Consider the following 114,242-nt stretch of genomic DNA (forward strand, 5'->3'; position numbering starts at 1 on the left):
CGCCCTTCGGCTTCTCGACGCGCACCACTTCCAGCACGTCTTCCAGGGTCAGCGGCTCGAAGTACAGGCGGTCGGAGGTGTCGTAGTCGGTGGAAACGGTTTCCGGGTTGCAGTTGACCATGATGGTCTCGTAACCGTCGTCACGCAGTGCCAGCGCGGCATGCACGCAGCAGTAGTCGAACTCGATGCCCTGGCCGATACGGTTCGGACCGCCGCCCAGGATCATGATCTTGTCGCGGGTCGACGGATTGGCCTCGCACTCTTCCTCGTAGGTCGAGTACAGGTAGGCGGTGTCGGTGGCGAACTCGGCGGCGCAGGTATCCACGCGCTTGTACACCGGGAAGACTTCCAGCTTGTGGCGATGGCGGCGCAGGTTCTTGTCGGTGATGCCCAGCAGCTTGGCCAGGCGCTGGTCGGAGAAGCCCTTGCGCTTGAGGTTCAGCATCAGTTGCTTGTCGATGGCGGCCAGGCCCAGGGTCTTGACCTTCTCTTCTTCCTTGATCAGGTCTTCGATCTGGATCAGGAACCAGTGGTCGATGCTGGTCAGGGCGAAGATTTCGTCGCGGGTCATGCCGGCGCGGAAGGCATCGGCCACGTACCAGATACGCTCGGCGCCCGGCACGGTCAGCTCGCGCTTGAGGATGCTCGGGGTTTCCGGGTTGGCCAGGTCGACTTTCGGGTCGAGGCCGCACACACCGACTTCCAGGCCACGCAGGGCTTTTTGCAGCGACTCCTGGAAGGTCCGGCCGATGGCCATGACTTCACCCACGGATTTCATCTGGGTGGTCAGGCGGGCGTCGGCTTTCGGGAATTTCTCGAAGGCGAAACGTGGCAGCTTGGTGACGACGTAGTCGATCGATGGTTCGAAGGACGCCGGGGTACGACCGCCGGTGATGTCGTTCTGCAGCTCGTCGAGGGTGTAGCCGACAGCCAGCTTGGCGGCGATCTTGGCGATCGGGAAGCCGGTGGCTTTCGAAGCCAGTGCGGAGGAACGGGATACCCGCGGGTTCATTTCGATCACGACCATGCGGCCGGTGTTCGGGCAGATACCGAACTGCACGTTGGAACCGCCGGTTTCGACACCGATTTCACGCAGCACCGCCAGGGAGGCGTTGCGCATGATCTGGTATTCCTTATCGGTCAGGGTCTGTGCCGGAGCAACGGTGATCGAGTCACCGGTGTGCACGCCCATCGGGTCGAAGTTCTCGATGGAGCAGACGATGATGCAGTTGTCCTTTTTGTCGCGGACCACTTCCATCTCGTACTCTTTCCAGCCGATCAGCGATTCGTCGATCAGCAGTTCCTTGGTCGGCGACAGGTCCAGGCCACGGGCGCAGATCTCTTCGAACTCTTCACGGTTGTAGGCGATGCCACCACCGGTACCGCCCATGGTGAAGGACGGACGGATGATGCACGGGAAGCCCAGCTTCTCGAGGACCGCATTGGCCTCTTCCATGCTGTGGGCGATACCCGAGCGCGGGCATTCCAGGCCGATGGCCTTCATTGCCTTGTCGAAACGCGAACGGTCTTCGGCCTTGTCGATGGTGTCGGCGTTGGCGCCGATCATTTCCACGCCGAATTTCTCCAGGACGCCTTCGCGCTCCAGGTCCAGGGCGCAGTTCAGTGCGGTCTGGCCACCCATGGTCGGCAGCAGCGCGTCCGGGCGCTCCTTCTCGATGATCTTGGCAACGGACTGCCACTTGATCGGCTCGATGTAGGTGGCGTCGGCCATGGCCGGGTCGGTCATGATGGTGGCAGGGTTGGAGTTCACCAGGATGACGCGGAAACCCTCCTCGCGCAGGGCCTTGCAAGCCTGGGCGCCGGAGTAGTCGAATTCGCAGGCCTGGCCGATCACGATCGGGCCAGCGCCGAGAATCAGGATGCTTTTAATGTCTGTACGTTTTGGCATGGTTGTCACTCAAATCCGCAGGTCAGTCGGCAAGCCGTCTTGAACAATCTTGGTCAGGCGCTGCTGAACCGGGCTTCGCCGGTCCAGCGCCTTCACGCAGGGATGCTTAGCGGCGCTTGGCCATGGCATCGATGAAACGATCGAACAGTGGCGCGACATCGGTCGGGCCAGGGCTGGCTTCAGGGTGGCCCTGGAAGCTGAACGCGCTCTTGTCGGTGCGCTCGATGCCCTGCAGGGTACCGTCGAACAGCGACTTGTGGATGGCGCGAACGTTGGTCGGCAGGGTGGCCTCGTCGACCGCGAAGCCGTGGTTCTGGCTGGTGATCATCACCACGCCGGTGTCCAGGTCCTGGACCGGGTGGTTGGCACCGTGATGGCCGTGGCCCATCTTCACGGTCTTGGCCCCGGACGCCAGGGCCAGCAGTTGGTGACCGAGGCAGATACCGAAGACCGGGATATCGGTTTCCAGGATTTCCTTGATCGCCTGGATCGCGTAGTCGCAAGGCTCCGGATCGCCAGGGCCGTTGGACAGGAACACGCCATCAGGGTTGAGGGCAAGCACTTCGCTGGCCGGGGTCTGCGCCGGGACGACGGTCAGGCGGCAGCCACGGGCGACCAGCATGCGCAGGATGTTCAGCTTGACGCCATAGTCGTAGGCAACCACGTGGTACGGCAGGTCGGCCGCCTCGATGGTCGGGTGGCTGTCGGTTTTCAGCTCCCAGACACTGGAGCGCCACTCATAGGCACTCTTGGTGCTGACCACCTTGGCCAGGTCCATGCCTTTCAGGCCCGGGAATCCGCGCGCTGCGGCGATGGCGGCTTCCTCGCTGATATTGTCACCGGCCAGGATGCAACCGTTCTGTGCGCCTTTCTCACGCAGGATGCGGGTCAGGCGGCGGGTATCGATACCGGCGATGGCCACGACATTGTTGGCTTTGAGGTAATCGCTCAGGGACAGGGTGTTACGCCAGTTGCTGGCGATCAGCGGCAGGTCGCGGATGACCAGGCCGGCCGACCAGACGCGATCGGACTCGGCGTCTTCGGCGGTAGTGCCGGTGTTGCCGATATGAGGGTAGGTCAGGGTAACGATCTGTTGCGAGTACGATGGGTCAGTCAGGATTTCCTGATAGCCGGTCATTGCGGTGTTGAACACCACCTCACCAACGGTCTGACCGTCGGCTCCAATGGCTTCACCGCGAAAAATGCTGCCATCGGCAAGGGCGAGTATGGCTGGCTTAGTCAAGAAGACCTCCCGTAAATCAAGCCTGAAGGGGCGATCGCAGGTTGCAAAAAAGCGGAATGACGTATAGACACGTCACCCCGCTTTCTTCGTCGAATTATCTGCGCGCTTTTAGTGGACACACTAAAGCTGTAGCTTACAGAAAAACGCTTTTTGGGTCTACCACTGATGTGTCTGAAAGACGCAGGAATGCGACAGGGCGCATCGGAGAAGGCCGCAGAAGTGCCCGCTCATGGAGACCGGGCACTTCTGGGTAACGCAGCACAGAATCAATGCAGGTCGAGCACGTCCTGCATATCGTACAGGCCCGGCTCGCGACCATCGAGCCACATGGCCGCACGAACCGCACCCTTGGCGAAGGTCATACGACTGGAAGCCTTGTGGGTGATCTCCACGCGCTCGCCCTCGGCGGCGAACAGCACGGTGTGGTCACCGACCACATCACCGGCACGCACAGTGGCGAAACCGATGGTCTGGCGATCACGTGCGCCGGTCTGGCCCTCGCGACCGTAGACCGCCACCTCCTTCAGATCGCGCCCCAGCGCCTGGGCCACCACTTCGCCCATGCGCAGTGCGGTACCGGACGGCGCATCGACCTTGTGACGATGGTGGGCCTCGATGATCTCGATATCCACTTCATCGGCCAGCACACGGGCAGCGGTGTCGAGCAGCTTCAGGCAGAGGTTGACCCCGACGCTGAAGTTGGCGGCGAAGACGATCGGAATCTCCTTGCCCGCCTCGACCAGCAACTGTTTCTCCTCGGCACTGAAGCCCGTAGTGCCGATTACCATGGCCTTCCCCGCCTTGCGGCAGAACGCCAGGTTCTTCAGGGTCACCGACGGGTGGGTGAAGTCGATCAACACATCGAACTCTTCCACCACCTTGGCCAGGTCGTCCGAGATCGGCACGCCGATCCGGCCCAGCGCCGCCAGCTCGCCGGCATCGGCACCCACCAGCGTGCTGTCGGGACGATCCACCGCCGCCGTCAGACCAGCGCCCTGGACGTGCTGGATCGCCTCGACCAGGGTCTTGCCCATGCGCCCAGCCGCGCCCATTACCGCAATACGTCGCATGCGTTTTTCCTTTTACAGATCGCCGAAGAAGCGTTTCACACCCTCGAACCAGCCACTGGCCTTGGGCGAATGGGAACTGTCGCCTTCCAGGGAAGCACGCAGCTCTTCGAGCAGCTCGCGCTGGCGACGGCTCAGGTTGACCGGCGTCTCGACCGCCACACGGCACATCAGGTCACCGGCACCGCCACCACGCACCGGCGCCACACCCTTGCCGCGCAAGCGGAACTGCTTGCCGGTCTGGGTACCTTCCGGAATCTTCAGCTTGACCCGACCATCGAGGGTCGGCACTTCCAGCTCGCCACCCAATGCCGCATCGGTGTAGCTGATCGGTACTTCGCAGTACAGATGCTTGCCGTCACGCTGGAAGATCGGGTGCTCGCGCACATTGATCACCACGTACAGGTCGCCGGTCGGGCCACCCTGGGTGCCCGCCTCGCCTTCGCCGGAGAGGCGAATGCGGTCGCCGGTATCGACACCGGCCGGCACCTTGACCGACAGGGTCTTGTACTCTTCGATGCGCCCCTCGCCGTGGCAGGAGTCGCATGGATCGGTGATGATCTTGCCCTGCCCCTGGCAACGCGGGCAGGTCTGCTGCACCGAGAAGAAGCCTTGCTGCATGCGCACCTGGCCGATGCCGCCGCAGGTCGGGCAGGTCGCTGGCGAAGAGCCTTTCTTCGCGCCCGAGCCGTCGCACGGCTTGCAGTTGACCAGTGTCGGCACACGGATATTGACCGTGGTACCACGCACCGCCTCTTCGAGGTTCAGCTCCAGGGTGTAGCGCAGGTCGCTGCCACGCTGGGCGCCGCCGCGGGAACCGCCACGACCGCCACCGAAGAAATCGCTGAACACATCGCCGAAGATGTCGGAGAAATTGGCGCCGCCAAAACCGGCACCGCCGCCACCCATGCTCGGGTCGACGCCGGCGTGGCCGTACTGGTCGTACGCGGCACGCTTGCTGGTATCGGAGAGCACTTCATAGGCCTCGTTGGCCTCCTTGAACAGCTCTTCGGACTCTTTGCTATCGGGATTACGGTCCGGGTGGTGCTTCATCGCCAGGCGACGGTAGGCCTTTTTCAAATCAGCCTCGCTCGCGCCCCGCTCGACTCCCAGAACCTCGTAATAGTCACGCTTTGCCATGGTTCTTTGCACTCTTGAGGACGTTCGGCAAACCTCTGCGCGTCAGCGCTGTGCCGTCAGCATCGGCATCGCTACCGGTGCTGGAGAAAATTCGGGTGTTCCAGACACGCCAACGCGGGAGCAAGCCCCCGCGCGGCGACATCCTACCAGTCAACGTCAAACATCAGTCAACCGGCCGACAACCAGCAGCAATTACTTGTTGTCTTTGACTTCTTCGAACTCGGCGTCAACGACGTCGTCGTGCTTGGCGTCGTCAGCCTGCTGGGCCTGAGCACCCGCTTCCGGCTTCTCGCCCTGCTCGGCGTACATCTTCTGGGCAACCGGCGCGGAGACTTTCGACAGCTCTTCGATCTTCGCTTCGATGGCAGCCTTGTCGTCGCCCTTGACGGCGGCTTCCAGGGCAACCACAGCAGCTTCGATCGCGGTCTTCTCTTCGGCGGTTACCTTGTCACCAGCGTCAGCGACCATCTTGCGGGTCGAGTGGACCAGCGCGTCACCCTGGTTGCGGGCGGCGGCCAGCTCTTCGAACTTGCGGTCTTCCTCGGCGTTGACTTCAGCGTCGCGAACCATCTGCTGGATCTCTTCCTCGGACAGGCCGGAGTTGGCCTTGATCACGATGGACTGCTGCTTGCCGGTGGCCTTGTCCTTCGCACCTACGTGCAGGATGCCGTTGGCGTCGATGTCGAAGGTAACCTCGATCTGCGGAACGCCACGTGGAGCAGGTGGAATCTCGGCCAGGTCGAACTTGCCCAGGGACTTGTTCTGCGCGGCTTGCTTGCGCTCGCCTTGCAGGACGTGAATGGTCACTGCGCTCTGGTTGTCGTCGGCGGTCGAGAACACCTGCGACTTCTTGGTCGGGATGGTGGTGTTCTTCTCGATCAGCGCGGTCATCACGCCACCCATGGTTTCGATACCCAGGGTCAGCGGGCTGACATCGAGCAGCAGGACGTCCTTGACGTCACCAGCCAGAACGGCGCCCTGGATGGCCGCACCCATTGCAACGGCTTCGTCAGGGTTGACGTCCTTGCGCGCTTCCTTGCCGAAGAACTCGCCAACGGTTTTCTGTACCAGCGGCATGCGGGTCTGGCCACCGACCAGGATCACGTCGTCGATCTTGCTGACGTCGATGCCGGCGTCCTTCATGGCGATGCGGCATGGCTCGATGGTGCGCTGAACCAGGTCTTCGACCAGCGACTCCAGCTTGGCGCGGGAGATCTTCACGTTCAGGTGTTTCGGACCAGTAGCGTCGGCAGTGATGTACGGCAGGTTGACGTCGGTCTGCTGGCTGGAAGACAGCTCGATCTTGGCCTTCTCGGCAGCTTCTTTCAGACGCTGCATGGCCAGAGGATCACCCTTCAGGTTCATACCGGTTTCTTTCTTGAATTCCTCGACGAGGTAGTCGATCAGACGGATGTCGAAGTCTTCACCACCGAGGAAGGTGTCACCGTTGGTTGCCAGCACTTCGAACTGGTGCTCGCCATCGACTTCGGCGATTTCGATCACCGAAACGTCGAAGGTACCGCCACCCAGGTCATAGACGATCACGGTGTGGTCACCCTTGGCCTTGTCCATGCCGTAGGCCAGTGCGGCAGCGGTCGGTTCGTTGATGATGCGCTTGACGTCCAGACCGGCGATACGGCCGGCGTCCTTGGTTGCCTGGCGCTGGCTGTCGTTGAAGTACGCAGGTACGGTGATGACCGCTTCGGTCACTGCCTCGCCGAGGTAGTCTTCGGCGGTTTTCTTCATTTTCTTCAGGACTTCGGCGCTGATTTGCGGCGGAGCCATTTTCTGGCCGTTGACTTCGACCCAGGCGTCATTGTTGTCCGCCTTGACGATCTTGTACGGAACCATCTGGATGTCTTTCTGCACGACGTCTTCTTCGAAGCGACGGCCGATCAGACGCTTTACTGCGTACAGGGTGTTGTGCGGGTTGGTGACGGCCTGGCGCTTGGCCGACTGGCCAACCAGGATCTCGCCATCGTTGGCGTAAGCGATGATCGACGGCGTGGTGCGAGCGCCTTCGGCGTTCTCGATCACCTTGACGTTGCCGTTTTCCAGAATGGAGACGCAGGAGTTGGTGGTCCCCAGGTCGATACCGATGATTTTGCCCATGTTAACTCTCCCGAAACTTTGGATTTGGTTGCCGCAGCGGTGGTTGCCAACTGCGGTAGCACTTAAACGCTTGACACCTAGATGGGGGCCATCCGGCTAATTTCAAGCCTTCTCGTCGATGGAAGGCGAAACCGCTGCCGGAGCCTTGCTGACCACGACCATGGCCGGACGCAACAGACGTCCGTTGAGCTGATAACCCTTCTGGAACACCTTGAGCACGCTGTTCGGCTCGACGTCGGCGCTTTCCTGCATGGCCATCGCCTGGTGCTGCTCGGCATTGAAGGGTTCGCCGTGCGGATCGATGGCTTCGAGGTTGTAGCGCTTGAGGGTGTCTTCGAACATCTTGAGGGTCAGCTCGATGCCTTCGCGCATCGGACGGATGCTTTCGTCGTCCGCGCTGGACAGCTCCAGGCCGCGCTCCAGGCTGTCGATGACCGGAAGAAGATCGCCAGCGAACTTCTCCAGGGCGAATTTGTGGGCCTTTTCCACGTCCTGCTCGGCACGGCGGCGGACGTTCTGCAGGTCGGCGGCGGTGCGCAGGGCCTGGTCCTGGGCTGCGGCAACCTGCTCCTCGAGCAGCTGCACGCGCGCAACCAGATCCTCGGAACCCGCCTCGGCGGCTTTGTCTGCGTTTGGATTCAGTTCGTCCAGCTTCTGCTCATCAGCCATGAAATATCTCCTCTCAATGTGGTCGGCGAGCTCGACTCGCGCATCTGCCGGCCTATATGGGGTCGCAAAAAGCAGCTTCAAGGGCGATTGAACATCAATGTGCGGGGCACATAACTGTCCGCGATCAAAAGCCGGGCGGCACAAGCGAATGGTGCTAAGGAAGGGCATTGTCAGAAATTTCAAAAACACTGTATAAATAACCAGACATTGACTCTGGGAGCCGCCCGCATGCTGGTGCACCTGTCCATCCACAACTACGCCATCGTCGAACACCTTGACCTCGAACTCGCCCGCGGCATGAGCGTCATCACCGGCGAAACCGGGGCCGGCAAGTCGATCATGCTCGACGCCCTGGGCCTGACCCTGGGTGATCGCGCCGACAGCGGCGTGGTGCGCCCGGGCGCGGACAAGGCCGACATCCTCGCCACCTTCGACCTGGACGACATTCCCGAGGCCCGCTCCTGGCTGGCCGAGCGCGACCTGGACAACGACGGCCCCTGCATCCTGCGTCGCGTGGTCACCGCCGAAGGCCGCAGCCGCGGCTACATCAACGGCACCCCATGCCCCCTCGGCGACCTCAAGGCGCTGGGCGAACTGTTGATCGATATCCACAGCCAGCACGAGCACCAGTCGTTGCTGAAGACCGACACCCACCGCCGCCTGCTCGACGAGTACGCCGGCGCCACCGACCTGGCACGCCAGGTCCAGCTGGCTGCACAACGCTGGCGGCAGACCCACACCGAACTGGAACGCCTGCGCAATTCCGGCGATGAACAGCGCGCCCGCCACCAGTTGCTCAGCTACCAGCTGGAAGAACTGGACAACCTGGGCCTTGGCGAAAACGAACTGGAGCAACTGGAGCAGGAGCACAAGAACCTGACCAACGCCGAAGCCCTGTTCGGCATCTGCCGCCAGGTGATCGACCATTGCAGCGAGAGCGACTCAGGCAATGTGCTGAGCGCCCTGACAGCCAGCCTCAATCGCCTGACCGCCGTGCAGAATGCTCCTCGCGCACTGGGCGAAGCCGTCAACCTGATCGCCAGCGCGCAGATCCAGGTAGAAGAAGCCGTTGGCGAACTCAACCGCTTTCTCGACAACTTCGATGCCGACCCGATGCGCCTGCAACAACTGGAAGAGCGCCTCGATGCTCTCTACACCCTTGCGCGCAAGCACCGCGTCCACCCTACCGCGTTGCTCGACCTGCAGCAGCGCCTGGGCGAGGAGCTGGAAAGCCTGAATGCCAACGACGAATCGATCGAACGCCTTGAAGAGGAACTCAAGGCGTACACCCGCCACTATCATGAAAAGGCCGGCGAACTGAGCAGCCTGCGCCAGCGCGCATCAACCCAGCTGGCGTCGGCAGTGGAACAGGAGATCCAGCGCCTGGGCATGCCGGGCGGTCGCTTCCGCATCGAACTTCGACCTGGCAACGGCGAAGACCTTCACCCCCACGGGCTGGAACAGGTGGAACTGCTGGTCAGTGCCAACCCCGGACAGCCACTCAAGGGGCTGGCAAAAGTTGCCTCCGGCGGTGAGTTGTCGCGTATCAGCCTGGCGATCCAGGTAATCACCGCGCAGACCTCGCGAATCCCGACCCTGGTCTTCGACGAAGTGGACGTGGGCATCGGCGGCCCACTGCAGAAATCGTTGGCCAGTTGCTGCGTCGCCTGGGCGAGCGTGGCCAGGTCCTGACCGTCACCCACCTGCCGCAGGTAGCTGCGCAAGGCCACCACCACCTGTTCGTGCACAAGGTGCGCAACAGCGATGCCACGCACACGGCCGTTACCAGCCTGGGCAAACGCGAGCGGGTCGAGGAAGTGGCACGCATGCTCGGCGGCATCGACCTGACCAAGGAATCACTGGCCCACGCCAGGAAGATGGTGGTGACCAGCAAGAGCTGATCCGGAAAACCTGAAATAAAGAAGGCGACCCGTGGGTCGCCTTCTTTATTGATGCAAACAAGCACGAACGCTTACTTCTTCTTGCGCACGTACAACACCAGGTTGTGATCGACCAGTTCGTAACCGTGCTCGGCAACGATTTCCTTCTGGCGCTTCTCGATTTCAGCATCGAAGAATTCGACCACCTCACCGGAGTCCACGTTGACCATATGGTCGTGATGGCCGCCATCGGCCAATTCGAATACCGCGTGACCGCCGTCGAAGTTGTGACGTACGACCAGGCCGGCAGCCTCGAACTGGGTCAGGACACGATAAACCGTGGCCAGGCCGACATCTTCCCCCGCCTCCATCAACGCCTTGTAGACGTCTTCAGCGCTCATGTGGCGCTGCTCGGTAGAGTCGAGCATCTGTAGGATCTTGACTCGAGGCAGGGTCACCTTGAGACCGGCTTTGCGCAGTTCGCTATTTTCAACCATGGTCAGCTTTCTCGCCGATGCTGCTTCGCAGCTTCTCTGAATACGGGTATGATCGGGGTTTACGTTGTCCAGCCAAGATAGTGGAAGTCGCCCACCGATGCAAAACACCAAGCTCTTGCTAACCAGCCTCACCCTCGTGGGACTGCTCGCACTCGCCGGTTGCTCGTTTCCCGGGGTTTACAAAATCGACATCCAGCAGGGCAATGTCGTAACGCAGGACATGATAGACCAATTGCGCCCCGGAATGACCCGTCGCCAAGTACGGTTTATCATGGGCAACCCGCTGATCCAGGACACCTTCCACACCAATCGCTGGGATTACCTGTACAGCCTGCAACCTGGAGGCGGTGAGCGCCAACAGGAACGCATCAGCGTCTTCTTCAATGAGAACGACCAGCTGGCCAGTCTCTCCGGCGACTTCATGCCCGGCAAGAGCCGCGACCAGGAAATTCTTGGTAACGAAAGCAGCACGACTGTCAGCCAGCCAGGCCAGCAACAGGCCGAGCCGGCAACACCAGAGAAACCTGCCCGCCCGGGCTCGCTGGAAGAGAAGATCCAGCGCGACGTCGACACCATCGAAGTCATGCCGGTGCCGGCGCCGCCGCCACTGCAAACCGAGTAATCAAGGCGTGCATAAAAAAGCCCGAACAGATGTTCGGGCTTTTTTTTGAGCTGTGGCCTGTCAACCGTAGAGCTGCTTGGCCCGCTGGCAGAACGCATCGACCAGGGTATTCGCCGCCTGGTTGAACAGTGGCCCCAATGTCGCCTTGACCAAGGCTCCGGAATATTCGAACGACAGGTCCAGGCTGATCTTGCAGGCCTTCTCGCCCAAGGGCTTGAACACCCAAAGGCCATGCAACTGGCTGAACGGCCCCTCTTCCAGATTCATCTCGATGGATTGCCCCGGCACCAGTACATTGCGCGTTACAAAGTGCTGGCTGAGCCCGCCCTTCGCGACCTCGACCCTGGCCCGCATGGCGGTCTCGCTCTGCTCCAGCACGGTGGAACCGGAACACCAGGGCAGGAACTCGTGGTAGCGATCCACATCGTTGACCAGATCGTAGAGCGCCTGAGCGGGGTAAGGCAGCAAGGCCGACCGTTGTATATGGGTAGTCATCCAGGCGTCATTTCCAAACGTGAACAAAAAGGATGCGGGGCATTGTCCGGGATTCACCGCGCCGCCTCAAGCTCGCCACTTCCCCGTAGCCGACGACGCAGCGACTCCCTATAATGCCGCCCCTATGGCCAAACAAAAGAAACATCCGACAGGGACCATCGCGCAGAACAAGAAAGCGCGACACGATTACTTCATCGAACACAAGTTCGAGGCCGGACTGGTCCTGTCCGGTTGGGAAGTAAAAAGCCTGCGTGCCGGCAAGGCGCACCTCGTGGACAGCTATGTACTGCTCAAGGACGGTGAAGCCTGGCTGATGGGCAGTCATATCACCCCGCTGACCACCGCCAGCACCCACGTCATCGCCGACCCGACCCGTACCCGCAAGCTGCTGCTCAACCGCCGCGAACTCGAGCGCCTGTACGTGGGCGTGCAGCAGAAAGGCTACACCTGCGTCGCGCTGTCCTTGTACTGGAGCAAGCACCTGATCAAGTGCGAAATTGCCCTGGGCAAGGGCAAGAAGGAATACGACAAGCGCGACACCGAGCGCGAGCGCGATTCCAATCGCGAGCTGCAGCGCGCGGTGCGTAACAAGGGGCGGGAAGACTAGTTCTTTCTGTGCCCTGATGGCGTCATCGCTGCGGTGCGGCGATGACGCCATCAGGGCACAGAAAGTCAACGCCCCTTGCGCCGCTCCGCCCGCGCCACCCGCTGCACTTCCTGCCGCGCCTCCTCCAGTACTTCCTGCACATACAGGATGTGTCGGCTCGACACTTCCCTTGCATCCTGCGCGCGCCCTTCGACGATCGCCAGGTACAGGTCCCGGTGCTGGCTGATCAGCATGTCCCGGGTCTCCGAACGCTGCTGGTACATGCCGCCGATATTGGTCACCACGTTGCGCTTGAGCAGGTCGAACAAGCCGCGGATGGTGTGCAGCAATACCGCGTTGTGACTGGCCTCGGCAATCGCCAGGTGAAAGCGCGCGTCGGCGGCGCCCTCTTCGGCCCGGGTCACCTCGTCATTGCGGTTGTAGCAATCCTGCAAGGCATCGAACGCCGCCTTGAGCCGCTCGCGATCCACATCGGTCGCACGCATCGCCGCGTAATAAGCGCATGAGGCTTCCAGGGTGTGGCGAAACTCCAGCAAGTCACGCTGGGCCTCCGGGTTGCTTTCGAGCAACTGCAGCAACGGATCGCTGAAGGTCGTACCCAACGACTCCGCCACGTAGTTTCCGCCGCCCTGGCGGCTGACCAGCATGCCCTTGGCCACCAGCTTCTGGATCGCCTCGCGCAACGACGGACGGGAAACGCCGAACTGTTCGGCCAGCACCCGCTCGGCCGGCAGACGCTCGCCAGCGGTGAGGGTGCCCTCAAGAATCATTCCCTCCAGCCGCTCGACGATATCGTCGGACAAACGGCGCTGGCGGACCTGGTCGAAAACCATCACGTGCTCTCCACAATCCCCGAGTCAGTTCGGGGGCGCCTATTCTGGCCTATCCCGCCCGTCTCCACACCCATCAGTTGGCAAGTTTCCTTACCACTCAGCCAACCCTTTCGTCGGCCCTGCGACCAAAGTTTCACGAGGACAAATTGACACACCCACGGAGAGGCTTTTAACCTAGCGCCTCGCCATTGTAAATTGGTATTACCAATTAACCAATGCCAGCGCCTTACCAAAAACAATTAGGGGCCACCCCATATGCAAACCTGGCAACAACTCTATAGTCCGCTTGGTAGTCTCGGCCTGTCCGCCCTGGCGGCAGTCATCCCGATCGTGTTCTTTTTCCTGGCGCTGGCCGTGTTCCGACTCAAGGGACACATCGCTGGCAGCATCACCCTGGCCCTGTCGATCCTGGTAGCGATCTTCGCCTTCCAGATGCCTGCCGACATGGCGTTCGCCGCTGCCGGCTACGGTTTTGCCTACGGCCTGTGGCCCATCGCCTGGATCATCGTCGCCGCGGTGTTCCTCTACAAACTGACGGTCAAAAGCGGCCAGTTCGAAGTGATCCGCAGCTCCGTGCTGTCGATTACCGATGACCAGCGCTTGCAGGTCCTGCTGATCGGCTTCTGCTTCGGCGCCTTCCTCGAAGGCGCTGCCGGTTTCGGCGCACCTGTCGCCATTACTGCCGCCCTGCTCGTCGGCCTCGGTTTCAACCCGCTGTACGCCGCCGGCCTGTGTCTGATCGCCAATACCGCGCCCGTGGCCTTCGGTGCCCTGGGCATCCCGATCATCGTGGCCGGCCAGGTCACCGGCATCGACGCCTTCCACATCGGCGCTATGACCGGTCGCCAGTTGCCGCTGCTGTCGCTGTTCGTGCCGTTCTGGCTGGTCTTCATGATGGACGGCCTCAAGGGCGTGAAGGAAACCTGGCCTGCCGCGCTGGTCGCCGGCCTGAGCTTCGCCGTCACCCAGTACTTCACCTCGAACTTCATCGGCCCGGAACTGCCCGACATCACCTCGGCCCTGGCCTCGCTGATCGCCCTGACCCTGTTCCTCAAGGTCTGGCAGCCGAAGAACTCCTTCACCACCGCTACCGCCAGCGTCGGCGCCGCCGTGGTCAAGGGCGGCAGCCAGCCGACCCCGTACAGCTTCGGCGAAATCTTCAAGGCGTGGTCGCCGTTCCTGATCCTCACCGTGCTGGTCACCATCTGGACCCTGAAGCCGTTCAAGGCCGCCTTCGCCTCCGGCGGCTCGATGTACAACTGGGTGTTCAACTTCGCCATCCCGCACCTGGATCAACTGGTGATCAAGACCGCACCGATCGTCGCCAACCCGACGGCGATCCCGGCAGTCTTCAAGCTGGACCCGATCTCTGCCACCGGCACCGCGATCTTCCTGTCTGCGCTGATCTCGATGATCGTCCTGAAGATCAACCTCAAAACCGGCCTGACCACGTTGAAGGAAACCTTCTACGAGCTGCGCTGGCCGATCCTGTCCATCGGCATGGTGCTGGCCTTCGCCTTCGTCACCAACTACTCGGGCATGTCCTCGACCATGGCCCTGGTCCTGGCCGGTACGGGCGCCGCGTTCCCGTTCTTCTCGCCGTTCCTTGGCTGGCTGGGTGTGTTCCTGACCGGCTCGGATACGTCGTCCAATGCCCTGTTCAGCTCGCTGCAGGCCACCACCGCACACCAGATCGGCGTCAACGACACCCTGCTGGTCGCGGCCAACACCAGCGGCGGCGTAACCGGCAAGATGATTTCGCCACAGTCCATCGCCGTGGCCTGCGCCGCCACCGGCCTGGTCGGCAAGGAATCGGACCTGTTCCGCTTCACCCTCAAGCACAGCCTGTTCTTCGCCACCATCGTCGGCCTGATCACTCTGATCCAGGCGTATTGGCTGACCGGCATGCTGGTTCACTAAAGTGACAGGGGCCGGGCGCGCTCCCGACGCGCCCGGCAGTTGCCTTCTCACACAGATAGCTGCGAGATCCCATGATCATTTCTGCCTCCACCGACTACCGCGCTGCGGCCCAGCGCAAGCTGCCGCCGTTCCTGTTCCATTACGCCGACGGTGGCGCCTACGCCGAATACACCCTGCGCCATAACGTCGAGGATCTGGCGAGCATTGCCTTGCGCCAGCGCGTTCTGAAAAACATGTCCGAACTGAGCCTGCAGACCAGGCTCTTCGACGAAACCCTGAATATGCCCGTGGTCCTCGCCCCGGTCGGCCTGACCGGCATGTATGCCCGTCGTGGTGAAGTCCAGGCAGCACGCGCGGCGGCTTCGAAAGGCATTCCCTTCACCATGTCCACGGTGTCGGTGTGCCCGATCGAGGAAGTCGCCCCGGCCATCGACCGGCCAATGTGGTTCCAGCTTTATGTCCTGAAAGACCGAGGCTTCATGCGCAATGCGCTGGAGCGAGCCAAAGCCGCCGGGGTCAAGACCCTGGTGTTCACTGTCGACATGCCGGTTCCCGGCGCCCGCTATCGCGATGCCCATTCCGGCATGAGCGGGGCGAACGCACCGCTGCGCCGTGTATGGCAAGCCATGACCCATCCGCAATGGGCCCTGGATGTCGGCCTGCTGGGTCGCCCGCACGATCTGGGCAACATTTCCAAGTACCGCGGCAACCCCACCGGCCTGGCCGACTACATCGGCTGGCTCGGTGCCAACTTCGACCCGTCCATCTCCTGGAAAGACCTGGAATGGATCCGCGAATTCTGGGACGGTCCGATGATCATCAAGGGCATCCTCGATGCAGACGACGCCCGTGACGCGGTGAAATTCGGTGCCGACGGTATTGTCGTTTCCAACCACGGCGGTCGCCAGCTCGATGGCGTACTCTCCAGCGCCCGGGCCCTGCCGGCCATTGCCGACGCGGTAAAGGGCGATATCAGGATCCTTGCCGACTCGGGCATCCGCAGCGGCCTCGACGTGGTACGCATGATCGCCCTCGGCGCCGATACCGTGATGATCGGCCGCGCCTTCCTCTACGCCCTGGCCACCCACGGCGAGGCTGGCGTGCGTAATTTGCTGGAACTGTTCGAGAAGGAAATGCGCGTGGCGATGGTCCTGACCGGCGCCAAGTCGATCAGCGAGATCACCCGCGATTCCCTGGTCCGCGAACTGGGCGCCTGAGCGCGCCCGCCCTTTATACCGCCTGATTGACCGGAGCACGCGGCGCGCCAGACGCCGTGGCTCCGCGAGGAGTTTGCATGAGCCTGCCCGCCGCGTTCCTTCGCGATGCCGAGCGCCTGATTCCCGCCGACCGTCGCTTCGACGATCCGACTTCGACCCTGGCTTTCGGCACCGATGCCAGCTTCTACCGGCTGATTCCCAAGCTGGTGGTACGGGTCGAATCCGAAGACGAAGTGGTCGGCCTGATCCATCTGGCCCAGCGCGACCGCGTGCCGGTGACCTTCCGCGCCGCCGGAACCAGCCTGTCGGGCCAGGCCATCAGCGACTCGGTGCTGATCGTGCTCGGCGATAACTGGAACGGCCGTGAAATCCGCGGCCAGGGCAAACAGATCCGCCTCCAGCCGGGGGTCATCGGTGCCCAGGCCAACGCTTGGCTCGCACCGTTCGGGCGCAAAATCGGCCCCGACCCGGCGTCGATCAATGCCTGCAAGATCGGCGGCATCGTTGCCAACAACGCCAGCGGCATGTGCTGCGGTACTGCGCAGAACACCTATCACACCCTCGCCGGCCTGCGCCTGGTGCTGGCCGATGGTACCCGGCTGGACAGTGAAGACCCGGCAAGCGTGGCCGCCTTCGAAAGCAGCCACGCCGGGCTGCTCGACGAACTGGCCCGGCTTGGTCGCGAAACCCGCGCCAATACCGCATTGGCCGAGCGTATCCGGCACAAGTACCGGCTCAAGAACACCACTGGCCTGTCGCTGAATGCACTGGTGGACTACGACCAGCCACTCGACATCCTGCAACACCTGCTGGTCGGCTCCGAAGGCACCCTCGGTTTTATCAGCGCGGTGACCTACGACACCGTACCCGACCACCCGCACAAGGCCTCGGCGCTGATCGTCTTCCCGACCGTGGAGAGCTGCTGCCGCGCTGTCACCGTGCTCAAGCAGCAACCGGTATCCGCCGTGGAACTGCTCGATCGGCGCAGCATGCGCTCGGTGCAGGACAAGCCGGGCATGCCGGAATGGGTGAAAGGCCTGTCGGAAAATGCCTGCGCCTTGCTCATCGAATCCCGCGCGGCCAGTCAGACGCTGCTGCATGAGCAGTTGGCGCAGATCATGGCGTCCATCGCCGATTTCCCGCTGGAGCAGAAGGTCGATTTCAGCGAAGACCCGGCGGTGTACAACCTGCTGTGGAAAATTCGCAAGGACACCTTCCCTGCCGTCGGCGCAGTGCGCCAGACCGGGACTACAGTCATCATCGAAGACGTCACCTTTCCCGTCGAGCAACTGGCCGAAGGTGTGAACCGCCTGATCCTGCTGTTCGACAAGCATGGCTACGACGAGGCGATCATTTTCGGCCACGCACTGGAAGGCAACCTGCACTTCGTCTTCACCCAGGGCTTCAATAACGCGACGGAGATCGCCCGCTACCAGGCCTTCATGGATGACGTGGCGCACTTGGTCGCCGTGGAGTTCGGCGGCTCGCTCAAGGCCGAGCACGGCACAGGGCGCAACATGGCCCCCTTCGTCGAACTGGAATGGGGCCGCGATGCCTATGAACTGATGTGGAAGCTCAAGCGCCTGCTCGACCCCAACGGCATCCTCAACCCGGACGTGATCCTCAGTGAAGATCCGGACATCCATCTGAAGCATCTGAAGCCGCTGCCGGCGGCCGACGAAATCGTCGACAAGTGCATCGAGTGCGGTTTCTGCGAGCCGGTCTGCCCCTCCAAAGGGCTGACCCTGAGCCCGCGCCAACGCATCGTGATGTGGCGGGATATCCAGGCGAAGAAGCGCGCCGGCGAAGACACCTCGGCACTGGAACGCGACTACCGCTACCAGGGCATCGACACCTGCGCGGCGACGGGGCTGTGTGCCCAGCGCTGCCCGGTCGGGATAAACACCGGTGAATTGGTGAAGAAGCTGCGTGGAAAAGCCGCACGTCACGGCAAGACTGCGGACTGGCTGGTGGAGAATTTCCATACGGCTCTCAGTGGCGCCCGCCTGACACTACGTATCGCCGACGGCGCGCGGCGCTTGCTCGGTGCACCGCGCCTTGCCCGCATCAGTCATTCGTTGAGCAAAGCGAGCAAGGGTCGCCTGCCGCAATGGACGCCAGCCATGCCGCAACCGCTCAAGTCGCCGAAGGTCGGCCTTGCCGGCACCGATGCGCGGCCACGGGTCGTCTACCTGGCCGCCTGCGTCTCGCGGGTGATGGGCCCGGCAGCGGGAGACAAGGAACAGACTTCTCTGTTGGACAAGACCCGTCGCCTGCTGGAAAAGGCCGGTTACCAGGTGGTCTTCCCGGAGAACCAGGACAGCCTCTGCTGCGGCCAGCCCTTCGCGTCCAAGGGTTATGCCGAACAGGCCGAACACAAGCGCCAGGAGCTGCTCGGTGCCCTGCTCCATGCCAGCCGCGGCGGCCTCGATCCGATCTACTGCGACACCAGCCCTTGCACCCTGCGCCTGGTGGAGGATCTGGCCGAGACCCGGCTTGACCTGTACGACCCGGTGCGCTTCATCCGCACCCACCTGCTCGACAAGCTCGAGTTCACGCCGCAGGACGCGCCGGTGGCGGTGCATGTCACCTGCAGCACCCAGCACCTCGGTGAAAGCCAGGCGCTGATCGACCTGGCGCGCCTGTGCAGCAAGCAGGTGGTGATCCCGGAAGGTATCCACTGCTGCGGGTTCGCCGGCGACAAGGGCTTCACCACCCCGGAACTCAACGCCCACTCGCTGCGCAGCCTGAAGGACGCGGTGCAGTATTGCGAGGAAGGCATTTCCACCAGTCGCACCTGCGAGATCGGTCTGTCGAGTCATTCAGGCATCGACTACCACGGCCTGGTCTACCTGGTGGACCGGGTGACCCGCCCGCGCACCATCTGACCGTTTCCGGCCGGTTGGCAAAACAAGCCAACCGGTCGTGACATTCCCGTGAACTCCTTCAAGGGCGGCGCAGTCCACCCATCAGGCCCATTTCCCGAGGCCTTCCCAGCCAAGGAGATTCACATGAAGCGTACTGCGATTACCGGACTGTTCATGACCGCCGCACTGCTTGCCTCCCCTGTGTTCGCGGCGGATGACCTGTGCACTGCCAACCTGCAGAAGATCGACGATCAACTGACCAGTCTTGGCGCCACATCCGAAGAGCTGGTCAAATCGGTCAAGGAACAGGCCGACGACGCACGCGCCGCGAAAACCGCCGGCAACGACAAGGACTGCATCGCCCTTACCACCAAGGCCCTGCAGGACCTGCAGAACACCACCAAGGGTGGCGGCAGCGAGTGAGCCCGCGCATCCGGGCGATGGTATACGTCGCCCGGATGGCGTATACTCCGCCTTACGCGCTTGAGAAAGCGCTCGCTTAGAGCAGTAAAAATGGGGCCGATTAGGATTCGACGCCGGTGATGAAACTCTAGGTGCATGCCGAGTTGGTAACAGAACTCGTAAATCCACTGTTGCAACTTTCTATAGTTGCCAATGACGAAACCTTCGAGGGTTACGCTCTCGCTGCGTAAGCAGCCGAGCCCGCCCTTCTGGTAGCTTCGGCTCCAGCAATCATCAGGGGATGCCTGTAAACCCGAAATGATTGTCATACAGAACAGGATCGCCGTGCAGTACGTTGTGGACGAAGCGGCTAAAACTTACACAACTCGTCCAAAGCACCCTGCCCGTCGGGCGGCTGCGGATTAACTCAATAGACACGGCTAAGCATGTAGTACCGACAGCGGAGTACTGGCGGACGGGGGTTCAAATCCCCCGGTTCCACCAAATACGCAAGACAGAAAGGCCCTTTCGCGAGGTTCGCGAAAGGGCCTTTTTTGTTGCCTGGATTTCAACCTCCTCACGGACGACACTCTCAAGAGATCGTATGACAACGCGCGCCAAACCGCGTGTGCACAAGCCATTAGCCTGAATTCACGCAATTCTAGTTGTACGACGACACACAACATGACATCCTCTCATGGAAACATTTTGTCTCACTTCGCCATGCCAGCACCGAGACAAGCACCGCACCTCTAAAAATAACGCCAGGTGAACCATGAAAATAAAAGGCATCCGTTGGTGGATGGTCAGCCTTGTTACGGCTGGGCTCGTCGTCAACTACCTCGCTCGCAACACCCTGTCGGTGGCCGCGCCCACCTTGATGACCGACCTCTCCATCTCCACCGCCGAATACGCCAAGATCGTGGCCGCCTGGCAGTTCTGCTACGCGCTGATGCAGCCGATCGCCGGCTGGTTGATCGATTTCATCGGCACCAAGCTCGGCTTCGCCGTGTTCGCCTTGGCCTGGTCCGTCGCCTGCGCCGGTGCGGCCCTGGCCAGCGGCTGGCAGAGCATGGCGTTCATGCGCGGGCTGCTGGGGATGACCGAAGCCGCTGGCCTGCCCGCCGGGGTCAAGGCGACCACCGAGTGGTTCCCGGCCAAGGAGCGCTCGGTGGCGATCGGCTGGTTCAATATCGGTTCGTCGTTCGGTGCGCTGCTGGCGCCGCCACTGGTGGTCTGGGCGATCCTGCACAGTGGCTGGCAACTGGCGTTCGTGCTGGTCGGCGTGGCGGGGATCATCTGGACCTTGCTGTGGATGCTGCTCTACAGGCACCCGCGCGACCAGAAGCGCCTGAGCGAAGAAGAACGCGACTACATCCTTTCCGGCCAGGAAGCCCACTTCAAGCAGGAGAAACGCGAGAAAGGCGCCTGGAAAAAGATCTTCAAGACCCGCAACTTCTACGCCATCGCCTCGGCGCGCATTCTCTCCGAGCCGGCCTGGCAGACCTTCAATGCCTGGATCCCGCTGTACCTGATGACCGAACGGCACATGAACATCAAGGAGATCGCGATGTTCGCCTGGCTGCCCTTCCTTGCCGCGGATATCGGCTGCGTGCTGGGCGGCTACCTGAGCCCGCTGTTCCACCGTTATCTCAAGGTATCGCTGTTCACCTCGCGCAAGATGGTCCTGGTGTTCGGCGCCAGTTGCATGATCGGCCCTGCCTGCATCGGCCTGGTGGAAAGCCCCTACACCGCGATCCTGCTCCTGTGCATTGGCGGCTTCGCCCACCAGACCCTGTCCGGCGCGCTGTACTCGATCACCTCGGACTCCTTCACCCGTGACCAGGTCGCCACTGCCACCGGCATGGGCGGGATGTGCGGTTACCTCGGCGCCACCGTATTCACCCTGGCTTTCGGCATCCTGGTCACGCAGATCGGCTACAGCCCGCTGTTCGTAGTGCTGGCGGCGTTCGATGTGATTGCTGCGTTGCTGGTGTGGAAGGTGGCGAAAGAGGTGACTGCGGTGCCGGCTCCACGTCCGGTCGCTTCAGCCGGGGGCAACCAGGCGATCGCCTGATCCAACAAAAGACAAGGACCGCACTTGCGGTCCTTTTTATTGGGTGGACCTACCACCGCAATCGCTGGCAAGCCAGCTCCCACAGGGATCGCGTAACCTGTGGGAGCTGGCTTGCCAGCGATTGCGGTGGTCAATTCACTACAGAGGTCCAGGTCAAGCAGGCAGATACTGCAACCTGAACCCCAGACTCGCCTCCTCCCCCTGCTCCAGCAACCGTAACCCCGGCCGCCCCGGCAAATGATGGGCATTCACCGGATGACTCACCGGCTCGACACAGAAAAACGGCTTGTCCTCGGGACAGAACAGCAGGAAGTAGTCCGCCCCGGTAGCCCGGCATTCCAGCCGATACCCCGGCTGTTCGATCACGCACTCACCGGCCCAGCCACTAAAGGCATGATCCACCTGCCGCGCTGGCAACCCGGCCAGTTCGGAGAAGCGCCAGTCCTCGGGAATCTCTGCCTCGAACCAAGGCAGTCGTCCTTCCTCCCCCAGCCAAACGCTCCGCGCCGGCGCCAGCAAGCGGGTCTGCGGATAGCGCGGAAAATACGGATGCAACCCCAGTCCATACCAGTTGGCCTGTTCATCCAGGTGGGTCACGTGCAGATCCAGGTTCAGGCAACCCTCGTGCAGATGCACATCCAGGGTCGCCTGGTAGGCAAAGGGCCATTTGCTATCGAGGGTCAGCCGCGCCCGCCGCTCACTGTGATGATCCACCTGCCAGGCCTGTTGCCAGGCGCTGCCGTGGATCGGGTAGGGATCGTGGTCGGTATTCGGCGCCAGCACCTGCCAGCCATCCGGGCGTTCGAAGCCGCCTTCGGCGATACGGTTGGACCAGGGCAACAGCGGGTAGCAACCCAGTCGGCGCGGCGTGCCAGCGGCTTTCGCTTGGTCATCGGCGTGGCGCAACAGCGCCTCCCCGGTCGCCTTCACTTCCCAGTTGACCAGGCTGCCGCCCAGCCCCGGGGCAATGCTGAGCCGGGTCAGGCGGTCTTGCAGATACAGCTCGCTCAAGGCCATCGAAGGCTCCTGTGGATAAAGAGGCTCAGCCACTCTTGCGCCAGGTCAGCAGGACGATGCCGCCCACCACCACCGCGCCGCCGAGCAATTGCAGGCCACTCAGTTGCTGGTCGAGCAAGGCCCAGCCCAGCAGCATGGTGGCGATGGGTTCGATATTCATCACCGGCGCGTTCTGCGCCATGTTCAGCCGCGGTACGCAGACGAACAGCAAGGTGAAGGCGATGCCGTAGAGCACCACCAGGCTCGCCAGCGCCAGCCAGCCTCCCGTCGTGCCCGGTGCCGACAAACCGCTGGGCATCACCCCGCTCATCCCGGCGAGCAGCATGCTGGAGAAGACGATGACCAAGGTCAGCAGGCTGCGCACCGGCCCGCGCATGGCGGCCAGCTTGTGATCGGTTATCCACAGTGCGCAGGCAAAGGCACAGGCCGCGCCGAAGGCCAGGCTTACGCCGAGGGTCCAGTGCGGATTGGCCTCACCCCTGTCGAGCAGCCGCGCCGGTACATCCAGGGCCAGGACCAGCCCGCAGAGAATCAGACCCATGAACAGCACGTTACGCCCCGTCGGACGCGGCCCACCCAGCGCCCAGGTCAACAGCGCAAGCAGCATCGGAAAGGTATTACCCACCAACAAGGCAAGGGCCACGGGGATCCGCGCCACGGCCGAATATAGACAGAGACTCTGGGTCGCGATCAGCAAGCCCAGCAGCAATTGCCAACGCAACGCTCCGGCCGGCAGCCCCAATGGCTGACGCTGCCAAGCGAGCAATCCGGCGAGCACCAGCAAGGTAATCCCGGATCGACAAAGAATCGCCAGCAACACCCCGGTGCCGTCATCGAAAGCGAAGCGCGCGGCGATATGGTTGCCGGCGAAGGAACAGGCCAGCAACGCCAAGAGCGCGATCGCCAGCTTGCGCGGAAACAGCCCGGGTGCAGCGGAAGGAACAGCCATGTGCGAAATCCATATGCGAAAAAAAAAGGCGGGCCAGTACCGGCCCGCCCAAATGACCGCTTACAGCACGACGCTGGGCAGCCAGAGAGAGATTGCAGGGATGTAGGTCACCGCCATCAGCACCATGAACAGCGCCAGGTAGAACGGCAGCAGCGCCTTGACCGTGGACTCGATCGAGACCTTGCCGATGGCCGAGCCGACGAACAGCACCGCGCCTACCGGCGGCGTGATCAGGCCGATGCCGAGGTTGACCAGCATGATCATGCCGAAGTGCACCGGGTCGACACCGATGCCGTTGATCACCGGCAACAGGATCGGCGTCAGGATCAGGATCAGCGGCGCCATGTCCATCACCGTGCCCAGCAGCAGCAACATGAAGTTGATGCACATCAGGATCACGTAGCGGTTATCCGACAGGGTCAGGAACGCCGTGGTGATCTTCGACGGGATCTGCATCAGGGTCATGACATAGCCGAAGCTGGCCGCGAAACCGATCAGGATCATCACGATGGAGATGGTCCGCACCGTGCGGTGCATCAGCTTGGGCAGGTCGCGCCATTTGTAGTCGCGGTAGATGAACATGGTCACGAAGAACGACCAGACCACCGCCACCGCCGCCGACTCGGTCGCGGTGAATACGCCCGAGAGAATCCCGCCGAGGATGATGACCATGGCCATCAGGCCCCAGAGCGCCTCGCCAGCGATCTTCAGTGCCTGGCGCAGCGGGATCACCTCGCCCTTGGGGTAGTTGCGCTTTTTCGCGAAGAGCAGGCACAGGCCCATCATCACCGCGCTGAGCAGCAGCCCCGGCATCACCCCGGCCATGAACAGCGAGGCGATCGACACCGTGCCGCCCGCCGCCAGCGAGTAGAGCACCGAGTTATGGCTGGGCGGCGTCAGCAATGCCTGCACCGAGCCGCTGACGGTGACCGCGGTGGAGAACTCGCGCGGATAGCCCTTGCGTTCCATTTCGGGAATCAGCACCGAGCCCACCGACGCGGTATCGGCAACCGACGAACCGGAAATCGCCCCGAAGAAGGTCGAAGCCATGATGTTGACCAGCGACAGCCCGCCACGCACGAAGCCCACCAGCACCCCGGCGAAGGCCACCAGGCGCCGGGACATGCCGCCCTCGGCCATGATCGCGCCGGCCAGGACAAAGAACGGAATCGCCAGCAGCGAGAATTTGTTCACCCCGCTGGCCACCTGGATCATCATCGCCTGCAGCGGGATGTCGATCCACCAGGCGCCGATCAGCGCCGCCAGGCCCAGGGCATAGGCCACCGGCATGCCGATGAGGATGAGCAGGATGAAGCTGCCCAAAAGAATGAAGGCATCCATTTATGCAGCTCCTTCGTTTTCTTCCACCAGGTCGAAGCGCACCACCTTGCGATGGCTTTGGTCGCCCAGCATGAGTTTTTCCAGCACGAAGCTCAGGGTCAGCAGGCCACCGACGGGAATCGGCGCATAGGTCATGCCTACCCGTATGCTCGGCAGCGTCGCCAGGTACTGGTTCCAGGTGGTGACGCACAGCTTGAAGCCGTACCAGGTCATGAACAGGCAGACCAGGACCATCAGCACCTGCACCAGCACACCAACCAGGCGCCGCGGCAATGGGGCGAGGCGATCGGTGATCATGTTCACCGCCATGTGCGCGCCTGCGCGGTAGCTGGCGGCGGCGCCGACGAAGGTGAACAGCACCATCAGCAGGATCGATACCGGCTCCGGCCAACTGGAGCCGGTGCCCAGCACGTAGCGGGCGAAAATACCCCAGGGGATGATCAACGACATGGCCAGGATCGACAGGCCGGCGACCCAGATGCAGGCGCGGTAGAGCACGTCGTTCAGGCGCAGGAAAAGCGTTTTCATAGGCATCACCAAAGCGGCCGCGCGGCACGGGCCGCACGACCAGGGTCGATGTGGGAGGGATTACTCGACAGCGTCGATACGCTTCATCAGGTCGGCGTACTGCGCGCCGTATTTCTCGCGGACCGAAGCGGTGGCGTCATAGAACGGCTTCTTGTCGACGACGATGAACTCGACGCCGGCAGCCTTGAGCTTCTCTTCGCTGGCAGCGGACTTGGCGTCCCACAGCGCGCGCTCTTCGAACTGCGCCTCGCGTGCGACCTTCTTGACCAGTGCCTGCTGGTCCGCAGTCAGCTTGTTCCAGGTGGTCTTGGACATCACCACCGGCTCCGGCAGGATCAGGTGGGCGGTCTGGGTGAAGTACTTGGCGTTCTGGTAGTGGTTGTGCTCAAGCAAGGTCGGCGGATTGTTCTCGGCGCCGTCGATCACCCCGGTCTGCAGGGCGCTGAAGATTTCCCCGGTGTCCATGGCGATACCGTTGCCGCCCATGGCATTCATCATGTCGAGGAACAGCGGGTTGCCCTGCACGCGGATCTTCATGCCCTTGAGGTCTTCCAGCGAACGCACCGGCTTCTTGGTGTACAGGCTGCGGGTGCCGCCATCCATCCAGGCCAGGGCGACCAGGTTGAATTCGGAGTTGGTGATCTTGTCGAGGATTTCCTGGCCGATCTCGCCATCGATGACCTTGCGCATATGCTCATGGTCACGGAACACGAACGGCATGTTGAACACGTTCACGTCCGGCACCACCGGACCGACGATGCCAAGGCTGACCCGGGCCATCTGCACGGCGCCGATCTGCGCCTGCTCGATCACTTCCTTCTCGGAGCCCAGTACGCCGCCGGCGAACATCTTGAAGGTGATTTCGCCATTGGTGGCCTCTTCGAGTTTCTTGCCCATGTTCTGTTCGGCGACCACGGTCGGGTAACCGGCCGGGTGCACGTCGGCGAACTTGATATCCAGGGCGAAGGCGGACGCAGAGAAGGCGAAGGGAAGCGCGGCAAGAAGCAGCTTGCGTTTGAAAGTCATGGTGAAGCTCCGTGTTTTGTTGTTATCCGGTTTGGCTTGTATGACGGCAGGTCGTGCGGTGTAGCGTTTAATAGCGCGCGGCGGGTTCCTCCAGGCCTTTGCTGCCGGGATCAAGAGCGAACACACCGCCAGCCAGGGGCTGGTCGGCGAGGTCGATGCCCGCCGGGCGGATCGAGGTGACGAACAGGGTGTCGAGGTTGGCGCCACCGAAGGCGCACATCGCCGGTTTTTTCACCGGCACGGGCAACGAACGGTCGAGACGGCCGTCAGGGGTGAAGCGGTGGATCAATCCGGCATCGTTGCCGCAGATCCAGTAGCAGCCGTCCTGGTCGATGGCGGCGCCGTCCGGGCGGCCGGGATGCTCGTGCATATCGACGAAAACCCGGCGGTTGTGCGGCGTGGCCGTGTCGATGTCGTAGTCGAAGACCCAGACCGTCTGCACGCTCGGGTGCGAGTCCGACAGGTACATGCGCCGGCCGTCCGGGCTGAAGGCAAGGCCGTTGGGCACCAGCATGCCCTCGAGCTGGCGATGCAGGCGGCCTTCGCCGTCGTGCCGGTACAGCGCGCCGACGGCAGCACCCTGCTGCACGTCCATGAGCATGGTGCCGGCCCAGAAACGCCCCTGGCGGTCGCAACGCCCATCGTTGAAACGCATGCCGTTGCGGGCATGCTGCACCGGGCTGAGCTGGCGGCTGTCGAGGCGCCCTTCAGCGCTGGTAGTGATCTGGAAGATGCCGCTTTCCATGCCGGCCACCCAACCGTCGCCACTACGGGCGATGCAGGCGAGCATTTCCTCGCCCTGCCAGACCCGGTGCGTGCCATCCGCCGCGCTCCAGCGATGGAGCTGCCGGGCGGGGATGTCGGCCCAATACAGGGCCTGCTCGGCCGCGTGCCACACCGGGCTTTCACCGGTGCCGTTGCGGGCGTCGACGATCAGTTCGCATTTCATGGGCCAAGCCTCCTGGCGCGCGGGATCAGTTGAACGGTCCGGCCGCGACGAAAGCGCCGCCCTGATAGACCATCGAGGGATCATCGGCCGGCGGCGCCGGCTGGGCCTCCACCTGGGCGCGGAAGACTTCGGAGGTGTCCTTGGGCACGTAACCGAGATGCTCGGCGTAGCGGTTGTCCCACCATACGGTGCGGTTGTCGGATGCACCGAAGACGATGGTGTGGCCGACGTCGGGGGTAGTCAGGCCGCGCTGGATCAGTTGGGTCAGGTCGTCGTAGCTCAGCCAGGTGCAGAGCATGCGCGGGTTCTGTGGCTGGTCGAAGGAGGAGCCGATGCGGATGCTGACGGTCTCGATGCCGTAGCGATCGAAGTAGAAGCTGGCGACGTCTTCGCCATAGCACTTGGACAGGCCGTAGTAGCTGTCTGGACGACGCGGGGAACGGGCGTCGATACGCTCGTCCTGGCGATAGAAACCGATGGTGTGGTTGGAGCTGGCGAAGATCACCCGCTTCACCCCGTGCTTGCGGGCCGCCTCGTAGATGTGGAACACACCGCAGATGTTGGGGCCGAGGATCTCTTCGAAGGAATGCTCGGTGGACACGCCGCCGAAATGGATGATGGCATCGACACCTTCGACCAGCGCATGTACCGCCGCCTTGTCGGCGAGGTCGCAGGTCACTACCTCTTCATGGGGGCCTGCGGCGGGAGCCATGGGGCTGATATCGGAAAGGCGCAGCACCTCGGTAAAGCCTTGCAGGCGCTCACGGAGGATCTTGCCCAGGCCGCCTGCGGCTCCGGTGAGCAGCAGGCGTTTGAAGGGAATGGTGGTCATGGCCGGCCCTTGTTGTCTGATTTGTTGTAGGTTGTCGTATGACTTTGGCGATTATCGACAGCGATCCGCCTGCCTGTCAACGCCTGGTTGCGGGGATCGCCGCGCGACCCCCGCTTCGATCACAGCAGCGACAGCGGATAGTTGAAGATCAACCGGTTCTCGTCGAATTCGTTGTTGCTGTAATCGCGACGGATACTGGAGTTACGCCAGCGAATGCTGAGGTTCTTGAAGGTTCCGCTCTGGATTACGTAGGCCAGTTCCGACTCCCTTACCCATTCCTTGCCATCGGTGATCGCCCCGGTGTGCACATCCTTGCCGCTGATATAGCGGTTCATCAGGGTCAGGCCCGGAATGCCGACACCGGCGAAGTTGAAGTCATGGCGGACCTGCCAGGAACGTTCTTCCGAATTGTCGAAGCTGGAGTTGTAGCTGTCGTTGGCCAGGGTGCCGCCGCTGGTGCCGTTGACCCGCATCCAGGTATTGCCATCGACCCGCTGCAGGCCAAGCCAGAAGGTGCTGCTGCCATATTTGGCGGAGAACATGCCCGAGTAGGTCTTGTTGTCCAGCTTGCCGGCGCGGGCGGCGCCATCGTCGTCGCCGTGGAAATAGCCGAGGTTGGCACCGAGGGTCCAGTCACCGACAGGCTGCAGGTGGCTCACCTGCAGGTACTGCTGCTCGTAGACATCCTTGAGCACCGCATTCCACAGGCCGAACAGGGTACGGTCCTGGTTGAACTTGTACTCGCCGCCAACGAAGTTGAAGCGGTCCGACACCCCGCCGCCGTAGCTCATGTCGTCCATGCTCGCGTCGTTGCGCGGGCTGTTGCCGCGGAACTGGCCGCCGTAGAGGGTCAGGCCGGCGATCTCGTTGGAGGTGACCTGGCCGCCGCGGAAGGTCTGCGGCAGGGAGCGACCGTCGTCGGAGCGCAGGATCGGCAATACCGGCATCCACTCGCCGACCTTCAGCTCGGTTTTGGAGATGCGCATCTTCCCGGCCACTGCCAGGCGCCCGTAATCGTCAGCCGGACGTCCGTCGTCATGTCGCGGCAACAGCGCAGTGCCGTAGGTACCGCCACCGCCATCGAGCTTCACCGACCACAGCCCCAGCACATCCGCGCCGAAACCCACGGTGCCCTCGGTAAAGCCCGAGCGGGCGTCGAGGATGAAGCTCTGGGTCCACTCCTCCGCCTTGCTTTGCGGGTTGCTCGGATTGGTGAAATTGCGGTTGATGTAGAAGTTGCGCAGGCCGAGGGTGGCCTTGGAATCATCGATGAAACCGGCGGCGCTGCCGGTCATCGGCAGGCTGGCGAGCAGGCCGGTGCCGAGCAGGGTGAACGGAAGGGTGTGGCGGATTTTCATTATTGTTGTGCTCCCTGAGGGTGTGGCAGTCCGCCCTTCCGGGCGCGCATCGGCGACCTGCGGCATGGGGCGGGTGGCGTGGGGTGGAACCTGGGGTTCGCGCGGGTCAGTTGCCCACGACGAAACGCGGCGAACCGAAAGGGCTGGCCGGGGAAACCGCAAGAGGGGAGGTGCGCTGAGAAGGCGAAGGTGATGTCGACATGGGCGGGTTCACTGTTTTTAGTGGGTATCCGGAATTTCTGGTTGATAAAATGCCAAAGATGTAAAGAAGAAAATCTTTCTCAGCGGATTATCTGATTGATCCTCTTCAGCCTACTCTACTGCCAATTTTCTGTTTCCACCTTCGCCTGAGTCTTCATAGCGATGCTGACTAGGGAGGACAGCGAGAGCTGGGCAAGCGTCAAAGCGGTTCTGGTTCATGCGCAATCCGGACACCTGCACAACATTCCTCTTGTAAGAAACCGATCAAATTCTCTAGGTGCCCATACTCGGGTATACAGACAATCGTGCGGCTATGTTTCTCCTGCCGGATCAGCCCTACCTTGGCCATGCGCGCAAGGTGATGTGATAGCGTCGAAGCAGGAATACCCAGCCCCTTCTGGATATCTCCGACCGAAGCCCCATCATGGCCAGCTTTGACCAGAAAGCGGAACACGGACAGTCGGTGACTATTCCCTAGCTCAGCTAAGCTGGCTGCAACCTTTTCGTGATCCATAGCACGCCCCAATAATTCGATGTTTCTAGAATTATAGTTGACAGGTCGGATAAACGCAAGTAGGCTGCGTACATCATTTCGACAATACTAGAAATATAGGAGTAATATTGAATGTCATCTCAACTCCAAGACGCTCTAGGCATGTTCGCCTTTCTCGCTATCGAGCTATCGGTTTTATTCATTGGCATTAGCTTGCTGGTCGGAGTTCTTCAACGTCACATCCCACCATCCAAGGTGGAAGCGTTACTGACTTCCAGTGGGAAGCGAGGCTATTTTCTTGCTGCTGGTTTAGGAGCTATAACGCCCTTCTGTAGTTGCTCGACTATCCCCATGTTGAAAGGGTTGATTCGGGCACGGGCCGGTTTTGGGCCGATGATGGTGTTTCTTTTCTCATCTCCGTTGCTGAATCCTATCGTCGTCGGCCTGCTGGTTGCCACGTTTGGATGGACACTTACTGCTATCTATGTGCTCGCCGCTTTGGTGGTCGCGGTAGGTGCCGGATGGCTGCTTCACACGCTTGGCTTCGAGCGTTATGTGCGCCGGACGGCGACACAAGAGAGCAGTGGATGTAGTTCATCAGCAAGCCCGTGCAGTGCTACATCGACCGCATCGAGTTGCGGCACCAACAGCTGCGACACCACTCCGAAGACGGCTTCTTGCGGGGCTGATAGGAAGACAACAGTCTCTACGTCTAGCGAATGCTGTGACAGTCAACCCACTGTCACGGTTAAGAAAGAAGGGAAGTACAGTGGTGTGTGGCGGGAAGCTTGGTCGGACTTTATCGATGTGTTGCCTTACCTGCTCATCGGTATTGCGATTGGCAGCGTGATCTATGGTTTCATGCCCACTGACTTATTGGAGCAGTATGCAGGCCCAGATAATCCCTTTGCCATTCCAGTTGCCGCTGTCATCGGCGTGCCGTTGTATATTCGCGCTGAAGCCGTCATACCTCTGGCAGCGGCTCTGATGGCCAAAGGCGTGGGTGCCGGGACGGTGCTAGCGTTGATCATCGGCAGTGCCGGAGCCAGCCTGACTGAGCTCATTCTGTTGCGCTCTTTGTTCACGCTGAAGCTTTTAGCGGCGTTTTTAGCAGTCATTTTTGCTATGGCGATGATTGCCGGTTACGCCACCTACCTGTTTTTCTGATCAAGGCGGGAGATGATTAATTCGTTAAGCCTTCCTGGGTACCAGTTGGTGGATTCTGATGAGCAGAATGAAGACATACATTTTCGGCTTGAAGCACCTACACCAGTAGCCTGCGAGGGGTGCGGCGTGCAGGGTGAGTTCGTGCGGTTCGGCAAGCGTGACGTTCCCTATCGTGATCTGCCCATCCACGGCAAGCGGGTCACTCTCTGGGTGGTCCGCCGCCGATACACCTGCCGGGCCTGCAAGACAACATTCAGGCCCCAGCTACCGGAGATGGTGGACGGATTCCGTATGACACTGCGGCTGCATGAGTACGTGGAGAAGGAATCCTTCAACCACCCCTACACCTTTGTGGCGGCACAGACCGGCCTGGACGAGAAGACGGTGCGCGACATCTTCAACGCCCGCGCCGAGTTCCTGGGGCGCTGGCACCGCTTCGAGACGCCCCGCATCCTGGGCATTGACGAGCTATACCTGAACAAGCGCTACCGCTGCATTCTGACCAACATTGAGGAGCGAACCCTGCTCGACCTGCTGGCCACCCGCCGCCAGGACGTGGTGACCAACTACCTGATGAAGCTGAAAGACCGGCAGAAGGTCGAGATCGTCAGCATGGACATGTGGAACCCCTACCGGGCAGCGGTCAAGGCTGTGCTGCCCCAGGCCCGTATCGTGGTCGATAAGTTCCATGTGGTGCGCATGGCCAACGATGCCCTAGAGAGAGTGCGCAAGGGCCTCAGAAAGGAGCTGAAACCGTCCCAGAGCCGGACTCTCAAGGGAGACCGGAAAATCCTGCTGAAACGCGCTCACGAAGTCTCAGACCGGGAGCGCCTCATCATGGAGACCTGGACAGGCGCGTTCCCGCAACTGCTGGCCGCCTACGAGCACAAGGAGCGCTTCTACGGCATCTGGGACGCCACCACACGGCTCCAGGCAGAAGCCGCCCTGGACGAGTGGATAGCCACCATCCCGAAGGGCCAAAAGGAAGTCTGGAGCGATCTGGTCAGGGCAGTGGGAAACTGGCGCGAAGAGACCATGACCTACTTCGAGACGGACATGCCCGTCACCAACGCTTACACGGAGTCCATCAACCGACTGGCCAAGGACAAGAACCGTGAAGGGCGCGGTTACTCCTTCGAGGTGATGCGGGCACGAATGCTCTACACCACGAAGCACAAGAAGAAGGCACCGACTGCGAAGGTCTCTCCTTTCTACAAGAAAACCATCGGTTACGGACTGCCGGACTTCGCAGAGGAACTCAACTACGGAGTCGATCTATCAACCATCTGATAATGGTATCAGGTTGGTGGGGTAAAGGTGCCCCATCAACCATTAAATCCGTATACCCTTTTTAGTTTTTGTTGTGTGTTGTCGTACAACATGACGAATTATTAGCAAGGCCGCGATGGGGTGTCAACGCTCAACCAAGAGCGGAGTTGGCGATTGGCTGTGAATTTATGAGGCAGATCTGGAGAAAGGGGCTCTACTGCGCGGGTTGAGCAGCAGGCAAAGACATACGATGACAACCCGCGAATTGACCTCGGCCCTGTGTGGGGGTTTACCCGCGATTGCTATGGTGAGCTCACTGATGCAATCGCGGGTGAACCCGCTCCCACAAGCTCCCTGCAAATCAAAGAGTCATTTTTTCCATGAGCGACAGTAGCGGGCACGATCATCAGGCTGTAACCCCCGTCCCTATCCTGCTGTTCCCCCAGGAAGCCGCCGAAGACCAACAATGCATCCGGACCCAGCCAGCCCTCGCCAGTCCTTCATGATTCGCTCCGACAACATGAGCAGCGACGATTTCGGCGCCCTGTTCACGCGCATGTTCGGCGATCTGTACGCCGGCATGCCGCGCCCGGACCGGCAGGTCGCCATTGCCGGGGTCTACGGTCGCTATAACGGTGTGAGCGTGCGCAACCTGAGCTTTCGCGGCGACCTGCTCACCGGCCTGCCCGACGCCGAGGACGAGATCACCTTCGTTTTTCCCACCGCAGGACGCATCGTGTTCAGCCATTCCAGCGAGATCGTCGGCACGTCCCGGATCGGCCTTGCAGTGGAGAAATCCGCCGTCAAGTCAGTGAACTTCATCGACGGCCATTCCCAGTACGGCATGTCCATCCGCCGCTCGATCTTCGCCCGTCGCCTGTCGGTCCTGCTGGGCAAGCCCATTCTCCGGCCCATTCGTTTCCACTCCATGGTGGATCTGGCTGCGGACGCCTTCCAGGGCATCAAGGCCATCGTCGGCATGGCTACCGGCAACGCGTTCGACCAACTGATGACCGCCAGTTCGCTGATGCCCGGCCGGCTGCAGGAAATGCTGGTGGACTCGGTGCTGGAAGTCTGGCCGCACACCTACAGCGACGAACTGAAACGCCCGCAAGCGCTGATCGCCCCGCGCCATGTGCGACAGGCCATGGACTACATCCAGGCCCATCCCGACGCCTTGCCCAGCGGCAGCGAACTGGCCGAACTCAGCAATATCAGCCTGCGTGCGTTGCAGGACGGCTTCCGTCGTTTCGTAGGTACCTCGATAGTGTCCTATCAGCGCCAGGTGCGCCTGCAACGGGCCCATGACGCCTTGACGCAGGATCCCTCCCGCTCGGTAAGCGAAATCTCGCTGGCCTTGGGCTTCAGCAATGTCGGCCGCTTCTGCCAGTACTTCCAGAACGCCTACGGCATCAGTCCGGCCGACCTGCGCGACGGGTCTTGAAGCGGGTCAGAACTGGTAGCTGGCCTTCAGATTCCCGCTGACGCCATGACTGTCCCCGCCAGTGATAACGCCAAGATCAGCCCCCACGCTGAAATCGCCCTGGCTCGCCGTCAGGCTGAAACCGCCACTGAACTGGTCACGGCTGTCGAACGCCGCCCGCTGCTCGACATCCAGCCCCAGCAGATGGCCCTGGCTATCGACGTCATGGTTGCCCAGCGCATGCTCGTAACCTACGTCGAGCCCCGGCGTCAATTGCCAGCCGGCGCCCAGTTCATGCGCTGCGAAGGTGGCCTTGACGTTGGCAAAGGCACTGCGCCGGGTTTCCTTCAACGCCTCCACCTGCAAGGCCAGTTCGCTGCCTTTCTCTTGGAAGCCATCAAGATCCACGCGGCTGACCCGCACCCCCAGGCTCGGCTCGACCGTGACACCCGACATCGGCATCCGGTAGCCCAGTGCCAGGCTCGCACCCGCCAGGGTGCCGTCGGTATCGCCCTTGGCCACGCCAAGACCACCACCCAGTTCCCGCTTGCTGTCGTAGTCCAGCCAGCCGCCACTCAACCCGGCTTCAAGGAAGAGGCCACGGTCCAGCGTGTCGAAGGCGAAACGCGCACCGGCCTTGATGAAGGTCAGGTCGGTATCCACATCACCACCCGCCGCCCCGACGCTGCCATTGCTGTAGCCAAAGCCGGCATGCGCACTGAGCTGCTCGGAGAAACGCTGGGTAATGCCGACCATCATGCCCTGGGTATGCTCGTTGCTGCTCGCTGCCCGCGAGGAACCATCGGTGCCCTGGTACCCTGCCAGCGCCGTGGTCCACAAGCGGTACTGGCCGATCTTCAGATCGGTGCCGCTGGCATAGGGCGCCGCCGCGTTGTCCAGCAGCGCGCCCTGGCGCAGCAGGTAGCTGACCGCGTCGGCATGCACCTGCCCGCCCACGGTCGCTTCGACACCGCCGAGGGTGCCCGCATCGATCGCCGATTGCAGGTAGTAGTTGTAAGCCGTGTAGTCCCCGGACAGGCTGCTGTTCTGCAACTGCGACAGTAGCCGAGCCCCCGCCGCCGAGTTGCCCTGCAGGTCGGCAGCCCCCGGCAGGCTGTTGTAGAACACCATTTTCCCACGCAGTACGTAGATGGTTTCCTGGGACAGGCCGAGGCCTTCCTTCAGGTAATTGTCCATGCTGCCGTATTCGGCGGTTACCTCGTCGAGGCCGGCTTGCAGGTAGCTGGCCTGCACACCGAGCAACGGCTCGTAGATCGCCGCCATGCTCGCCGGCAGTGCGGCCAGGGTGGCGGCGACACGGGCAGCGGTGTAGTCGTTGGTGGCCAGGTAGTTTTCCATGATGGTCGCGCTGTCCACCCCGGCGATGCTCAGCAATACGGCGGCGGTCCAGCCGGTGCGGTCCTTGCCCGCGGTGCAATGGAACAACGCGGCACCGTCGGCCGCAGCCAGTTCGTTGAACAGTGCGCTGAATTGACTGCGCATACCGCTATCGCTGACGAAGGCGCGGTTGGTTTCCTCCATCATCGCCACGGCCTGGGCGGCGCTGGTGAAGGAAATGTTGGTCACGTTCGCGCCGGACGCGGTGCCGCCGATGATGTCGATGTTCTGGTACACCGCGCCGCTCGGCAGGGTGTCCGGGGTCGCGGCGATCTCGCTTGGGGTGCGCAGGTCGTAGACATTGGAAATGCCGAGGCTATTCAACGTGGCCAGGTCCGACGCCGTCGGGGTCAGGGCATTGGAGCGATAGAACACGCCCGAACGCATCGTGCCGTCATTGACCGTGGTGTAGGCCGTCGTGGTACCAGCGATATCGCGGAAGTTGTCGATACCGGTCAGGCGCGGGGTGTCGAGGTCGTAGGTCCCGGCGGCCTGGGCGGCGATGGACAGGCTGAGGGCGGACAGGGAAAACAGGACACGGAGCAACACGGCGTAGCCTCTTTCAGGGAAGTGAGGCGGCTACTATCTTCAGGGCATTGTGACTGGATATTACAAAACCCCAGCACAGGAAAATGCCGGCGCGATCTGTCCGCATGCTGCGTTTTTCGTCCGTGATGGCTGCCCCGGACAATCAGCCAATCCTGCATATGCAGGACGTCCGGCTCGTCGGCGACAACCGAGAAGCCCTACACTCTATCCCGCGATGCAGACGGATAGGTCTGTCATACAAAACCTATAACAAGGAGGCGAAATGCCTTACCCCTCCGGCCGTGCCGCCTTTGGCGCGGGCGTCCGTGCCTTGCTGCCCCTCACGCCCGGTGTCATCCCCTTTGGCCTGGTAACCGGTGTCATGGCGGTCAAGATGGGCATGAGCCCGACCATGGCCATCGGCATGACCCTGCTGTTCTATTCCGGCTCGGCCCAGATGGTTGCCCTGCAACTGATCCAGGGCGGCGTGCTGCCGGTGGCGATCGTCGCCACGGCGCTGATCATCAACCTGCGCTTCATCATGTACAGCGCCTCGCTGGCGCCCTATCTGCACGCGTTGCCACGGCGCTGGACCTGGCCGCTGTCGTACATGCTTTCCGACCAGGCCTACGCGCTGTGCGTCTTGAGACTGTCGTCCGGCGAGCTGGGGCGCTATGGCTATCACTACTACGCGGGCACGGCAGCGGCCATGTGGCTGGCATGGAACCTGGCGGTAGTGGCAGGCGTTTTCCTGGGTGGGAGCATTCCGGAAAGCTGGTCGCTTGGTTTCACCATTCCCCTGTCGTTCCTCGCCTTGCTGGTGCCGGGGATCCGCAATATCCCGGCGCTGGTGGCGGCCATCGTCGGCGGCGGGATTGCCGTGGCGGCGGTGGATCTGCCGTACAACCTCGGGCTGGTGACGGCGTCGATCGGCGGAGTGGTTGCAGGGGTGGTCACGGAAAGCCTGCGCAGGAAAGCGTCGCAAGCAGACTATCGAGCAGAAGGAGAAAGCCAATGAGCGACCTGGCCCTGTGGGGACTTTTCCTGGCCGTCGGGGTGGGGACCTTTGCCTTGCGCCTGTCCTTCGTCGAACTGTACGGCAACCTGCGGGTGCCGCCGCTGGTGAGCCGGGCCCTGGCCTATGTGCCGGCCAGTGTACTGGCGGCGCTGGTGCTGCCGGCGGTGGTGTATCCGGAAGGGCATGGCGATTTCGTGCTGGGCAATCCGCAGATTCCGGCGGCGGTGCTGGCGGCGCTGGTGGCGTGGAAAACCCGCAATACCGTGCTGACCCTGGCGGTGGGGATGGGGGCTTTGTGGGGGTTGAAGATGCTCATGCACTGAAGGGACTCATCGCTGGCAAGCCAGCTCCCACAGGGACAGTGGTGAACCTGTGGGAGCTGGCTTGCCAGCGATGAGGCCGTCAAAGTCACCGCACCAGTTTGATGCCCCCACCCGCCCCAAAACCAATCACTCTCCCCTTCCTGCCCCTTCCAAACCACCTTCCTACAAACCCACAACCCCTTTACCCCGGCCCCTCCAGTAATAATCTGACCACTTGGCCATGTTTTTGCTTTGCAAGCTGCTCAACACACTGATCCCCGAGCAGTCCCATGTCCGAATTCCCCCTGCGCCTGGAGCTACGCGCCATTACCAAGCGCTACCCCGGCACCCTGGCCAACGACCGCATCGACCTGCGTATCGGCGCCGGTGAAATCCATGCCCTGCTCGGCGAGAACGGCGCGGGCAAGAGCACCCTGATGAAGATCATCTACGGCGTCACCGCCCCCGACTCCGGCCAGGTGCTGTGGGAGGGCCAGCCCGTGCAGGTGCGCGATCCGGCCCAGGCCCGCCGGCTGGGGATCGGCATGGTGTTCCAGCATTTCTCCCTGTTCGAGACCCTGACCGTCGCACAGAACATTGCCCTGGCCCTGGGCCGCGAAGCGGGTACGCCAGGGCAACTGGCGCCGCGCATCCGCGAGGTCTCCCGGCGCTACGGCATGGGCCTTGAACCGGAGCGCCTGGTGCACAGCCTGTCCATCGGCGAGCGCCAGCGGGTCGAGATCGTTCGTTGCCTGATGCAGGACATCAAGCTGCTGATCCTCGACGAGCCGACCTCGGTGCTGACGCCCCAGGAAGTCGACGAGCTGTTCATCACCCTGCGCGCCCTGGCCGCCGAGGGCTGTTCGATCCTGTTCATCAGCCACAAGCTCAACGAGGTCCGCGCCCTTTGCCACAGCGCCACGGTGCTGCGCGGCGGCCGGGTCTCGGGGGATTGCGTACCCGCCGAATGCAGCGACCTGCAGCTGGCGCGGCTGATGGTCGGCGACGCCGAGGGGCTGGAGGCCAGCTACCCGAAAAGCGCAGGCCAGCTGCCGCGCCTGCGGGTAGACGACCTGACCTGGCGCAACAAGGACCCCTTCGGCACCTCCCTCGAACACCTGCGCCTTGAAGTGCGCAGCGGCGAGATCGTCGGTATCGCCGGGGTCGCCGGCAATGGCCAGGACGAGCTGCTGGCGCTGCTCAGCGGCGAAACCCGCCTGCCGGCCGGCGAGCGCGAACGCATCACCCTCGATAACCAGCCCATGGCCAACCTCTATCCCGACGCCCGTCGCGCCCTTGGCCTGGCCTTCGTTCCCGCCGAACGCCTCGGCCACGGCGCCGTGCCGGATATGAGCCTGGCCGACAACGCCCTGCTCACCGCCTTCCAGCAAGGCCTGGTCAGCCGCGGCTTGATCCGCTCGGGCAAGGTGCTGGAGCTGGCCGAGCGGATCATCGAGCGCTTCGCAGTGAAGACGCCGGATGCCCAGACCACGGCGCGCAGCCTTTCCGGCGGCAACCTGCAGAAATTCATCCTCGGCCGCGAGATCCTGCAGAACCCGAAACTGCTGGTCGCCGCGCACCCGACCTGGGGCGTCGATGTAGGTGCCGCCGCGGCGATCCACCGTGCGCTGATCGCCCTGCGCGATGCCGGCGCGGCAATCCTGGTGATCTCCGAAGACCTCGACGAACTGTTCCAGATCAGCGACCGCATCGGCGCCCTGTGCAGCGGTCGCCTGTCGCCGCTCAAGGCCACCGCCGAAACCCATACCGTGGAGGTCGGCGGCTGGATGGCCGGCCAGTTCGACACCACGCAAGACGCTGCCTGACGAGAAGCCTGCCATGTTGCTATCCCTTGAACCCCGTACCCGGCAGTCCCGCGCCATGCTCCTGCTGTCGCCCCTGCTCGCCGGGCTGCTGACCCTGCTCAGCGGAGCGCTGCTGTTCAGCGCGCTCGGGCATGACCCGCTGCCAACCTTCCACACCCTGCTGATCGAGCCGGTCAGCGATCTCTATGGCCTCTCCGAACTGCTGCTCAAGGCCCTGCCGATCCTGCTCTGCGCCCTGGGCCTGGCGGTGGCCTACCAGGCACGGATCTGGAACATCGGCGCCGAAGGCCAGTTGCTGATGGGCGCTCTGGCCGGCAGTGCCCTGGCCATCCAGATCATCGACTGGGACAGCCGCTGGGCGCTGCTCTGGGTCCTGCTCGCCGGGACGCTCGCCGGGGCCTTGTGGGGAGCGCTCGCGGCGTGGCTGCGCACGCACTTCAACGCCAACGAGATCCTCACCACCATCATGCTCAACTACATCGCCCTGAACCTGCTGCTGTTCTTCGTCCACGGTCCGCTCAAGGATCCGGACGGCTTCAGCTTCCCGCAGTCGGCGATGTTCGGCGATGCCAGCCGCCTGCCGGCGCTGTTCGAGGATGGCCGGGTGCATGTCGGCCTGTACTTCGTCCTGCTCGCCCTGGTGGCGGTGTGGGTGCTGCTGCACAAGAGCTTCCTGGGTTTCCAGATCAAGGTGCTCGGCCTCGACCAGCGCGCCGCCGGATTCGTCGGTTTCCGCGAGAAGCGCCTGGTCTGGCTGGCGTTGCTGATCAGTGGCGGCCTGGCCGGGCTGGCCGGGGTCAGCGAAGTCAGCGGACCGATCGGCCAACTGGTGCCGCAGGTGTCGCCAGGCTACGGCTATGCCGCCATTACCGTGGCCTTTCTCGGCCGCCTCAATCCCCTCGGCATCCTCGTCGCCGGGCTGCTGATGGCGCTGCTCTACCTGGGCGGTGAAAACGCGCAGATGAGCCTCAACCTGCCGCAGTCCCTGACCGGGCTGTTCCAGGGAATGATGCTGTTCTACCTGCTCGCCTGCGACGTGCTGATCCTTTACCGGCCGCGCCTCAAGCTTGGCAGGCGCCAGCCCGTGCGCCTGCCCGAACCGGCGAATGCCTGACTCCGACTGACTTTTCGTTTACCCGCGCCAATGGCGCGCGGGCTGAGGTTTCGATTATGGATCCCGATCTGCTTGGCAACATTCTCTACGCCATGGTGCGCTGCGGCACACCGCTGCTGCTGGTCGCCCTGGGCGAGCTGGTCTGCGAAAAGAGCGGCGTACTCAACCTGGGCCAGGAAGGCATGATGCTGTTCGGCGCGGTGGCGGGCTTCATCGCCGCCTTCGCCACCGGCAACCTGTGGCTCGGCGTCCTGATGGCCTGCCTGGCCGGCATGCTGCTGTCGGCGCTGTTCGCCCTGGTAGCGCTGGGCTGCCAGGCCAACCAGGTGGCAACCGGGCTGGCCCTGACCATCTTCGGCGTGGGCCTGTCGTCCTTCGTCGGCTCCGCCTGGGTCGGCAAGCCGCTGACCGGCTTCGAGCCGGTGGCAATCCCGCTGCTGTCGGAACTGCCGATCGTGGGCCACATGCTGTTCAACCAGGATGTGCTGGTCTACCTATCCTTCCTGCTCTTCATCCTGATCGCCTGGGTGCTGCTGAAAAGTCGTACCGGACTGGTGCTGCAGGCTGTCGGTGAAAACCCGGATGCCGCCAGTGCCATGGGCCTGCCCGTGCTGCGGGTAAGAACCCTGGCGGTGCTGTTCGGCGGCGCCATGGCCGGCCTGGCCGGTGGCTATCTGTCGCTCGCCTACACCCCGATGTGGGCCGAGAACATGACCGCCGGGCGTGGCTGGATCGCCCTCGCCCTGGTGGTATTCGCCAGTTGGCGGGTGTTCCGCGTGCTGCTGGGGGCGTACCTGTTCGGCCTCGCCAGCATCCTGCACCTGGTGGCCCAGGGCATCGGCGTGAGCTTCCCGGCCAACCTGCTGGCGATGCTGCCCTATGTCGCGACCATCCTGGTGCTGGTGGTGCTGTCGCGGGATGCGATCAAGACCCGCTTGTATGCGCCGGTGTCGCTGGGGCAACCCTGGAAGGGTGGGCGCTGAATCGGATGGCCTTATCGCTGGCAAGCCAGCTCCCACAGGGTGGACACATTGTGGGAGCTGGCTTGCCAGCGATGAGGCCATCAGCAGCACTGCACTACTCAAGGGCAGTTCACACCCCCTGATGCACCACCTCAGTTACGCCAAAGTCCCAGCAACCCCCGAAACACCATTTTTTGCCCACATGGTCAGCTTTTTGCACTGACTTTTTGTACTACCCAGAAAAGCCCGACACGGCCATTAGAAAAGACCCACAGGAGCCCACCCCCGATGCAACAGAAGAAAAGCAAGAACCTGCTGCGCACCCTGGCCGCCGCCATCGGCCTGAGCACCGCACTGTCCGCCTCCGCCGCCGATCCGTTGAAGGTAGGTTTCGTCTACATCGGCCCGATCGGCGACCACGGCTGGACCTACCAGCACGAACAGGGCCGCCAGGCGCTGATCAAGCAGTTCGGTGACAAGATCGACACCAGCTTCGTCGAGAACGTACCGGAAGGCGCCGACGCCGAGCGGGTCATCCGCAACATGGCCAAGGGCGGCTATGACCTGGTCTTCGCCACCTCCTTCGGCTACATGAACCCCACCGCCAAGGTCGCCAAGCAGTTCCCGAAAGTCACCTTCGAACACGCCACCGGCTACAAGCAGGACAAGAACCTTGGCACCTACCTGGCCACGTCCTATGAAGGCCGCTATGTCGGTGGTTACCTCGCGGCGAAGATGACCAAGACGAAAAAGATCGGCTACGTCGCCTCCTTCCCGATCCCGGAAGTGCTGCGCGACATCAACGCCATCCAGCTGGCCCTGGACAAGTACAACCCCGGCACCGAGATCAAGGTGGTGTGGGTCAACTCCTGGTTCGATCCGGGCAAGGAGGCGGACGCCGCCAACGCCCTGATCGACCAGGGCGTCGACGTGCTGTTCCAGCACACCGACAGCCCGGCGCCGATCCAGACCGCCGAACGCCGTGGCGTCTATGCCATAGGCTACGCCTCGGACATGGCCCACTTCGGGCCGAAAGCGGTGCTGACCTCCATCGTCAACAACTGGGGCCCGCATTACATCAAGAGCACCCAGGCGGTCATGGACGGTACCTGGAAGTCGCAGGACTACTGGGGTGGCCTGGCCGACGGCACCGTCGAACTGCCGATCAGCGACCTGGTCCCGGCCGACGTGAAAAGCGGCGCCGAGCAGATCATCGCCAGCATCAAGGACGGCTCGTTCCACCCCTTCACCGGCCCGATCCTCGACCAGGCCGGCACCGTCAAGATCCCTGAAGGCAAGGTGGCCACCAATGCGGAACTGGCCGGCATGAACTACTACGTCAAAGGCATCACCGCGCAACTGCCGAAGTGATCGCCAGGCGGGAGCGCCGCTCCCGCCCGCCCGTGTGCCGCCGTCCCTCCCATGAGAACCGCGCACAAGGCCGGCTCCGCCGGCCTCTTCGCTGCCTGGGTACGAGAAGACTCGCAGCACTGCGGACCACACCCTGGTGCGGTCCGTCCTTCCCGGAGCCATTCATGAACACCCTGCCGATCATCGACATCACCCCGCTGTACCAGGACGATCCCGCCGCCCGCCAGGCTGTGGCCAGGCAGATCGACGCCGCCTGCCGGCAATGGGGTTTCTACTACATCAAGGGACACCCGATCGCAGCGTCACGCATCGCCGAACTCAAGGCCATCGCCGAGGACTTCTTCGCCCGCCCGGCCGAAGAGAAACTGCGAATCGACATCACCCAAAGCGCCCATCACCGCGGCTACGGCGCCATCGCCACCGAGCAGCTGGACCCAAGCCGCCCGAGCGACCTGAAGGAAACCTTCGACATGGGCTTCCACATGGACGCGCAGCACCCCGACGTGCTGGCGAAAAAACCGCTGCGCGGCCCCAACCGCCACCCGGATATCCCCGGCTGGGAAACACTGCTGCAACAGCATTACCAGGACATGCACCAGTTGTCTCTGACCCTGCTGCGAGCGATGGCCGAAGCGCTGGGCATCGAGGAGGATTTCTTCGACCGGCGTTTCGCCGAGCCGATCAGCGTGTTCCGCATGATCCACTACCCGCCGCGCCAAAGCGCCAGCAGTGCCGACCAGCAGGGCGCCGGGGCGCATACCGACTACGGCTGCGTGACCTTGCTGTACCAGGACAACGCGGGCGGCTTGCAGGTGCAGAGCCTGGACGGCGAATGGATCGACGCGCCGCCCATCGAGGACACTTACGTGGTGAACATCGGTGACATGATGGCGCGCTGGAGCAATGACCGTTACAAGTCCACGCCGCATCGGGTGATCAGCCCGCTGGGGGTTGATCGCTACTCCATGCCGTTCTTCGCCGAGCCCCATCCGGATACGGAAATCAGCTGCCTGCCGAACTGTTCCGGCCAGGACAACCCGGCCCGCTACCCGGCCGTGTCGTGCAGCGCCTACATGCTCTCGCGCTTCGCCGATACCTACGCCTACCGCCGCGAGGAAGCCAAGGCCTGATCTGCGGCCAGGCCCCGTGATGGCGCGACGACGCGCCATCCTGAAGCATCTTCGCCAGGCAAGACGCCGCGCAACCCCCTGGTTGCGCGGCGTCTTGCGTTTACAGACCGCGAAAAACGCCGGGGCGACGAAATTATTACGATTTCTGTCCATCCGGACAGGAATTGGCACCCTTCCTGCTCTATCGAGAAAGCCTGACCAACACGACAGGTTCACCCCTTGAAAAACACAAGAAATCAGGAGCTTTCGATGATCCGCACCACTACTTCCATGCTGCTGGCGGGCGGCGTGCTGGCAACCGGTCAGGCCCTGGCCGGCGACCTTCTGCTGTGGCAGGACAACAGCCTCACCTACCTCAACGGCATCGACTTCAAGGTCGATCCGCCGAAGCAGCAGACCGTCACCTTCGAGCACGCCAGCGGCTGGAGTTTCGGCGACCTGTTCTTCTTCGTCGACGGCATCAAGTACAACACCGAGGCCACCAACGGCGCGGGCGACGGCCACAGCTTCTACGGCGAGTTCAGCCCGCGCCTGTCGTTCGGCAAGATCACCGGCACCGACCTGTCGTTCGGCCCGATCAAGGACGTGCTGCTCTCGGCCACCTATGAATTCGGGTATACGGATTTAATGGTTGATGGGGCACCTTCACCCCATCAATCTGATACCACCCTCAGATGGTTGATAGATCGACTCCGTAGTTGAGTTCCTCTGCGAAGTCCGGCAGTCCGTAACCGATGGTTTTCTTGTAGAAAGGAGAGACCTTCGCAGTCGGTGCCTTCTTCTTGTGCTTCGTGGTGTAGAGCATTCGTGCCCGCATCACCTCGAAGGAGTAACCGCGCCCTTCACGGTTCTTGTCCTTGGCCAGTCGGTTGATGGACTCCGTGTAAGCGTTGGTGACGGGCATGTCCGTCTCGAAGTAGGTCATGGTCTCTTCGCGCCAGTTTCCCACTGCCCTGACCAGATCGCTCCAGACTTCCTTTTGGCCCTTCGGGATGGTGGCTATCCACTCGTCCAGGGCGGCTTCTGCCTGGAGCCGTGTGGTGGCGTCCCAGATGCCGTAGAAGCGCTCCTTGTGCTCGTAGGCGGCCAGCAGTTGCGGGAACGCGCCTGTCCAGGTCTCCATGATGAGGCGCTCCCGGTCTGAGACTTCGTGAGCGCGTTTCAGCAGGATTTTCCGGTCTCCCTTGAGAGTCCGGCTCTGGGACGGTTTCAGCTCCTTTCTGAGGCCCTTGCGCACTCTCTCTAGGGCATCGTTGGCCATGCGCACCACATGGAACTTATCGACCACGATACGGGCCTGGGGCAGCACAGCCTTGACCGCTGCCCGGTAGGGGTTCCACATGTCCATGCTGACGATCTCGACCTTCTGCCGGTCTTTCAGCTTCATCAGGTAGTTGGTCACCACGTCCTGGCGGCGGGTGGCCAGCAGGTCGAGCAGGGTTCGCTCCTCAATGTTGGTCAGAATGCAGCGGTAGCGCTTGTTCAGGTATAGCTCGTCAATGCCCAGGATGCGGGGCGTCTCGAAGCGGTGCCAGCGCCCCAGGAACTCGGCGCGGGCGTTGAAGATGTCGCGCACCGTCTTCTCGTCCAGGCCGGTCTGTGCCGCCACAAAGGTGTAGGGGTGGTTGAAGGATTCCTTCTCCACGTACTCATGCAGCCGCAGTGTCATACGGAATCCGTCCACCATCTCCGGTAGCTGGGGCCTGAATGTTGTCTTGCAGGCCCGGCAGGTGTATCGGCGGCGGACCACCCAGAGAGTGACCCGCTTGCCGTGGATGGGCAGATCACGATAGGGAACGTCACGCTTGCCGAACCGTACGAACTCACCCTGCACGCCGCATTCCTCGCAGGCGATGGGATCGGGCACGTCCACCTGGAAGTGCATTTCGTCGTCGGTTGATTTGCAGCCCAGTACTTGGTATTGCGGCAGGTGAAGGATGTTGTCGGGAAGTTCGGTCATGGTGTTGTATAGGCGTAGGTGTCAGTCAGATCCATCCGACTCGGCATTGGTGTTTGCTTTTTTACCCAACAAGCTGCTGGAAACGAAAAGTAAGGCACCGAGGACAATTGCAATATCAGCCAGGTTGAAGGCCGGCCAATGCCAGTCTCGCCAATAGAAATCAAAGGAATCCACAACATAGCCGCGAAAGACCCGGTCAATCAGGTTGCCCATGGCGCCACCGAGGATAAGACTGTAAGCGATGGCTTCTCCTTTATGACGATTTTCAAGGATCAGCTTGATCAGAAAAATCGAGACCACTACCGCGATTCCGATAAAAAAGTAGCGCTGCCAGCCTCCACCATTCGCAAAAAGACTGAATGCGGCACCGGTGTTCCATAGGTGCACCCAGTTAAAGAACGGGGTCACCGAAACATACTCGCCATAGGCCATTGATTGCTGCACCAGCCACTTTACAGCCTGATCAGACGCTGCCAGCAGGCCCGATATGGACAATAGGGCATACGGCGAGAGCTTTTTGCCAATAATGAGCATTATTTAACCCTTCAACGCCAAAATGCGTCTGGCACCGTTAAGTACAATGCCCCCCGCGATGGTGCCGATAATCAGATCCGGATAATTGGAACCGGTCCACGCGACCAGGGCGCCGGCGGTGATGACCCCCAGGTTGATCACCACGTCGTTGGCCGAGAATATCCAGCTTGCCTTCATGTGCGCCCCGCCTTCCCGATGTTTGGATATGAGCAGCAGACAACTGGTATTGGCAATCAATGCGACGAATGCGATAGCCATCATCACCAGCGATTCAGGCTCACTACCGAATACAAAGCGTCTCACCACCTCTACGAGCACGCCCACAGCCAAGATCAGTTGCAGTACACCAGCAAGATGCGCGGCACGTACCTGCATTTTCACGCTATGTCCAACCGCATAAAGGGCAAGCCCGTACACCGCCGCATCGGCAAAATTGTCCAGGGATTCTCCAATCAGGCCGGTGGACCGGGCGATCAGACCGGCAGTCATTTCCACCACGAACAGAAGTGCATTGATGCCGAGCAACCAGCGCAGGGTCCCGGATTCTTGCTTAGCAGAAGCTGCCGAAAACTCGGCGGCCTTGATGGTCTCCGGATTTGCAGCGACGGTTTCCTGAAGCGAGGCGCCTAGCCCCAAGGTCTTCAGTTTCGAGGTGACGGGCTCGACCTCGCCGTCATGCACGACCTTCAGCCGGCGGTTCGACAAGTCGAAGGACAGCGCCCGAATCTCCTCAAAGCCGTTCAGGGCTAGGCGAATCATTCGTTCTTCTGATGGACAGTCCATCTTCGGCACGGCATAAACACTGACCCATCTCCCTGGCGCCTCGGAGGAGGCCTGTATATCGGTATCCGCTGCGGACGTTGCATCACCGCCACAGGCGCCACCACAGGATTTGCTCATGATACGACTCCACTTGAACAATGTTGTGGTACCATTTAAAACTATAAAGCTACTATAAGGTCAATAGAGTAAAGAATCCGTTGGGGAGGAGGCTGATGCGCATTGGTCAGTTGGCGCAGTTGGTAGGGGTCGAAACACAGACGATCCGCTTCTATGAACAGCAGGGCTTGTTGCCGCCGCCTGATCGGCAGGACAACGGTTACCGTGTCTATACCGAGAAGCATGGTGAGGGGCTGGCCTTCATCCGTCGCTGCAGAATCCTGGGCCTGTCACTGGCTGAGATTCACGAACTACAGAGCTATGAGGACGACCCTCATCAGCCTTGTACCGCCGTCAACGCCTTGCTCGATGATCACATCTCTCATGTGCGGTCGCAGATAACCGCTCTGCAAGCGCTTGAGAAACAACTCGTTTCACTGAGAGCGAGTTGCAACGATGACCGGGAAGTTGAGGCGTGTGGGGTTCTTGCTGGAATTAGCGAAGGAAACATGCACCAGCAGTAGGTGAAGCATCAACCAGATAATCCGATGAGATGCCGGTCTGTCTCACTCTCATGCAAAGGTAAGATCAACCATTTAATCCGCTTACCCTGAATTCGGCGAGGACGATGTCGATACCTATCTGATCGGCCCCGCAGTGGACCTGAATATCCCCGGCTTCGACTACTTCCAGCTCAACACCTACCTGCGCACGCCGGATGGCAAGCGTGACGGCAAGGGGGTCTGGCAGATCACCCCGGTGTGGAGCTACACCGTGCCGGTGGGCAATTCCAACGTGGTCATCGACGGTTTCATCGACTGGGTGGTGGACAACGACAAGAGCTACCACGCCAACTTCCACTTCAACCCGCAGATCAAGTACGACCTGGCCAAGGCCATGGGCTGGGGCGAGAAGTTCTATGTCGGGGTGGAGTATGACTACTGGAGCGACAAGTACGGGATCAGCCACGACAGCTACCTGGGCAAGGAAGTGCTGGGCGGAACGAACCAGAGCGCGATCAGCCTGCTGGTGAAGGCGCACTTCTGAGGCCGGTCCGAAGAGGAGTTTTGCCCATACTGGCCTCATCGCCGGCAACGCCCCCATCCTGTGGGAGCTGGCTTGCCAGCGATGAGGCCGGCAGGCGCAATGATGTTGCCAGGACCGGCCAAATCGCTGGCAAGCCAGCTCCCACAGGGGTTCAACGGTGCCTGCTCACAGTGGCAACGCCCGCCCCTGGATCACCTGCTTCATCACCAGCGTCGAACTCAAGCGCTGCACATTCGGCAAGCGTGCCAGATGCTCGTCGTAGAGCTGCTGGAATGCCGGCAGATCGCGGGTGACGATGCGCAGCATGTAGTCCGGGTCGCCGAACAGACGCTGGGCTTCAAGGATCTGCGGAATCTCCGGCAGGGCCGCCTCGAAGGCGTGCACCGCCTGCTGGTGCCCTTCACGCAAGGTCACGAAAACGATCGCGGCGAAATTGAGCCCCAGCTCGGTCGGCGACAGATACGCGCGATACCCCTGGATCACCCCCGACTCCTCCATCGCCCGCACCCGTCGATGACAGGGTGAAAGGCTGAGGCCGACCCGCTCGGCCAGTTCGGTCAGGGATTGCCGGCCATCCCGTTGCAGCTCGGCAAGAATTTTTCGATCAATACGGTCCATCAGGAAGGATCTTCCACGTTCAGGGCGAACCCGGAGGATATACGAAAGATAATTCCCGCAGCGCTTGCGTAGTCTTCTGAAGACATCTTCAGCGCAAATCCCGGGGAGTTTCCGATGACTGTCAGTGTCCTGGCCGCCTTTTGGGCGGTGTCGTTTCTGTTCGTGATTACCCCGGGCGTGGACTGGGCCTACGTCATCTCCGCCGGAATCCGCGGACGCTGGGTAATACCGGCGGTGGCGGGATTGTTGGCGGGGCATCTGCTGGCGACGCTGATCGTCGCGGCGGGAGCAGGAGCGCTATTGGCCAGCAACCCGGCGGCACTGTCGGTGATGACCCTGGTCGGCGCCGCGTACTTGCTGTGGATGGGCGTGAACATGCTATGGAAGCCTTCGACGCCCTCGGCCGGCGAGGACAAGGCGGAGTCATGGTCGCGCTGGGTGTTGCGCGGGTTCTGCGTCAGCGGGCTGAACCCCAAGGTGTTCCTGCTGTTCCTGGCGCTGCTGCCGCAGTTCACCGATCCGCTGTCCAGTTGGCCGGTGCCGGGCCAGATCCTTGCCCTTGGCCTGCTGCATCTGGTGAGCTGCGGGATCATCTACCTGCTGGTCGGCTACAGCGCTCGCAGCGTGTTGCAGGCCCGGCCGGCGGCGGCACTCAATGTCAGCCGCCTGTCCGGGCTGGCGATGATTGCCATCGCCGCCGTGCTGTTCGGCGAGCGGCTGCTCGCCTGACGCGCTCAACCTTCCTTGGAAAGGGGTACGCCGGGTCGCGACTTGGGCCCGCTCAGTCCCCAGGCGATCAGGCCGATCACCGGCACAAAGACCACGAAGACGATCCACATCATCTTGTTCTCGGCCCGCGCCGGGCTGCCGATGATGCGTTTGATGGCCCAGACCTCGAGCACCGCCAGCAACACCGCGAGGGTGATCCACAAATGTCCGTGTTCCATAGGCTGTCTCCCGTTTGGCTGTTTGCATTGGGCACGGCAGACGCCTCGGGGTTCATTCGGATTGAGGATCAGAAGCTCAGGCAGATCTTGCCGAAGTGCCGGTTGCTTTCCTGGTAACGGAACGCCTCGACGATCTGCTCCAGCTCGAACGCCTTGTCGATCACCGGGCGCAGGCCATTGGCATCGATCGCCCGGATCATCGCCTGCTGCTGCGCACGGCTGCCCACCAGCACGCCCTGCAAGCGGATCTGCCGGACCAGCGCCTGCACCAGCGGCAACTGCCCGGCGACACCGGTCAGGATGCCGATCAGCGAAACATGCCCGCCAATCCGCGCGGCGATCATGGATTGCTCCAGGGTCGCCGGGCCGCCCACTTCGATCACATGGTCCACGCCGCGGTTATCGGTCAGGGCGCGCACCTTCTCGCCCCAGTTCGGCGTGCTGCGGTAGTTGATCACCTCATCGGCGCCGAGGGTCTTCAGACGCTCCAGCTTCTCGTCGCTGGACGACGTGGCGATCACCGTGGCGCCCGCCGCCTTGGCGAACTGCAGGGCGAAGATCGAGACGCCGCCGGTACCTTGCACCAGCACGGTATCGCCTGGCTTGAGCGAATCATCGGCCATCAGCGCACGCCAGGCGGTAAGGCCGGCAGTGGTCAGCGTCGAAGCCTCGGCATGGCTATAGCCCTTGGGTGCGCGGGTGAAGGACGTGGCACGGGCGGTCATAAGCTCACGCGCGTAGCCATCGATACCGTCGCCCGGCACCGTGGCGAAGCCTTCCACCAGCGGCTCGCCATCGAGCCAGTCAGGGAAGAAGGTGCTGACCACCGAATCGCCCACGGCGAACTCGCTGACCCCCTCGCCCACCGCGATCACCTCGCCGGCGCCGTCGGCCATGGGAATGCGCGGTGCGCTCGGGCCCCACATGCCGCTGACCACGGCGAAATCGTGATAGTTGAGGGAGTTGGCGTGCAGGCGCACGGTGATCTCGCCGGCGGCCGGAGCTGCGGCGTCCGCGCTGCCCAGGCCGACCTTGTCGTAGCCGCCGCCGGGTTGAACGTAAATGGCTTTGCTCATGGGGTTCTCCTGGGAGTAGGTGGTGGTCTCCCGGGCCCTATCGCTGGCAAGCCAGCTCCCACAGGGTCGGCGGTGCACGCGGTCCTGTGGGAGCTGGCTTGCCAGCGATGAGGCCGGAAAGACCTCGGAAAATCTCAGTGTCCGAGCAGGACCCGCAACGCCCGGCAATCCGCCGCATGCCAGTCCGCCAGTTCCGGCCAGGGATTGTCCGGCAGGTTCACCAGCACCGTGCGTGTACCCGCCGCGCGGCCACAGTCCAGATCGAAACGATAGTCGCCGACCATCACCATGTCAGCCGGCTGCACCGCCCAGGCCTCGGCCAGTTTCAGCAGGCCGCCCGGATGCGGCTTGGGCGGCGCTTCATCACGCCCCAGCACGCTGTCCACCGGGAAGCAGTCCGCCACGCCGATGGCTTCCAGCGTCACATGGGCCAGTTCTCGCGCATTGCGGGTCAGGATGCCCAGTTGATAGCCACGCCCGGCCAGTTCCCGCACCAGTTCCACCGCACCTTCCGCGGGTTTCGAGGCAATCGCCAGGTCGCGCTCGTGCTCCAGCAGCCAGGCATGCTTGGCCTGCGCTTCTTCGGCAGGCAAGGCGGCAAGGTGGGTGAGGATGTCGTCCTCCGGCGGAATGCCCAGCGCTTGGCGAATCGCGGCGAAGTCATGCACGGCCACGGTCAGGGTGCCGTCCATGTCGAACACCCAGTGGCGAATGTCCTTGAGGCTCATGCCCAGTCCTTGCGGTGACGGATCAGCCCTTCCTGGCAGGACGAGGCTACCAACTGCCCGGCGCGATTGAAGATGCTGCCCCGGGAGAAACCGCGGCCATTGCCGGCCCAGGGGCTGTCCATCGCATACAGCAGCCACTCGTCCGCGCGCAGGTTGCCGTGGAACCACAGGGCGTGGTCGAGGCTGGCGATCTGCATGTCCTTGTGCCACACCGACTTGCCATGGGGCATCAGCGAAGTGGTCAACAGGCCGAAATCGGAGGCGTAGGCCAGCATGTACTTATGCAACGCCTGGGAGTCCGGCAGGGTGCCGTCGGCGCGGAACCAGGCGTACTTCACCGGGTCGCCGGGCTTGGGATTGAACGGGTCCTTCTCGGTGACCGGACGCACCTCGATGGGCTTGGCACACAACAGCTTGTCGCGGATGTGTTCCGGCAGCCGGTCGGCCACGGAGCGCGCCAGCTCGACTTCCGACGGCAGGTTTTCCGGGCCCACCACCTCGGGCATCTGGCCCTGATGCGCAAAGCCTTCCTCGTCGTACTGGAACGAGGCGCTGCAAGTGAAGATCGGATGGCCCTTCTGAATCGCAGTGACGCGCCGGGTGCTGAAGCTGCCGCCGTCACGCACGCGGTCTACCGAGTAGACCACCGGCATGCTGGCATCCCCCGGACGCAGGAAGTAGCCATGCAGGGAATGCACGTGGCGCGCTTCCTCGACCGTCTGGCTCGCCGCCGAAAGCGACTGGCCGAGTACCTGGCCGCCATAGAGCTGGCGGAAGCCCAGGTCCTGGCTACGACCGCGGAAGAGGTTTTCCTCGATCGCTTCCAGACTCAACAGATCGACCAGATCGTCCAACACATGGCTCATTCGAGATTCTCCAAAGCAAGGCCCAGGCGGCAAATGATACAGGGTTTGTCCAAATATTCGCGGGTTCAGCCGCGCAAGGTGGCCTGCCATTGGGCCCGGTCGATGCGGTACAGCACGTGGGGCCGCAGCGGGTGGCCGGGTTCGAGTTTCGGGTGCTCGAAGTCGCCGGCGGGGTCAGCCTGCATGCCGATGGCCTGCATGACCTTCTGCGAAGCGAGGTTCTCGCGGGTGGTGAACGACACCACTTCCTCCAGGCCGAGCTGGGCGAAGGCGCAGCGCAGGCAGGTCCAGGCCGCCTCGCTGGCGAAGCCCAGGCCCCAATGGCGACGGGCCAGGCGCCAGCTGATCTCCACAGCCGGGGTGAAAGCGGCGTCGAAGCCAACGTTGAGCAGGCCGGTCATGCCGATGAAGGCCCCGGTGTCCTTGCGCTCCAGCGCCCACAAGCCATAGCCGTACTCGGCGAAATGACCGCGGATCCTGCCGATCAGCGCGGCACTTTCCAGCCGGCTCAGGGGTGCGGGGAAATAGCGCATCACCTGCGGGTCGGCGCACAGCGCAGCGAATTCCTTGAGGTCGTCGTCCTGCCATTGGCGCAGCACCAGGCGCGCGCTTTCCAGCTCGAGAATCTGCGTCATCGATGGCTCCAGGGTCCATGGCCTCGCAGTCTACAGCGTAGGCAGGCAATGCTGGCTACGCCCGGCCCTCATCGGGCAAGATCACCCGGTACCCATCGCCGGACCCGCCATGCGCCTGCCTCTTGTTTACCACGATGACTACAGTCCGGAATTCCCCGCCGGGCACCGCTTCCCGATGGACAAGTTCCGCCTGCTGCACGACCACCTGATCGCCAGCGGCCTGACGACCGACGCGGAGCTGCATCGCCCGGACATCTGTCCCAACGACATCCTCGCCCTGGCCCATGATCGCGCCTATATCGAGCGCTACATGAACGGCGAACTGTCCCGCGAGGACCAGCGTCGCCTTGGCCTGCCCTGGAGCGAGGCGCTGGCCCGGCGCACCGTGCGCGCGGTGGGCGGTTCGCTGCTGGCCGCCGAACTGGCGCTGCAGCACGGCATCGCCTGCCACCTGGCCGGCGGCACCCACCATGCCCATTACGATCATCCGGCAGGCTTCTGCATCTTCAACGACCTGGCGGTGATCAGCCATTACCTGCTGGAAGCCGGAAGGGTGCACCGCGTGCTGATCTTCGATTGCGACGTGCACCAGGGCGACGGCACGGCGCGGATCCTCGAACACACCGCGGACGCGATCACCGTATCCCTGCACTGCGAACAGAACTTCCCGGTCCGCAAGGCCCGCAGCGACTGGGATATCCCACTGCACCGGGGCATGGGCGATAGCGAATACCTGAAGATCGTCGACGACGCCCTGAACTACCTGCTGCCGCTGTACCAGCCAGACCTGGTGCTGTACGACGCCGGGGTCGATGTGCACAAGGACGACGCCCTCGGCTATTTGCAACTGACCGATGCCGGCGTCGCCGCCCGTGATACTTGCGTACTGCGCCACTGCCTGGGCCGGGATATCCCGGTGGTCGGGGTGATCGGCGGCGGCTACAGCAAGGACCGCGAGGCCCTGGCCCGACGCCACGGCATCCTCCATCACAGCGCGCAACGGGTGCTGGATTACCCACAATGACTGTGGAACCGCTTGTGGATAACCTGCGGGAAAGCCGTGCAGCCCCCGTGAAACCGGGGCTGCACGGCGCTTGATCGTTTTTTGTACAGTGCCCTGCCCGCCTCGCCTCGGGTAGAATGCGCGGCCTACTTATCCCCAGCCTGCCGCCACCATGACCGATTCCCGCACCACCGCCCCTGCCCACGTCGCCATTATCGGCGGCGGCCCCGCCGGCCTGATGGCGGCCGAAGTCCTGGCCCTGGCCGGAGTCCGGATCGATCTGTACGACGCCATGCCTTCGGTGGGGCGCAAGTTCCTCCTGGCCGGGGTGGGCGGGATGAATATCACCCACTCCGAAGCCTACTCGGATTTCGTCTCCCGTTACGCCGAGCGCAGCGGCGAGATCGGCGCGTTGCTACAGGGCTTCGATGCCGATGCCTTGCGGGAGTGGATTCATGGGTTGGGGATAACGACCTTCGTCGGTACGTCGGGTCGGGTTTTTCCCACCGACATGAAGGCCGCACCGCTATTGCGTGCCTGGCTCAAGCGCCTGCGCGACGCCGGAGTAGTTATCCACACCAGGCACCGCTGGCTCGGATGGAACGACGAAGGCGCGCTGCGGATTGGTTATCCACAGGGTGAACTGGCGATCCGGCCCGACGCCACGATCCTCGCCCTCGGCGGTGGCAGCTGGGCACGCCTGGGCTCGGACGGCGCCTGGCTACCCTGGCTGACCGAACGGGGCGTGGACATCGCTCCATTGCAGGCAGCCAACAGCGGCTTCGAGGTCGCAGCCTGGAGCGATCTGCTCAAGCAGAAATTCGCCGGCGCACCGTTGAAGAACATCGCCTTGAGCCTGCCGGGGCAGGCACTGCGACTGGGCGAGTTCGTCCTGACCGAAGGCGGGGTGGAAGGCAGCCTGGTCTATGCCTGGTCGGCGCAGATTCGCGAAACCATCAACCGTGACGGCCAGGCCACGTTGTTGCTGGACCTGCTGCCGAACAAGGCTGTGGACAAGATTGCTGCCGCGTTGAGCAAGCCGCGTGGGTCGCGGTCGATGGCGAAACATCTTCACGGGCAACTGGGGCTCGACGGGGTGAAGGCCTCGCTGCTGCGCGAGCTGACCGGCCCGGAGGTATTCGCCGATCCGCAGAAGCTGGCGGCGGCGATCAAGGCCCTGCCCATCGTACTGGTGCGTGCGCGACCGCTGGATGAGGCGATCAGTACCGCTGGCGGGGTGCGCTTCGAGGCGATGGACGAAGGGTTGATGCTCAAGCAGGTGCCAGGGGTGTTCTGTGCCGGGGAGATGCTGGACTGGGAGGCGCCTACCGGGGGATATCTGCTGACGGCCTGTTTTGCCAGTGGCAAGAGGGCCGGGTTGGCGGTGCTGGAGTGGCTTGGCAGGGATTGATGGGTTGCCTTCACTGGCCCTATCGCTGGCAAGCCAGCGATTAGGCCATTACAGGCGACAGAAGACCTCAGGGCTTGCGCTTTTTCGGCCCGGTATTGAACGACGGTACCTTGCGCACCGCCTTGGCCGGCGCCACCGGTGCGTCACCGCTGTCCATCCAGCGTCCCAGGCTACCCTTGGCTCCGCCCGCCTTGGGCTTCTTCGGTTTTTTCGGCTTCTTCAGGATCTGCCCGCTGGCATCGGTCACCGGCACCCGGTGATCCGGCTCGAAGCCCGGCTCGTCATGGCGCGGCAGGGTCTTGCGGGTCAGGGTCTCGATCGCCGAGAGCAACTGCACTTCGTCGGCACATACCAGGGAAATCGCTTCACCGGTATTTCCCGCCCGGCCAGTACGACCGATACGGTGGACATAGTCCTCGGCCACGATCGGCAGGTCGAAGTTGACCACCAGCGGCAAATCATCGATATCCAGCCCCCGCGCCGCCACATCGGTGGCCACCAGGATCTGCACTTCCCGCGCCTTGAAGCTGTCCAGCGCACGCTGGCGGGTCGCCTGCGGACGGTCGCCGTGGATGCCGTCGGCATTGATGCCCATGCCAAGCAGACGCTCGACCAGCTGGTCCACGCCGTTGCGGGTCTTGGCGAACACCAGCACCTGGCTCCAGCGCTGCTTGCGCAGCAGATGGCAGAACAGTTCGGCCTTGCGCTTTTTATCCACAGTGACGATCCACTGCTTCACCGTGCTCGCCGTGACGTTGCGCGGGCTGACTTCGACGCTCAGCGGATTGGCGAGCATCTGCCCGGCCATCAGGCGGATCTCGTCGGAGAAGGTGGCGGAGAACAGCAGGGTCTGGCGCTTGACCGGCAAGGCGGCGTAGATCGAACGCAGTTCCTCGGCAAAACCGAGGTCGAGCATGCGGTCGGCTTCGTCCAGCACCAGGGCCTGGAGCTGGTTGAACTTCACCGCGTTCTGGCGGAACAGGTCGAGCAGGCGGCCCGGGGTCGCCACCAGCAGGTCGATACCCTTGCGCAGCTTCATCATCTGCGGGTTGATGCTGACCCCGCCGTACACCGCGTAGGTGCGCAGCGGCAGGTGCTCGGCGTATTCGCGGATGTTCGCGTGAACCTGCTCGGCCAGTTCGCGGGTCGGCACCAGCACCAGGGCGCGCACCGAGTTGGCGGCGACCTGGGCGCCTTCGAGGGTCAGGCGCTGCAGCAGCGGCAAGGCGAAACCGGCAGTCTTGCCGGTGCCGGTCTGGGCTGCGGCCATCAGGTCGCGGCCGGCCAATACGGCCGGGATCGCCTGGGCCTGGACCGGCGTCGGGGTGTTGTAGTTCAGGCCGTCGAGGGCGCGCAGCAGCGGTTCGATCAGGCCGAGTTTGGCGAATGTCATGGAAATACCGTCAGGGGCTTCGTGCAATGGCGCGAAGTCTACCCTGTTCGGCGCCGGATCACCGAGTCCCGGACATCTCGCCCTCGACCACCGGCACCTGCGGCGTCTTGCGCCACTGCGGAATACCGATCAGCACCACGGCGCCGATGATCACCGCCATGGCCAGGCATTCCTCGGCGCCGATCTCTTCACCGGCGAACAGGATCCCCAGCAATACCGCCACCGCCGGGTTGACGTAGGCATAGCTGGTGGCAGCCGCCGGGCGCACATGCTTGAGCAGGTACATGTAGGCGCTGAAGGCGATGATCGAACCGAACACCACCAGGTAGGCCAGCGCGCCCCAGCCAGCGGCGCTGGGCATATGGGTCAGGCGCTCGCCGCTGAAGAAACTGCCGGCCAGCAGGACAACACCGCCCACCAGCATTTCCGCCGCACTGGCCATCGGCCCCTGAGGCAGCGGCAGGCTCTTGCTCCACACCGAACCGAAGGCCCAGGACGCAGCGGCAAACAGGATCAGCGCCGCGCCCATCGGGCTGGCCTGGAGGTTGGAGCCCAGGTTGAGCAAGGCGATACCGACCAGCCCCAGGAAGATCCCGGCCCATTCCAGACGGGTATTGCGATGGCCCCAGAACAGGCCGAAAAGCAAGGTGAACAGCGGCACGGTGGCGACCGCCAGCGCGGCCACACCCGAGGCGACCCCGGCATGCTCGGCCACCGTCACGCCGCCGTTGCCGCAACTGAGCAGGAGGAAACCGATTGCCCCTGCGGCCTTCCATTGCTGCCAGGTCGGCGCCGGCACCCCGCGCCAGCGCAGGAAGCCGTACATCACTCCGCCGGCAATGATGAAGCGCAATCCCGCCATCAGCATCGGCGGCCAGGACTCCACACCGATGCGAATGGCCAGGTAGGTGGAGCCCCAGACCAGGTACAGGGCGAGGAAGGCACCGATCAACATCCAGGGAGAACGACGGGAGGCAGGCATGGAAAGCTCGTATTCGAGTAGTTGTGGCGCTATTTTAAAAAGCTTCACCGGCAAAATTAAGTTTCAAAAAACGCTTATCAGGCACCTGGACTTTCGAAAAAACGGATCTACCAGGCCTTTTCCTTCTTTTTCACAAGATGCCCATGGACAAATACGATCGCATGCTTCTCGCCGCGCTTCTCGACAACGGCCGCGCCTCCTTCGCCCAGCTCGCACGCACGGTCAACCTGTCTGCGCCGGCAGTCGCGGAACGTGTGGCGAAACTCGAGGCCAGCGGAGTAATCACCGGCTACCAGGCGAAAGTGGACATGAGCAAGATCGGCCTGCCGATCCAGTGCGTGATCGAACTGCGCCTGGCCAGCCACGGCAACCAGCAGGCCTATGAGGCGCTGACGCAGATTCCCCAGCTCACCGAATGCCACCGGGTGACCGGTGATCCGTGCGTGATCATGCAGGCAGCGGTGGGCTCGATGCCGGAGCTGGAAGAGTTGATCAACCGGGTGGCGCAGTTCGGCTTCAGCAAGACTTCGATTATCCTCTCCAGCGCCGTGGAGCGGCGGGTGCCCCTGGCGCAGTTGGAGAAGAAGGCCTAGCGGTATCTGACCAGGGTTTCGCGGATCTTCGCGGCGGGGACTTTCTGCAGGCGGCACAGGAAGGCGTGGGACAGCTCCTGGATACCGTGGGTCTGGCGCAGTTCACCGACCAGGTGTTGCAGCAGGTTCGCGGCCATCTCGGCGTCGGCCATGGCCCGGTGCGCGGTGCCGGTGTCAGGCAGGCCCGCCCAGCGGGTCAGGGTACCGAGCTTGTGGTTCGGTGCCGCCGGCAGCAGGCGCCGCGACAACAGCAAGGAACAGGCGAAGGATTGGCTGCGGTTGCGGCCGATGCGACTCAGTTCGTAGTCCCAGAATTTCTGGTCGAAGGCCGCATTGTGCGCCAGCAATGGGGTGTCACCGACGAACTCGGCCACTTCGTTCATCACCCGGTCCACCGGTGGCGCGCTGCGCAGCATGGCGGTGGTGATGCCGGTCAGCCCGGCGACGAAGGCCGGCACCGGCACGCCGGCGTTCATCAGGCTCTGGTAGCGTTCGACGATGCATCCGCGCTCGAGCATCACCACTGCCACCTCGGTGGCGCGGCAGCCGGCGCCAGGGGTGATGCCGGTGGTTTCAAAGTCGATGACAGCGATACGTTCCACGAAAAAACCTCAGTGTTTAAGCAGCAGCGCGCCTTCGATGGGCACATAGCGGGACGCGGCGCGGATCAGCGAATGGGCGGTCAGGCCGGGGACGCCATAGGCCACCGCCTCGACGCCATGGCGCTGGATCACCCGCTCCAGGAGCAGGTCGAAATCACCGTCACCGGAAGCCAGCACCACCCGGTCGACCCGGGGCGCGGCGTCCACCACATCGAGGGTGATGCCCACGTCCCAGTCGCCCTTGGCCGAGCCGTCGGCACGCTGGATGTAGGGCTTGAGCTTCACGGTGAAACCGAGGTTGCGCAGGATCTGCTGGAACTGCTGCTTGGCGTCGCCACGGTCGATGGCGTAGGCAATGGCCTCGACGATCTCGCCGTCACGGCTCACGTCCTTCCAGAAAGCGGCGTAGTTGAAATGGCAGCCATAGGCCTGGCGCACGGTGTAGTAGAGGTTCTGGACATCGACGAACAACGCGATTTTCTTCACTGAACCCCTCCTTCGAGACCGGGCCTTGGGTGGCAAAGGGAGGGAGTATGACATGCCGAGGGGCTTGCAGTGGATTCGAGGGCCTCATCGCTGGCAAGCCAGCTCCCACAGGTTCACCGCCGGCTTCAAACCCAGTGCAGTACCTGTGGATGCCACAAGCTCACCTCTGACCTCAAGAACAATGCTGTACCTGTGGGAGCTGGCTTGCCAGCGATGAGGCCCTCAAGCGCAATGAAGATCCTCAGACGTAATCGTCGTCCGAGAAGAACCCGCCACCATCGTCGCCATAGCTGCCGCTGTCATCCGCCACATAGCGCTGGCTGTCATCATTCCAGCCGCCGCCCTGGTCATTGACCTGGGCCGGCTCTTCCTTGATGACCTCGACGATCTCCTCCGGCTGCGAGTTGTGATGGAACAGGCTGCTGATACCTTGCGCCAGCATCACGCCACCGGCCACGCCGGCTGCAGTCTGCAAGGCGCCGCCAAGGAAACTGCTGGCGCCACTGCGCGCCGGTGCGGCTTGGGGCGCAGGCGGTGCGCCCCAGTTGGATTGCGGCGCCACACCCGGGCCATCGCGCCAGCCACCACCACTCGACGGCGCAGGCGCAGGAGCCGGTGCAGCCGCCGGGCGCGGGCTGGACGACCCGAACAGGCTCGACAGGAACCCGCCGCCGCCCTGTTGCTGCGGGGCCGGTGCGCTAGCGGCTGTCTTGGCCTGCGCCAGCTCGGCCTGGAGCTGGCGATTCTGCTCGTCCATGCGCTTGAGCGCCGCTTCCTGGACCAGGATCGCCTGGGCCATGTAGTAAGGCGCCGCCGCATGCTGCTGAACCAGACTGGCGATATGCGCCTGGGCCTGGGCATCGCGCGGGGCGCCTTCGGCCTCGGCCTGACGCAGCCTGGCGAACAGGCCTTCGATCAGGGTTTGCTCTTCGTGGTTCATGTGGCGACCTCTCTGTAATACGGGTTGCAGTGAAGATTGGGACAAGCATGGCGCTTTCAACCGCACCCGCCCATGAAACTTTGTTCAGGTTCGACCCCTGAGCTAAAGTGACGCCTGCTTTGGACTTCGAAATCGACCCATGAATCCGCTCACCGTTCTGCGCGACTCCCTGTACTTCTTCCGCCGCCACCTGGTCAGCATCGCCGCGCTGTGCCTGCCGCTGGTGATCCTCGAGGCGCTGTGCGTCCAGTTGCTCTACGGCCAACTGGGCAAGGATGCCTCGATGAGCTACGGCCTGCTGGTCGGGCTGCTGTTCTACCCGTTGTACAGCGCTGCGCTGATCCTCTACCTCGATGCCCGCAGCGACGGCCACGAGCCGCTCAAGCGCAACCTGCTGGCCCGCGCCCTGCAATTGTGGCCGTCGTTCGCCCTGCTGGTGGCGCTCAGCTCGCTGCTGATCATGTTCGGCATCTCGCTGTTCATCCTCCCGGGCATCTGGGTGATGACCAACCTGGTGTTCGCCGAATACCTGCTGGTGCTGCGCGGCATGGCCCCGGTCGCGGCCATGCGCGAGAGCTTCCAGATGGTCCGTGGCAACTTCTGGCGCATCCTGGTGTGCATGCTCGGCGTGATGGCGCCGCTGTACCTGTTCAACGGCATCACCCTGGGGCTGCTGCCCGAGGAAGTGAACCCGCTCCTGGAACTGCTGGTCAGTGTGATCAACAGCTTCCTGCAACTGTTCAGCACCGTGGTCCTGTTCCGCCTGTACATGCTGATCAGCGAGGCGCCAGCGGCACGTTCCTGAACCCGGCGACTATGCTCAACCGTCTACCCTGACCCGTGCGAGCCCGATGACCCGACTACTGCGCAACGTCTTGCTGTCCTTGCTGTCGATCACCGTCCTGCTCTGGCTGCTGGCCTTCCAGGCAAGCTGGCGGGCGGAGCCACTGGAAGACCTGCCGGTCGCCTGCGCCGGCCCCGGCCAGGCGCTGCTGCCGGGGCAACCGTTGAAAGTGATGACCTGGAACGTGCAGTACCTGGCGGGCAAGCGCTACGTGTTCTGGTACGACGAGGCCCGCGGCGACGATACCCGCCCCACCGGGGAAGACCTCGCCTTCAGCCTCGATGAAGTCGCCCGGGTCATCCGTGCCGAACAGCCGGATATCGTCCTGCTCCAGGAACTGGACAAGGGCGCCAAGGCCAGCGACTACCAGGACCAGCTTGCCCTCCTGCGCGAACGCCTCGCCGATCTGTATCCCTGTGCCGTGCAGGCCTACGACTGGAAGGCCGAATTCGTGCCGGACGTGCACATCGCCGGAAGTGTCGGGCGAACCTTGGCGACCCTGAGCCGTTATCCGATACAGCGCGCGCAGCGGGTGCAATTGCCGATGGCCCAGGACAATGTCCTTAGCCGCCTGCTCAAGCCGCAACCGGCGGTGCTGGTAAGTTACCTGCCGATGGGCGACGGGCAACTGGCGGTGCTCAACACCCGGCTGTCGAAGCACGAAGCCGGCAGCGATGTACAACTGCGCCAGGTTCAGGCGCTGGAGAAGCTGGTCGATCAGTTCGAACGCCAGGGCACGCCGTGGCTGTTGGGCGGGGATTTCAACCTGGTGCCACTGGGGCAGCATCGCCGGCTCAAGCCCGAGCAACAGCCGCTGTATTCCGCTGATAGCGAACTGCACCTGTTGTGGGACAAGTACCCGATGATTCCGGCGAATGCCGAGGCGACGGGGGCGGATCGGGAGAAGTGGCTGACGCATTTCCCCAATGACCCGCGGCTGGAAGGGCCGGACCGGACGCTGGATTACCTGTTCCATAGTCCGAAACTGCGGCGGTTGGAGGCTGGGGTGTTGCAGCAGGATACCCTGGAGATCTCTGATCATCTGCCGGTGAGTGCCCGGCTTTTATTGCCTGTTCCTCCTCAATCCTGATTTTCGAGCCCTATCGCTGGCAAGCCAGCTCCCACAGGTTCTGTGGGAGCTGGCTTGCCAGCGATGAGGCCCGAAAGAACAACCTCGATTTCAGATCAGTACTGCTGCCCCGGCACCCAACTGGTTCCGGCCAGCGGTACCCGGGCCATCGCCGCCGCTTCCACGGTCAGCGCCACCAGGTCTTCAGGATCGAGGTTGTGCAGGTGCGACTTGCCACAGGCCCGGGCCATGGTCTGCGCTTCCAGCACCAGCACCCGCAGGTAGTTGGCCAGGCGCCGCCCCGCCTCCACCGGATCGAGACGCTTGGACAGTTCCGGATCCTGGGTAGTGATCCCCGCCGGGTCACGTCCGTTCTGCCAGTCGTCGTAGTAACCCGCCGCCGAACCGATCTTCTTCAATTCCTCGTCCAGGCGCGGATGGTTATCGCCCAGCGCCACCAGTGCCGCGGTACCGATGGCCACCGCATCGGCGCCCAGGGCCATGGCCTTGGCCACGTCCGCGCCATTGCGGATACCGCCGGAAACGATCAGTTGGACCTTGCGGTGCATGCCCATTTCCTGCAGCGCCTGCACCGCTTGCGGAATGGCCGGCAGGATCGGAATGCCGACATGCTCGATGAACACTTCCTGGGTCGCCGCGGTACCACCTTGCATGCCATCGAGCACGATCACATCGGCCCCGGCCTTCACCGCCAGCTTGACGTCGTAGTACGGGCGGCTGGCGCCGATCTTGACGTAGATCGGCTTTTCCCAATCGGTGATTTCGCGCAGTTCGGCGATCTTGATCGCCAGGTCGTCCGGGCCGGTCCAGTCCGGGTGACGGCAGGCGCTGCGCTGGTCCACGCCGATCGGCAGGGTGCGCATGCCGGCCACGCGCTCGGTGACCTTCATGCCCAGCAGCATGCCGCCGCCGCCCGGCTTGGCGCCCTGGCCGAGGACGATCTCGATGGCATCGGCCTTGCGCAGGTCATCCGGATTCATGCCGTAGCGCGACGGCAGGTACTGGTACACCAGATGCTGCGACTGGCCACGCTCCTCCGGGGTCATGCCGCCGTCGCCGGTGGTGGTGCTGGTACCGGCGATGCTGGCGCCACGACCCAGGGCTTCCTTGGCGTTGGCCGACAGCGCGCCGAAGCTCATGCCGGCGATGGTCACCGGAATCTTCAGGTGGATCGGCTTCTTCGCGAAGCGGGTGCCGAGCACTACGTCGGTACCGCACTTCTCGCGATAGCCTTCCAGCGGGTAACGGGACACCGAGGCGCCGAGCAGCAGCAGGTCGTCGAAGTGCGGCAGCTTGCGCTTGGTGCCGCCACCGCGGATGTCATAGATGCCGGTTTCGGCGGCGCGCTGGATTTCCTGGATGGTCAGGCGATCGAAGGTGGCCGATTCGCGCAGCACGGGAGTGTTCTTTTCGCTCATGTGAATGTCCTCGCCGCGGATCAGTACGCGGATGCGTTATCGACTTTGAAGTTGTACAGCTGGCGGGCCGAGCCGTAGCGCTTGAAGCTGGCCGGGTCTTCGGGGAAGCCGGCGCGGTTGAGCAGTTCGGCCAGTTCGGCCAGGTGCTCGGCGCGCATTTCCTTCTCGATGCAGTCCGAGCCCAGCGACTTGACCTCGCCCTTGACGTAGATGCGGGTCTCGTACAGCGAGTCGCCCAGGGCGTCGCCGGCATCGCCGCACACCACAAGGCGCCCGGCCTGGGCCATGAAGCAGCTCATATGGCCGATGCTGCCACCGACCACGATGTCCACGCCTTTCATGGAAATCCCGCAGCGGGCGCCGGCATCGCCTTCGATCACCAGCAGCCCGCCATGGGCGGTGGCGCCGGCAGCCTGGGACGCGCTGCCCTTGACCCGCACCGAGCCGGACATCATGTTTTCCGCGACGCCCACGCCAACGTTGCCGTGCACGGTGATACTGGCCTTCTGGTTCATCCCGGCGCAGTAGTAACCGGCATGCCCCTGGATATCGATGCTGACGGCCTGGTTCAGGCCGACCGCCAGGTTGTGCTTGCCGTCCGGGTGGGTCACAACCCACTCGCGGTCCTGCACCTCGCCGTGCAAGGTCTGGTTCAGTTCACGCACCGAGGCGCTGGACAGGTCGATGGTTTTCATATGGATGCTCCTCAGGCACGTTCCCAGATGTACATGGTGGCGGGTTCGGGTTCCCACACTTTGGCTTTGTCGATGCCCGGCAGGCTGGCCAGGGCCTGGTACTCGGAGGCCATGGCGACGTAGTCGTCGGTTTCGGCGAGGATCGCCGGCTTGCAGGCGATCGGGTCGCGGATCACGGCAAAGCCGTTGCGGGTGCCGATGGCGAAGGTGAAGAAGCCGTCGAGGTCTTCGAGGGACTTGTCCAGCGCTTCCTTGAGGCTGTCGCCCTGGCGCAGGCGCCAGGTCAGGTAGCCGGCGGCGACCTCGGTATCGTTGTCGGTTTCGAAGGTGATGCCTTCGCGCTTGAGTTCCTGGCGCAGGCGGAAGTGGTTGGAGAGCGAGCCGTTGTGCACCAGGCACAGGTCGGCGCCGGTGGAGAACGGGTGGCTGCCTTCCATGGTCACCGCGCTTTCGGTGGCCATGCGGGTGTGACCGATAATGTGGCTGCCCTTCATGCCCGCCAGGCCGAAGCGCTCGGAGATTTCCCGCGGCAGGCCCATGCCCTTGAGGATCTCGATGCTCTGGCCGGCGCTCATGATGCGTACGTCGGGGGCCAGTTCGGCGAGCGCGGCGCGTACCGGCTCCTCGGCGCTGTGGGCCTTGAGCACGGCGGCACTGGCATTCTGGAACCAGTCCAGCGAGCAGCCGAGACGGCCTTCCAGTTCGCCCATCAGGGCCTTCCAGTCGAAGCTGGTATCAGCGGCCTGCAGGGTCAGCTTGACCCAGCCATCGGCCACTTCATCACCGTAGATGGCAAAGCCGGCGCTGTCCGGACCGCGATCGGTCATGGCTTCGAGCATCGGTTCGAACAGTTTGCCGAGCTGGCCTTCGAGCTCGGGCTTCTTCAGGTACAGACCTACGATTCCGCACATGGCGTTGTCTCCTTGGGGCAGATGAATCGGGAATTCGGTAATCAGAAAAATTCGGTGTAGCGCTGGATCTCCCAGTCGGAGACGTGACGGCTGTATTCCACCCATTCCATGCGCTTCTGGCGGATGAACTCGTCGACGATCTCGGCGCCCAGCACCTCGCGGAACAGCGGGTTGGCGGCCAGGGCGTCGGTGGCTTCCTTGAGCGATTGCGGCAGGGTCTTGATGCCGCGGGCAGCGATTTCCTCGAGGCTGAGGGAGTAGAGGTTCTCGTTGCAGACGAAGTCCGGCTCAAGCTGGCGCTCGATGCCGTCGAGGCCGGCGGCGATGATCGCGGCGGTCACCAGGTACGGGTTGCAGCCGGCATCGGGCAGGCGGAATTCGAGGCGGCCATAAGGCACGCGGACCATGGCCGAGCGGTTGTTGGCGCCGAAGGCGACGAAGGCCGGGGCCCAGGTCGAGCCGGACAGCGAGCGGCCGACGACCAGGCGCTTGTAGGAGTTCACGGTCGGCGCGGCGAAGGCACACAGGGCCGGGCCGTGGGCCAGCAGGCCGGCGGCGAAGTGGTAGGCCAGCTTCGACAGGCCCATGCCGCTCGGGTCGCTGGCGTCATGGAACAGGTTCTTGTTGCTGGCGCTGGCGATCGACAGGTGGAAGTGCATGCCGTTGCCGGCGCGCTTGGGGTCGGGCTTGGGCATGAACGAGCAGATCATGCCCATGTCGTTGGCGATCTCGCCGGCGGCCATGCGGAAGAAGGTGAAGCGGTCCGCCGATTCCATGGCGTCGCTGTAGGTGTAGTTGATCTCGAACTGGCCGTTGGCGTCCTCGTGGTCGATCTGGTAGATGTCGAAGCCCACCGGTTGCAGGGCTTCGGTCAGGCGTTCGAGGAATTCGCGGGAACGGGACAGGCCCTTGTAGTCGTAGCAGGGCTTGTCGAGGTTATCGGAGGCGTCCACCAGTTGCAGCTTGCCGCCGGCATCGCGGCGGAACAGGCTGAATTCGGGTTCCAGGCCGGTGTTCAGGGTCCAGCCCTTGGCTTTCAGGCGCTCGACCTGCTGTTGCAGGACATAGCGGGTGTCATACGGCCAGGGCTCGCCGTTGACATGGCCGATGCAGACGATGCGCCCGTAGCCTGGCTGCCAGGGCACCGGAATCAGGGTGGAGAGATCGCCACGGGCCATGAAGTCCGGGCCGTGGGGTTCCATGCCCATGCCGCAGATGGCGAAACCGGCAAAGCCGGCGCCATCCTCGGCGACCGCCTTGAGGCCGGTGACCGGGACGGACTTTGTCTTCGCGGCGCCATGGATATCGACGAACTGGGCCAGCACGTACTTGATGCCGTGCTGTTCGATGATGCGCTGCGTTTCAACTGGCAACATGGGTCTTCACTCCTGAAAAGGGCAAGGCGGTCGAATAAGGCAGGAGAACAAGGTTCGGGTGAGGCTGATTCCAACAAGGAAATTTAGTTTCCTGACAGGAATGCAAGGCGCTTGCCAGTTTTCAAGACACAGGAAGAAATGGCCCCGGCGTTGCACCGGCCTGCTGTTTATATGGGAAACTCTCTTTCATCCGAGGAAAGTCCCGACCATCACTCACGCCAGGTCGGGATTTTTTGCACTTTCTCAGTGCGAAATTAATTTTCCTGAACCGAAAACAAGCAGGATCGACCGACCGTGACCACCGAGAACCCACCCCGCCTTCGCCTGGAGCAGTACCTGGGCATGCAGATACGTCGCGAGCGCCAGGCGCAGGAACTGAAGCTGGCGGATGTCGCGCGCATCGCCGGAATCAGCCAGGGCATGCTGAGCAAGATCGAGAACGCCCAGGTGTCCACCAGCCTGGATATCCTCAGCCGCCTGTGCGACGTGCTGGGCATGCCCATGTCCAAGCTGTTCAGCCAGTACGACCAGCCCGATGGCAGCGCAATCCTGGTCAAGAGCGGCGAGGGCCTGGAAGTGGTAAGGCGCGGGACCGAGAAAGGCCATACCTATCACCTGCTCAACCACACCCGCGGGCCGAAAAAGAACTTCGAGGCGTACATGGTGACCATGGACGATGCGAGTGAGGAGTTCCCCACCTTCGCCCACCCGGGCACCGAGTTCCTGCATCTGCTGGAGGGCGAACTGGTGTACCGGCATGGCAACCAGCTGTACCCCATGCAGGCCGGCGACAGCCTGACCTTCGACGGCGATGTGCCCCATGGGCCGGAGAAACTGGTGCAGGTGCCGATCAGGTTGTTGTCGATCATGAACTATGGGAATGACTGAAGTTCTCTAGTGCTCTTCAGGGCCTCATCGCTGGCAACCCAGCTCCCACAGGCTGCTCGGATCCCTGTGGGAGCTGGCTTGCCAGCGATAGGGCCCTGAGCCCCACCACAAACATCCCCTGCCCTTCAGTTTCCTGCCAAGATAAAAATTTTCCCCACAGGCTAGACCTGCACCTTCCTTTCGCCTATAAAAGCGCAAAAGGAATATTTTATTCCCACGAATAAATAATTTTCACCGATCAAATACCGCTTCACCGCTGAAATTTCCGCCTTGCGACCGCTGCCGCCACTTCATCCGAGGACCCGAAATGCATCACGCCACCAGCCACTACATCCTCAAGATCAGCTGTCCGGCCACCTCCGGCATCGTCGCGGCGGTCACCACCTACCTGGCGGAAAAAGGCTGCTACATCAGCGAGATGTCGCAGTTCGACGACGACACCAGCGGGCGCTTCTTCATGCGCGCGGTGTTCCGTTTCAACGACAACTACGAAGGCGACATCGACGAGGTCGAGCAAGGCTTCGATGCCGTGGCCAGGCGCCTGGACATGGAGTGGAGCCTGCACGGCAGCAACCAGCCGATGCGCGTGCTGCTGATGGTGAGCAAATACGATCATTGCCTGGCCGACCTGCTCTACCGCCACCACAAGGGCGAGATGGACATGCAGATCACCGCCATCGTCTCCAACCACCTCGACCTGCGCCCCATGGCCGAGCGCGAAGGCATCCGCTTCATCTACCTGCCGGTGACCAAGGACACCAAGTCCCGCCAGGAATCGGCCCTGCTGCAGATCATCGAGGAAACCGGGACCGAACTGGTGGTACTGGCCCGCTACATGCAGATCCTCTCCGATGACCTCTGCAAACAGCTTGCCGGCCGCGCCATCAACATCCACCACTCGTTCCTGCCCGGCTTCAAGGGCGCCAAGCCGTACCACCAGGCCTATGCCCGCGGCGTCAAGCTGATCGGCGCCACCGCCCACTACGTCACCTCCGATCTCGACGAAGGGCCGATCATCGAACAGGAAGTGCAACGCGTGGACCACGCCTACCTCGCCGACGACCTGGTGAGTGTCGGCCGCGATACCGAAACAGTGGCCCTGTCCAAGGCGGTGAAATACCACCTCGAGCACCGGGTCTTCCTCAATGGCGACCGTACGGTGATCTTCCGGTGAATACTCCAGCCCCCATCAAGCTGATCGACGGCAAGGCCGCCGCTGCCCGCGTGATCGCGGAAGTGAAGACGCAGGTCGCGGCCATGAAGAACCAGGGCATCGCCCCCGCACTGACGGTGATCCTCGTCGGCCAGGACCCGGCCAGCCAGGTCTACGTGCGCAACAAGGTGCTGCGCGCCGAGGAATGCGGCATTCGCTCCGAGGAGCACCGGCTGCCGGCCGACACCAGCGAGGCCACCCTGCTCGCCCTGATCGGCGAGCTGAATGCCGACGCCAGCGTCCATGGCATCCTTGTGCAACTGCCGCTGCCGGCCCATATCGATGAAACCCGGGTGCTCCAGGCCATCGACCCGCTCAAGGACGTCGATGGTTTCCACGCCGAGAACGTCGGTGGCCTCAGCCAGGGCCGCGACGTGCTCACCCCCTGCACACCTGCCGGCTGCATGCGCCTGCTGGAGGACAGCATGGGCGACCTCAGCGGCAAGCACGCCGTGGTCATCGGCCGCTCCAACATCGTCGGCAAGCCCATGGCCGCCCTGCTGCTCAAGGCCCATTGCACGGTGACCGTGGTTCATTCGCGCAGCGCTAATCTGAAGGAGCTGTGCCGCCAGGCGGATATCGTCGTCGCCGCCGTCGGCCGCCCGCGCCTGGTCGACGCCGACTGGCTCAAGCCCGGCGCGGTGGTGATCGATGTCGGCATCAACCGCATCACCGAGGGCGAGCGCTCGCGCTTGGTCGGCGACGTAGACTTCGACAGCGCCCTGCCCAAGGTCGCGGCCATCACCCCGGTACCCGGCGGCGTCGGCCCGATGACCATTGCCTTCCTGATGAAAAACACCCTGACCGCCGCGCGCCTGCAGCAGGAGGCACCATGCCCTTCAATCTCCTGAAATACGGCCTGAGTTCCGAGTACCCGGCGGAGGTCGACCTGCCGCCGCCAACCGAGCTGAAGTCTTCCTACGACGTGGTGATCATCGGCGGCGGCGGCCATGGCCTGGCCATCGCCTATTACCTGGCGAAGTACCACGGCATCACCAATGTCGCGGTGCTGGAGAAGTCCTACCTGGGTGGCGGCAACACAGCGCGCAACACGGCGGTGATCCGCTCCAATTACCTGACCAGCGAAGGCGTGCGCTTCTATATCGAGTCGGTGCGGCTGTTCCAGGAGCTGTCCAACGAGTTCGACTTCAACATCATGTATTCCGAGCGCGGCCAACTGACTCTCGCCCACACCGACGCCACGGTGCGCGCCTTCCGCCAGCGTGCGGAAGTGAACAAGCACTTCGGCGGGCGTACCGAGATGATCGACCGCCAGCAGATCCGCGAACTGGTTCCCACCCTGAACCTCGACCCGGGCCATATCCCGGTGCTCGCCGGCCTCTGGCATATCGACGGCGCCACCGCCCGCCACGACGCCGTGGCCTGGGGCTACGCCAAGCAGGCCGCCAAGCGCGGCGTGGAAATCCACCAGCTCACCGAAGTCCAGGACCTGGTCATCGAGAACGGTCGCATCACCGCCGTGAAGACCAACCGCGGCACGGTGAAATGCGGCTGCGCGGTGCAGGCCATTGCCGGCGCCAGCTCGCTGATGCTGAAGAAAGCCGGGATCCGCGCGCCGATCCACACCTACCCGTTGCAGGCCATGGTCACCCAGCCGTTCAAACCGTTCCTCGATCCGTTGGTGAGTTCCTCGGCCCTGCACTGCTACGTGCAGCAGACCAGCCGTGGCGAGATCGTCTTCGGCGGTGGCTCCGACCCGTACCCGCTGTACAACACCCGCTCGACCCTGGACCTCAAGGAAAGCCTGCTGGCCCATGCCATCGAGATGTTCCCGTTCATGGCCAACGCCAGGCTGATGCGGCAGTGGGCCGGGATCACCGACATGACCCCGGACTACAGCCCGATCATGGGCCTGTCGCCGGTGAAGAATTACTACCTCGACGCCGGCTGGGGCACCTGGGGCTTCAAGTCCACGCCGATCTGCGGCAAGACCATGGCCGAGCTGGTCGCCAGCGGCGGCCGCGTGCCGGAGCTGATCAAGCCGTTCGCCCTGGAGCGCTTCAGCACCTTCCAGCAAGTCAACGAAATGGGCGCCACCGCGGCCAGCCACTAAGGGGAATCCCATGAAGATCATGAATTGCCCGCTCAACGGGCCAAGAAACATCAGCGAGTTCACCTACGGCGGCGAATTCAAGGTGATGCCCGACCCGGCCACGTGCAGCGACGCCGAGTGGGCCGACTACGTGTTCAACAGCGACAACGAGGCCGGGGTGGTGCGCGAGTGGTGGATGCACAACGCCTCCAGCTACTGGTTCCTCGCCGAGCGCCACACGGTCACCGACCAGATCATTCGCACCTTCGACGCGAAGGAAGTGTTCAACCAGCGGGTCGAGTTCAAGGCCCATGAGGAGGGCGTCGCATGAGCCGCCTGGCCGCCCCGATGGGCCTGCTGATCGACCGCGATCAGCCCCTGCGTTTCAGTTTCGATGGCACCGACTACCAGGGTTTCGCCGGCGACAGCATCGCCAGTGCCCTGCTTGCCAATGGCCGCTGGTTGCTGTCGCGTTCGTTCAAGTACCACCGCCCGCGCGGCCCGCTGACCATGGCCGGGCAGGATGCCAACACCCTGGTGCAACTGCCGGACGAACCCAACGTGCTGGCCGATGCCCAAGGCCTGGCGGCCGGGATGACCGTCACCGGACAGAACTTCAACGGCTCGCTGGACAGCGACCGCGACGCGTACCTCGGCAAGTTCTCGCGCTTCATGCCGGTGGGCTTCTACTACCGTTCGTTCTTCAAGCCCAAGGGCATGTGGAAGATCTGGGAACCGCTGATTCGCAAGAAGGCGGGGCTCGGCGTGCTGGACTTGAACTTCAAGCCGCAGTACTACGACAAGGCTTATCTCTTCGTTGACGTGGCCGTGGTCGGCGCGGGCCCGGCGGGCCTCAGCGCTTCACTCACCGCGGCCAACGCCGGCGCCCGGGTGCTGCTGATCGAACAGCAGCCGGTGCTCGGCGGCTCGCTGACCTACGCCCGCTTCGACGCCGAAGGCCGGCGCGCCGACGCCCTGCGCCACGAACTGCTCGCCGCCGTGCAAGGCCACGCCAATATCCAGGTACTGACCCAGGCCACCTGCAATGCCTGGTTCACCGACAACTACCTGCCGGTGATCCAGGGCAAGCGCATGTACAAGGTACGGGCGAAGCAATGCATCGTCGCCGCAGGCTCCTTCGACCAGCCGGTGGTGTTCCGCAACAACGACCTGCCGGGTGTGATGCTCGCCAGTGCGGCGCAGCGCCTGATGAAGCTGTATGCGGTCAAGCCGGGCAAATGCGCCGTGGTGCTGACCGGCAACGATGACGGTTACCTCGCCGCGCTCGATCTGGCCGACCAGGGTGTGCAGGTGGCAGCGCTGGTGGACATGCGGGTGCAGCCAGCCGATGCGGCATTGAAAGTGGCACTGGAGAAACGCGGGATTGCGCTGCACCTGGGCAGCACGGTGTACGAGGCGCTGCACGACAAAGGCATGCGCCACGTCAGTGGCGTGGAGATTCGCCGCATCACGGCCCAAGGCCAGGTGGCCGGGCAGGGCCTGACGCTCGCCTGCGACCTGCTGTGCATGTCGGCAGGCTACATGCCGGTGTACCAGTTGTTGTGCCAGGCCGGCGGCAAGCTGGCCTACGATGAGCATCGCGCCGAGTTCGCCATCACCGGCCTGCCGGATGGCCTCAGCGTCGCCGGCTCGGTGAACGGCCGGCATCAACTGGACAACGTGCTGCTCGATGGCAGCCGGGTCGCGGCTGCCGCCGTGCAGGCACTGGGTCTGGAGCCTGGCGTGGGCAGCGCAGACTTCACCGGCGAGGCCCGGGTCAACTTCGAATGGCCGATCTTCGCTCACCCCAAAGGCAAGGATTTCGTCGACTTCGACGAGGACCTGCAAGTGCGCGATATCGTCAACGCCACGCGCCATGGTTATCGCGACGTGCAGTTGGTCAAGCGCTTCTCCACGGTGGGCATGGGCCCCTCGCAAGGCCGTCACTCGGCGCTGCCGACGGCACGCCTGGTGGCCCAGGCGACCCAGCGCAGCATCAGCGAGACCGGCGTGACCACGGCGCGTCCGCCGTTCGAAGCGGAGAAGCTGGCCCATGTGGCCGGTCGCGCCTTCGATCCGTATCGCCATACGGCCATGCACAGCCGCCATGTGGCCGCAGGTGCCAAGCTGATGCCTGCCGGTATCTGGCAGCGTCCCGCCTACTACGGCAAGGCGGATGAGCGCGAGCGCTGCATGCAGGAAGAAGTCCGGCATGTACGGGAAAAGGTCGGCCTGATCGACGTCTCGACCCTGGGCGGCCTGGACGTGCGCGGCCCGGATGCCGCCGAACTGCTGGAGCGTATGTACACCATGCCGTTCAACAAGCAACCGGTCGGCCGGACCCGCTACGGGCTGATGACCAACGAGCATGGCGTGGTGATCGACGATGGTGTGGTTGCACGCCTGTCCGAGCGGCATTTCTACGTGACCGCCACCACCAGCGGCGTCGACCGCATCTTCCAGCAGATGCTCAAGTGGAATGCGCAATGGCGCCTGGACGTGGATATCGCCAACGTCACCGCGGCGCTGGCAGCGGTGAACGTGGCCGGGCCGTTGTCGCGCAAGGTGATGGAAAAGATCTGCAGCGATGTAGACCTCTCGGCCGAAGGCTTCCCTTACCTCGGCGTGCGTACCGGCAGCGTTTCGGGAATTCCGGCACGCTTGATGCGGGTCGGCTTCGTCGGTGAACTGGGCTACGAAATCCACGTGCCGGCCCGACATGGCGGCAAGCTCTGGGATGTGCTGATGGAGGCCGGCGCCGAGTTCGGGATCCGTCCGTTCGGCGTGGAAAGCCAGCGCTTGCTGCGCCTGGAGAAGGGACACGTGATCATCAGCCAGGACACCGACGGCATGACCCATCCCGGCGAAATCGACATGCAGTGGGCGATCGGGCGCAAGAAGCCGTTCTTCGTCGGCAAGCGCTCCATCGAGATCCTCGAGCGCCAGCCGCTCAAGCGCAAGCTGGTGGGCTTCACCTTGCCCAAGGGCAGCTCGCAACCGCTCGAGGGGCACCTGGTACTCAAGGGCGCGGATATCAGCGGCAACGTCACCTCCTGCGAATACTCCAGCACGCTGGGGCAAATCATCGGGCTGGCCTATGCCGGGGCCGACCAGGCCGAGCCGGGGATGCGCATTCCGATCCGTGTGGAAGGTGGCGAAATCGTCCAGGCCACCGTGGTGAAACTGCCGTTCTTCGATCCCGACAACCAGCGCCAGGAGCTCTGAGCCATGACCAGTCTCAATCCTATCGAGCGCTGTGCGCTCATCGACCTGACCGACCTGCCACGGGTGGGTTTCCGTGGCCTGGATGCCGCGCAATGGCTGACGGCAAGCGGCTACTCCTTGCCGGAGGCGCCCAACCGGGCGGTGCTGTGCGGGGATGGAACCCTGGTGGCGCGGCTGTCGCAGACCGAATATTTCCTGCTGGGCAGCCTGTCGGACCGGGGGCAACGGCTTGCCTCGGAAGAAGCGGGCTGGGTGTTGGGCGAGGAGCGCAACTACCTGCTGCCACGGCAGGACAGCCATGCCTGGTTGCAGTTGTCCGGAAAGCATGTGGCCGAGGTGATGGCGAAGATCTGCGGCGTGGACCTGCGGGCCGAGGCGTTCCCGGTGGGGAGCGTGGCGCAGACCTCGGTGGCACGCTTGAATGTCATCGTGATCAACGCCGGGAGCGCGGAATTGGCGAAGTTCCATCTGCTCTGTGACCGGGCTTCGCTGGAGTATTTCCAGGCTGCGGTGCTGGATGCCATGGGGGAGTTTGGTGGGGTGCCGGTGGCCCTGGATAACTTGCTCGGCTGATTTGTCGTTGCTGATGGCCCTATCGCTGGCAAGCCAGCTCCCACAAGGTCCGCGTCGAGCACAGATTATGTGGCTGACTCCAAACCCTGTGGGAGCTGGCTTGCCAGCGATGAGGCCCGCCCAGTCACCACAGGACTTCAACCATGACCGCCATCGAACCCCTGGACTACCGAGTTCCCGCCCTGCAGCGTGGCCTGACCATCCTCGGCATGTTCAACGCCCGCCAGCGCAGCCTGAGCATGCAGGACATGGCCGAACGCCTTGCAATCAGCCCTTCCGCCGTCTACCGCATCGTGCAGACGCTGGTGGACATGGGCTACCTGCGCAAGGCCGGGCGCAGCGATTTCGAGCTGGGCAGCCGGGTCATCTCCGACGGCTTCGCCTACCTCGCCAGCCGCGACATCGTCGAGGTGGCAATGCCCTATCTCAATGACCTGCGCGACCGCACCTCGCTGTCGTGTCACCTGAGCATTCGCGAACAGACCGACAGCCTCTACGTTTATCGCGCCTTTGCGCCGCAGCGGCTGACCGTCAATATCCCCATCGGCACGCGCCTGCCCTGTCACGGCACGGCGTTGGGCCGGGTATTGCTGACCGGGCTGACCGAAGGCGCGCTGAGCCAGCTGTACCAGCATGTGCGACTGGATGATTACCCGCCCCCGGCACCACGCACCCTGCCGGAGTTGCAGCAACTGATTGCCGAGGACCGCTCCCGGGATGGGTGCTGCATCGGTCGGATTACTCGACGGCCATCGCTGCCGGGGTTCGCGATCATAGCGGCGCGATCACCGCGGCGATCAACCTGTCGGGGCCGGATGCGGTGATGGACACGACGACGGCGCAGGAGGCTTTTCTGCAGGCGCTGCTGGCGGCGAGCCGGGAGATTTCGGCGGCCTTGGGTTATCGGGACTGAGGAGGGGGTCTGATATCCGCCGCAAAACCCTGTGGGAGCTGCGGTTCGGCGCTCCGACTTGCCAGCGATGAGATCCGAAAGAGCACCGTCACTCCTATTGGCATACCAGCAACCACTCTTTGCGCCACTGCAATGTTCTTTCCCTCCTCACCCCGCTAGCCTAGGCCGCAAACACGGATCCACCGGCAGGTATCGCCACCTCACCCATTCGCGATTCGCGCGTGCAGCCCTATAAAAATACAAGGGACACTCATGACCAAGCAGCATCACACCTCCACGGCCGGTGGCGACGATCAACTTCGCCGCGTGCTCGGCCTTCCGGCGCTGGTTTTCTTCGGGCTCGTCTACATGGTCCCGCTGACCATCTTCACCACCTACGGCATAGTTACCGAGACCACCGGCGGCCGCACCGCCGCAGCCTACCTGGTGACACTTGCGGCGATGCTGTTCACCGCGGCGTCCTACGGGATCATGGTCAAGCGCTACCCGGTGGCCGGCTCGGCCTATTCCTATACCAACATCGCCTTCGGCGCGAATGTCGGCTTCCTCGCCGGCTGGTCGCTGCTGCTGGACTACCTGTTCATCCCGATGATCAATTACCTGTTGATCGGGCTGTTCCTGAACATCGCCTTCCCCGCCGTGCCGGCCTGGGTGTTCGTGCTGGTTTCGATCGGCCTGGTGACGGTGCTCAACGTGATCGGCATCCGCTCGGTCGCCAAGGCCAGCAACCTGATCGTCGGGGCCCAGGTGATCTTCATCGCGGTGTTCATCGCGCTGTCGTGCAAGTCGTTGGGCGGTGCTGCGGTGGACTGGCTGGCGCCGCTCGCCGGCGATGGCAGCCAGCCGGGCTTCGATCCGTTGATGGCCGGCGCTGCCGTCCTGTGCCTGTCGTTCCTGGGGTTCGACGCGGTGTCCACCCTGGCCGAGGAAACCCGCGACGCTCGCCGTGATGTGCCACGGGCGATCATGCTAACCACCCTGGTCGCCGGCGCCCTGTTCACCCTGCTCGCCTACCTCAGCCAACTGGCGATCCCCGGTAGCCACTTCACCAATACCGACACCGCGGCCAGCGAGGTAATGCTGCAGATCGGCGGCCAGTTCCTCGCCAACTTCTTCACCGCCGCCTTCGTCGCCGGCAGCCTCGGCTCGGCGCTGGCCTCGCAGGCAGCGGTATCGCGGATCATCTACAGCATGGGCCGCGACAGGCTGCTGCCCGAACGCCTGTTCGGCACCCTGTCGCCGCGCTTCGGTACCCCGGTCAACGCCACGCTGCTGGTGTCGGTGGTCTCGCTGGTAGCGCTGGTAATCAGCCTGGAAACCCTGGCCTCGCTGATCAGCTTCGGCGCCCTGGTGGCGTTCTCGGCGGTGAACATGGCGGTGCTGCGCACCCATCTGCTGGCCAAGGGGCAAGCGAAGAACCTGCTGCTCCATGGCCTGGTGCCGCTGGTCGGCCTGGCCCTGACGCTGTGGCTGTGGACCAGCCTGTCGAGCCTGACCCTGACCATCGGCCTGGCCTGGTTCGGCCTTGGCATCGCCTACCTGCTGGTCCTGACCGGTGGCTTGCGCCGCACGGTGAAGGTTGCCGATTTTTCAGAAGCTGGCTGACCCTCAGGTCCCGCGCGGCTTGGCCCGCGCGGTGGCCTCGGCCACCAAAGGATCATCCGGCCAGTAATGCTTCGGATAGCGTCCCTTGAGGTCCTTCTTTACCTCGGCGTAGGTACTGCGCCAGAAGTTCGCCAGGTCCTGGGTCACCTGCACCGGCCGCCGTGCCGGGGACAGCAGGTGCAACAGGACTTTCTGCCGGCCCTGGGCGATGCGCGGGGTGTCCGCCAGCCCGAACAGTTCCTGCATGCGCACCGCCAGCACCGGCGGGTGCTCGCTGTAATCGACGCGAATATTCGAACCCGACGGCACGCCGATATGCACCGGCGCCCAGTCGTCCAGGCGCTGCGGCAGCGGCCAGGGCAGTTGGTTGCGCAGGATGGAGGAAAGGTCGAGGTTGGCGAAGTGGCTGAGGCGGGTGACCTTGCCCAGGTAGGGCTGCAGCCAGTCCGGCAGGGTCGCCAGCAGCGCGTCGTCGCTCAGGTCGGGCCATTCGCTGTCGCCGCCGTTGGCGAGATCGAGCTGTCGCAACAAGGCGACCCGTGCCTGCCACTGGCGCAGTTCCGGCGTCCACGGCAACAGCGCCAGGCCTTTGCGCCGGACCAGATCGAGCAAGGCGCGGGCACGTGCATCGTCATCCAGCCCGGTGAGCGGTTCACGACCGAGAACCAGCTCGCCGACCTTGCGCTGGCGTTCGGCCCGCAGGACGTTTTCCTTTTCATCCCACTCCAGTTGTTCCACCACGCTGACCTGCTCGGCCAGCACGTTTTCGAACAGGCCGGGATCGAGTTCAGCGGCGAGGTAGATCCGCTCCTCGCGTTGCCCTTGGCGACTGCCCAGGTCGGCGACCACCAGCCATGGCTCTTTCATCAGCGCATCGACCTCGCCGAATTGCGCGGCGCGACCGTTGGCCAGGCGGTACTCGGCCCCGCCGGCGCGCCGCTGCTGGGCGACTCGGTCGGGATAGGCCAGCGCCAGCAAGGCGCCGAGCCAGCGCGGATGCTCCGGGTCGGCCACCGCCGCGCCGGGCTTGTCGCGCAGGAAACCACGATATTGCCGCGCCAGTTGCCGGGCCCGCTGCACCCCGCCCTGGCTGCCGCGATCGGCCCGGGTCTCGCCACTGAGCAGGCTCAGGCGACTGTGCAGATCAGCGCCGGCGCCGCGCAGGATGTCGCGCTCGCCGAGCAACGCGGCGACATCGCAGGCCATGGCGGTCAGGCCCAGGTCCTGGGCACGCAGCAACAGGTGGGCGATACGGGGATGAGCCGGCAGTTCGGCCATGGCCTGGCCGTGGGCGGTCAGACGCCCTTCGCTCAGCGCGCCCAGTCGACGCAGCAGATCCTGGGCCTGGCTGTAGGCCGCAGCCGGCGGCGTGTCCAGCCAGCTCAACTGCTCGGGCGTCACGCCCCAGCGATTCAATTGCAGGGCCAACCCGGACAGATCGGCCTGGATGATCTCGGCGCTGCCATAGGCGGCGAGCTGTTCATGCTGGGCCTCGGACCATAGCCGGTAGCACACGCCCGGCTCCAGGCGCCCCGCCCGTCCTGCGCGCTGGGTGGCGCTGGCGCGGGAAATGCGCTGGGTGTCGAGACGGGTCATGCCGCTGCCCGGGTCGAAACGCGGCACCCGCGCCAGCCCGGCGTCGATCACCACGCGCACGCCGTCGATGGTCAGGCTGGTCTCGGCGATATTGGTCGCCAGCACCACCTTGCGCTTGCCCGCCGGCGCCGGCTCGATGGCGGCGCGCTGGGCGGACAGCTCCAGCTCGCCATGCAACGGGCAAAGAAGGATATCCGGACGCTCGTCCAAGGCCTCCTGCAGCGATTGATGGACCCGGCGAATCTCCGCTTGTCCGGGCAGGAACACCAGCAGGCTGCCGCTCTGTTCGTCCAGTGCCTGCAACACCGTGTCGGTGACCCGCGGCTCGATACGTTCACCTGGCTGGAACGGCCGGCCCCAGTGCATCTGCACCGGGAACATGCGGCCCTCGCTGCTGATCACCGGGGCATCGTCGAGCAGCGCGGACAGGCGCTCGCCTTCGAGCGTGGCGGACATCAACAGGATCTTCAGCGGCGGCTCGTCTCGCAGCAATTCGCGGCCGTTCAGGCTCAGGGCCAGGGCCAGGTCGGCGTCCAGGCTGCGCTCGTGGAACTCATCGAAGATCAGCAGGCCAACGCCTTCCAGCGCCGGGTCATCCTGCAGGCGACGGGTGAGGATACCTTCGGTAACCACTTCGATGCGGGTGCGCGGGCCGACCTTGCTGTCCAGGCGGATGCGGTAGCCCACGGTTTCCCCGACCTTTTCCCCCAGCTCGCTGGCCAGGCGCTCGGCGGCGGCCCGGGCGGCAAGGCGGCGGGGTTCGAGCATGAGGATGGTCTGCCCGGCCAGCCACGGCTCGTTCAGCAGCGCCAGCGGCACGCGGGTGGTCTTGCCGGCGCCGGGCGGCGCTTCGAGCACGGCTTCGTGGCGTTCGGCCAGGGCTTTGCGCAACGATGGCAGTACGGCATCAATCGGTAAGGAAATCATGGTAGCCCTCAAACAGAGGGGCGAGTATAACGGCGAACCCGGCCTGCCCTATCATGGTCTTATCCACTGGCACCGGCCTTTTGCCGGTATCGTTGCGGCTATCCTTGCGGAGACTTTCAATGCGTATTCCTTCCCGTGTCACTGGTGGCATCCTGGTCGCGACCCTGCTGACCCAGCTCACGGCTTGCGGCACCCTGTTCTACCCTGATCGCCGCGGCCAGATCGAAGGCAAGGTCGATCCGGTGATCGTCGCCCTCGATGCCGTGGGTATCCTGTTCTACGTCATTCCCGGCCTGATCGCCTTCGGTGTCGACTTCGCCACCGGCGCCATCTACCTGCCTGGCGGCAGCACCGCGCAGGTGTCGCCGGAAAAACTCGACGAAGCCATCGGCGCCGACGGCAAGGTGGACAACGCCCGCCTGCAGGTCATCCTCGAAAGCGAACTGGGCCAGCGCCTGCCGCTGAACGACCCGCGCCTGATCCAGCACAAGGGCAGCCTGGAACAACTGGCCATGTACGGCCTGGTTCCTGCTGCCTGACATGACCGACCACGCCAGCGAACACGCCCGCCTGCTGCGCCTCGCCACACGCGCCTCGCTGGCGGTGGCGTGCACCCTGATCGTCAGCAAGGCCGTCGCCTGGTGGCTGAGCGGCTCGGTCAGCCTGCTGGCGGGGTTGACCGACTCGCTGCTCGATGGCGCGGCGTCATTGCTCAATCTGCTGGCGGTACGCTATGCCCTGCGCCCGGCGGATGAGGATCATCGCTATGGGCATGGCAAGGCCGAGTCGCTGGCGGGCATGGCGCAGGCGCTGTTCATCGGTGTCAGTGCGGTATTGATCGCGTTCCAGGCCTTCGAGCGCTTGCAGGACCCGCAGCCGCTGGGCAACACCGGGCTCGGCGTGGTGGTGATGCTGCTTTCGCTGGTACTGACAGTGGCACTGCTGGCAGTGCAAGGGCGGGTGATACGGGCAACCGGGTCAACGGCAGTACGCGCCGACTCCCTGCATTACCGCTCGGACCTGCTACTCAATGGCAGCATCCTTGTGGCGCTGGTACTGGCTGCGTATGGCTGGCCGCAACTGGATGCGTTCTTCGGGCTGGGGATTGCGGTCTACATCCTCTGGAGCGCCCTGACTATCGCCCGGGAGAGCTTTGCCACCTTGATGGACGAAGAGCTGCCGGCGCAGGTCAGCGAACGGATGCTGGCGCTGGTCTGCGCGGTGCCCGGGGTGGTCGGGGCGCATGACCTGCGTACGCGGGTATCGGGGAATCGCTGGTTCGTGCAGGTCCATCTGGAGTTGCCGGGGAACTGCCGCTGACACGCGCGCATGCGTTGTGCGAAGAGGCTTCGGCGGCGATCAGCCGGGAGTATCCGCGGGCTGAAGTGCTGGTGCATGCAGATCCGGTTTAGTGGGTGTTCTTTAGGGCCTCATCGCTGGCAAGCCAGCTCCCACAGGGGTACAGCGTGCGCCGCGAAACCTGTGGGAGCTGGCTTGCCAGCGATAGGGCCCTCGAACACACAGCAAGTCTTCAGTTGACGCTATACCCGCGCCCAGCCAGGCAAGCGCCCATCGCCCGGCGATAGGTATCCGCCACCTGCGCCGGCGGCGCCTGGTTGGCATAGGACGGATCGAATCCACTCTGGTCCACTGCCCAGCGATGGCACTGGTAGCGATCCTGCTCCTGCTGCTGTGGCGACTGCCCCTGCATCGGGTAGGCGATCACGTCATACCCGCTCCCCTGTTGCACCGGCACCGGCTGCTGCACCTGCGGCGGGTTCACCACCACATACTCCTGGCTGGCCTGCTGGTACTGGTAATAGGTATCCGCCACCAGGAAGAACAGCGCCCCGCCAATCCACATCTCCCGCGCATAGTCCGGCAGGTAGCTCACCCGCACGCCATACGGCGGCGTCACCACCACGTAGCCCGAGCCATGCGGGCGATACCAGTAGCCGCCCGAGTAGAAATAGTCCTGCCCGCGATACGGCACTTTCCAATAGCGATCCGGGAAGCGATCGATGGCATGTCCCGGCCGGTACTGCGGCCCAGGGCCCCAGCCGTTGCCATGCCCGCTCGGGCGCCCGGCCCAGTTCGGCTGTTCACCACGCGGGCCGTTTTGCCAGTGCGGGTTGCCGTCGTTGCGGCGGGGAATGTCCTGGTAGTAGCCCTGGCGCGGTGGCTGGGTCTGCCAGGCCTCGCCCGGCTTGGATTGCAAGGGCGACTCGCCACGCCGGTCATGCTCGCCCTCGGCCATTACGTTCAGGCTCAGGCACAGCAGGCCGACGGCAGCCAGCGGCCAGATACGCGATGTCATGCTTTGTTCTCTACCGGTGGTAATGATCGTGCGGCCACTCTAGCAGGGGCGCTCCGGCTCGGCAGGTGAAATCTTGCCCATAAAAAAGGGCGACCCGTGGGTCGCCCTTCGAGAAACTTGTCCTGGCTCGACGCTCGTGACGCCGGCTCACCTCACACCTGTCTTGTGGACCGTGTGTAGCCCGGGGGCCAAGCACAACCCTGTGGGATTGCTGGCCGCGACCCTCCTGATTGGGGAGGTCGCCGTGGACATGTGTCCGGGCAGTGATTCTGGAAACAATATTAGGAAAACCGGGCCGGCAGAGGATTGCGAAGATTGCGGATATAAACACCACTTGCGCAATTTTTTGCCAAATATTAATAATTGTCAGCAATCCGTACAGAAAAGGCCCTTCCCATGAGCAAGCTGGACCGCTACGACCTGAGCATCCTTGCCGAATTGCAGCGTGATGCGCGCATCTCCAACCAGGAACTCGCCGAGCGCATCGGGCTATCGCCGTCGCCCTGCTCGCGGCGGGTCAAGCAGCTGGAGGACGACGGCTTCATTTCCCGCCAGGTCGCCCTGCTCGATCGCAAGAAACTCGGCCTGAGCCTGACCGCCTATGTGCTGATCGGCATGGACCGGCACACGCCCGAGCGCTTCGAAACCTTCGAGGCGGCGATCCGCAACCTGCCGCAGGTGCTGGAGTGCAGCCTGGTCACCGGAATGGATGCCGACTACCAGCTCAAGGTGGTGGTGCCGGACATGGATCACTACCAGAAACTGCTGCTCGGCCACCTGACCCGGATCGAGGGTGTCACAAGCGTGCGCTCGAGTTTTGTCCTGAATCAGGTTTTGGCAAGTACCGAGCTACCACTGACCCACCTGCGATAGGCGTATAATCCGGCGCCTCACGCTGCCGGAGAGAATCGATGGATCCTGTGTTGTTCGAAGAGTGGATGATGACCATCCTCGTCACCGTCCTGATTGGTTTCATGGGCTTCATCGTCTATGACCTGGCGAAGAAGTCCAAGGCCGGCAAGTTCGGCACCTTCATCCTGTTTTTCGTGCTCGGCCTGGGCATCCTCGCCTTCATCATCAAAAGCGTGGTGATCACCTGGATCGAGTTGCACCAGTAACCGGCACGTCCTTCCACTGGCCCGGCTCGAGGCCGTCCAGTGTCCAGTCGCCGATCCTCACCCGCACCAGGCGCAGGGTCGGCAAGCCAACCGCAGCGGTCATGCGCCGCACCTGACGGTTGCGGCCTTCCTTGATGACCAGTTCCAGCCATCTGGTCGGCACGCTCTTGCGAAAACGCACCGGCGGATTGCGCGGCCACAACTGCGGCTCGTCCAGTGGGCGGGCCTGGGCCGGGAGGGTCGGGCCATCGTTCAGCTCGACGCCGTCGCGCAGGCGCTGGATCTGCTCTTCGCTCGGCTCGCCTTCCACCTGTACCCAATAGGTCTTGGGCAGCTTGTGCTTCGGATCGGCGATACGCGCCTGCAACTGGCCGTCGTTGGTCAGCAGCAACAGGCCTTCGCTGTCACGATCAAGGCGTCCGGCGGGATAGACGCCGGGCACCGCGATGAAATCCTTGAGGGTCGCCCGCCCCTCGCCGTCGCTGAACTGGGTCAGCACGTCGAAGGGCTTGTTGAACAGGATCAACCGCGGCTCGGCCGGCGGCGCCTTGGGCGGGCGTCGCGGACCGGCGGGCTTGGCCGCAGGGCGGCGCGGCGTGTTGCGTGGGGGTAGCGGCATGAAACCTCAGCGGAACGGCGGCTCGTCGAAACTGCGCAGTTTACGCGAGTGCAACGAGTTGAGTTCGGTGCGCAGCAGGTCGAGGGCGGCAATGCCGATCTTTAGGTGCTGGCTGACCGCACGGTTGTAGAAGGCGTTGGCCGCCCCCGGCAACTTGATCTCGCTGTGCAGCGGCTTGTCCGAAACGCATAGCAGCGTGCCGTACGGTACCCGCAGGCGATAGCCTTGGGCGGCGATGGTGCCGCTTTCCATGTCCACCGCCACGGCGCGGGACAGGTTGATCAGCGGTCGCTCCTCGGCCCAGCGCAGTTCCCAGTTGCGGTCGTCGTAGGTAAGCACGGTGCCGGTACGCAGGCGCTTCTTCAATTCGTCGCCACGCTCGCCGGTGACCTGTGCCGCCGCTTCCTGCAACGCCAGTTGCACTTCGGCCAGGGCCGGGATCGGGATGTTCGGCGGTACCACGCGGTCGAGGATGCCATCGCGGCGCATGTAGGCGTGGGCCAGCACGTAGTCACCGATGTTCTGCGACTGACGCAGGCCGCCGCAGTGGCCGATCATCAGCCAGCAATGCGGACGCAGTACCGCCAGGTGATCGGTGATGTTCTTGGCGTTGGACGGGCCGACACCGATATTGACCAGGGTGATGCCGTCGCCGTCGGCGGCGATCAGGTGATAGGCCGGCATCTGGTAGCGGTGCCAGACCACCCCGGCCACCAGCGCCTGGGCCTCGCCGTTGTCCATGGACTTTTCGATGATCACGTTGCCCGGCAGGACCATGCGCACGAAGCGCGGATCATCACGCAGTTGCTCAAGGCCATGGCTGATGAACTGGTCGACATAGCGGTGATAGTTGGTCAGCAGGATCCACGGCTGCACATGGCGCCAGTCGCTGCCGGTGTAATGCACGATGCGGCGCAGGGAGAAGTCCACCCGCGCGGCGTCGAACAGCGCCAGCGGCAGGGTTTCGGCGCTGCCCCAGTCATACAGGCCGTCGGCGATACCATCGGTGGCAGCGGACAGGTCGGTGCTCGGGAAGACCCGCGCCAGCGCGGCTGCGGTGATACCGGAGCCAGCGAGTTCGTCGCCCTGCTCGACCACATACGGATAAGGGATGTTCTGCTCGCTGACGCCCACTTCGACCTTGACGGTGAAGTCCTTCATCAACGGGCGCAACTGCTCCAGCAGATAACTGCGGAAAGCCGCCGGATGGGTCACGGTGACGCTGTAGGTGCCCGGCAGCTGGACCTTGGCGTAGGCCCGCGTGGTCGCGGGTACCTCGCCATGGTAGTGATAGGTCAGGCGCAGTTCGGGATAGCGAAACAGCGAACGCTCCTCGGCGTTCGGCTCGGTGCGGTCCTTCAGGTAGCGCTTGAGCGCCTGGCTCAAGGCGTCGGTGGCGGTCTGGTGCAGGGTCGCCAGACGATCGACGGCTTGCTCGGCGGTTTCTACGACAACGAAGGCTTCATCAAAACGGCTCACGGGTTACTTCCTGTCTGACATGCAGGCTTCCATCTTGCCTACATCCTGTTGCAAAGGCACGCACGTTCACAGCGGCCAGTTCGGCGTCGAGCGCTGCACCAGCGCAGCAACGTCGATCCCCCGTGGCAAGGTGCCGTAGACCCGCCCGCCCTCGCCCAGGCGGCTGGCGATAAAGGCGTCGCTGACCGTGGCGTTGCCGGCCTCCAGCAGCAACTTCGCCTGCAGGCCGACGGCAATGTCCTCGGTCAGCTGGCGGGCGCGGTACTGGATATCGCTGGTGTCGCCGAAAGCGGCCTTGAGGTTGGCGATGTGCGTGGCCAGGCGGCGGTCACCGTGGCCGTCCCCCAGCTCGATGAACAGACTGTCGAGCACGCCCGGCTCCTTGGACAGGGCACGCAGCACATCGAGGCATTGCACGTTGCCGGAGCCCTCCCAAGTGGAGTTGACCGGCGCTTCGCGGTAGAGCCGCGGCAGGATGCTGTCTTCGACATAACCCGCGCCGCCCATGCATTCGGCGGCTTCGTTGATCATCGCCGGGGCGCGCTTGCAGATCCAGTATTTGCCCACCGCCGTCACCAGGCGCGAGAAATGCGCCTGCTGCGAGTCGTCGAGATGATCCAGCGCTTGGCCCATGCGCAGGCTCAGGGCCAGCGCGGCCTCGCTTTCCAGGGCCAGGTCGGCGATGACGTTCTGCATCAGCGGCTGGTCCGCCAGCACCCGGCCACCAACCTGGCGATGGGCACAGTGGTGCGCCGCCTGGGTCAGGGCCTGGCGCATCAACGCACTGGAGCCGACCATGCAGTCGAAGCGGGTCATGGCGACCATCTCGATGATGGTCGGCACGCCGCGTCCTTCTTCGCCGATCATCCAGGCCAGAGCACCGCGAAATTCCACTTCGCTGGAGGCATTGGACCAGTTGCCGAGCTTGTTCTTCAGGCGCTGGATATAGAACTGGTTGCGCCCGTCGTCCGGGCGATGGCGCGGCAGGAGGAAGCAGCTCAGGCCCTTGTCGGTCTGGGCCAGGGTGAGGAAGGCATCGCACATCGGCGCCGAGCAGAACCACTTGTGGCCGACCAGTTCATAGGCCTGGCCCGGACCGGGAGCACCCACCGGATACGCCCTGGTGGTGTTGGCACGCACATCGGTACCGCCCTGCTTCTCGGTCATGGCCATGCCGATGGTCACCCCGGCCTTGTGCCGGTCGCCGATATTGCGCGGGTCGTATTCGCAGGAGAGCACCTTGGGCAGCCAGTATTCGGCCAGTTCCGGCTGCAGCTTCAAGGCGGGCACGGCGGCGAAGGTCATGGTCAGCGGGCAACCGCTGCCGGCTTCGGCCTGGCTGTGCAGGTAGGTCATGCACGCCCGCGCGACATGGGCACCGTCGCGGGACTCGGCCCAGGGCAACGAGGGCAGCCCATGCTCGATGGCCGTGCGCATCAGTTGGTGATAGGCGGGATGGAACTCCACCAGGTCGATTCGGTGACCGAAGCGGTCATGGCTGGCGAACTGCGGCTTGTTCTGGTTGGCAAGAAAACCGGCCTCCATCAGCGGCCCACCGGCCAGGGCCCCGTAGGCATCGATCCGCGACTCGGCCCAACCGGCTCCGTACCTGCGCCCCCATTCCTGCAACGGCAGGTCCAGGCGGTAAAGATTGGCGCCATCGAGGGATGGCGGCTGGTTGGTGACTTCGTGGGTTTCAGCGTACTGATGCAGGTTCATCGGGGGCTCCTGATAGGACGTGTCCGAAAAACCAGTGAATCACGCCCTGCCCCGGCACAAAGTGACAAAAACGCCTAACGCGGTGCGATATATCCCCTATCCAGCGGCATTTGCCAACGCCAGCACGATGCTCAGTTCGAAGCTGCTGCCCTGCCCCGGCACCGAGTTGTGGCCCAGGCGCGCGCCCATCAGCTCGGCAAGCTGGCGACAGATCGCCAGGCCGATACCGAGGCCGCCGTATTCCCGGCTCATGGAGCCATCGACCTGGAAGAAGCGCTTGTACAGCAGCGAGTCGTCGAGGGTGACGAAGCCGATGCCACTGTCGCGCACGCTGAAGGTCAAGGCCAGCAGATGCTGGCTAGCCTGGCCGCGCACGTGCAGGCTCACCCCTCCGCGATGGGTGAACTTGATCGCGTTGTCGAGCAAGTAACCCAGGCACAGGGCCAGCTTGTGACGGTCGCCCAGCAGGCGGTCGGCAAGGTTGTCGGCCACGTCCAGGTGCAGCAACAGGTCCCTGTCCATGGCCGGTGAGATAAAGCGTGTGCGCAGTTCCTGGACCAGCCCGCGCAAGCTGAAGGGCTCGGCTCTGGCCACCAGGCGCCCGGCCTGGAGTTCGCTGAGGATGAGAATGTCGTCGATCATGCGCAGCATGTCATGCGCCGCGATACTGGCGGTGTGCTGGTACTGCCCCAGTTCCGCGCCCATCGGCTGGGTCTGCATCAGTTCCAGCGAGCCGATCACGCCATTCATCGGGGTGCGCAGCTCATGGGTAACAGTGGCGAGGAACTGGTCCTTGAGTTCGTTGCTGTGGGCCAGTTGCCGATTGAGCAGTTCCAGTTTCTGCCCGGCCTCGCGCAGGACCGCGGCCCTTTCCTCGCGCATGGCGTTGATCCGGTCGGCCAGCGCCAGCGAGAGCAGGCAGACCTCCAGCGCGGCGCCGATCTGGCTGGCGTACATGGTCAGGAACATATTGGGCAAATGACCAAGCACCATCAGCGTGTTGACCATCCCGCCGACCAGGAAGGCCGACCAGGCGACGATGAAATAGCGCGCCACCCGCAAGCCACGCCACCAGGCGAACCATCCGGCGGCGAAGATGCTCAGGGTGAAGGCCAGGGCCAGCAGCGTAGCGAGGCGCAGGGCCAGGCCATAGCCGCAAGCCAGCGAAATCACCATGACCAGTGCCGAACAGGCCGCCAGCCCCTGCAAAAGAACATCGAATGCCCGGCCAATACTGGCCATGCGCAGGAAACTGCGGGCGAACAGGCACCCGAACAACCCCGACGCACCGATGAACAGCGGCGTGGACGCGTTCGCCCACCAGGGGCTGTCCGGCCAGAAATAGGCGACGGCGGCGCCATTGACCGAGAGCTGGTACAGGCCGAAGGAGGCAATGTAGAGGATGTACCACAGGTAACTGACGTCGCGGACGCTGATGTAGATGAACAGGTTGTAGACCAGCATGCCCAGCAGCACGCCATAGATCAGCCCGAGCACGTAGATCTTGCCCGGCAGCGCCTCCAGGTAGGCGCGGGGCGCCCACAGGCTCAGCGGTGCCTGCACCGAGCCTTCGCTCTGCAGGCGCAGGTAGGCGGTCAGTTGCTGGTCCGGCTGCATCGGCAATTCGAAAACGTAGTTGGCCTGCTCGATCTGCCGGCTGGCGTAGGGCAAGGCATCCCCCGTGCGCTGGACCAGGCGGTAGCGGCCGTTGGCGTCCGGCAGATAGAGTTCCAGGTGGTCGAGCGGCGGATAGGCCAGCTCCAGCAGCCAGGTACGCGGTGCGGCCTGGGGCATGGCGAGATAGTGCAGATCGACCTTGAGCCAGAATGCCGAAGTCGAGTACCCGGCGTTGAGCACGTCGGCCTGGTGCGGTTTGAAGGAGGCGGCGAAGGAAGGCGAACTGACCTGTTCGATGGAGGCGCTACCGTCAGCGTCCTCGAACACCTGCATGACGCGGCCCAGGGGCAGGGTTCGGGTCGAGTCGTCGAAGTCGACGGCTCCGGCCAGCAAAGGCAGCCAGCCCAGTACAACGATCAGCAGATAGCGCATACAGCCCAGCGTGGCCTGTACGGTCGCGTCGTAAGCCCCAGTCCTTGTGAGACGACGAGATCCGGCAGAGCCTGATGTCATTTTCGAAGCACTCTAGCACAGCGGTATTGAATCGCCAGCAGGCGGGACAAGGTCGTCCCCGGGGCTCTGGCTCGGTACTTACGGCCATGCGCAGGGAAATTCCTGTCCAATCGATCAGAAAAGCCCCGTATGACGGACATCCCGGCAAAAGCGTTTGGTGGTAAGCTCGCGCACCTATGAATACCTACAGCTCCCGCCCCGTTGTCCTCTGTCTCTCCGGCCACGACCCCAGTGGCGGCGCCGGCCTGCAGGCAGATATCGAAGCCCTGATCGCCCAGGGCTGTCACGCCGCTCCCGCCGTGACCGCCCTGACCGTGCAGGATACCGTCAACGTCCAGGACTTCCGCGTGCTCGACCGCGAATGGGTACTGGCCCAGGCCAACATCGTCCTGGCCGACTCGCAGGTCGCCTCGGTGAAGCTGGGCATGCTCGGCTCGCTGGAAATGGTCGATACCGTGGTCGAACTGCTCGGTGCCCACCCGCACCTGCCGATGGTCTGCGACCCGGTGCTGCGCGCCGGCGGCGGCGGGCGGCTGGGCAAGGACGAAGTCGGCTACGCCATGCGCGAGCGGCTCCTGCCGCTGGCCACCATCGCCACGCCCAACCTGCCGGAAGCGCGCATTCTCGCCGAACTGCCGGAGGGCACGGCCGACGAGTGCGCGGAAAAGCTGCTGCCGTATGTCGAGCACCTGTTGATCACCGGCGGTCACGGCGACGAGACCGAGATCCACAACCGCCTGTACAGCCGCGATGGCCAGCGCCACACCTGGACCTGCCAGCGCCTGCCGGGCAGCTACCATGGCTCGGGCTGCACCCTGGCCAGCGCCCTGGCCGGTCGCCTGGCGCTTGGCGAGCAACTGCACAGCGCGGTGCGCACGGCGCTGGACTACACCTGGCGGACCCTGCGCGACGCCGAACAACTGGGCAAGGGCCAATACGTGCCCCGTCGCCTGCCCCTGGATTTCTGCTCCTGAAGCACGACTCGCTGTGAGGCACCTGTAATGAAGCTCCGCGGTTTGTATGCCATCACCGACAGCCAACTGCTGGCGGGACGCTTTCTTCCTTATGTCGAAGCCGCGCTGGAAGGCGGGGTGACCCTGCTGCAATACCGCGACAAGAGCAACGACCAGGCCCGCCGCCTGCGCGAGGCCGAGACCCTGCGCGACCTGTGCGCACGCTACAGGACGCGCCTGATCATCAACGACGACGCCGAACTGGCCGCGCGCCTGGGCGTCGGCGTACACCTGGGGCAGACCGACGGTCCGCTGACGCCGGCGCGTACCTTGCTCGGCAAGGATGCGATCATCGGCTCCACCTGCCATGCACAACTAGAGCTGGCCGAACAGGCCAGCCGGGAAGGCGCCAGCTATGTCGCCTTCGGACGCTTCTTCAATTCGCTGACCAAACCCGGCGCTCCCGCCGCCGACCTCGCCCTGATCGGCCAGGCCAAGGCGCGGGTCAAGCTGCCGGTGGCGGTGATCGGCGGCATTACCCTGGACAACGCCGCGCCACTGGTCGAGCACGGTGCCGACCTGCTGGCGGTGATCCACGGCCTGTTCGGTGCCGACAGCACGCAGGAAGTGACCCGCCGCGCCCGTGCCTTCAACGCCCTTTTTTCCAGTCTCTGATTTGCGAGGAACCTCCATGTCCCGTTCCGAAAGCCTGTTCGCCAGCGCCCAGAAACACATCCCCGGCGGCGTCAACTCGCCCGTGCGCGCCTTCCGCAGCGTCGGCGGCACTCCGCTGTTCTTCAAGCATGCCGAGGGTGCCTACGTCACCGACGAAGACGACAAGCGCTATGTCGACTATGTCGGCTCCTGGGGCCCGATGATCCTCGGCCACAGCCATCCGGACGTGCTGGAATCGGTGCGCAAGCAACTGGCCCACGGTCTGTCCTATGGTGCTCCGACCGCCATGGAAACCGAGATGGCCGACCTGGTCTGCTCGCTGGTGCCCTCGATGGAAATGGTGCGCATGGTCAGTTCCGGCACCGAGGCCACCATGAGCGCCATCCGCCTGGCGCGCGGCTTCACTGGCCGCGACAGCATCATCAAGTTCGAAGGCTGCTACCACGGCCACTCCGACAGCCTGCTGGTGAAAGCCGGCTCCGGCCTGCTGACCCAGGGCGTGCCCAGTTCGGCCGGCGTGCCGGCGGACTTTGCCAAACACACCCTGACCCTGCCGTTCAACGATATCGACGCGGTCGCCGAGATGCTCGGCAAGGTCGGCCAGGACGTGGCGTGCATCATCGTCGAACCGGTGGCGGGCAACATGAACTGCGTACCGCCGGCGCCCGGCTTCCTCGAAGGGCTGCGCAGCCTGTGCGACCAGCACGGCGTGGTGCTGATCTTCGACGAAGTGATGACCGGTTTCCGCGTTGCACTGGGCGGCGCCCAGGCGCATTACGGCATCACCCCCGACCTGTCGACCTTCGGCAAGATCGTCGGCGGTGGCATGCCGGTGGGCTGCTTCGGCGGCAAGCGCCATATCATGGAACAGATCGCCCCGTTGGGTCCGGTCTACCAGGCTGGCACCCTGTCCGGCAACCCGCTGGCCATGGCCGCCGGCCTGACTACCCTGAAGCTGATCAGCCGTCCGGGCTTCCATGACGAGCTGAGCGCATTCACCAGCAGCCTGCTCGACGGCCTGCAACAGCGCGCCGATGCGGCGGGCGTGCCGTTCGTCACCACCCAGGCCGGTGGCATGTTCGGCCTGTACTTCACCGGCGCCGACGATATCGTCACCTTCGACGACGTGATGGGCAGCGATGTCGACCGCTTCAAGCGCTTCTTCCACCTGATGCTGGAAGGCGGCGTGTACCTGGCGCCAAGTGCCTTCGAAGCCGGCTTCACCTCGATCGCCCACGGCGAGACCGAGCTGAAGATCACCCTGGATGCCGCCGAACGGGCGTTTGCCGTCCTGAAATAAGGCATCTGCGGTAAAAGACAGGGGCGCAGGCTTGTAAGCCTTTCGCCCCTGTCTTGTAAGAAAGCCCCACAGCCTTATGACCGAATTGCGCCTTGATGGCAGAAAATCTGGTAAAGACTTTGTAAGGTGGGCGCTGCTTAACCCATAATGTGCCACCAGACACACTTTGGCCGCAGCTTTGCAGAGGTAAGTCGATCACCATGAACCGCGCCGGCCGCGCCCTTGCCCTGGGCTGCCTGTTGCTACTTCAGCCCCTGCTGGCCATCGCGGCAGGCGGTAACTCGTTGCTGATCCCCACCACGGGCCGCTGCACCCTGAATACGTCCCCCGAAGAACTCGCCGACGCCGTGACCCGCTGCAAGCAGGTCGCCCAGTCCGGTGACGCCCAGGCCCAATACGAGCTGGGCGAATTCTATTTCGACGGCAAGAACACCACCCGCGACCTGAACCAGGCGCTGAGCTACTTCGAGCAGGCCTCGCTACAGGGGCACGCCGATGCGCAATACAAGCTGGGAATGATGTTCGCCCGCGGCGAAGGCGTTTCGGCCAACAACGTGCAGGCCTACATCCTGCTGAAGATGGCCGCGGTCAACGGTGCCGAGGATGCGCTGGACGAGGCCGACGAAGTCTCGGCGCGGATGCCGCGCGACGAACTGGAAAACGCCACCCAGGTGCTGGGCCAGATCTTCCGCAAATACCTGCTGGAACTTCAGTCCGCCGACGGCCGCACGCCCTTCTCGCCGCTTCCCTGACGCGTCCTATCTTTCCGGCATCGGCATCGGGAACGGCATGACATTGCCGCCGCCCTTGGCCTCGCTGATCTTCGGCGTACCCAGGCGCTCCACTTCATCGATACGCACGATCGAATGCATCGGCACGAAGCTGCGGGTCACGCCTTCGAACTGCGCCTTGAGCTTCTCTTCGCTCGGATCGACCACTACCTGGGTACGCTCGCCGAAGACGAATTCCTCGATCTCCAGGAAACCCCACAGGTCGCTCTGGTAGATCTGCTTGGCATACATCTCGAACACCTGGCCCTGGTTGAGGAAGATCACTTTGTAGATGGGGCTTCGCGCTTGGTCATGTTCGGCAGGGGAAAAATGGCTGTAAAAAAGGTGGCGAATAATAGCACAGGGGCCTTGCCCGGCAGGTAGGAGCTGGCTTGCCTGCTCCCGCATGAACCGCGCCGACCGGCATAACCGAATCGTCAACTTCCGCTGCGACAATGTCCAAGCCGATCGACAGCCCGGACGGCCACGCCCCCATTGATCGTTTCAGCGCTTTCGCCGCCAGGCAGTCGAGGTTATTCTTGAAATCATATTTCTTGCCCAAGGGCGGCTTAAAACAACCTTGAACGCACCCATCGAACCCCATCGTTTCATTCTCGAGCCCTTCGAAGCTCACCGTTTCGCCAACCTGTGCGGCCAGTTCGACGAGCACCTGCGCCTGATCGAACAGCGTCTGGCCATCGAGATCCGCAACCGCGGCAACCAGTTCGAACTGATCGGCGACCCCCGGGTCACCTCCACCGCCGAGCAACTGCTGCGCCGCCTCTATCGCGAGACGAAGGCCACCGAGCTGTCGCCGGAAATGGTCCACCTGTTCCTTCAGGAATCTTCCGTCGAAGCGCTGGAAAACCAAGCGGTCAACGAAGTCAGCGTGTCGCTGCGCACGCGCAAGGGCGCCATTCGCCCGCGCGGCCTCAACCAGCAGCGCTACGTCAAGGAAATCCTCGGCAACGACATCAACTTCGGCATCGGCCCCGCCGGTACCGGCAAGACCTACCTGGCCGTGGCCTGCGCGGTGGATGCGCTGGAACGCGAGCAGGTGCGGCGCATCCTGCTGGTGCGCCCGGCAGTCGAGGCGGGCGAGAAGCTCGGCTTCCTGCCCGGCGACCTGGCGCAGAAGATCGACCCTTACCTGCGCCCGCTGTACGACGCCCTCTATGAAATGCTCGGCTTCGAACACGTGGCCAAGCTGATCGAGCGCCAGGTGATCGAGATCGCTCCGCTGGCCTACATGCGCGGCCGTACCCTGAACAACAGCTTCATCATCCTCGACGAAAGCCAGAACACCACGGTCGAGCAGATGAAGATGTTCCTCACCCGGATCGGTTTCGGCTCCACCGCCGTGATCACCGGCGACATCACCCAGGTAGACCTGCCACGCGGCACCAAATCCGGCCTGGGCCATGTCATCCAGGTGCTCAAGGATGTGCCGGGTATCAGCTTCACCCACTTCCAGCCCAAGGACGTGGTGCGTCATCCATTGGTACAGCGCATCGTCGAAGCCTACGAGCGTTTCGACGACCAGCAGGCCAAGGCCGAAGGCACCCCGCGCAATGCTTGAACTTGACCTGCAGATCGCGACTGAAAAAGCCGCGCCCGCCGAAGCCCTGTTCCGCCGTTGGTGCGAGCTGGCCCTGCGCCAGCGCACGGCGGACTCGGAAATGACCATCCGTCTGGTGGATGAAGCCGAGGGCCGCGAGCTGAATCACACCTACCGGCACAAGGACTACGCCACCAACGTCCTGTCCTTCCCGGCCGATGTCCCCGACGACATGCTCGATATCCCGCTGCTGGGCGATCTGGTGATCTGCGTCGAGGTGGTCGAGCGCGAGGCCGCCGAGCAAGGCAAGGCCCTTGAGGCCCACTGGGCGCACCTGGTGATCCATGGCTGCCTGCACCTGCTGGGCTACGACCACATCGAGGACGATGAGGCCGAGGAAATGGAAGCACTGGAACGAACGTTGCTTGCCGAACTGGGTCATCCGGACCCGTACGCCGACGACGAAGACGACACCCCACACACTGAAAACAGCAAGGATCACGAGTAACCGCCATGAGCGAAGATCGATCGAGCAACGGGCAAAAGTCATGGCTTGGCAAGCTGACCCAGGCTTTTGCCCATGAGCCGAAAAACCGCCAGGAGCTCCTTGAGCTGCTGCGCGAAGCCCACCAGAACAAGCTGCTCGACAGCGAGGCCCTGACCATCGTCGAAGGCGCCATCCAGGTCGCCGACCTGCAGGTCCGAGACATCATGGTGCCGCGCTCGCAGATGATCAGCATCAAGGCCTCGCAATCGCCGCGGGAGTTCCTCCCGGCGATCATCGACGCCGCGCACTCGCGCTATCCGGTGGTCGGCGAAAGCCATGACGATGTCCTCGGCGTACTGCTGGCCAAGGACCTGCTGCCACTGATCCTCAAGGAGAACGGCGACAGCTTCAACATCAAGGACCTGCTGCGCCCGGCCACCTTCGTGCCGGAGTCCAAGCGCCTCAACGTGCTGCTGCGCGAGTTCCGCGCCAACCACAACCACATGGCCATCGTCATCGACGAATACGGCGGCGTGGCTGGCCTGGTGACCATCGAGGACGTGCTGGAGCAGATCGTCGGCGATATCGAGGACGAGCACGATGTCGAGGAAGACAGCTACATCAAGCCCCTGCCCAGCGGCGACTTCCTGATCAAGGCGCTGACGCCGATCGAGAACTTCAACGAGTTCTTCGACAGCGAGTTCTCCGACGATGAGTTCGACACCGTTGGCGGCCTGGTCATGAGCGCCTTCGGACACCTGCCCAAGCGCAACGAAACTACTGAAATCGGGCCTTACCGCTTCCGTATCCTCAACGCCGACAGCCGCCGGATACATTTGCTGCGCCTGACACCTGTAACCCGTTAAGGACAACCATGCGCTGGATCACCCGCCCCGGCTGGCCCGGTAACCTGCTGGCCATGGCGGCCGGCGCCCTGACCACCCCGTCGCTGGCCCCCTTCGATATCTGGCCCCTGGCCCTGGTCGCCCTGGGCCTGTTCTACCTCGGCCTGCGCGAGCTGAGCCCGCGCCAGGCGCTATGGCGCGGCTGGCACTACGGCTTCGGCCTGTTCGCCGCCGGCACCTGGTGGATCTACGTCAGCATCCATGACTACGGCGGCGCCTCGGCGCTGCTGGCCGGCGGGCTGATGCTGGCCTTCTTCGCCGCCATCGCCTGGTTCTTCGCCCTGCCCGCGTGGGTCTGGGCACGCTGGTTGCGCCGCAACGAGGCGCCACTGGCCGATGCCCTTGGCTTCGCGGCGCTGTGGCTGGCCCAGGAAGCGTTCCGTGGCTGGTTCCTCACCGGCTTCCCATGGCTCTATGCCGGCTACAGCCAGCTCGACGGACCGCTGGCCGGCCTCGCGCCGCTGGGAGGCATGTGGCTGATCTCGTTCACCCTGGCCCTGACCGCCGCGCTGCTGTGCAACCTGCACCGCCTGCGCCAGCGCAAGGCGTTCCTGGCGGCGGGCATCGCCCTGCTGATCGGCCCCTGGGCAGTCGGCATCGCACTCAAGGGCCATGCCTGGACCGTACCCTCGGGCGAGCCGCTGCGGGTAGCGGCGATCCAGGGCAATATCGAACAAAGCCTCAAGTGGGAACCCAGCGAGCTGCGCCGGCAGCTAGAGCTGTACCGCGACATGAGTTTCACCAGCAAGCCGGTGGACCTGATCGTCTGGCCGGAAACCGCAGTGCCGGTGTTCAAGGACAGCGTCCAGGGATACCTGGACATGATGAGCGGCTTCGCCGGCGACCGCCATTCGGCGCTGATCACCGGCGTTCCGGTGCGCCTGTTCGAACATGGGCAGCGTCGCTACTTCAACGGCATCACCGCCATCGGCGAAGGCGACGGAACCTACCTGAAGCAGAAGCTGGTGCCCTTCGGCGAATATGTACCGCTGCAGGACCTGCTGCGCGGCCTGATCGAATTCTTCGACCTGCCGATGTCCGATTTCGCCCGCGGTCCGGCCGACCAGGCATTGCTCCAGGCCAAGGGCTACCAGTTGGCGCCGTTCATCTGCTATGAAGTGGTCTACCCGGAGCTGGCCGCCAGCCTTGCGGCGCGTAGTGACATGCTCCTGACCATCAGCAACGACACCTGGTTCGGCAAGTCCATCGGCCCGCTGCAACACTTGCAGATGGCGCAGATGCGCGCACTGGAAGCCGGGCGCTGGATGATTCGGGCAACCAACAACGGGGTGACCGGGCTGATCGACCCGTTCGGCCGCGTGACCGCGCAGATTCCGCAGTTCGAGCGCGGGATTCTCTACGGGGAGGTGGTGCCGATGCGGCAACTGACGCCGTATCTGCAATGGCGCTCGTGGCCACTGGTCATTCTCTGCACCTTGCTGCTGGGCTGGGCGCTGGTTACCAGCCGGATCGCCAGGACCGTCTGAAGAACGATGCGTACCTTGTGGGAGATTCTATGGCCGGAGGCAACTTTTTCGCCGACGGCCTTTTCTGCCCTCTCCATTTTCTACAGGCGTGGGTTGTCGCACCTGTGAGGACGCTCCCAGGTGTAAGGCTGTTTCAGAGGTCTAATCGCTGTGAGCTGCGCAGCAGCTCCAGTCAGCCAACTGGTTTTGCACCTCCGGTATAGACCTGCGGTTTCCAGTCCGTTTGGCTCTTCATCAAGCCATAGGCCAGCCGTGCCATCTTCCGTGAAAGGATTACCAGCGCCTGAGTGGTCTTCTTGCCTCGCTCCAGATGGTGTGCGTAAAACTGCTTCCAGGTCTGGGTTCGACTGCCGCTCATCGCCGCGTTGTGCAGTAGCCTGCGAACCTCCGAGTCCCCGCGCTTGCTTAATCTCCCTCGGCCGACCCACTTCCCGGACTGAGCCGTTATCACGTCCATTCCCAAGTACGCGACAAACGCATCGCTGTTGGCAAATTCACCGCGAATGAACGACATCGTCAAACCAACTGCCGTGAGGAAACCGACACCAGGCAGCTGTTGAAGGCGGCGTAACTGATCCCTAAGTCCCGTTTCCTTGACGATTTCGCGCAAACGCATTTCGAACAATCGCTCAAGGCGTTTGCACGTCTTTTCGATGACCTCCAGTTCTTTCTCGAACAACTTTTCTCCCGACAAACTCATGCGCATCATGCCGCGCATTTCCACAATTTTGGCGCGGCGTCGCAGCAGCATCTGGAGCTCGCGGTGGCCAGGCGGTGCCGGCACCCACATCTTCAGTGACGCGCGTTCCCTGTTCAGAAAACGGGCGAGCAAGGTGGCGTCATTGGCGTCAGTCTTCGCTCGTACACCGAGGCTGTCACGGTAGCGGCTCAGCCTGAGACCATCGACCACATAGACGCTCAAGCCCGCACCATGAGCCTGCTCGGCAAGCTCCATGTGATAGGAGCTGGTTGCCTCGATGGCGAGGGCAGACCTTCTGGGTACTGTCTTGAGCCAGGTCTTGATCGATTTTGGAGTGTTGGGGATGGCGAAAGGCTTGGTGTCTGGGCCGCTTTGAATCACCAATTCGTCTTTGGCGACATCCACACCGGCTTCGACGGGAACGACGGGCATTGCCATTGCTAACTGCTCTCTGTAGCGTGACGGGACTTGAAGGGCGCACCCTGGCGCAGGCTTGCATCTATCGTCGCTTGCAAACGAGGCATTCCTTATCGGCGCTTGGGGTGCTGAAAGGAGGAGGGGTGATTTCTCCCACGGTCTGTACTGCTCGCGACAGTCAGAAGCGAGTTATGTCCCTCCTCCTCCCTTCAAGTCCTACCATACAAGCGGGTTTACCCGCGATTGCTATTGTGAACTCACTACCGCAATCGCGGGTGAACCCGCTCCCACAGGGTCCGCGTCGCTTTCAGGCTTTCCTCAATAAAAAAGCCGATAACCGATCAACCCGACCACCTCATTGAACAGTTGCCCGTTCTGCCATACCGCCTTGCTGTCCGGCACCCAACCCCCGAACGGCCGCCCACTGTCGATACCCATGAAACCCACCGGCGCCCCCACCACCTCGAAGCCGGCACGCTGGAAACTCCACACCGAACGCTGCATATGCCAGGCCTGGGTCACCACTACCACGCGCTTGACGCCTTGCGGCAAGAGGATCGCCGCGCTCAGCTCGGCATTCTCCCAGGTGGTGCGGCTTTCTTCTTCCAGCCAGCGCACAGGCACACCAAAATCCCGTTGCAGCGAGTCCGCCATCAGCCGCGCCTCGCTCGGCGGCGCTCCGTAATGCAGGCCACCGGTCGTCAGTAGCGGCAGCCCCGACGCCTTCGCCAGCTGTGTCGCATAGCGCATGCGTTCGAGGGCTACACCGGTCGGCTGGTCCTGTCCGCCCCAGGCCGGATCACCGCGTTCACGCCCGGAGCCCAGGACCACGATGGCATCCGCCCGGCCAGCCAACCCTGCCCACTCGTTCATCGCCAGCGGCGGGACCGTCTCGATTCGCCCGGCCAGATGCTGCATTACCACCGGCAGGCTCATCAGCCATAACCCGCCCAGCCCGCCGATAAAGAACAAGCGCGCCGTGCGCGGCCAGGACTTGCGCAACCACCAGGCGGCCAGCAGCATAAGCAGCAGCACACCAGGCGGCATCAACCATTGTTTGATGAAAAAGCGCAACGGCATCGGGCATCTCCAGGAAAATGCCGCAAGCCTAAAGAGAAACGGCGCCTGCTTGAAGCAGGCGCCGGTCAGAGCAAAGAATCCCGCGTGGCGCACTCCGTCCTGCGCCGTTGATATCCTGAACGGTTATTTGCAGTGCAGCGTTCTGGATTTGAGCGCTGTGGCGGAACGTTTCCGGTCCTTGAGCCAGATGACCCGGCCCGGGGTGGGCGTTTCTACCGGAGGTAATGCCACGGAAATCTTCTGGCCCCGTGCCGGAGCGGCTTCCAGCCAGGCCTTGATGACGTCGAACTCGGCCCGGCTAAGGCCGCGCAACTCCAGTTCGGCGGGCATCTCATCGCGCAATCGCAGCGAGGTGCGGGCCACGTCCAAGGCCAGCCCCAAGCGATCGATCAGGCGTTCGTAGACTTCCGGTTTCGGTGCATGTTGCTGCGACTCTCCCATCCGTTCACCTCATTGAAGATAAAATTCATCTCCCCCACGAATGAGCTTAGCGCCACCCGCGAAACGGGCCGGACGCCGCGACCAACGGCCCTTTGCGCCCTCTTCCGATGCAATCAGGGTTTCCCACGACCGTTGGGGGTCATGTATGCTACGGCGTTCGCTCCAGGGCCTGTCGCCGGGCGAAAACGGTCAGCGACCAGCCTCGATAAGGTCTCCCATCTCTCAGCGCAAAGTAGCCATGCACGAACACTATCAGCCCCGCGAAATCGAAGCCGCCGCCCAGTCCTACTGGGACGAGCACAAGTCTTTTGAAGTCAGTGAACAGCCAGGCAAGGACACCTACTACTGCCTGTCGATGTTCCCGTACCCGAGCGGCAAGCTACACATGGGCCACGTGCGCAACTACACCATCGGCGACGTGATCGCCCGCTACCAGCGCATGCAGGGCAAGAACGTCCTGCAGCCAATGGGCTGGGATGCCTTCGGCATGCCGGCGGAAAACGCGGCAATGAAGAACAACGTCGCACCGGCCAAGTGGACCTACGAAAACATCGCCTACATGAAGGCCCAGCTGAAAAGCCTCGGCCTGGCGATCGACTGGTCCCGCGAAGTCACCACCTGCAAGCCGGACTACTACCGCTGGGAGCAGTGGCTGTTCACCCGCCTGTTCGAGAAAGGCGTGATCTACCGCAAGAACGGCACCGTCAACTGGGACCCGGCCGACCAGACCGTACTGGCCAACGAGCAGGTCATCGATGGCCGTGGCTGGCGTTCGGGCGCGCTGATCGAAAAGCGCGAGATCCCGATGTACTACTTCAAGATCACCGACTATGCCGACGAGCTGCTGGAAAGCCTCGACGAGCTGCCGGGCTGGCCGGAACAGGTCAAGACCATGCAGCGCAACTGGATCGGCAAGTCCCGCGGCATGGAAGTGCAGTTCCCCTACGACGAGGCCAGCATCGGCCAGTCCGGAACACTGAAGGTCTTCACCACCCGTCCTGATACCCTGATGGGCGCTACCTACGTTGCCGTTGCCGCCGAGCACCCGCTGGCTACCCTGGCTGCCCAAGGCAATCCGGCGCTGCAGGCCTTCATCGACGAATGCAAGAGCGGCAGCGTCGCCGAAGCCGATATCGCCACCCAGGAGAAGAAAGGCGTCGCCACTTCCCTGCTGGTCCGTCACCCGTTGACCGGCGAGAAGCTGCCGGTATGGGTCGCCAACTACGTGCTGATGCACTACGGCGATGGCGCAGTAATGGCCGTTCCGGCCCACGACGAGCGTGATTTCGAATTCGCCAGCAAGTACCAACTGCCGATAAAAGCCGTGGTCCGCACCAGCGCTGGCGATGAAGTCGGCAGCGAGTGGCAGGCCGCCTACGGCGAGCACGGTCAGTTGATCAACTCCGGCGAGTTCGACGGTCTGGACTTCGCCGGCGCCTTCGACGCCATCGAAGCCGCGCTGATCCGCAAGGAACTGGGCAAGTCGCGTACCCAGTTCCGCCTGCGTGACTGGGGCATCAGCCGCCAGCGCTACTGGGGTTGCCCTATCCCGATCATCCACTGCCCGTCCTGTGGCGACGTTCCGGTACCGGAAGACCAGTTGCCGGTCACCCTGCCGGAGAACGTGGTTCCGGACGGCGCCGGTTCGCCACTGGCGCGCATGCCCGAGTTCTACGAGTGCACCTGCCCGAAATGCGGCACGGCGGCCAAACGCGAAACCGACACCATGGACACCTTCGTCGAGTCTTCCTGGTACTTCGCCCGCTACGCATCGCCGAACTACGAAGGTGGCCTGGTCGACCCGAAAGCGGCCAACCACTGGCTGCCGGTGGACCAGTACATCGGTGGTATCGAACATGCCATCCTGCACCTGCTCTATGCGCGCTTCTTCCACAAGCTGATGCGTGACGAAGGCCTGGTGAGCTCCAACGAACCGTTCAAGAACCTGCTGACCCAGGGCATGGTGGTCGCCGAGACCTACTACCGCGTGGCAGCCAACGGCGGCAAGGACTGGTTCAACCCGGCCGACGTCGAGGTCGAGCGCGACGCCAAGGCCAAGATCATTGGCGCACGCCTGAAGACCGACGGCCTGCCGGTGGAAATCGGCGGCACCGAGAAGATGTCCAAGTCGAAGAACAACGGCGTCGACCCGCAGGCCATGATCGACGCCTACGGCGCCGACACCTGCCGCCTGTTCATGATGTTCGCCTCGCCACCGGACATGAGCCTGGAATGGTCCGACTCCGGTGTCGAAGGTGCAAGCCGCTTCCTGCGTCGCGTCTGGCGCCTGGCCCAGACCCATGTGACCCAGGGGCTGCCGGCCAAGGCCGACTTCTCGGCGCTGGACGACGCGCAGAAAGCCGTGCGCCGTGCCACCCACTCGGCGATCCGCCAGGCCAGCATCGATGTCGGCCAGCATCACAAGTTCAACACCGCCATCGCCCAGGTGATGACCCTGATGAACGTGCTGGAAAAGGCCTCGCAAGCCACCGAGCTTGACCGTGCCCTGATCCAGGAAGGTCTGGAAGCGGTCACCCTGATCCTCGCCCCGATCACGCCGCACATCAGTCACGGCCTGTGGCAGAGCCTGGGCCACCAGGGCGCGGCAATCGACGCAGGCTGGCCGAGCGTGGATGAAAGCGCGCTGGTCCAGGACAGCATCCAGCTGGTCATCCAGGTCAACGGCAAGCTGCGTGGTCAGATCGACATGCCGGCCGGTGCCAGCCGCGAAGAGGTCGAGGCCGCTGCGCGCAGCAACGAAAACGTGCTGCGCTTCACCGAAGGCCTGAGCATCCGCAAGGTCATCGTGGTTCCGGGCAAACTGGTCAACATCGTCGCCAACTGACAGGAACGGGCGCCTCGTCCGCGGGGCGCCCGCATAGAAAAGTCCCCAAGGTTTCCAGGGAGCAACAAGATGATCAAACGCAATCTGCTGGTGATGGGCCTGGCCGTGATGCTGAGCGCCTGCGGTTTCCATCTGCGCGGCACCGGTACCAACGAGCTGGCGATCAAGGAGCTCGAGGTCAGCGCGCGCAACGCTTACGGCGAGACGGTCACCCAACTGCGCGACGTTCTGAAGAGCAGCGGCGTCAACGTCCATAGCGGCGCACCGTACAGGCTGGTTCTGACCAACGAGGCCGAAACCCAGCGTGCAGCCAGTTATGCCGGTAGCGGCCGTTCGGTGGAGTACGAACTGCAAACCCAGTTGAGCTACGACATCCAGGGCCGCAACAACACCGTCCTGCTGAGCGACAAGCTTGAAGTGCAGAAGGTCTACCTGTATGACGGCAACAACATTACAGGCTCCGGCCAGGAGTCCGGACAGATTCGCAAGGAAATGCGCCGCGAACTGGTACAACGGATGATCCTGCGCCTGCAGCAACTGACTCCTGCCCAACTGGACGAACTGCAGGCCAAGGCCGACGAGCGTGCCAAGGCAGAAGCCGCAGCCCTGGAAGCGGCACAACGCGCCCAGGATGCACAACCCCAGCAATCGCCGCTGGAAATCCCGGCGAACTGAGACCGGACGGGGCGCTTCGGCGCCCCGACTTTTTTATGAAACTCGCCCCCGCCCAACTCGGCAAACACCTGCAAGGCGCCCTCGCCCCGGTCTATGTGGTCAGCGGAGATGATCCGCTGCTGTGCCAGGAAGCCGCCGATGCCATTCGCCTGGCCGCGCGCCAGCAAGGTTTCGATGAGCGCCAGGTGTTCAGCGCCGATGCCAACTTCGACTGGGGCACCCTGCTCCAGGCCGGCGCCAGCCTTTCGCTGTTCGCCCAGAAGCGCGTGCTGGAACTGCGCCTGCCGTCCGGCAAACCGGGTGACAAGGGAGCCGCAGCGTTGATCGAGTATTGCTCGCGGCCCGCCGACGACACCCTGTTGCTGATCAGCCTGCCCAAGCTCGACGGCAGCGCGCAGAAAACCAAATGGGGCAAGGCCCTGGTCGAGGGCGCGCAGGTCCAGTTCATCCAGATCTGGCCGGTGGACACCCAGCAGTTGCCGCAATGGATCAACCAGCGCCTGGCCCAGGCCGGGCTTGCCGCACAACGGGATGCGGTGGAGCTGATCGCTGCGCGGGTCGAAGGCAACCTGCTGGCGGCGGCCCAGGAAATCGAAAAGCTCAAGCTGCTCGCCGACGGCAATACCATCACGGTGGAAACGGTGCAGGGCGCAGTCGCCGACAGCGCACGCTTCGATGTCTTCGGCCTGGTGGATGCAGTGCTCAACGGCGAAGCGGCCCATGCCCTGCGCATGCTCGAAGGCTTGCGCGGCGAAGGGGTCGAACCACCGGTGATTCTTTGGGCGCTGGCCCGTGAGCTGCGGGTGCTGGTCGGCCTGGCCCAGCAGTACAGCCAGGGCGTACCGCTGGAAAAAGCCTTCAGCCAGGCCAGGCCGCCAGTGTGGGACAAACGGCGCCCGTTGATGAGCAAGGCCCTGCAGCGCCATTCGGCACAACGCTGGGGCCAACTGCTGTATGACGCCCAGCGTATCGATGCGCAGATCAAAGGCCAGGCCCAGGGCTCGCCCTGGACCAGCCTGACCCGCCTTTCGCTGCTGATGGCCGGCCAGCGCCTGGCGCTACCTGCCGAGTAAGGGACCGGCGGTCTTGCAGTGGACACAACGCAGTCCTATAGTGCGCGCGAATCCACCCAGGCAGGATCACCGCCATGCGCAAGAAACCGGCAAAATCCCGACCCAACAAGGCCAAATCCATAGTCGCCCAGCCACTGTTCCGCTGCCGCCAGGAACGACCGGAAAAGGGCAAGGGCAGCTACCGCCGCGAAGCCTTCCAATCGAGAGATTGGGAGGCTTCTTCCTTTATGGCCGCATGAAAGCAGGAAAACCACAGGCATGATATGGTCGTCACCTGACCCGTATTACCTGGATTTGTGCATGCCTTTCCGCCTTTCCCGCCGTCGGCAATTCCGCCAGTTGAGCGCTGCTTCCAGCCTTGTCCTGCTGGTTGCCTGCGCCGAACACCCCTCCGCCGCCGATGCCCTGCCCATCGCGCCGATACAGCCCGCTCCAGCGCTCACCCAGGCCACGCCGACCGCCGAGATCGAGATCCTGCCACAGCAGAGCTTCGCCCAGTGGCAGGCCAGTTTCCGTCAGCAAGCCCTGCAGGCCGGCGTTTCGCCAAGCCTGTTCGACCGTGTCTTCGCCGGGATCACCCCGGACATGGATGTGATCAAGGCCGACCGCAGCCAGCCCGAGTTCAGCCGTCCGGTCTGGGAATACCTCGATGGCGCGCTGTCGCCGGTCCGCGTGCGCAATGGCAAGGCCTTGCTGCTGCAGAACAACGACCTGCTGGGGCGGATCGAACAGCGTTACGGCGTCGAGCGCAATGTGCTGGTATCGGTATGGGGCATGGAAAGCAATTTCGGCCAGTTCCAGGGCAACAAATCGGTGATCCGTTCCCTCGCGACCCTGGCCTACGAAGGCCGCCGCCCGGCCTTTGCCCAGGACCAGTTGCTGGCCGCGCTGAAAATCCTGCAGAACGGTGATATCGCCCCCGAAGCCATGCGCGGCTCCTGGGCCGGAGCCATGGGCCAGACCCAGTTCATTCCCACCACCTATGACACCCATGCGGTGGACTTCGACGGTGATGGTCGCCGCGATATCTGGAACAGCTCGGCCGACGCCCTTGCGTCCACCGCTCACTACTTGCAAAGCTCGGGCTGGAAACGTGGCGAGCCTTGGGGCTTCGAGGTAACGGTACCGAGTGGCTTCGACTACTGGATTGCCGATGGGGCCCTGCGCAAGCCCGTTGCCGAATGGCTGCGCCTGGGCGTGCAACTGGCACCGGGAACACGCATTCCGGCCGGCAGCGAGCAGCTCTCCGCCGCGCTGCTGCTGCCCACGGGCTATCGCGGCCCGGCGTTCCTGGTACTGGACAACTTCCGTGCCATCCTCAAGTACAACAACTCATCGGCCTATGCCCTGGCGGTCAGCCTGCTGAGCGAACGTTTCGAGGGCTCGGGCTTTATCCGCGGCGCCTGGCCGAAGGATGACCTGCCACTGAGCCGCAGCGAGAGGATCGAATTGCAGGAACTGCTCAACGCCAACGGACATGAAGCCGGCAATGCCGATGGCATCATCGGCGCCAATACCCGCAAGGCGATCCGCACTGCCCAGCAGCAACGTGGCTGGCCGGCGGATGGCTACGCGACACACAAGCTGCTGGATAGCCTCAGGGGTCGCTGAGTTCTTTCGGGCCCTATCGCTGGCAAGCCAGCTCCCACAAGGATTTGCGTACACCAGGCCCTGTGGGAGCTGGCTTGCCAGCGATGAGGCCCGGAAGAGCAAAGAAAAAGCCCCTGACCACAAGGCCAGGGGCTTTTTCATTTACCGGGCGATCAGAGCTTGATCTTGGCCTCGTGCGCCTGCTGGTCGGCATGGTACGAGGAACGTACCAGCGGCCCGGAAGCGACGTTCTTGAAGCCCATCCTGTAGCCTTCCTCGGCGAACCAGGCGAAGGTGTCAGGATGCACGAAACGCTGCACCGGCAAGTGGCTGCGCGACGGTTGCAGGTACTGGCCAAGGGTGAGCATGTCGATGTTGTGCTCGCGCATGCGCTGCATGACTTCGATCACTTCCTCGTCGGTCTCGCCCAGGCCGAGCATCAGGCCGGACTTGGTCGGTACGTGCGGCACCAGTTCCTTGAACTTCTCCAGCAGGGTCAGCGACCACTGGTAGTCCGAACCCGGACGCGCGGCCTTGTAAAGGCGCGGTACGGTTTCCAGGTTGTGGTTGAATACATCCGGCGGCTCCTGGGCAGTGATCGCCAGCGCCACGTCCATCCGGCCACGGTAGTCCGGGACCAGGGTCTCCAGCTGGACGCCCGGGGACAAGGCACGGATTTCCCGGATGCAGTCGGCGAAGTGCTGGGCACCGCCGTCGCGCAGGTCGTCACGGTCCACCGAGGTGATCACCACGTACTTCAGGCGCAGGTCGGCGATGGCGATCGCCAGGTTCTTCGGCTCGTCCACATCCAGCGGCTTCGGCCGGCCGTGGCCGACGTCGCAGAACGGGCAGCGACGGGTGCAGATGTCGCCCATGATCATGAAGGTCGCGGTACCGCCGGAGAAGCACTCGCCCAGGTTCGGGCAGGAGGCCTCTTCGCAGACGCTGTGCAGCTTGTGCTTGCGCAGCAATTGCTTGATCCGGTCGACTTCCGGAGAAACCGGGATACGCACGCGGATCCAGTCAGGCTTCTTCGGCAGTTCTTCGGTCGGGATGATCTTTACCGGAATACGCGCGACCTTCTCGGCACCACGCAGTTTCACACCGGCTTCAACCTTCGGCCGTGGGGCCGGGGTGGCGGTGCTTTGCACCGGCTCTTGCACAATAGTCATATTCAGTCGATTCCGCCCGCAAGGGTCGTCTGCTCAGCATAATCGAGGTGCTTGACCAGCTGTCCGCGCAGCCTTGCCCTTACCTCGGAGAATTCGATTGGTCCGGCCTGGTCGCGCAGCTGGGTCATGGCCAGCCCCGCATACCCGCAGGGGTTGATTCGGCGAAACGGCGCAAGGTCCATGTCCACGTTCAGGGCCAGGCCATGAAAGGAACAACCGTTGCGGATCCGCAGGCCGAGGGAGGCAATCTTCGCCCCATCGACGTAAACGCCCGGCGCATCGGGCTTGGCTGCCGCCTGCACGCCATAACTGGCGAGCAGCTCGATCAGGCAACGCTCCATGCGCGTGACCAGATCACGCACCCCGAAACCGAGACGGCGCACATCCAGCAGCAGGTAGGCGACCAACTGGCCGGGGCCGTGGTAGGTCACCTGGCCGCCGCGGTCGGTCTGCACCACCGGTATGTCTCCCGGCACCAGCAGGTGCTCGGCCTTGCCGGCCTGGCCCTGGGTGAATACAGGAGGATGCTCCACCAGCCAGACTTCGTCACCACTGCCAGGCTTGCGTTCGGCGGTGAAGCGACGCATGGCCTCGAGAACCGGTTCGTAAGGCAACAGCCCGAGGTCGCGAAAGCCGAGAACCGAGGACATCAGATCACCAATTTCACGATACCCGTCGCGCGCAGGGCGCTGTTGATATTGTGCAACTGGTCTTCGCCGGTGGCGATGATATGCAGTTGTACGGTGGTGTACTTGCCTTCCTTGCTCTGGCGCTCGGCCAGCGTGCTCAAGTCGACCTTGGCATATTTGCTCAGGATCTCGATGACGGTGTCCTTGAAGCCGACGACGGTATCGCCAATCACCTTGATAGGATAATCCGGGCAGGGGAATTCGATTTTTGGCGGTTTGACATCAGTTTGAGTCATGGCAGTAACGGCCTCGTAAGCCGTGGCAGCAACAACGCCCCTGCGGGATGGCAGGGGCGTGGCAGGTCACGATATCAGTTGAACAACCCGTAGAAGAACAGGCGGATGCTATCCCACACCCGACGGAAGAAACCACCTTCCTCGACCGCGTCCAGCGCGATCAGGTCGGCGCTGTGAACGACATTGTCATCCAGTTTGACTTCCACTTTACCGATCACGTCACCTTTGGCGATCGGCGCCATCAGTTGCGGGTTCATGGTCATGCTGGCAGCCAGTTTTTTCAATTGGCCTTTAGGCAAGGTCATCGTCAGGTCTTCCGCCAGGCCGGCCTTGACCTGGCTGGTGGTGCCTTTCCACACCGGCGCCTGGGCCAGTTCGGTGCCCTTCTGGTAGAAGGTCTGGGTTTCGAAGAAGCGGAAGCCGTAGGTCAGCAGCTTCTGGGTCTCGGCAGCACGGGACTGCTCGCTGTTGGTGCCGAAGACCACGGCGATCAGGCGCATGCCGTCACGTACGGCGGAGGACACCATGCAGTAGCCGGCTTCCTCGGTATGGCCGGTTTTAAGACCGTCGACGGTCTTGTCGCGCCACAGCAGCAGGTTGCGGTTCGGCTGCTTGATGTTGTTCCAGAAGAATTCCTTCTGCGAGTAGATCGCGTAGTGCGCCGGGTCTTCATGGATGATGGCTCGGGCCAGCAGCGCCATGTCGTGCGCCGAGGAGTAGTGCTCGGGGTTCGGCAGGCCGGTCGGGTTCATGAAGTGGCTGTTGGTCATGCCCAGGTCGGCAGCAGTCTTGTTCATCATGTCGGCGAAGGCGTCTTCGCTGCCGGCGATGTGCTCGGCCACGGCGACGCTGGCATCGTTGCCGGACTGGATGATGATGCCGTGCAACAGGTCGCTGACGCTGACCTGGGTGCCGACCTTGATGAACATCCGCGAACCGCCGGTACGCCAGGCGTTTTCACTGACGGTCACCGGATCGTTCTCGCCGATCTGGCCGCGGCGGATCTCCAGGGTGGCGATGTAGGCGGTCATCAACTTGGTCAGGCTCGCCGGAGGCAGGCGCTGGTCGCCATTGTTCTCGACCAGGATGTTGCCGCTGGAGGCTTCCATGAGCACGTAGGACTTGGCTGCCAGTTGCGGCGGCGACGGCATCATCTGCTCGGCGGCGAACGCAGCCGGAGCGATCAGCAGCGGAACAAGCAGGCAAAGGCGTTTGGCAAAGGTGGTGATGTTCATCCGTCTCTCGAAATCGCTAATGGGCTTATGCCCCAAGGGGGCAAAACGTTAAAACGGGCTGCGGCAAAGCGTCGCGCCCTGGGGCAAAACCGCCATTGTACATGGCTGTATGCCCCCGCTACATGACAAACCGACCAGTCCCCCCGGTCAGTCCGCCGTAACTACCTTGGCCTGGCCCAGATTGGCCAGGCGTACGCTGTCCTGGGTTTGCTGGACTTCGCCCTGGCTGCGGATCGGGCCCAGGCGCACCCGGTGCAGGGTCTGCTGGTTGCGCACGATGGAACTGATGAACACCGGCGCGCTGACCATGCTGCTCAGCTTGGAGCGTAGCAACTCGGCGGCATCCGGGTTGGCGAACGCACCGACCTGCAGGTAGGTGCCACCGTTGGCCGGCAGGCTGTTGCTGGCCACCTGGACCGGCACCACGGCCGCGGCGTGCTGCTGCGGCGGCGGCGTCCATTGTTCGACAGTGCCGGTGCTGGCCGGGATCGAAGGGGCCTGGGCAACCTGCGGCTGCTCCAGCACCATCGGCGCCGGGCGCCCGCGCTGGGCCCACCACTGCTGCGGATCGATACCTTCGACGCGCACCCGGGCGGTACCGGTCTCGGCATAGCCGAGCTTCTTCGCCGCCGCGTAGGACAGGTCGATGATGCGATCGGAATAGAACGGGCCGCGATCGTTAACCCGCAGGATCACGCTGCGCTTGTTGTCCAGGTTGGTCACCTTGACGTAGGCCGGCAGCGGCAGGGTCTTGTGCGCCGCGCTCATGCCGTAGAGGTCGTAGACCTCTCCGTTGGCAGTGTTCTGCCCGTGGAACTTGGTGCCGTACCAGGACGCGGTGCCCTCGGCCACGTAGTTGCGCGAATCGGGGATCGGGTAGTAGGTCTTGCCCAGCACCGTGTAGGGGTTGGCCTTGTAGTTGCCGGTATGCACGGTTGGGGTGGCATCGGGGATCTTCGACACGTCGACATCCCACCACGGCGCGCCATCCTTGTGGGCCCGGTTGATGTCCAGGCCCGGCTGGGAGCGGATGACGTTGCCACTGCTGGCACTCTGCGTCGGACGGCTTGAAGAACAGCTGACCAGCAGCGCGCCAACGGCGACACAGCCCAGCAGCTTGAGGGAAGTAGTGGAGAACAGTTCACGCATCAGCGGGCGCCCCTTGCCTGAACCAGCAGGTCTGAAAGTTGATGTACCGCCATGGCGTACATCACGCTGCGGTTATAGCGAGTGATCGCGTAGAAGTTCTTCAGGCCGAGCCAGTATTCGGGGCCATTGTCGCCTTCGAGCCGGAAAGCGGTGACCGGCAGATCATCGCGCAGCGCATCATGACTCGACCAGCCCAGTGCCCGCAACTCCCCCACCGTCCTGACCGGCTCGATGCCCGGGCTCAGGCCTTCGTCGACCCGCTCGCCACGGACCATGGCGCGGCTCACCACCGGTTCGCCGGCCACCCAGCCATGGCGCTTGAAGTAGCTGGCGACGCTGCCGATGGCGTCGTCGGGGTTGTTCCAGATATTGATATGGCCGTCGCCGTCGAAGTCCACGGCGTAGGCACGGAAGCTGCTCGGCATGAACTGCGGCAGGCCCATGGCCCCGGCATAGGAGCCTTTCAGGGTCAGCGGATCGACCTGCTCCTCGCGGGAGAGCAACAGGAACTCGCGCAGTTCCTTGCGGAAGAACGGAGCCCGCGGCGGGTAATCGAAGGCCAGGGTGGAAAGCGCATCGATCACCCGGTAGTTGCCGGTATTGCGGCCAAAAAAGGTTTCGACGCCGATGATCGACACGATCACCTGGGCCGGCACCCCGTATTCCTGCTCGGCGCGGGCCAGGGCCGCCTCGTGCTGGCGCCAGAAATCCACGCCGCGGGCAACGCGGGCGTCGGTGAGGAACATCGGACGATATTCCTTCCATGGCTTGACCCGTTCCGCCGGACGCGAAATGGCGTCGAGGATCGCCTGCTTGCGTCGCACGTCGCGGAACACGCCCATCAGTTGTTCACCGGCGAAGCCGTAGTCGCGGGTCATTTCCCCGACGAATTCGGCCACCTGCGGCGAGCCATCGTAGTCGCCGGCACTGGCCTGCTGGGCCGTGCCGAACAGACCAAGGAATCCCGCCAGGGGAACATAACGGGCCATCCAGCCCCGTACTGCTTGCATCGAGAAATTCACCTTGATCAAACCTGCGCGATCCATTTGCGGTGGGTATGGATCGACATGAGAACGCCAAACGCTGACAGCAGCGTCACCAGCGAAGTTCCACCGTAGCTAATGAAGGGCAGCGGTACGCCCACCACGGGCAGCAAACCGCTGACCATGCCGATATTGACGAAGACATAAACGAAGAAGGTCATGGTCAGGCTGCCGGCCAGCAGCTTGCCGAACAGGGTCTGGGCCTGCGCGGTGATCACCAGCCCGCGACCGATCAACAGCAGGTAGATCAGCAGCAGCGCACAGATGCCCACCAGGCCGAACTCCTCGCCGAGCACGGCGATGATGAAGTCGGTATGGCTTTCCGGGAGGAAGTCCAGGTGCGACTGGGTACCCAGCAGCCAGCCCTTGCCGAATACCCCGCCGGAGCCGATCGCGGCCTTGGATTGGATGATGTTCCAGCCAGTCCCCAGGGGATCGCTTTCCGGGTCGAGGAAGGTAAGCACGCGCTGTTTCTGGTAGTCGTGCATGACGAAGAACCACATCGCCACGGCAACCGGCACTGCCGCAGCTACCACGCTGATGATCCAGCGCCAGCGCAGGCCGCCCATGAACAGGACGAAGGCCCCGGAGGCAAGGATCAGCAGTGCGGTACCCAGGTCCGGCTGGCGAACGATAAGGATGAAGGGGATGCCGATGAGAATCAGGCTGATCAGCACATGCTTCAGATGCGGCGGCAGCGTGCGCTTGGACAGGTACCAGGCGATGGTCGCCGGCATGATGATCTTGAGGAACTCCGAAGGCTGGAAGCGGATCACCCCGGGGATATTGATCCAGCGCGTCGCCCCATGGCGTTGTGGCCCATGATGTCCACCACGACCAGCAGTGTCACCCCGACCACATAGGCCAGCGGCACCCAGCGTGCCATGAAGCGCGGTTCCAGTTGGGCGATGACGAACATCGAGACCAGGCCGATACCGAAGGATGACGCCTGCTTGAGCAGCAGGTCCCAGTTCTTGCCGCTGGCCGAATAGAGGACGAACAGGCTGCCGGCAGCGAGGGTCAGCAGCAGGACCAGCAGCGGGCCATCGACATGGATGCGCTGCAGGAAGCTGGCGCGGCGGCGCATCACGTCCTCGCTGGACAGCATGCGGTCGAAATTACTCTTCACTGGGCCGATTCCTGGGCAACGGAGGCGTTGGGGGCGTATTCGGGCTTGAGGCGGCCACTTTCATCCAGCAGCCAGGCGTCCATGACCTGGCGCAGTACCGGGGCGGCGACGCCGGATCCGGACTCGCCGTTCTCGACCATTACCGAAATCACGATCTTCGGATCCTCGGCCGGGGCGAAGCCGACGAACAGGGCGTGGTCGCGATGGCGTTCCTGGACCTTGCTGCGGTCGTACTTTTCACCCTGCTTGATGGCGACGACCTGGGCGGTACCGCTCTTGCCGGCAATGCGGTACTGCGCGCCGATGGCCGCCTTGCGCGCGGTACCCCGGGCGCCCTGCATCACCTGCTCCATGCCATGGGTGACCCTGGCCCAGTCGGCCTTGTCGCGCAGGACAATGTCTTCCATCGGGTTCGGATCCACCGGCGGCTGGCCTTCGATGCTCTTGGCCAGGTGCGGACGGTTCCACTTGCCCTTGCTGGCGATCAGTGCGGTGGCCTGGGCCAGTTGCAGCGGTGTGGCCTGCATGTAGCCCTGGCCGATACCGAGGATCAGGGTCTCGCCGGGGAACCAGGCCTGGCGACGGGTCGCACGTTTCCATTCGCGCGACGGCATCAGCCCCGGCGACTCCTCGAACATGTCGAGGGCGACCTTCTGCCCGATGCCGAAGCGGTTCATGTAGCTGGACAGCTTGTCGATGCCCATCTTGTGCGCAAGGTCATAGAAGTAGGTGTCGTTGGAACGCATGATCGCCGTGTCGAGATCGACCCAGCCATCGCCGGTGCGGTTCCAGTTGCGGTACTTGTGGTCGTAGTTGGGCAACTGGTAGTAGCCCGGGTCGAACACCCGGGTGGACGGGGTCACGGCTCCGGAATCCAGGCCGGCGATGGCAACTGCCGGCTTGATGGTCGAACCCGGCGGGTACAGGCCGCGCAGTACGCGGTTGAACAACGGCCGGTCGATGGAATCGCGCAGCTCGGCGTAGGCCTTGAAGCTGATGCCGGTCACGAACAGGTTCGGGTCGAAGCTGGGCTGGCTGACCATCGCCAGCACCTCGCCGGTGCGCGGGTCGAGCGCGACGATCGCCCCCCGGCGGCCGCCCAGGGCTTGTTCGGCGGCTTCCTGCAGCTTGATGTCGAGGCTGAGGACGATGTCCTTGCCAGGAATCGGGTCGGTACGCTTGAGCACGCGCAGGACGCGACCGCGGGCGTTGGTCTCGACTTCCTCGTAGCCCACCTGGCCGTGCAGTTCATCCTCGTAGAAGCGCTCGATACCGGTCTTGCCGATATGGTGGGTGCCGCTGTAGTTGACCGGGTCGAGGGTCTTCAGCTCTTTTTCGTTGATGCGCCCGACATAGCCTACCGAATGGGCGAAGTGCGCACCCTGTGGATAGTGCCGCACCAGTTGCGCCACCACTTCCACGCCGGGCAGGCGGAACTGGTTCACCGCGATCCGGGCGATCTGTT

At 63.4% G+C, this 114,242-nt stretch carries 102 protein-coding genes, 1 other RNA gene and 6 pseudogenes (2 of these 109 cut by a window edge); 54 read left to right on the forward strand and 55 right to left on the reverse strand.

Features of this window, described 5'->3' with window-relative positions; translation table 11 throughout:
• The 6 genes from carB to grpE all read right to left on the reverse strand — a co-directional run.
• Window positions 1-1,909 carry the 5' portion of a carbamoyl-phosphate synthase large subunit gene (gene carB, locus CSV86_RS30115; protein WP_009404288.1) on the reverse strand. The gene continues 1,313 nt to the left of window position 1, outside the view, so only the first 1,909 of its 3,222 coding nucleotides appear in the window; it begins with the start codon at window positions 1,907-1,909; its stop codon lies off the left edge, out of view.
• Between the two features lie 106 nt (window positions 1,910-2,015).
• A complete protein-coding gene (gene carA, locus CSV86_RS30120) occupies window positions 2,016-3,152 on the reverse strand; it encodes a glutamine-hydrolyzing carbamoyl-phosphate synthase small subunit (RefSeq protein ID WP_009404287.1) in 1,137 nt (378 codons plus the stop codon).
• A 266-nt stretch (window positions 3,153-3,418) separates the two neighbouring features.
• Complete coding sequence (gene dapB, locus CSV86_RS30125; RefSeq protein ID WP_009404286.1) at window positions 3,419-4,222, reverse strand: 4-hydroxy-tetrahydrodipicolinate reductase; 804 nt, start codon at window positions 4,220-4,222, stop codon at window positions 3,419-3,421.
• Window positions 4,223-4,234: 12 nt separating this feature from the next.
• Window positions 4,235-5,359, reverse strand: a complete 1,125-nt coding sequence (gene dnaJ, locus CSV86_RS30130; protein WP_009404285.1) for a molecular chaperone DnaJ — start codon at window positions 5,357-5,359, stop codon at window positions 4,235-4,237.
• Window positions 5,360-5,551: 192 nt separating this feature from the next.
• Window positions 5,552-7,471: a molecular chaperone DnaK gene (dnaK, locus tag CSV86_RS30135; RefSeq protein WP_009404284.1), complete on the reverse strand. Its 1,920-nt coding sequence runs from the start codon at window positions 7,469-7,471 to the stop codon at window positions 5,552-5,554.
• Between the two features lie 102 nt (window positions 7,472-7,573).
• On the reverse strand, window positions 7,574-8,140 hold the full coding sequence (grpE, locus tag CSV86_RS30140) for a nucleotide exchange factor GrpE (RefSeq protein WP_009404283.1): 567 nt from the start codon (window positions 8,138-8,140) through the stop codon (window positions 7,574-7,576).
• 228 nt (window positions 8,141-8,368) lie between these two features.
• On the opposite strand from grpE, the pseudogene recN reads away from it, so the two are divergent.
• Window positions 8,369-10,041, forward strand: a pseudogene (gene recN, locus CSV86_RS30145) (DNA repair protein RecN).
• A 71-nt stretch (window positions 10,042-10,112) separates the two neighbouring features.
• Here the strand turns inward: recN and fur are convergent.
• Window positions 10,113-10,517, reverse strand: coding sequence for a ferric iron uptake transcriptional regulator (fur, locus tag CSV86_RS30150; RefSeq protein WP_009404281.1), 405 nt, complete (start codon window positions 10,515-10,517; stop codon window positions 10,113-10,115).
• Window positions 10,518-10,614: 97 nt separating this feature from the next.
• Here fur and CSV86_RS30155 point away from each other — a divergent pair, with 97 nt between their 5' ends.
• The gene (locus CSV86_RS30155; protein ID WP_009404280.1) at window positions 10,615-11,139 is read left to right on the forward strand and encodes an outer membrane protein assembly factor BamE; all 525 of its coding nucleotides are present in this window, start codon (window positions 10,615-10,617) and stop codon (window positions 11,137-11,139) included.
• A 60-nt stretch (window positions 11,140-11,199) separates the two neighbouring features.
• Here CSV86_RS30155 and CSV86_RS30160 read toward each other — a convergent pair whose 3' ends face one another.
• A complete protein-coding gene (locus CSV86_RS30160) occupies window positions 11,200-11,634 on the reverse strand; it encodes a type II toxin-antitoxin system RatA family toxin (RefSeq protein WP_009404279.1) in 435 nt (144 codons plus the stop codon).
• 124 nt (window positions 11,635-11,758) lie between these two features.
• Here CSV86_RS30160 and smpB point away from each other — a divergent pair, with 124 nt between their 5' ends.
• On the forward strand, window positions 11,759-12,241 hold the full coding sequence (gene smpB, locus CSV86_RS30165) for an SsrA-binding protein SmpB (RefSeq protein ID WP_009404278.1): 483 nt from the start codon (window positions 11,759-11,761) through the stop codon (window positions 12,239-12,241).
• 65 nt (window positions 12,242-12,306) lie between these two features.
• Here smpB and CSV86_RS30170 read toward each other — a convergent pair whose 3' ends face one another.
• Window positions 12,307-13,074 carry an FCD domain-containing protein gene (locus CSV86_RS30170; RefSeq protein ID WP_009404277.1) on the reverse strand — a complete coding sequence of 256 codons (768 nt, stop codon included), beginning with the start codon at window positions 13,072-13,074 and terminating at the stop codon, window positions 12,307-12,309.
• Window positions 13,075-13,329: 255 nt separating this feature from the next.
• Between CSV86_RS30170 and CSV86_RS30175 the strand changes: the two genes are divergently transcribed.
• From CSV86_RS30175 to CSV86_RS30200, 6 genes are all read left to right on the forward strand, one after another.
• Window positions 13,330-14,994 carry a lactate permease LctP family transporter gene (locus CSV86_RS30175; protein WP_009404276.1) on the forward strand — a complete coding sequence of 555 codons (1,665 nt, stop codon included), beginning with the start codon at window positions 13,330-13,332 and terminating at the stop codon, window positions 14,992-14,994.
• A 71-nt stretch (window positions 14,995-15,065) separates the two neighbouring features.
• Entirely contained in the window at window positions 15,066-16,211 is a 1,146-nt protein-coding gene (gene lldD / locus CSV86_RS30180; protein WP_009404275.1) for an FMN-dependent L-lactate dehydrogenase LldD, read from the forward strand.
• A 77-nt stretch (window positions 16,212-16,288) separates the two neighbouring features.
• The gene (locus CSV86_RS30185; protein WP_170395320.1) at window positions 16,289-19,099 is read left to right on the forward strand and encodes an FAD-binding and (Fe-S)-binding domain-containing protein; all 2,811 of its coding nucleotides are present in this window, start codon (window positions 16,289-16,291) and stop codon (window positions 19,097-19,099) included.
• 123 nt (window positions 19,100-19,222) lie between these two features.
• Complete coding sequence (locus CSV86_RS30190) at window positions 19,223-19,501, forward strand: PA2433 domain-containing protein (protein ID WP_009394338.1); 279 nt, start codon at window positions 19,223-19,225, stop codon at window positions 19,499-19,501.
• A 92-nt stretch (window positions 19,502-19,593) separates the two neighbouring features.
• Window positions 19,594-19,984, forward strand: a transfer-messenger RNA (tmRNA) gene (gene ssrA / locus CSV86_RS30195).
• Between the two features lie 271 nt (window positions 19,985-20,255).
• Window positions 20,256-21,557, forward strand: coding sequence for an MFS transporter (locus CSV86_RS30200; RefSeq protein ID WP_080604699.1), 1,302 nt, complete (start codon window positions 20,256-20,258; stop codon window positions 21,555-21,557).
• 153 nt (window positions 21,558-21,710) lie between these two features.
• Here the strand turns inward: CSV86_RS30200 and CSV86_RS30205 are convergent, their stop codons facing one another.
• From CSV86_RS30205 to CSV86_RS30245, 9 genes are all read right to left on the reverse strand, one after another.
• Window positions 21,711-22,574, reverse strand: a complete 864-nt coding sequence (locus tag CSV86_RS30205) for an aldose 1-epimerase (protein ID WP_009394343.1) — start codon at window positions 22,572-22,574, stop codon at window positions 21,711-21,713.
• Between the two features lie 25 nt (window positions 22,575-22,599).
• Window positions 22,600-23,523 (reverse strand): EamA family transporter, encoded by a 924-nt coding sequence (locus CSV86_RS30210; RefSeq protein ID WP_009394344.1) that lies wholly within the window; start codon window positions 23,521-23,523, stop codon window positions 22,600-22,602.
• 60 nt (window positions 23,524-23,583) lie between these two features.
• Window positions 23,584-24,864: a TRAP transporter large permease gene (locus tag CSV86_RS30215; RefSeq protein ID WP_009394346.1), complete on the reverse strand. Its 1,281-nt coding sequence runs from the start codon at window positions 24,862-24,864 to the stop codon at window positions 23,584-23,586.
• Entirely contained in the window at window positions 24,865-25,392 is a 528-nt protein-coding gene (locus tag CSV86_RS30220) for a TRAP transporter small permease (protein ID WP_009394348.1), read from the reverse strand. It lies immediately after the preceding gene.
• A 60-nt stretch (window positions 25,393-25,452) separates the two neighbouring features.
• Window positions 25,453-26,418, reverse strand: a complete 966-nt coding sequence (locus tag CSV86_RS30225; RefSeq protein ID WP_009394349.1) for a TRAP transporter substrate-binding protein — start codon at window positions 26,416-26,418, stop codon at window positions 25,453-25,455.
• A 67-nt stretch (window positions 26,419-26,485) separates the two neighbouring features.
• A complete protein-coding gene (locus CSV86_RS30230) occupies window positions 26,486-27,367 on the reverse strand; it encodes a glucurono-1,5-lactonase (protein WP_009394350.1) in 882 nt (293 codons plus the stop codon).
• Between the two features lie 25 nt (window positions 27,368-27,392).
• Window positions 27,393-28,199 carry an NAD-dependent epimerase/dehydratase family protein gene (locus CSV86_RS30235; RefSeq protein ID WP_009394351.1) on the reverse strand — a complete coding sequence of 269 codons (807 nt, stop codon included), beginning with the start codon at window positions 28,197-28,199 and terminating at the stop codon, window positions 27,393-27,395.
• Between the two features lie 119 nt (window positions 28,200-28,318).
• Complete coding sequence (locus CSV86_RS30240; protein ID WP_009394352.1) at window positions 28,319-29,557, reverse strand: OprD family porin; 1,239 nt, start codon at window positions 29,555-29,557, stop codon at window positions 28,319-28,321.
• Window positions 29,558-29,957: 400 nt separating this feature from the next.
• Entirely contained in the window at window positions 29,958-30,272 is a 315-nt protein-coding gene (locus CSV86_RS30245) for an ArsR/SmtB family transcription factor (RefSeq protein WP_000349485.1), read from the reverse strand.
• Between the two features lie 141 nt (window positions 30,273-30,413).
• On the opposite strand from CSV86_RS30245, the gene CSV86_RS30250 reads away from it, so the two are divergent.
• From CSV86_RS30250 to CSV86_RS30260, 3 genes are all read left to right on the forward strand, one after another.
• Window positions 30,414-31,418, forward strand: a complete 1,005-nt coding sequence (locus CSV86_RS30250) for a permease (RefSeq protein ID WP_040363373.1) — start codon at window positions 30,414-30,416, stop codon at window positions 31,416-31,418.
• Between the two features lie 12 nt (window positions 31,419-31,430).
• Entirely contained in the window at window positions 31,431-32,708 is a 1,278-nt protein-coding gene (locus CSV86_RS30255; RefSeq protein ID WP_000610830.1) for an ISL3 family transposase, read from the forward strand.
• 445 nt (window positions 32,709-33,153) lie between these two features.
• Entirely contained in the window at window positions 33,154-34,131 is a 978-nt protein-coding gene (locus CSV86_RS30260) for an AraC family transcriptional regulator (RefSeq protein ID WP_009394847.1), read from the forward strand.
• Between the two features lie 6 nt (window positions 34,132-34,137).
• Here the strand turns inward: CSV86_RS30260 and CSV86_RS30265 are convergent, their stop codons facing one another.
• Entirely contained in the window at window positions 34,138-36,057 is a 1,920-nt protein-coding gene (locus CSV86_RS30265) for a tyrosine-protein phosphatase (RefSeq protein ID WP_009394848.1), read from the reverse strand.
• A 262-nt stretch (window positions 36,058-36,319) separates the two neighbouring features.
• Here CSV86_RS30265 and CSV86_RS30270 point away from each other — a divergent pair, with 262 nt between their 5' ends.
• The 8 genes and pseudogenes from CSV86_RS30270 to CSV86_RS30305 form a co-directional block, all read left to right on the forward strand.
• On the forward strand, window positions 36,320-37,054 hold the full coding sequence (locus tag CSV86_RS30270; RefSeq protein ID WP_009394849.1) for an AzlC family ABC transporter permease: 735 nt from the start codon (window positions 36,320-36,322) through the stop codon (window positions 37,052-37,054).
• Entirely contained in the window at window positions 37,051-37,377 is a 327-nt protein-coding gene (locus CSV86_RS30275) for a branched-chain amino acid transport AzlD family protein (RefSeq protein WP_009394850.1), read from the forward strand. The genes CSV86_RS30270 and CSV86_RS30275 overlap by 4 nt, the downstream gene beginning before the upstream one ends.
• Window positions 37,378-37,646: 269 nt before the next feature.
• Entirely contained in the window at window positions 37,647-39,182 is a 1,536-nt protein-coding gene (locus tag CSV86_RS30280) for an ABC transporter ATP-binding protein (protein WP_009394851.1), read from the forward strand.
• 13 nt (window positions 39,183-39,195) lie between these two features.
• Window positions 39,196-40,296, forward strand: coding sequence for an ABC transporter permease (locus tag CSV86_RS30285; RefSeq protein WP_037058604.1), 1,101 nt, complete (start codon window positions 39,196-39,198; stop codon window positions 40,294-40,296).
• A gap of 56 nt (window positions 40,297-40,352) precedes the next feature.
• Complete coding sequence (locus CSV86_RS30290) at window positions 40,353-41,279, forward strand: ABC transporter permease (protein ID WP_009394853.1); 927 nt, start codon at window positions 40,353-40,355, stop codon at window positions 41,277-41,279.
• A 267-nt stretch (window positions 41,280-41,546) separates the two neighbouring features.
• Complete coding sequence (locus CSV86_RS30295; RefSeq protein WP_009394854.1) at window positions 41,547-42,629, forward strand: BMP family ABC transporter substrate-binding protein; 1,083 nt, start codon at window positions 41,547-41,549, stop codon at window positions 42,627-42,629.
• A gap of 164 nt (window positions 42,630-42,793) precedes the next feature.
• Window positions 42,794-43,759 (forward strand): 2-oxoglutarate and iron-dependent oxygenase domain-containing protein, encoded by a 966-nt coding sequence (locus CSV86_RS30300; RefSeq protein WP_009394855.1) that lies wholly within the window; start codon window positions 42,794-42,796, stop codon window positions 43,757-43,759.
• Window positions 43,760-44,008: 249 nt separating this feature from the next.
• Window positions 44,009-44,386: pseudogene (locus tag CSV86_RS30305) on the forward strand (outer membrane protein OmpK); the annotation flags it as partial.
• Between the two features lie 43 nt (window positions 44,387-44,429).
• On the opposite strand, the gene CSV86_RS30310 reads toward CSV86_RS30305, so the two are convergent.
• From CSV86_RS30310 to CSV86_RS30320, 3 genes are read right to left on the reverse strand one after another with little or no spacing between them, the layout of a single operon-like run.
• Window positions 44,430-45,719, reverse strand: coding sequence for an ISL3-like element ISPpu12 family transposase (locus CSV86_RS30310; RefSeq protein ID WP_004574636.1), 1,290 nt, complete (start codon window positions 45,717-45,719; stop codon window positions 44,430-44,432).
• A 21-nt stretch (window positions 45,720-45,740) separates the two neighbouring features.
• Window positions 45,741-46,253: a signal peptidase II gene (lspA, locus tag CSV86_RS30315; RefSeq protein WP_003821921.1), complete on the reverse strand. Its 513-nt coding sequence runs from the start codon at window positions 46,251-46,253 to the stop codon at window positions 45,741-45,743.
• Between the two features lie 3 nt (window positions 46,254-46,256).
• The gene (locus CSV86_RS30320) at window positions 46,257-47,153 is read right to left on the reverse strand and encodes a cation efflux transmembrane domain-containing protein (protein ID WP_004364974.1); all 897 of its coding nucleotides are present in this window, start codon (window positions 47,151-47,153) and stop codon (window positions 46,257-46,259) included.
• Window positions 47,154-47,248: 95 nt separating this feature from the next.
• On the opposite strand from CSV86_RS30320, the gene cadR reads away from it, so the two are divergent.
• Complete coding sequence (gene cadR / locus CSV86_RS30325; RefSeq protein WP_009403731.1) at window positions 47,249-47,656, forward strand: Cd(II)/Pb(II)-responsive transcriptional regulator; 408 nt, start codon at window positions 47,249-47,251, stop codon at window positions 47,654-47,656.
• Between the two features lie 88 nt (window positions 47,657-47,744).
• Window positions 47,745-48,179, forward strand: a pseudogene (locus CSV86_RS30330) (outer membrane protein OmpK); the annotation flags it as partial.
• A 165-nt stretch (window positions 48,180-48,344) separates the two neighbouring features.
• Here the strand turns inward: CSV86_RS30330 and CSV86_RS30335 are convergent.
• A complete protein-coding gene (locus tag CSV86_RS30335; protein WP_009394857.1) occupies window positions 48,345-48,797 on the reverse strand; it encodes an Lrp/AsnC family transcriptional regulator in 453 nt (150 codons plus the stop codon).
• A gap of 114 nt (window positions 48,798-48,911) precedes the next feature.
• Here CSV86_RS30335 and CSV86_RS30340 point away from each other — a divergent pair, with 114 nt between their 5' ends.
• Window positions 48,912-49,526 carry a LysE family translocator gene (locus CSV86_RS30340; RefSeq protein ID WP_009394858.1) on the forward strand — a complete coding sequence of 205 codons (615 nt, stop codon included), beginning with the start codon at window positions 48,912-48,914 and terminating at the stop codon, window positions 49,524-49,526.
• A 5-nt stretch (window positions 49,527-49,531) separates the two neighbouring features.
• Here the strand turns inward: CSV86_RS30340 and CSV86_RS30345 are convergent, their stop codons facing one another.
• The 5 genes from CSV86_RS30345 to CSV86_RS30365 form a co-directional block, all read right to left on the reverse strand.
• Window positions 49,532-49,744, reverse strand: coding sequence for a PLDc N-terminal domain-containing protein (locus CSV86_RS30345; protein ID WP_009394859.1), 213 nt, complete (start codon window positions 49,742-49,744; stop codon window positions 49,532-49,534).
• 68 nt (window positions 49,745-49,812) lie between these two features.
• The gene (locus CSV86_RS30350) at window positions 49,813-50,820 is read right to left on the reverse strand and encodes a zinc-dependent alcohol dehydrogenase family protein (protein WP_009394860.1); all 1,008 of its coding nucleotides are present in this window, start codon (window positions 50,818-50,820) and stop codon (window positions 49,813-49,815) included.
• Window positions 50,821-50,954: 134 nt separating this feature from the next.
• Complete coding sequence (locus CSV86_RS30355; protein WP_009394881.1) at window positions 50,955-51,548, reverse strand: HAD family hydrolase; 594 nt, start codon at window positions 51,546-51,548, stop codon at window positions 50,955-50,957.
• Window positions 51,545-52,414 (reverse strand): acyl-CoA thioesterase II, encoded by an 870-nt coding sequence (tesB, locus tag CSV86_RS30360; protein ID WP_009394882.1) that lies wholly within the window; start codon window positions 52,412-52,414, stop codon window positions 51,545-51,547. Before tesB ends, CSV86_RS30355 begins: the two co-directional genes overlap by 4 nt.
• A gap of 65 nt (window positions 52,415-52,479) precedes the next feature.
• A complete protein-coding gene (locus CSV86_RS30365; RefSeq protein ID WP_009394883.1) occupies window positions 52,480-53,049 on the reverse strand; it encodes a GNAT family N-acetyltransferase in 570 nt (189 codons plus the stop codon).
• A 109-nt stretch (window positions 53,050-53,158) separates the two neighbouring features.
• Between CSV86_RS30365 and CSV86_RS30370 the strand changes: the two genes are divergently transcribed.
• Together CSV86_RS30370 and CSV86_RS30375 are read left to right on the forward strand one after the other, a co-directional pair.
• Entirely contained in the window at window positions 53,159-54,073 is a 915-nt protein-coding gene (locus tag CSV86_RS30370) for a histone deacetylase family protein (protein WP_009394884.1), read from the forward strand.
• Between the two features lie 151 nt (window positions 54,074-54,224).
• Complete coding sequence (locus CSV86_RS30375) at window positions 54,225-55,463, forward strand: TIGR03862 family flavoprotein (protein WP_009394894.1); 1,239 nt, start codon at window positions 54,225-54,227, stop codon at window positions 55,461-55,463.
• Between the two features lie 67 nt (window positions 55,464-55,530).
• Here CSV86_RS30375 and rhlE1 read toward each other — a convergent pair whose 3' ends face one another.
• Both rhlE1 and yedA read right to left on the reverse strand, forming a co-directional pair.
• Entirely contained in the window at window positions 55,531-56,856 is a 1,326-nt protein-coding gene (gene rhlE1 / locus CSV86_RS30380; protein ID WP_009394895.1) for an RNA helicase RhlE1, read from the reverse strand.
• A 58-nt stretch (window positions 56,857-56,914) separates the two neighbouring features.
• A complete protein-coding gene (yedA, locus tag CSV86_RS30385; RefSeq protein ID WP_037058608.1) occupies window positions 56,915-57,838 on the reverse strand; it encodes a drug/metabolite exporter YedA in 924 nt (307 codons plus the stop codon).
• Window positions 57,839-57,981: 143 nt separating this feature from the next.
• On the opposite strand from yedA, the gene CSV86_RS30390 reads away from it, so the two are divergent.
• A complete protein-coding gene (locus CSV86_RS30390) occupies window positions 57,982-58,431 on the forward strand; it encodes an Lrp/AsnC family transcriptional regulator (RefSeq protein WP_009394899.1) in 450 nt (149 codons plus the stop codon).
• Here CSV86_RS30390 and CSV86_RS30395 read toward each other — a convergent pair.
• From CSV86_RS30395 to CSV86_RS30405, 3 genes are all read right to left on the reverse strand, one after another.
• Window positions 58,428-59,033 (reverse strand): 3'-5' exonuclease, encoded by a 606-nt coding sequence (locus tag CSV86_RS30395; RefSeq protein ID WP_009394902.1) that lies wholly within the window; start codon window positions 59,031-59,033, stop codon window positions 58,428-58,430. The genes CSV86_RS30390 and CSV86_RS30395 overlap by 4 nt on opposite strands.
• A gap of 9 nt (window positions 59,034-59,042) precedes the next feature.
• Window positions 59,043-59,573: a LabA-like NYN domain-containing protein gene (locus CSV86_RS30400; RefSeq protein WP_170395326.1), complete on the reverse strand. Its 531-nt coding sequence runs from the start codon at window positions 59,571-59,573 to the stop codon at window positions 59,043-59,045.
• Window positions 59,574-59,760: 187 nt separating this feature from the next.
• Window positions 59,761-60,459: a DUF2076 domain-containing protein gene (locus CSV86_RS30405; protein ID WP_009394906.1), complete on the reverse strand. Its 699-nt coding sequence runs from the start codon at window positions 60,457-60,459 to the stop codon at window positions 59,761-59,763.
• 139 nt (window positions 60,460-60,598) lie between these two features.
• Here CSV86_RS30405 and CSV86_RS30410 point away from each other — a divergent pair, with 139 nt between their 5' ends.
• Window positions 60,599-61,264 (forward strand): DUF7847 domain-containing protein, encoded by a 666-nt coding sequence (locus CSV86_RS30410; RefSeq protein ID WP_009394909.1) that lies wholly within the window; start codon window positions 60,599-60,601, stop codon window positions 61,262-61,264.
• A gap of 46 nt (window positions 61,265-61,310) precedes the next feature.
• Window positions 61,311-62,393: an endonuclease/exonuclease/phosphatase family protein gene (locus CSV86_RS30415; protein ID WP_009394910.1), complete on the forward strand. Its 1,083-nt coding sequence runs from the start codon at window positions 61,311-61,313 to the stop codon at window positions 62,391-62,393.
• Window positions 62,394-62,488: 95 nt separating this feature from the next.
• On the opposite strand, the gene CSV86_RS30420 is transcribed toward CSV86_RS30415, so the two are convergent.
• The 4 genes from CSV86_RS30420 to glnT are packed head-to-tail and all read right to left on the reverse strand — an operon-like array spanning window position 62,489 to window position 66,793.
• The gene (locus CSV86_RS30420; RefSeq protein ID WP_009394911.1) at window positions 62,489-63,811 is read right to left on the reverse strand and encodes an FMN-binding glutamate synthase family protein; all 1,323 of its coding nucleotides are present in this window, start codon (window positions 63,809-63,811) and stop codon (window positions 62,489-62,491) included.
• Between the two features lie 20 nt (window positions 63,812-63,831).
• Window positions 63,832-64,506 (reverse strand): GltB/FmdC/FwdC-like GXGXG domain-containing protein, encoded by a 675-nt coding sequence (locus CSV86_RS30425; RefSeq protein WP_009394912.1) that lies wholly within the window; start codon window positions 64,504-64,506, stop codon window positions 63,832-63,834.
• 11 nt (window positions 64,507-64,517) lie between these two features.
• Complete coding sequence (locus tag CSV86_RS30430; RefSeq protein ID WP_009394914.1) at window positions 64,518-65,417, reverse strand: class II glutamine amidotransferase; 900 nt, start codon at window positions 65,415-65,417, stop codon at window positions 64,518-64,520.
• A gap of 41 nt (window positions 65,418-65,458) precedes the next feature.
• The gene (gene glnT / locus CSV86_RS30435) at window positions 65,459-66,793 is read right to left on the reverse strand and encodes a type III glutamate--ammonia ligase (protein WP_009394916.1); all 1,335 of its coding nucleotides are present in this window, start codon (window positions 66,791-66,793) and stop codon (window positions 65,459-65,461) included.
• 294 nt (window positions 66,794-67,087) lie between these two features.
• Here glnT and CSV86_RS30440 point away from each other — a divergent pair, with 294 nt between their 5' ends.
• The 9 genes and pseudogenes from CSV86_RS30440 (at window position 67,088) to CSV86_RS30480 (ending at window position 77,263) form a co-directional block, all read left to right on the forward strand.
• Window positions 67,088-67,681 carry a helix-turn-helix domain-containing protein gene (locus CSV86_RS30440; RefSeq protein WP_009394917.1) on the forward strand — a complete coding sequence of 198 codons (594 nt, stop codon included), beginning with the start codon at window positions 67,088-67,090 and terminating at the stop codon, window positions 67,679-67,681.
• A 307-nt stretch (window positions 67,682-67,988) separates the two neighbouring features.
• Window positions 67,989-68,855 (forward strand): formyltetrahydrofolate deformylase, encoded by an 867-nt coding sequence (purU, locus tag CSV86_RS30445; RefSeq protein ID WP_009394918.1) that lies wholly within the window; start codon window positions 67,989-67,991, stop codon window positions 68,853-68,855.
• Window positions 68,852-69,745, forward strand: coding sequence for a bifunctional methylenetetrahydrofolate dehydrogenase/methenyltetrahydrofolate cyclohydrolase FolD (gene folD, locus CSV86_RS30450; RefSeq protein WP_009394919.1), 894 nt, complete (start codon window positions 68,852-68,854; stop codon window positions 69,743-69,745). Before purU ends, folD begins: the two co-directional genes overlap by 4 nt.
• Entirely contained in the window at window positions 69,727-70,968 is a 1,242-nt protein-coding gene (locus CSV86_RS30455) for an FAD-dependent oxidoreductase (RefSeq protein WP_009394920.1), read from the forward strand. Before folD ends, CSV86_RS30455 begins: the two co-directional genes overlap by 19 nt.
• Window positions 70,969-70,978: 10 nt before the next feature.
• Window positions 70,979-71,278 carry a sarcosine oxidase subunit delta gene (locus tag CSV86_RS30460; protein WP_009394921.1) on the forward strand — a complete coding sequence of 100 codons (300 nt, stop codon included), beginning with the start codon at window positions 70,979-70,981 and terminating at the stop codon, window positions 71,276-71,278.
• A complete protein-coding gene (locus tag CSV86_RS30465) occupies window positions 71,275-74,172 on the forward strand; it encodes a 2Fe-2S iron-sulfur cluster-binding protein (RefSeq protein ID WP_009394922.1) in 2,898 nt (965 codons plus the stop codon). The genes CSV86_RS30460 and CSV86_RS30465 overlap by 4 nt, the downstream gene beginning before the upstream one ends.
• Before the next feature lie 3 nt (window positions 74,173-74,175).
• Window positions 74,176-74,745 carry a sarcosine oxidase subunit gamma gene (locus tag CSV86_RS30470; protein ID WP_009394923.1) on the forward strand — a complete coding sequence of 190 codons (570 nt, stop codon included), beginning with the start codon at window positions 74,176-74,178 and terminating at the stop codon, window positions 74,743-74,745.
• A gap of 143 nt (window positions 74,746-74,888) precedes the next feature.
• Window positions 74,889-75,658, forward strand: a pseudogene (locus CSV86_RS30475) (IclR family transcriptional regulator).
• Window positions 75,659-75,910: 252 nt separating this feature from the next.
• Complete coding sequence (locus tag CSV86_RS30480; protein WP_009394925.1) at window positions 75,911-77,263, forward strand: APC family permease; 1,353 nt, start codon at window positions 75,911-75,913, stop codon at window positions 77,261-77,263.
• A gap of 3 nt (window positions 77,264-77,266) precedes the next feature.
• Here CSV86_RS30480 and hrpB read toward each other — a convergent pair whose 3' ends face one another.
• Window positions 77,267-79,786 carry an ATP-dependent helicase HrpB gene (gene hrpB, locus CSV86_RS30485; protein WP_009394926.1) on the reverse strand — a complete coding sequence of 840 codons (2,520 nt, stop codon included), beginning with the start codon at window positions 79,784-79,786 and terminating at the stop codon, window positions 77,267-77,269.
• Window positions 79,787-79,905: 119 nt separating this feature from the next.
• Here hrpB and pmcY point away from each other — a divergent pair, with 119 nt between their 5' ends.
• Together pmcY and CSV86_RS30495 are read left to right on the forward strand one after the other, a co-directional pair.
• Complete coding sequence (gene pmcY / locus CSV86_RS30490; RefSeq protein WP_009394927.1) at window positions 79,906-80,325, forward strand: periplasmic Zn2+ metallochaperone PmcY; 420 nt, start codon at window positions 79,906-79,908, stop codon at window positions 80,323-80,325.
• A 1-nt stretch (window position 80,326) separates the two neighbouring features.
• Window positions 80,327-81,198, forward strand: a pseudogene (locus CSV86_RS30495) (cation diffusion facilitator family transporter).
• Between the two features lie 119 nt (window positions 81,199-81,317).
• Here the strand turns inward: CSV86_RS30495 and CSV86_RS30500 are convergent.
• Entirely contained in the window at window positions 81,318-82,103 is a 786-nt protein-coding gene (locus CSV86_RS30500; protein ID WP_009394929.1) for a DUF6515 family protein, read from the reverse strand.
• Between the two features lie 396 nt (window positions 82,104-82,499).
• Here CSV86_RS30500 and CSV86_RS30505 point away from each other — a divergent pair, with 396 nt between their 5' ends.
• Together CSV86_RS30505 and CSV86_RS30510 are read left to right on the forward strand one after the other, a co-directional pair.
• A complete protein-coding gene (locus CSV86_RS30505) occupies window positions 82,500-82,976 on the forward strand; it encodes an Lrp/AsnC family transcriptional regulator (protein ID WP_009394930.1) in 477 nt (158 codons plus the stop codon).
• A gap of 38 nt (window positions 82,977-83,014) precedes the next feature.
• On the forward strand, window positions 83,015-83,221 hold the full coding sequence (locus tag CSV86_RS30510; RefSeq protein ID WP_009394931.1) for a DUF2788 domain-containing protein: 207 nt from the start codon (window positions 83,015-83,017) through the stop codon (window positions 83,219-83,221).
• On the opposite strand, the gene CSV86_RS30515 is transcribed toward CSV86_RS30510, so the two are convergent.
• The 4 genes from CSV86_RS30515 to CSV86_RS30530 form a co-directional block, all read right to left on the reverse strand.
• Window positions 83,196-83,840, reverse strand: a complete 645-nt coding sequence (locus tag CSV86_RS30515) for a pseudouridine synthase (RefSeq protein ID WP_009394932.1) — start codon at window positions 83,838-83,840, stop codon at window positions 83,196-83,198. The genes CSV86_RS30510 and CSV86_RS30515 overlap by 26 nt on opposite strands.
• A 6-nt stretch (window positions 83,841-83,846) precedes the next feature.
• On the reverse strand, window positions 83,847-85,319 hold the full coding sequence (amn, locus tag CSV86_RS30520; protein ID WP_009394933.1) for an AMP nucleosidase: 1,473 nt from the start codon (window positions 85,317-85,319) through the stop codon (window positions 83,847-83,849).
• 66 nt (window positions 85,320-85,385) lie between these two features.
• On the reverse strand, window positions 85,386-87,038 hold the full coding sequence (locus CSV86_RS30525; RefSeq protein ID WP_009394934.1) for an acyl-CoA dehydrogenase family protein: 1,653 nt from the start codon (window positions 87,036-87,038) through the stop codon (window positions 85,386-85,388).
• A gap of 96 nt (window positions 87,039-87,134) precedes the next feature.
• Window positions 87,135-89,087, reverse strand: coding sequence for a sensor histidine kinase (locus CSV86_RS30530; protein WP_009394935.1), 1,953 nt, complete (start codon window positions 89,085-89,087; stop codon window positions 87,135-87,137).
• A 257-nt stretch (window positions 89,088-89,344) separates the two neighbouring features.
• Between CSV86_RS30530 and CSV86_RS30535 the strand changes: the two genes are divergently transcribed.
• From CSV86_RS30535 to CSV86_RS30550, 4 genes are all read left to right on the forward strand, one after another.
• Entirely contained in the window at window positions 89,345-90,142 is a 798-nt protein-coding gene (locus tag CSV86_RS30535; protein WP_009394936.1) for a hydroxymethylpyrimidine/phosphomethylpyrimidine kinase, read from the forward strand.
• Between the two features lie 27 nt (window positions 90,143-90,169).
• Complete coding sequence (thiE, locus tag CSV86_RS30540; RefSeq protein ID WP_009394937.1) at window positions 90,170-90,796, forward strand: thiamine phosphate synthase; 627 nt, start codon at window positions 90,170-90,172, stop codon at window positions 90,794-90,796.
• A gap of 16 nt (window positions 90,797-90,812) precedes the next feature.
• On the forward strand, window positions 90,813-92,096 hold the full coding sequence (gene hemL, locus CSV86_RS30545; protein WP_009394938.1) for a glutamate-1-semialdehyde 2,1-aminomutase: 1,284 nt from the start codon (window positions 90,813-90,815) through the stop codon (window positions 92,094-92,096).
• Window positions 92,097-92,296: 200 nt separating this feature from the next.
• Window positions 92,297-92,848, forward strand: a complete 552-nt coding sequence (locus CSV86_RS30550) for a tetratricopeptide repeat protein (RefSeq protein WP_009394939.1) — start codon at window positions 92,297-92,299, stop codon at window positions 92,846-92,848.
• Window positions 92,849-92,854: 6 nt separating this feature from the next.
• Here CSV86_RS30550 and CSV86_RS30555 read toward each other — a convergent pair whose 3' ends face one another.
• Window positions 92,855-93,118, reverse strand: coding sequence for a DUF1820 family protein (locus tag CSV86_RS30555; protein ID WP_205346522.1), 264 nt, complete (start codon window positions 93,116-93,118; stop codon window positions 92,855-92,857).
• 328 nt (window positions 93,119-93,446) lie between these two features.
• On the opposite strand from CSV86_RS30555, the gene CSV86_RS30560 reads away from it, so the two are divergent.
• From CSV86_RS30560 to lnt, 4 genes are read left to right on the forward strand one after another with little or no spacing between them, the layout of a single operon-like run.
• Window positions 93,447-94,445 carry a PhoH family protein gene (locus CSV86_RS30560; RefSeq protein WP_009394941.1) on the forward strand — a complete coding sequence of 333 codons (999 nt, stop codon included), beginning with the start codon at window positions 93,447-93,449 and terminating at the stop codon, window positions 94,443-94,445.
• A complete protein-coding gene (gene ybeY, locus CSV86_RS30565; protein WP_009394942.1) occupies window positions 94,438-94,932 on the forward strand; it encodes an rRNA maturation RNase YbeY in 495 nt (164 codons plus the stop codon). Before CSV86_RS30560 ends, ybeY begins: the two co-directional genes overlap by 8 nt.
• A 5-nt stretch (window positions 94,933-94,937) precedes the next feature.
• A complete protein-coding gene (locus CSV86_RS30570; protein WP_009394945.1) occupies window positions 94,938-95,777 on the forward strand; it encodes a CorC family transporter in 840 nt (279 codons plus the stop codon).
• A gap of 8 nt (window positions 95,778-95,785) precedes the next feature.
• Window positions 95,786-97,303 carry an apolipoprotein N-acyltransferase gene (lnt, locus tag CSV86_RS30575; RefSeq protein ID WP_009394948.1) on the forward strand — a complete coding sequence of 506 codons (1,518 nt, stop codon included), beginning with the start codon at window positions 95,786-95,788 and terminating at the stop codon, window positions 97,301-97,303.
• 172 nt (window positions 97,304-97,475) lie between these two features.
• Here the strand turns inward: lnt and CSV86_RS30580 are convergent, their stop codons facing one another.
• The 3 genes from CSV86_RS30580 to CSV86_RS30590 all read right to left on the reverse strand — a co-directional run bounded on the left by CSV86_RS30580 (window position 97,476) and on the right by CSV86_RS30590 (window position 99,941).
• Entirely contained in the window at window positions 97,476-98,441 is a 966-nt protein-coding gene (locus CSV86_RS30580) for an IS110 family RNA-guided transposase (RefSeq protein ID WP_009397694.1), read from the reverse strand.
• Between the two features lie 297 nt (window positions 98,442-98,738).
• Entirely contained in the window at window positions 98,739-99,500 is a 762-nt protein-coding gene (locus CSV86_RS30585; protein WP_009397954.1) for a YdcF family protein, read from the reverse strand.
• Window positions 99,501-99,623: 123 nt separating this feature from the next.
• Window positions 99,624-99,941, reverse strand: a complete 318-nt coding sequence (locus CSV86_RS30590) for a hypothetical protein (protein ID WP_009397953.1) — start codon at window positions 99,939-99,941, stop codon at window positions 99,624-99,626.
• A 238-nt stretch (window positions 99,942-100,179) separates the two neighbouring features.
• Between CSV86_RS30590 and leuS the strand changes: the two genes are divergently transcribed.
• From leuS to CSV86_RS30615, 5 genes are all read left to right on the forward strand, one after another.
• Window positions 100,180-102,786, forward strand: coding sequence for a leucine--tRNA ligase (gene leuS, locus CSV86_RS30595; protein WP_009397951.1), 2,607 nt, complete (start codon window positions 100,180-100,182; stop codon window positions 102,784-102,786).
• A gap of 69 nt (window positions 102,787-102,855) precedes the next feature.
• Window positions 102,856-103,461 carry an LPS-assembly lipoprotein LptE gene (locus tag CSV86_RS30600; protein ID WP_009397950.1) on the forward strand — a complete coding sequence of 202 codons (606 nt, stop codon included), beginning with the start codon at window positions 102,856-102,858 and terminating at the stop codon, window positions 103,459-103,461.
• Between the two features lie 35 nt (window positions 103,462-103,496).
• Entirely contained in the window at window positions 103,497-104,534 is a 1,038-nt protein-coding gene (gene holA, locus CSV86_RS30605) for a DNA polymerase III subunit delta (protein ID WP_009397949.1), read from the forward strand.
• A 74-nt stretch (window positions 104,535-104,608) separates the two neighbouring features.
• Window positions 104,609-104,773 (forward strand): alternative ribosome rescue factor ArfA, encoded by a 165-nt coding sequence (gene arfA, locus CSV86_RS30610; RefSeq protein WP_009397948.1) that lies wholly within the window; start codon window positions 104,609-104,611, stop codon window positions 104,771-104,773.
• Between the two features lie 61 nt (window positions 104,774-104,834).
• Entirely contained in the window at window positions 104,835-106,145 is a 1,311-nt protein-coding gene (locus CSV86_RS30615) for a lytic murein transglycosylase (protein ID WP_009397947.1), read from the forward strand.
• A gap of 152 nt (window positions 106,146-106,297) precedes the next feature.
• On the opposite strand, the gene lipA is transcribed toward CSV86_RS30615, so the two are convergent.
• The 8 genes and pseudogenes from lipA to mrdA form a co-directional block, all read right to left on the reverse strand.
• On the reverse strand, window positions 106,298-107,296 hold the full coding sequence (lipA, locus tag CSV86_RS30620) for a lipoyl synthase (RefSeq protein ID WP_009397945.1): 999 nt from the start codon (window positions 107,294-107,296) through the stop codon (window positions 106,298-106,300).
• A gap of 2 nt (window positions 107,297-107,298) precedes the next feature.
• On the reverse strand, window positions 107,299-107,946 hold the full coding sequence (gene lipB, locus CSV86_RS30625) for a lipoyl(octanoyl) transferase LipB (RefSeq protein WP_009397941.1): 648 nt from the start codon (window positions 107,944-107,946) through the stop codon (window positions 107,299-107,301).
• A complete protein-coding gene (locus CSV86_RS30630; protein WP_009397939.1) occupies window positions 107,946-108,221 on the reverse strand; it encodes a DUF493 domain-containing protein in 276 nt (91 codons plus the stop codon). Before CSV86_RS30630 ends, lipB begins: the two co-directional genes overlap by 1 nt.
• Window positions 108,222-108,295: 74 nt before the next feature.
• Window positions 108,296-109,456 carry a D-alanyl-D-alanine carboxypeptidase family protein gene (locus CSV86_RS30635; protein ID WP_009397938.1) on the reverse strand — a complete coding sequence of 387 codons (1,161 nt, stop codon included), beginning with the start codon at window positions 109,454-109,456 and terminating at the stop codon, window positions 108,296-108,298.
• 147 nt (window positions 109,457-109,603) lie between these two features.
• Window positions 109,604-110,605: a septal ring lytic transglycosylase RlpA family protein gene (locus CSV86_RS30640; RefSeq protein ID WP_009397936.1), complete on the reverse strand. Its 1,002-nt coding sequence runs from the start codon at window positions 110,603-110,605 to the stop codon at window positions 109,604-109,606.
• The gene (mltB, locus tag CSV86_RS30645) at window positions 110,605-111,615 is read right to left on the reverse strand and encodes a lytic murein transglycosylase B (RefSeq protein ID WP_009397925.1); all 1,011 of its coding nucleotides are present in this window, start codon (window positions 111,613-111,615) and stop codon (window positions 110,605-110,607) included. The genes CSV86_RS30640 and mltB overlap by 1 nt, the downstream gene beginning before the upstream one ends.
• A gap of 17 nt (window positions 111,616-111,632) precedes the next feature.
• A pseudogene (gene rodA, locus CSV86_RS30650) lies at window positions 111,633-112,735 on the reverse strand (rod shape-determining protein RodA).
• 38 nt (window positions 112,736-112,773) lie between these two features.
• On the reverse strand, window positions 112,774-114,242 hold the 3' portion of the coding sequence (mrdA, locus tag CSV86_RS30655) for a penicillin-binding protein 2 (protein ID WP_009397921.1). The gene runs 424 nt beyond the window's last position; only the last 1,469 of its 1,893 coding nucleotides appear in the window; the start codon falls outside the window, past its right edge; the stop codon is at window positions 112,774-112,776.

The organism is Pseudomonas bharatica CSV86 (assembly GCF_000319305.2).
Classification (GTDB): domain Bacteria; phylum Pseudomonadota; class Gammaproteobacteria; order Pseudomonadales; family Pseudomonadaceae; genus Aquipseudomonas; species Aquipseudomonas bharatica.

Coding starts and splice junctions, on each gene's coding strand:
- CSV86_RS30635 (WP_009397938.1), bottom strand. CDS start 109,456: ATGAACATCACCACCTTTGCCAAACGCCTTTGCCTGCTTGTTCCGCTG.
- ybeY (WP_009394942.1), top strand. CDS start 94,438: ATGCTTGAACTTGACCTGCAGATCGCGACTGAAAAAGCCGCGCCCGCC.
- pmcY (WP_009394927.1), top strand. CDS start 79,906: ATGCGTATTCCTTCCCGTGTCACTGGTGGCATCCTGGTCGCGACCCTG.
- CSV86_RS30355 (WP_009394881.1), bottom strand. CDS start 51,548: ATGAGCCTCAAGGACATTCGCCACTGGGTGTTCGACATGGACGGCACC.
- CSV86_RS30200 (WP_080604699.1), top strand. CDS start 20,256: ATGAAAATAAAAGGCATCCGTTGGTGGATGGTCAGCCTTGTTACGGCT.
- CSV86_RS30240 (WP_009394352.1), bottom strand. CDS start 29,557: ATGAAAATCCGCCACACCCTTCCGTTCACCCTGCTCGGCACCGGCCTG.
- lipB (WP_009397941.1), bottom strand. CDS start 107,946: ATGTCCTCGGTTCTCGGCTTTCGCGACCTCGGGCTGTTGCCTTACGAA.
- lipA (WP_009397945.1), bottom strand. CDS start 107,296: ATGACTATTGTGCAAGAGCCGGTGCAAAGCACCGCCACCCCGGCCCCA.
- CSV86_RS30250 (WP_040363373.1), top strand. CDS start 30,414: ATGTTCGCCTTTCTCGCTATCGAGCTATCGGTTTTATTCATTGGCATT.
- dnaJ (WP_009404285.1), bottom strand. CDS start 5,359: ATGGCAAAGCGTGACTATTACGAGGTTCTGGGAGTCGAGCGGGGCGCG.
- CSV86_RS30255 (WP_000610830.1), top strand. CDS start 31,431: ATGATTAATTCGTTAAGCCTTCCTGGGTACCAGTTGGTGGATTCTGAT.
- CSV86_RS30245 (WP_000349485.1), bottom strand. CDS start 30,272: ATGGATCACGAAAAGGTTGCAGCCAGCTTAGCTGAGCTAGGGAATAGT.
- hemL (WP_009394938.1), top strand. CDS start 90,813: ATGTCCCGTTCCGAAAGCCTGTTCGCCAGCGCCCAGAAACACATCCCC.
- CSV86_RS30500 (WP_009394929.1), bottom strand. CDS start 82,103: ATGACATCGCGTATCTGGCCGCTGGCTGCCGTCGGCCTGCTGTGCCTG.
- CSV86_RS30585 (WP_009397954.1), bottom strand. CDS start 99,500: ATGCCGTTGCGCTTTTTCATCAAACAATGGTTGATGCCGCCTGGTGTG.
- dnaK (WP_009404284.1), bottom strand. CDS start 7,471: ATGGGCAAAATCATCGGTATCGACCTGGGGACCACCAACTCCTGCGTC.
- smpB (WP_009404278.1), top strand. CDS start 11,759: ATGGCCAAACAAAAGAAACATCCGACAGGGACCATCGCGCAGAACAAG.
- CSV86_RS30580 (WP_009397694.1), bottom strand. CDS start 98,441: ATGGCAATGCCCGTCGTTCCCGTCGAAGCCGGTGTGGATGTCGCCAAA.
- thiE (WP_009394937.1), top strand. CDS start 90,170: ATGAAGCTCCGCGGTTTGTATGCCATCACCGACAGCCAACTGCTGGCG.
- yedA (WP_037058608.1), bottom strand. CDS start 57,838: ATGCCTGCCTCCCGTCGTTCTCCCTGGATGTTGATCGGTGCCTTCCTC.
- CSV86_RS30260 (WP_009394847.1), top strand. CDS start 33,154: ATGCATCCGGACCCAGCCAGCCCTCGCCAGTCCTTCATGATTCGCTCC.
- CSV86_RS30225 (WP_009394349.1), bottom strand. CDS start 26,418: ATGACTTTCAAACGCAAGCTGCTTCTTGCCGCGCTTCCCTTCGCCTTC.
- CSV86_RS30300 (WP_009394855.1), top strand. CDS start 42,794: ATGAACACCCTGCCGATCATCGACATCACCCCGCTGTACCAGGACGAT.
- CSV86_RS30230 (WP_009394350.1), bottom strand. CDS start 27,367: ATGAAATGCGAACTGATCGTCGACGCCCGCAACGGCACCGGTGAAAGC.
- CSV86_RS30525 (WP_009394934.1), bottom strand. CDS start 87,038: ATGAACCTGCATCAGTACGCTGAAACCCACGAAGTCACCAACCAGCCG.
- CSV86_RS30350 (WP_009394860.1), bottom strand. CDS start 50,820: ATGAGCAAAGCCATTTACGTTCAACCCGGCGGCGGCTACGACAAGGTC.
- CSV86_RS30555 (WP_205346522.1), bottom strand. CDS start 93,118: ATGTATGCCAAGCAGATCTACCAGAGCGACCTGTGGGGTTTCCTGGAG.
- CSV86_RS30370 (WP_009394884.1), top strand. CDS start 53,159: ATGCGCCTGCCTCTTGTTTACCACGATGACTACAGTCCGGAATTCCCC.
- CSV86_RS30160 (WP_009404279.1), bottom strand. CDS start 11,634: ATGACTACCCATATACAACGGTCGGCCTTGCTGCCTTACCCCGCTCAG.
- lspA (WP_003821921.1), bottom strand. CDS start 46,253: ATGCTCATTATTGGCAAAAAGCTCTCGCCGTATGCCCTATTGTCCATA.
- CSV86_RS30420 (WP_009394911.1), bottom strand. CDS start 63,811: ATGAGCGAAAAGAACACTCCCGTGCTGCGCGAATCGGCCACCTTCGAT.
- fur (WP_009404281.1), bottom strand. CDS start 10,517: ATGGTTGAAAATAGCGAACTGCGCAAAGCCGGTCTCAAGGTGACCCTG.
- CSV86_RS30285 (WP_037058604.1), top strand. CDS start 39,196: ATGTTGCTATCCCTTGAACCCCGTACCCGGCAGTCCCGCGCCATGCTC.
- CSV86_RS30405 (WP_009394906.1), bottom strand. CDS start 60,459: ATGAACCACGAAGAGCAAACCCTGATCGAAGGCCTGTTCGCCAGGCTG.
- lnt (WP_009394948.1), top strand. CDS start 95,786: ATGCGCTGGATCACCCGCCCCGGCTGGCCCGGTAACCTGCTGGCCATG.
- cadR (WP_009403731.1), top strand. CDS start 47,249: ATGCGCATTGGTCAGTTGGCGCAGTTGGTAGGGGTCGAAACACAGACG.
- CSV86_RS30270 (WP_009394849.1), top strand. CDS start 36,320: ATGCCTTACCCCTCCGGCCGTGCCGCCTTTGGCGCGGGCGTCCGTGCC.
- CSV86_RS30280 (WP_009394851.1), top strand. CDS start 37,647: ATGTCCGAATTCCCCCTGCGCCTGGAGCTACGCGCCATTACCAAGCGC.
- CSV86_RS30510 (WP_009394931.1), top strand. CDS start 83,015: ATGGATCCTGTGTTGTTCGAAGAGTGGATGATGACCATCCTCGTCACC.
- CSV86_RS30210 (WP_009394344.1), bottom strand. CDS start 23,523: ATGGCTGTTCCTTCCGCTGCACCCGGGCTGTTTCCGCGCAAGCTGGCG.
- CSV86_RS30190 (WP_009394338.1), top strand. CDS start 19,223: ATGAAGCGTACTGCGATTACCGGACTGTTCATGACCGCCGCACTGCTT.
- CSV86_RS30170 (WP_009404277.1), bottom strand. CDS start 13,074: ATGGTTTTCGACCAGGTCCGCCAGCGCCGTTTGTCCGACGATATCGTC.
- CSV86_RS30550 (WP_009394939.1), top strand. CDS start 92,297: ATGAACCGCGCCGGCCGCGCCCTTGCCCTGGGCTGCCTGTTGCTACTT.
- tesB (WP_009394882.1), bottom strand. CDS start 52,414: ATGAGCCATGTGTTGGACGATCTGGTCGATCTGTTGAGTCTGGAAGCG.
- CSV86_RS30340 (WP_009394858.1), top strand. CDS start 48,912: ATGACTGTCAGTGTCCTGGCCGCCTTTTGGGCGGTGTCGTTTCTGTTC.
- CSV86_RS30515 (WP_009394932.1), bottom strand. CDS start 83,840: ATGCCGCTACCCCCACGCAACACGCCGCGCCGCCCTGCGGCCAAGCCC.
- leuS (WP_009397951.1), top strand. CDS start 100,180: ATGCACGAACACTATCAGCCCCGCGAAATCGAAGCCGCCGCCCAGTCC.
- CSV86_RS30390 (WP_009394899.1), top strand. CDS start 57,982: ATGGACAAATACGATCGCATGCTTCTCGCCGCGCTTCTCGACAACGGC.
- CSV86_RS30630 (WP_009397939.1), bottom strand. CDS start 108,221: ATGACTCAAACTGATGTCAAACCGCCAAAAATCGAATTCCCCTGCCCG.
- holA (WP_009397949.1), top strand. CDS start 103,497: ATGAAACTCGCCCCCGCCCAACTCGGCAAACACCTGCAAGGCGCCCTC.
- CSV86_RS30410 (WP_009394909.1), top strand. CDS start 60,599: ATGAATCCGCTCACCGTTCTGCGCGACTCCCTGTACTTCTTCCGCCGC.
- CSV86_RS30375 (WP_009394894.1), top strand. CDS start 54,225: ATGACCGATTCCCGCACCACCGCCCCTGCCCACGTCGCCATTATCGGC.
- CSV86_RS30425 (WP_009394912.1), bottom strand. CDS start 64,506: ATGAAAACCATCGACCTGTCCAGCGCCTCGGTGCGTGAACTGAACCAG.
- lldD (WP_009404275.1), top strand. CDS start 15,066: ATGATCATTTCTGCCTCCACCGACTACCGCGCTGCGGCCCAGCGCAAG.
- CSV86_RS30640 (WP_009397936.1), bottom strand. CDS start 110,605: ATGCGTGAACTGTTCTCCACTACTTCCCTCAAGCTGCTGGGCTGTGTC.
- CSV86_RS30320 (WP_004364974.1), bottom strand. CDS start 47,153: ATGAGCAAATCCTGTGGTGGCGCCTGTGGCGGTGATGCAACGTCCGCA.
- CSV86_RS30505 (WP_009394930.1), top strand. CDS start 82,500: ATGAGCAAGCTGGACCGCTACGACCTGAGCATCCTTGCCGAATTGCAG.
- CSV86_RS30155 (WP_009404280.1), top strand. CDS start 10,615: ATGCAAAACACCAAGCTCTTGCTAACCAGCCTCACCCTCGTGGGACTG.
- CSV86_RS30400 (WP_170395326.1), bottom strand. CDS start 59,573: ATGTCATACTCCCTCCCTTTGCCACCCAAGGCCCGGTCTCGAAGGAGG.
- grpE (WP_009404283.1), bottom strand. CDS start 8,140: ATGGCTGATGAGCAGAAGCTGGACGAACTGAATCCAAACGCAGACAAA.
- dapB (WP_009404286.1), bottom strand. CDS start 4,222: ATGCGACGTATTGCGGTAATGGGCGCGGCTGGGCGCATGGGCAAGACC.
- rhlE1 (WP_009394895.1), bottom strand. CDS start 56,856: ATGACATTCGCCAAACTCGGCCTGATCGAACCGCTGCTGCGCGCCCTC.
- hrpB (WP_009394926.1), bottom strand. CDS start 79,786: ATGATTTCCTTACCGATTGATGCCGTACTGCCATCGTTGCGCAAAGCC.
- CSV86_RS30310 (WP_004574636.1), bottom strand. CDS start 45,719: ATGACCGAACTTCCCGACAACATCCTTCACCTGCCGCAATACCAAGTA.
- CSV86_RS30590 (WP_009397953.1), bottom strand. CDS start 99,941: ATGGGAGAGTCGCAGCAACATGCACCGAAACCGGAAGTCTACGAACGC.
- CSV86_RS30235 (WP_009394351.1), bottom strand. CDS start 28,199: ATGACCACCATTCCCTTCAAACGCCTGCTGCTCACCGGAGCCGCAGGC.
- CSV86_RS30430 (WP_009394914.1), bottom strand. CDS start 65,417: ATGTGCGGAATCGTAGGTCTGTACCTGAAGAAGCCCGAGCTCGAAGGC.
- CSV86_RS30600 (WP_009397950.1), top strand. CDS start 102,856: ATGATCAAACGCAATCTGCTGGTGATGGGCCTGGCCGTGATGCTGAGC.
- CSV86_RS30535 (WP_009394936.1), top strand. CDS start 89,345: ATGAATACCTACAGCTCCCGCCCCGTTGTCCTCTGTCTCTCCGGCCAC.
- CSV86_RS30345 (WP_009394859.1), bottom strand. CDS start 49,744: ATGGAACACGGACATTTGTGGATCACCCTCGCGGTGTTGCTGGCGGTG.
- CSV86_RS30480 (WP_009394925.1), top strand. CDS start 75,911: ATGACCAAGCAGCATCACACCTCCACGGCCGGTGGCGACGATCAACTT.
- glnT (WP_009394916.1), bottom strand. CDS start 66,793: ATGTTGCCAGTTGAAACGCAGCGCATCATCGAACAGCACGGCATCAAG.
- CSV86_RS30470 (WP_009394923.1), top strand. CDS start 74,176: ATGACCAGTCTCAATCCTATCGAGCGCTGTGCGCTCATCGACCTGACC.
- CSV86_RS30570 (WP_009394945.1), top strand. CDS start 94,938: ATGAGCGAAGATCGATCGAGCAACGGGCAAAAGTCATGGCTTGGCAAG.
- CSV86_RS30530 (WP_009394935.1), bottom strand. CDS start 89,087: ATGCGCTATCTGCTGATCGTTGTACTGGGCTGGCTGCCTTTGCTGGCC.
- CSV86_RS30415 (WP_009394910.1), top strand. CDS start 61,311: ATGACCCGACTACTGCGCAACGTCTTGCTGTCCTTGCTGTCGATCACC.
- CSV86_RS30295 (WP_009394854.1), top strand. CDS start 41,547: ATGCAACAGAAGAAAAGCAAGAACCTGCTGCGCACCCTGGCCGCCGCC.
- CSV86_RS30465 (WP_009394922.1), top strand. CDS start 71,275: ATGAGCCGCCTGGCCGCCCCGATGGGCCTGCTGATCGACCGCGATCAG.
- CSV86_RS30455 (WP_009394920.1), top strand. CDS start 69,727: ATGCCCTTCAATCTCCTGAAATACGGCCTGAGTTCCGAGTACCCGGCG.
- mltB (WP_009397925.1), bottom strand. CDS start 111,615: ATGCAAGCAGTACGGGGCTGGATGGCCCGTTATGTTCCCCTGGCGGGA.
- CSV86_RS30290 (WP_009394853.1), top strand. CDS start 40,353: ATGGATCCCGATCTGCTTGGCAACATTCTCTACGCCATGGTGCGCTGC.
- CSV86_RS30275 (WP_009394850.1), top strand. CDS start 37,051: ATGAGCGACCTGGCCCTGTGGGGACTTTTCCTGGCCGTCGGGGTGGGG.
- CSV86_RS30615 (WP_009397947.1), top strand. CDS start 104,835: ATGCCTTTCCGCCTTTCCCGCCGTCGGCAATTCCGCCAGTTGAGCGCT.
- purU (WP_009394918.1), top strand. CDS start 67,989: ATGCATCACGCCACCAGCCACTACATCCTCAAGATCAGCTGTCCGGCC.
- CSV86_RS30220 (WP_009394348.1), bottom strand. CDS start 25,392: ATGAAAACGCTTTTCCTGCGCCTGAACGACGTGCTCTACCGCGCCTGC.
- CSV86_RS30175 (WP_009404276.1), top strand. CDS start 13,330: ATGCAAACCTGGCAACAACTCTATAGTCCGCTTGGTAGTCTCGGCCTG.
- CSV86_RS30205 (WP_009394343.1), bottom strand. CDS start 22,574: ATGGCCTTGAGCGAGCTGTATCTGCAAGACCGCCTGACCCGGCTCAGC.
- CSV86_RS30185 (WP_170395320.1), top strand. CDS start 16,289: ATGAGCCTGCCCGCCGCGTTCCTTCGCGATGCCGAGCGCCTGATTCCC.
- CSV86_RS30335 (WP_009394857.1), bottom strand. CDS start 48,797: ATGGACCGTATTGATCGAAAAATTCTTGCCGAGCTGCAACGGGATGGC.
- CSV86_RS30460 (WP_009394921.1), top strand. CDS start 70,979: ATGAAGATCATGAATTGCCCGCTCAACGGGCCAAGAAACATCAGCGAG.
- CSV86_RS30365 (WP_009394883.1), bottom strand. CDS start 53,049: ATGACGCAGATTCTCGAGCTGGAAAGCGCGCGCCTGGTGCTGCGCCAA.
- arfA (WP_009397948.1), top strand. CDS start 104,609: ATGCGCAAGAAACCGGCAAAATCCCGACCCAACAAGGCCAAATCCATA.
- CSV86_RS30215 (WP_009394346.1), bottom strand. CDS start 24,864: ATGGATGCCTTCATTCTTTTGGGCAGCTTCATCCTGCTCATCCTCATC.